At 60.9% G+C, this 115,343-nt stretch carries 105 protein-coding genes (1 of these 105 running past the window's edge); 31 read left to right on the top strand and 74 right to left on the bottom strand.

Translation table 11 applies throughout. The features are described from left to right. From ACO1XS_RS21735 to ACO1XS_RS21700, 8 genes are all read right to left on the bottom strand, one after another. Positions 1–122, bottom strand: partial view of a proton-translocating transhydrogenase family protein gene (locus ACO1XS_RS21735; RefSeq protein ID WP_331568282.1) — the start only. It extends 196 nt beyond the left edge of the window; 122 of the gene's 318 nt are visible here — the first part of the coding sequence; its start codon is at positions 120–122; the stop codon falls past the left edge of the window. Positions 123–139: 17 nt separating this feature from the next. After that, positions 140–1,294, bottom strand: coding sequence for a Re/Si-specific NAD(P)(+) transhydrogenase subunit alpha (locus ACO1XS_RS21730; protein WP_331568283.1), 1,155 nt, complete (start codon positions 1,292–1,294; stop codon positions 140–142). 140 nt (positions 1,295–1,434) lie between these two features. Beyond that, positions 1,435–2,403, bottom strand: coding sequence for an MBL fold metallo-hydrolase (locus ACO1XS_RS21725; protein ID WP_331568284.1), 969 nt, complete (start codon positions 2,401–2,403; stop codon positions 1,435–1,437). A gap of 52 nt (positions 2,404–2,455) precedes the next feature. Then, complete coding sequence (locus ACO1XS_RS21720; protein ID WP_331568285.1) at positions 2,456–2,923, bottom strand: RidA family protein; 468 nt, start codon at positions 2,921–2,923, stop codon at positions 2,456–2,458. Positions 2,924–2,992: 69 nt separating this feature from the next. Next, a complete protein-coding gene (locus ACO1XS_RS21715; RefSeq protein ID WP_331568286.1) occupies positions 2,993–4,219 on the bottom strand; it encodes an MFS transporter in 1,227 nt (408 codons plus the stop codon). Between the two features lie 119 nt (positions 4,220–4,338). Continuing rightward, positions 4,339–5,127 carry an SDR family NAD(P)-dependent oxidoreductase gene (locus ACO1XS_RS21710; protein ID WP_331568287.1) on the bottom strand — a complete coding sequence of 263 codons (789 nt, stop codon included), beginning with the start codon at positions 5,125–5,127 and terminating at the stop codon, positions 4,339–4,341. After that, the gene (locus ACO1XS_RS21705; protein WP_486391670.1) at positions 5,124–6,128 is read right to left on the bottom strand and encodes a D-2-hydroxyacid dehydrogenase family protein; all 1,005 of its coding nucleotides are present in this window, start codon (positions 6,126–6,128) and stop codon (positions 5,124–5,126) included. Before ACO1XS_RS21705 ends, ACO1XS_RS21710 begins: the two co-directional genes overlap by 4 nt. Positions 6,129–6,133: 5 nt before the next feature. Next, complete coding sequence (locus ACO1XS_RS21700) at positions 6,134–6,883, bottom strand: RraA family protein (protein WP_486391669.1); 750 nt, start codon at positions 6,881–6,883, stop codon at positions 6,134–6,136. 142 nt (positions 6,884–7,025) lie between these two features. Here ACO1XS_RS21700 and ACO1XS_RS21695 point away from each other — a divergent pair, with 142 nt between their 5' ends. The 3 genes from ACO1XS_RS21695 (at position 7,026) to ACO1XS_RS21685 (ending at position 10,745) form a co-directional block, all read left to right on the top strand. After that, positions 7,026–8,006 carry a LysR family transcriptional regulator gene (locus ACO1XS_RS21695; protein ID WP_331568290.1) on the top strand — a complete coding sequence of 327 codons (981 nt, stop codon included), beginning with the start codon at positions 7,026–7,028 and terminating at the stop codon, positions 8,004–8,006. A 229-nt stretch (positions 8,007–8,235) separates the two neighbouring features. Continuing rightward, positions 8,236–9,555, top strand: coding sequence for a Rieske 2Fe-2S domain-containing protein (locus tag ACO1XS_RS21690; protein WP_331568291.1), 1,320 nt, complete (start codon positions 8,236–8,238; stop codon positions 9,553–9,555). Between the two features lie 17 nt (positions 9,556–9,572). Further along, positions 9,573–10,745: a Gfo/Idh/MocA family protein gene (locus ACO1XS_RS21685; protein ID WP_486391689.1), complete on the top strand. Its 1,173-nt coding sequence runs from the start codon at positions 9,573–9,575 to the stop codon at positions 10,743–10,745. Between the two features lie 58 nt (positions 10,746–10,803). Here ACO1XS_RS21685 and nadC read toward each other — a convergent pair whose 3' ends face one another. The 4 genes from nadC to ACO1XS_RS21665 form a co-directional block, all read right to left on the bottom strand. Next, positions 10,804–11,673, bottom strand: coding sequence for a carboxylating nicotinate-nucleotide diphosphorylase (gene nadC, locus ACO1XS_RS21680; protein WP_486391668.1), 870 nt, complete (start codon positions 11,671–11,673; stop codon positions 10,804–10,806). Between the two features lie 155 nt (positions 11,674–11,828). Continuing rightward, the gene (locus ACO1XS_RS21675; RefSeq protein WP_486391667.1) at positions 11,829–12,419 is read right to left on the bottom strand and encodes a MarR family winged helix-turn-helix transcriptional regulator; all 591 of its coding nucleotides are present in this window, start codon (positions 12,417–12,419) and stop codon (positions 11,829–11,831) included. Positions 12,420–12,519: 100 nt separating this feature from the next. Then, positions 12,520–13,512, bottom strand: coding sequence for a substrate-binding domain-containing protein (locus ACO1XS_RS21670; RefSeq protein ID WP_331568294.1), 993 nt, complete (start codon positions 13,510–13,512; stop codon positions 12,520–12,522). Between the two features lie 53 nt (positions 13,513–13,565). Continuing rightward, positions 13,566–14,900, bottom strand: a complete 1,335-nt coding sequence (locus ACO1XS_RS21665) for an MFS transporter (RefSeq protein ID WP_486391666.1) — start codon at positions 14,898–14,900, stop codon at positions 13,566–13,568. Positions 14,901–15,145: 245 nt separating this feature from the next. On the opposite strand from ACO1XS_RS21665, the gene ACO1XS_RS21660 reads away from it, so the two are divergent. Continuing rightward, positions 15,146–16,108 carry a PDR/VanB family oxidoreductase gene (locus ACO1XS_RS21660; protein ID WP_331568296.1) on the top strand — a complete coding sequence of 321 codons (963 nt, stop codon included), beginning with the start codon at positions 15,146–15,148 and terminating at the stop codon, positions 16,106–16,108. 92 nt (positions 16,109–16,200) lie between these two features. Here the strand turns inward: ACO1XS_RS21660 and ACO1XS_RS21655 are convergent, their stop codons facing one another. Next, positions 16,201–17,442 carry a citrate synthase gene (locus tag ACO1XS_RS21655; RefSeq protein WP_486391665.1) on the bottom strand — a complete coding sequence of 414 codons (1,242 nt, stop codon included), beginning with the start codon at positions 17,440–17,442 and terminating at the stop codon, positions 16,201–16,203. 191 nt (positions 17,443–17,633) lie between these two features. On the opposite strand from ACO1XS_RS21655, the gene ACO1XS_RS21650 reads away from it, so the two are divergent. From ACO1XS_RS21650 to ACO1XS_RS21635, 4 genes are all read left to right on the top strand, one after another. Then, on the top strand, positions 17,634–18,497 hold the full coding sequence (locus ACO1XS_RS21650) for a fumarylacetoacetate hydrolase family protein (RefSeq protein ID WP_331568298.1): 864 nt from the start codon (positions 17,634–17,636) through the stop codon (positions 18,495–18,497). Continuing rightward, positions 18,490–19,488 (top strand): cupin domain-containing protein, encoded by a 999-nt coding sequence (locus tag ACO1XS_RS21645; protein WP_331568299.1) that lies wholly within the window; start codon positions 18,490–18,492, stop codon positions 19,486–19,488. Before ACO1XS_RS21650 ends, ACO1XS_RS21645 begins: the two co-directional genes overlap by 8 nt. A 165-nt stretch (positions 19,489–19,653) precedes the next feature. Beyond that, the gene (locus tag ACO1XS_RS21640; RefSeq protein WP_331568300.1) at positions 19,654–21,015 is read left to right on the top strand and encodes an MFS transporter; all 1,362 of its coding nucleotides are present in this window, start codon (positions 19,654–19,656) and stop codon (positions 21,013–21,015) included. Positions 21,016–21,203: 188 nt separating this feature from the next. After that, positions 21,204–22,289, top strand: a complete 1,086-nt coding sequence (locus ACO1XS_RS21635; protein ID WP_486391664.1) for a porin — start codon at positions 21,204–21,206, stop codon at positions 22,287–22,289. Positions 22,290–22,381: 92 nt separating this feature from the next. Here ACO1XS_RS21635 and ACO1XS_RS21630 read toward each other — a convergent pair whose 3' ends face one another. From ACO1XS_RS21630 to ACO1XS_RS21620, 3 genes are all read right to left on the bottom strand, one after another. After that, entirely contained in the window at positions 22,382–22,834 is a 453-nt protein-coding gene (locus tag ACO1XS_RS21630; RefSeq protein ID WP_331568301.1) for a MarR family winged helix-turn-helix transcriptional regulator, read from the bottom strand. 121 nt (positions 22,835–22,955) lie between these two features. Beyond that, the gene (locus tag ACO1XS_RS21625; RefSeq protein ID WP_486391663.1) at positions 22,956–24,608 is read right to left on the bottom strand and encodes an FAD-dependent oxidoreductase; all 1,653 of its coding nucleotides are present in this window, start codon (positions 24,606–24,608) and stop codon (positions 22,956–22,958) included. Between the two features lie 261 nt (positions 24,609–24,869). Continuing rightward, positions 24,870–25,784, bottom strand: a complete 915-nt coding sequence (locus ACO1XS_RS21620; protein WP_331568376.1) for a LysR family transcriptional regulator — start codon at positions 25,782–25,784, stop codon at positions 24,870–24,872. Positions 25,785–25,938: 154 nt separating this feature from the next. Between ACO1XS_RS21620 and ACO1XS_RS21615 the strand changes: the two genes are divergently transcribed. Both ACO1XS_RS21615 and ACO1XS_RS21610 read left to right on the top strand, forming a co-directional pair. Continuing rightward, positions 25,939–26,811: an intradiol ring-cleavage dioxygenase gene (locus tag ACO1XS_RS21615; RefSeq protein WP_486391662.1), complete on the top strand. Its 873-nt coding sequence runs from the start codon at positions 25,939–25,941 to the stop codon at positions 26,809–26,811. 14 nt (positions 26,812–26,825) lie between these two features. Then, complete coding sequence (locus ACO1XS_RS21610; RefSeq protein ID WP_486391688.1) at positions 26,826–27,893, top strand: maleylacetate reductase; 1,068 nt, start codon at positions 26,826–26,828, stop codon at positions 27,891–27,893. A gap of 193 nt (positions 27,894–28,086) precedes the next feature. On the opposite strand, the gene ACO1XS_RS21605 is transcribed toward ACO1XS_RS21610, so the two are convergent. The 11 genes from ACO1XS_RS21605 to ACO1XS_RS21555 all read right to left on the bottom strand — a co-directional run bounded on the left by ACO1XS_RS21605 (position 28,087) and on the right by ACO1XS_RS21555 (position 38,356). Then, the gene (locus tag ACO1XS_RS21605; protein ID WP_486391661.1) at positions 28,087–29,163 is read right to left on the bottom strand and encodes a porin; all 1,077 of its coding nucleotides are present in this window, start codon (positions 29,161–29,163) and stop codon (positions 28,087–28,089) included. A 165-nt stretch (positions 29,164–29,328) separates the two neighbouring features. Further along, positions 29,329–30,048: an ABC transporter ATP-binding protein gene (locus ACO1XS_RS21600; protein WP_331568306.1), complete on the bottom strand. Its 720-nt coding sequence runs from the start codon at positions 30,046–30,048 to the stop codon at positions 29,329–29,331. Continuing rightward, positions 30,045–30,812 carry an ABC transporter ATP-binding protein gene (locus ACO1XS_RS21595; RefSeq protein WP_331568307.1) on the bottom strand — a complete coding sequence of 256 codons (768 nt, stop codon included), beginning with the start codon at positions 30,810–30,812 and terminating at the stop codon, positions 30,045–30,047. Before ACO1XS_RS21595 ends, ACO1XS_RS21600 begins: the two co-directional genes overlap by 4 nt. Continuing rightward, positions 30,809–31,813: a branched-chain amino acid ABC transporter permease gene (locus ACO1XS_RS21590; RefSeq protein WP_486391660.1), complete on the bottom strand. Its 1,005-nt coding sequence runs from the start codon at positions 31,811–31,813 to the stop codon at positions 30,809–30,811. Before ACO1XS_RS21590 ends, ACO1XS_RS21595 begins: the two co-directional genes overlap by 4 nt. Beyond that, complete coding sequence (locus tag ACO1XS_RS21585) at positions 31,810–32,730, bottom strand: branched-chain amino acid ABC transporter permease (protein ID WP_486391659.1); 921 nt, start codon at positions 32,728–32,730, stop codon at positions 31,810–31,812. Before ACO1XS_RS21585 ends, ACO1XS_RS21590 begins: the two co-directional genes overlap by 4 nt. Then, entirely contained in the window at positions 32,727–33,809 is a 1,083-nt protein-coding gene (locus ACO1XS_RS21580; RefSeq protein WP_486391658.1) for an ABC transporter substrate-binding protein, read from the bottom strand. The genes ACO1XS_RS21585 and ACO1XS_RS21580 overlap by 4 nt, the downstream gene beginning before the upstream one ends. Before the next feature lie 86 nt (positions 33,810–33,895). After that, complete coding sequence (locus ACO1XS_RS21575; protein ID WP_486391657.1) at positions 33,896–35,104, bottom strand: ABC transporter substrate-binding protein; 1,209 nt, start codon at positions 35,102–35,104, stop codon at positions 33,896–33,898. After that, entirely contained in the window at positions 35,101–36,048 is a 948-nt protein-coding gene (locus ACO1XS_RS21570) for a fumarylacetoacetate hydrolase family protein (protein ID WP_331568310.1), read from the bottom strand. The genes ACO1XS_RS21575 and ACO1XS_RS21570 overlap by 4 nt, the downstream gene beginning before the upstream one ends. A gap of 6 nt (positions 36,049–36,054) precedes the next feature. Next, on the bottom strand, positions 36,055–36,432 hold the full coding sequence (locus ACO1XS_RS21565) for a YciI family protein (protein WP_331568311.1): 378 nt from the start codon (positions 36,430–36,432) through the stop codon (positions 36,055–36,057). Position 36,433: 1 nt separating this feature from the next. Continuing rightward, positions 36,434–37,360 carry a VOC family protein gene (locus ACO1XS_RS21560; RefSeq protein ID WP_331568312.1) on the bottom strand — a complete coding sequence of 309 codons (927 nt, stop codon included), beginning with the start codon at positions 37,358–37,360 and terminating at the stop codon, positions 36,434–36,436. 87 nt (positions 37,361–37,447) lie between these two features. Beyond that, the gene (locus tag ACO1XS_RS21555; RefSeq protein ID WP_331568313.1) at positions 37,448–38,356 is read right to left on the bottom strand and encodes an NAD(P)-dependent oxidoreductase; all 909 of its coding nucleotides are present in this window, start codon (positions 38,354–38,356) and stop codon (positions 37,448–37,450) included. Positions 38,357–38,497: 141 nt separating this feature from the next. Between ACO1XS_RS21555 and ACO1XS_RS21550 the strand changes: the two genes are divergently transcribed. From ACO1XS_RS21550 to ltaE, 3 genes are all read left to right on the top strand, one after another. Continuing rightward, positions 38,498–39,394, top strand: coding sequence for a LysR family transcriptional regulator (locus tag ACO1XS_RS21550; RefSeq protein WP_331568314.1), 897 nt, complete (start codon positions 38,498–38,500; stop codon positions 39,392–39,394). A gap of 552 nt (positions 39,395–39,946) precedes the next feature. Next, positions 39,947–40,210, top strand: coding sequence for a hypothetical protein (locus ACO1XS_RS21545; protein WP_331568315.1), 264 nt, complete (start codon positions 39,947–39,949; stop codon positions 40,208–40,210). After that, the gene (gene ltaE, locus ACO1XS_RS21540) at positions 40,207–41,271 is read left to right on the top strand and encodes a low-specificity L-threonine aldolase (RefSeq protein WP_331568316.1); all 1,065 of its coding nucleotides are present in this window, start codon (positions 40,207–40,209) and stop codon (positions 41,269–41,271) included. Before ACO1XS_RS21545 ends, ltaE begins: the two co-directional genes overlap by 4 nt. Here ltaE and ACO1XS_RS21535 read toward each other — a convergent pair. The 9 genes from ACO1XS_RS21535 to ACO1XS_RS21495 form a co-directional block, all read right to left on the bottom strand. Next, a complete protein-coding gene (locus ACO1XS_RS21535) occupies positions 41,166–42,641 on the bottom strand; it encodes an MFS transporter (RefSeq protein ID WP_331568317.1) in 1,476 nt (491 codons plus the stop codon). The genes ltaE and ACO1XS_RS21535 overlap by 106 nt on opposite strands. Next, positions 42,638–43,450 carry a cytochrome b561 domain-containing protein gene (locus tag ACO1XS_RS21530; RefSeq protein ID WP_331568318.1) on the bottom strand — a complete coding sequence of 271 codons (813 nt, stop codon included), beginning with the start codon at positions 43,448–43,450 and terminating at the stop codon, positions 42,638–42,640. Before ACO1XS_RS21530 ends, ACO1XS_RS21535 begins: the two co-directional genes overlap by 4 nt. Then, positions 43,447–44,337: a YncE family protein gene (locus ACO1XS_RS21525; RefSeq protein ID WP_331568319.1), complete on the bottom strand. Its 891-nt coding sequence runs from the start codon at positions 44,335–44,337 to the stop codon at positions 43,447–43,449. The genes ACO1XS_RS21530 and ACO1XS_RS21525 overlap by 4 nt, the downstream gene beginning before the upstream one ends. A 44-nt stretch (positions 44,338–44,381) precedes the next feature. Then, positions 44,382–45,314 carry an SMP-30/gluconolactonase/LRE family protein gene (locus tag ACO1XS_RS21520; RefSeq protein WP_331568320.1) on the bottom strand — a complete coding sequence of 311 codons (933 nt, stop codon included), beginning with the start codon at positions 45,312–45,314 and terminating at the stop codon, positions 44,382–44,384. 41 nt (positions 45,315–45,355) lie between these two features. Then, positions 45,356–46,510 (bottom strand): ABC transporter substrate-binding protein, encoded by a 1,155-nt coding sequence (locus tag ACO1XS_RS21515; protein ID WP_331568321.1) that lies wholly within the window; start codon positions 46,508–46,510, stop codon positions 45,356–45,358. Positions 46,511–46,540: 30 nt separating this feature from the next. Further along, positions 46,541–47,599, bottom strand: a complete 1,059-nt coding sequence (locus ACO1XS_RS21510; protein WP_331568322.1) for an ABC transporter permease — start codon at positions 47,597–47,599, stop codon at positions 46,541–46,543. Between the two features lie 27 nt (positions 47,600–47,626). Further along, entirely contained in the window at positions 47,627–49,114 is a 1,488-nt protein-coding gene (locus ACO1XS_RS21505) for a sugar ABC transporter ATP-binding protein (protein WP_331568323.1), read from the bottom strand. A gap of 27 nt (positions 49,115–49,141) precedes the next feature. Beyond that, entirely contained in the window at positions 49,142–50,245 is a 1,104-nt protein-coding gene (locus tag ACO1XS_RS21500) for a porin (RefSeq protein ID WP_331568324.1), read from the bottom strand. A gap of 141 nt (positions 50,246–50,386) precedes the next feature. Then, entirely contained in the window at positions 50,387–51,328 is a 942-nt protein-coding gene (locus ACO1XS_RS21495; RefSeq protein WP_331568325.1) for a LysR family transcriptional regulator, read from the bottom strand. A gap of 174 nt (positions 51,329–51,502) precedes the next feature. Here ACO1XS_RS21495 and ACO1XS_RS21490 point away from each other — a divergent pair, with 174 nt between their 5' ends. The 3 genes from ACO1XS_RS21490 (at position 51,503) to ACO1XS_RS21480 (ending at position 54,711) form a co-directional block, all read left to right on the top strand. Beyond that, positions 51,503–52,555 (top strand): 4-hydroxythreonine-4-phosphate dehydrogenase PdxA, encoded by a 1,053-nt coding sequence (locus ACO1XS_RS21490; RefSeq protein ID WP_331568326.1) that lies wholly within the window; start codon positions 51,503–51,505, stop codon positions 52,553–52,555. 63 nt (positions 52,556–52,618) lie between these two features. Next, positions 52,619–53,791 carry an L-rhamnonate dehydratase gene (locus tag ACO1XS_RS21485; RefSeq protein ID WP_331568327.1) on the top strand — a complete coding sequence of 391 codons (1,173 nt, stop codon included), beginning with the start codon at positions 52,619–52,621 and terminating at the stop codon, positions 53,789–53,791. A 2-nt stretch (positions 53,792–53,793) separates the two neighbouring features. Continuing rightward, a complete protein-coding gene (locus ACO1XS_RS21480; protein WP_331568328.1) occupies positions 53,794–54,711 on the top strand; it encodes a dihydrodipicolinate synthase family protein in 918 nt (305 codons plus the stop codon). A 170-nt stretch (positions 54,712–54,881) separates the two neighbouring features. Here the strand turns inward: ACO1XS_RS21480 and ACO1XS_RS21475 are convergent, their stop codons facing one another. After that, positions 54,882–56,255 carry an NAD(P)/FAD-dependent oxidoreductase gene (locus ACO1XS_RS21475; RefSeq protein WP_414720197.1) on the bottom strand — a complete coding sequence of 458 codons (1,374 nt, stop codon included), beginning with the start codon at positions 56,253–56,255 and terminating at the stop codon, positions 54,882–54,884. A 408-nt stretch (positions 56,256–56,663) separates the two neighbouring features. Between ACO1XS_RS21475 and ACO1XS_RS21470 the strand changes: the two genes are divergently transcribed. Then, positions 56,664–58,190: an ABC transporter substrate-binding protein gene (locus ACO1XS_RS21470; protein WP_331568330.1), complete on the top strand. Its 1,527-nt coding sequence runs from the start codon at positions 56,664–56,666 to the stop codon at positions 58,188–58,190. Between the two features lie 81 nt (positions 58,191–58,271). On the opposite strand, the gene ACO1XS_RS21465 is transcribed toward ACO1XS_RS21470, so the two are convergent. The 6 genes from ACO1XS_RS21465 to ACO1XS_RS21440 form a co-directional block, all read right to left on the bottom strand. After that, complete coding sequence (locus ACO1XS_RS21465; protein ID WP_331568331.1) at positions 58,272–59,921, bottom strand: ABC transporter ATP-binding protein; 1,650 nt, start codon at positions 59,919–59,921, stop codon at positions 58,272–58,274. Positions 59,922–59,924: 3 nt separating this feature from the next. Continuing rightward, positions 59,925–60,776 (bottom strand): ABC transporter permease, encoded by an 852-nt coding sequence (locus ACO1XS_RS21460; protein WP_331568332.1) that lies wholly within the window; start codon positions 60,774–60,776, stop codon positions 59,925–59,927. A 4-nt stretch (positions 60,777–60,780) separates the two neighbouring features. Beyond that, positions 60,781–61,731: an ABC transporter permease gene (locus ACO1XS_RS21455; protein ID WP_331568333.1), complete on the bottom strand. Its 951-nt coding sequence runs from the start codon at positions 61,729–61,731 to the stop codon at positions 60,781–60,783. Between the two features lie 98 nt (positions 61,732–61,829). Continuing rightward, positions 61,830–63,104 (bottom strand): NAD(P)/FAD-dependent oxidoreductase, encoded by a 1,275-nt coding sequence (locus tag ACO1XS_RS21450; RefSeq protein ID WP_331568334.1) that lies wholly within the window; start codon positions 63,102–63,104, stop codon positions 61,830–61,832. Continuing rightward, positions 63,101–63,769: a haloacid dehalogenase type II gene (locus ACO1XS_RS21445; RefSeq protein WP_331568335.1), complete on the bottom strand. Its 669-nt coding sequence runs from the start codon at positions 63,767–63,769 to the stop codon at positions 63,101–63,103. Before ACO1XS_RS21445 ends, ACO1XS_RS21450 begins: the two co-directional genes overlap by 4 nt. A 36-nt stretch (positions 63,770–63,805) precedes the next feature. Further along, positions 63,806–65,284, bottom strand: a complete 1,479-nt coding sequence (locus ACO1XS_RS21440; RefSeq protein WP_331568336.1) for an aldehyde dehydrogenase family protein — start codon at positions 65,282–65,284, stop codon at positions 63,806–63,808. A gap of 148 nt (positions 65,285–65,432) precedes the next feature. Between ACO1XS_RS21440 and ACO1XS_RS21435 the strand changes: the two genes are divergently transcribed. Further along, a complete protein-coding gene (locus ACO1XS_RS21435; protein WP_331568337.1) occupies positions 65,433–66,317 on the top strand; it encodes a LysR substrate-binding domain-containing protein in 885 nt (294 codons plus the stop codon). A gap of 65 nt (positions 66,318–66,382) precedes the next feature. On the opposite strand, the gene ACO1XS_RS21430 is transcribed toward ACO1XS_RS21435, so the two are convergent. Next, the gene (locus tag ACO1XS_RS21430; protein WP_331568338.1) at positions 66,383–67,126 is read right to left on the bottom strand and encodes an IclR family transcriptional regulator; all 744 of its coding nucleotides are present in this window, start codon (positions 67,124–67,126) and stop codon (positions 66,383–66,385) included. A 165-nt stretch (positions 67,127–67,291) separates the two neighbouring features. Between ACO1XS_RS21430 and ACO1XS_RS21425 the strand changes: the two genes are divergently transcribed. From ACO1XS_RS21425 to ACO1XS_RS21405, 5 genes are all read left to right on the top strand, one after another. Further along, positions 67,292–69,331 carry a hydantoinase/oxoprolinase family protein gene (locus ACO1XS_RS21425; protein WP_331568339.1) on the top strand — a complete coding sequence of 680 codons (2,040 nt, stop codon included), beginning with the start codon at positions 67,292–67,294 and terminating at the stop codon, positions 69,329–69,331. A gap of 29 nt (positions 69,332–69,360) precedes the next feature. Beyond that, a complete protein-coding gene (locus ACO1XS_RS21420) occupies positions 69,361–71,370 on the top strand; it encodes a hydantoinase B/oxoprolinase family protein (RefSeq protein ID WP_486391656.1) in 2,010 nt (669 codons plus the stop codon). Positions 71,371–71,476: 106 nt separating this feature from the next. Continuing rightward, a complete protein-coding gene (locus ACO1XS_RS21415; RefSeq protein ID WP_486391655.1) occupies positions 71,477–72,841 on the top strand; it encodes an aminotransferase in 1,365 nt (454 codons plus the stop codon). Next, complete coding sequence (locus tag ACO1XS_RS21410) at positions 72,838–73,674, top strand: aldo/keto reductase (protein ID WP_486391654.1); 837 nt, start codon at positions 72,838–72,840, stop codon at positions 73,672–73,674. Before ACO1XS_RS21415 ends, ACO1XS_RS21410 begins: the two co-directional genes overlap by 4 nt. A 40-nt stretch (positions 73,675–73,714) precedes the next feature. Next, positions 73,715–74,737 carry a histone deacetylase family protein gene (locus tag ACO1XS_RS21405; protein WP_486391653.1) on the top strand — a complete coding sequence of 341 codons (1,023 nt, stop codon included), beginning with the start codon at positions 73,715–73,717 and terminating at the stop codon, positions 74,735–74,737. Between the two features lie 103 nt (positions 74,738–74,840). On the opposite strand, the gene ACO1XS_RS21400 is transcribed toward ACO1XS_RS21405, so the two are convergent. The 23 genes from ACO1XS_RS21400 to ACO1XS_RS21290 all read right to left on the bottom strand — a co-directional run bounded on the left by ACO1XS_RS21400 (position 74,841) and on the right by ACO1XS_RS21290 (position 98,375). Next, on the bottom strand, positions 74,841–75,557 hold the full coding sequence (locus tag ACO1XS_RS21400; RefSeq protein ID WP_486391652.1) for an ABC transporter ATP-binding protein: 717 nt from the start codon (positions 75,555–75,557) through the stop codon (positions 74,841–74,843). Then, positions 75,557–76,330, bottom strand: coding sequence for an ABC transporter ATP-binding protein (locus ACO1XS_RS21395; protein WP_331568345.1), 774 nt, complete (start codon positions 76,328–76,330; stop codon positions 75,557–75,559). The genes ACO1XS_RS21400 and ACO1XS_RS21395 overlap by 1 nt, the downstream gene beginning before the upstream one ends. Positions 76,331–76,349: 19 nt before the next feature. Beyond that, entirely contained in the window at positions 76,350–77,519 is a 1,170-nt protein-coding gene (locus ACO1XS_RS21390) for an ABC transporter permease subunit (protein ID WP_331568346.1), read from the bottom strand. A 10-nt stretch (positions 77,520–77,529) separates the two neighbouring features. Then, positions 77,530–78,480, bottom strand: a complete 951-nt coding sequence (locus ACO1XS_RS21385) for a branched-chain amino acid ABC transporter permease (protein WP_486391651.1) — start codon at positions 78,478–78,480, stop codon at positions 77,530–77,532. Between the two features lie 103 nt (positions 78,481–78,583). Further along, on the bottom strand, positions 78,584–79,726 hold the full coding sequence (locus ACO1XS_RS21380; protein WP_486391650.1) for a branched-chain amino acid ABC transporter substrate-binding protein: 1,143 nt from the start codon (positions 79,724–79,726) through the stop codon (positions 78,584–78,586). A gap of 402 nt (positions 79,727–80,128) precedes the next feature. Continuing rightward, on the bottom strand, positions 80,129–81,076 hold the full coding sequence (locus ACO1XS_RS21375) for a LysR family transcriptional regulator (RefSeq protein WP_331568349.1): 948 nt from the start codon (positions 81,074–81,076) through the stop codon (positions 80,129–80,131). Positions 81,077–81,210: 134 nt separating this feature from the next. Then, entirely contained in the window at positions 81,211–82,674 is a 1,464-nt protein-coding gene (locus ACO1XS_RS21370; RefSeq protein ID WP_486391649.1) for an aldehyde dehydrogenase family protein, read from the bottom strand. A 47-nt stretch (positions 82,675–82,721) separates the two neighbouring features. Beyond that, on the bottom strand, positions 82,722–83,828 hold the full coding sequence (locus ACO1XS_RS21365) for a porin (RefSeq protein WP_486391648.1): 1,107 nt from the start codon (positions 83,826–83,828) through the stop codon (positions 82,722–82,724). Positions 83,829–84,269: 441 nt separating this feature from the next. After that, positions 84,270–85,142 carry a fumarylacetoacetate hydrolase family protein gene (locus ACO1XS_RS21360; protein ID WP_331568352.1) on the bottom strand — a complete coding sequence of 291 codons (873 nt, stop codon included), beginning with the start codon at positions 85,140–85,142 and terminating at the stop codon, positions 84,270–84,272. Between the two features lie 23 nt (positions 85,143–85,165). Continuing rightward, the gene (locus ACO1XS_RS21355; RefSeq protein ID WP_331568353.1) at positions 85,166–85,750 is read right to left on the bottom strand and encodes an amino acid synthesis family protein; all 585 of its coding nucleotides are present in this window, start codon (positions 85,748–85,750) and stop codon (positions 85,166–85,168) included. Then, entirely contained in the window at positions 85,747–86,310 is a 564-nt protein-coding gene (locus tag ACO1XS_RS21350; protein WP_486391647.1) for a VOC family protein, read from the bottom strand. The genes ACO1XS_RS21355 and ACO1XS_RS21350 overlap by 4 nt, the downstream gene beginning before the upstream one ends. A 58-nt stretch (positions 86,311–86,368) precedes the next feature. Next, complete coding sequence (locus tag ACO1XS_RS21345) at positions 86,369–87,565, bottom strand: amino acid aminotransferase (protein ID WP_486391687.1); 1,197 nt, start codon at positions 87,563–87,565, stop codon at positions 86,369–86,371. Between the two features lie 51 nt (positions 87,566–87,616). Further along, positions 87,617–88,591, bottom strand: coding sequence for a 2-dehydropantoate 2-reductase (locus tag ACO1XS_RS21340; RefSeq protein ID WP_486391646.1), 975 nt, complete (start codon positions 88,589–88,591; stop codon positions 87,617–87,619). Continuing rightward, on the bottom strand, positions 88,588–89,523 hold the full coding sequence (locus ACO1XS_RS21335) for a fumarylacetoacetate hydrolase family protein (protein ID WP_486391686.1): 936 nt from the start codon (positions 89,521–89,523) through the stop codon (positions 88,588–88,590). Before ACO1XS_RS21335 ends, ACO1XS_RS21340 begins: the two co-directional genes overlap by 4 nt. A 47-nt stretch (positions 89,524–89,570) precedes the next feature. Next, positions 89,571–90,443, bottom strand: a complete 873-nt coding sequence (locus ACO1XS_RS21330; protein WP_331568357.1) for a DODA-type extradiol aromatic ring-opening family dioxygenase — start codon at positions 90,441–90,443, stop codon at positions 89,571–89,573. 25 nt (positions 90,444–90,468) lie between these two features. Next, complete coding sequence (locus tag ACO1XS_RS21325; RefSeq protein ID WP_331568358.1) at positions 90,469–91,944, bottom strand: aldehyde dehydrogenase family protein; 1,476 nt, start codon at positions 91,942–91,944, stop codon at positions 90,469–90,471. An 83-nt stretch (positions 91,945–92,027) separates the two neighbouring features. After that, positions 92,028–92,831 carry a 4-hydroxy-2-oxoheptanedioate aldolase gene (gene hpaI, locus ACO1XS_RS21320; protein WP_331568359.1) on the bottom strand — a complete coding sequence of 268 codons (804 nt, stop codon included), beginning with the start codon at positions 92,829–92,831 and terminating at the stop codon, positions 92,028–92,030. Between the two features lie 11 nt (positions 92,832–92,842). Continuing rightward, the gene (hpaH, locus tag ACO1XS_RS21315) at positions 92,843–93,646 is read right to left on the bottom strand and encodes a 2-oxo-hept-4-ene-1,7-dioate hydratase (protein WP_331568360.1); all 804 of its coding nucleotides are present in this window, start codon (positions 93,644–93,646) and stop codon (positions 92,843–92,845) included. A 221-nt stretch (positions 93,647–93,867) separates the two neighbouring features. After that, positions 93,868–94,284: a DoxX family protein gene (locus ACO1XS_RS21310; protein ID WP_331568361.1), complete on the bottom strand. Its 417-nt coding sequence runs from the start codon at positions 94,282–94,284 to the stop codon at positions 93,868–93,870. Between the two features lie 652 nt (positions 94,285–94,936). Continuing rightward, a complete protein-coding gene (locus tag ACO1XS_RS21305; RefSeq protein WP_486391645.1) occupies positions 94,937–96,616 on the bottom strand; it encodes an ABC-F family ATP-binding cassette domain-containing protein in 1,680 nt (559 codons plus the stop codon). Between the two features lie 262 nt (positions 96,617–96,878). Continuing rightward, positions 96,879–97,265 (bottom strand): DoxX family protein, encoded by a 387-nt coding sequence (locus ACO1XS_RS21300; protein ID WP_486391644.1) that lies wholly within the window; start codon positions 97,263–97,265, stop codon positions 96,879–96,881. Next, positions 97,262–97,945 (bottom strand): DUF4336 domain-containing protein, encoded by a 684-nt coding sequence (locus tag ACO1XS_RS21295; protein ID WP_486391643.1) that lies wholly within the window; start codon positions 97,943–97,945, stop codon positions 97,262–97,264. Before ACO1XS_RS21295 ends, ACO1XS_RS21300 begins: the two co-directional genes overlap by 4 nt. A 55-nt stretch (positions 97,946–98,000) precedes the next feature. Beyond that, on the bottom strand, positions 98,001–98,375 hold the full coding sequence (locus ACO1XS_RS21290; protein WP_486391642.1) for a hypothetical protein: 375 nt from the start codon (positions 98,373–98,375) through the stop codon (positions 98,001–98,003). 385 nt (positions 98,376–98,760) lie between these two features. On the opposite strand from ACO1XS_RS21290, the gene ACO1XS_RS21285 reads away from it, so the two are divergent. The 5 genes from ACO1XS_RS21285 to ACO1XS_RS21265 all read left to right on the top strand — a co-directional run bounded on the left by ACO1XS_RS21285 (position 98,761) and on the right by ACO1XS_RS21265 (position 101,693). Next, a complete protein-coding gene (locus ACO1XS_RS21285) occupies positions 98,761–99,054 on the top strand; it encodes a hypothetical protein (RefSeq protein WP_486391641.1) in 294 nt (97 codons plus the stop codon). 348 nt (positions 99,055–99,402) lie between these two features. After that, positions 99,403–100,299, top strand: coding sequence for an oxidoreductase (locus ACO1XS_RS21280; RefSeq protein WP_486391640.1), 897 nt, complete (start codon positions 99,403–99,405; stop codon positions 100,297–100,299). A 219-nt stretch (positions 100,300–100,518) separates the two neighbouring features. Beyond that, entirely contained in the window at positions 100,519–101,073 is a 555-nt protein-coding gene (locus tag ACO1XS_RS21275; protein ID WP_486391685.1) for an RNA polymerase sigma factor, read from the top strand. Between the two features lie 12 nt (positions 101,074–101,085). Beyond that, entirely contained in the window at positions 101,086–101,394 is a 309-nt protein-coding gene (locus ACO1XS_RS21270; RefSeq protein ID WP_486391639.1) for a hypothetical protein, read from the top strand. Positions 101,395–101,396: 2 nt separating this feature from the next. After that, the gene (locus tag ACO1XS_RS21265) at positions 101,397–101,693 is read left to right on the top strand and encodes a 4Fe-4S dicluster domain-containing protein (RefSeq protein ID WP_486391638.1); all 297 of its coding nucleotides are present in this window, start codon (positions 101,397–101,399) and stop codon (positions 101,691–101,693) included. Between the two features lie 105 nt (positions 101,694–101,798). On the opposite strand, the gene ACO1XS_RS21260 is transcribed toward ACO1XS_RS21265, so the two are convergent. Beyond that, on the bottom strand, positions 101,799–102,728 hold the full coding sequence (locus ACO1XS_RS21260; RefSeq protein WP_331571142.1) for an NAD(P)-dependent alcohol dehydrogenase: 930 nt from the start codon (positions 102,726–102,728) through the stop codon (positions 101,799–101,801). A 90-nt stretch (positions 102,729–102,818) separates the two neighbouring features. Here ACO1XS_RS21260 and ACO1XS_RS21255 point away from each other — a divergent pair, with 90 nt between their 5' ends. Further along, on the top strand, positions 102,819–103,436 hold the full coding sequence (locus tag ACO1XS_RS21255) for a TetR/AcrR family transcriptional regulator (protein ID WP_331571144.1): 618 nt from the start codon (positions 102,819–102,821) through the stop codon (positions 103,434–103,436). Positions 103,437–103,521: 85 nt separating this feature from the next. Here the strand turns inward: ACO1XS_RS21255 and ACO1XS_RS21250 are convergent, their stop codons facing one another. Genes ACO1XS_RS21250 through ACO1XS_RS21240 form a run of 3 tightly spaced genes read right to left on the bottom strand, consistent with a single transcriptional unit; the run spans position 103,522 to position 106,991 of the window. Further along, positions 103,522–104,538: an ABC transporter substrate-binding protein gene (locus tag ACO1XS_RS21250; RefSeq protein ID WP_414720279.1), complete on the bottom strand. Its 1,017-nt coding sequence runs from the start codon at positions 104,536–104,538 to the stop codon at positions 103,522–103,524. A gap of 13 nt (positions 104,539–104,551) precedes the next feature. After that, positions 104,552–105,877: an MFS transporter gene (locus ACO1XS_RS21245; RefSeq protein ID WP_331571146.1), complete on the bottom strand. Its 1,326-nt coding sequence runs from the start codon at positions 105,875–105,877 to the stop codon at positions 104,552–104,554. A 52-nt stretch (positions 105,878–105,929) separates the two neighbouring features. After that, on the bottom strand, positions 105,930–106,991 hold the full coding sequence (locus tag ACO1XS_RS21240; RefSeq protein WP_331571148.1) for a lactonase family protein: 1,062 nt from the start codon (positions 106,989–106,991) through the stop codon (positions 105,930–105,932). Between the two features lie 77 nt (positions 106,992–107,068). Between ACO1XS_RS21240 and acnA the strand changes: the two genes are divergently transcribed. Continuing rightward, the gene (gene acnA, locus ACO1XS_RS21235) at positions 107,069–109,693 is read left to right on the top strand and encodes an aconitate hydratase AcnA (protein WP_331571150.1); all 2,625 of its coding nucleotides are present in this window, start codon (positions 107,069–107,071) and stop codon (positions 109,691–109,693) included. A 36-nt stretch (positions 109,694–109,729) separates the two neighbouring features. Beyond that, on the top strand, positions 109,730–110,623 hold the full coding sequence (locus ACO1XS_RS21230; protein WP_486391637.1) for a GntR family transcriptional regulator: 894 nt from the start codon (positions 109,730–109,732) through the stop codon (positions 110,621–110,623). Between the two features lie 105 nt (positions 110,624–110,728). On the opposite strand, the gene mctP is transcribed toward ACO1XS_RS21230, so the two are convergent. From mctP to ACO1XS_RS21215, 3 genes are all read right to left on the bottom strand, one after another. After that, positions 110,729–112,225, bottom strand: a complete 1,497-nt coding sequence (mctP, locus tag ACO1XS_RS21225) for a monocarboxylate uptake permease MctP (protein ID WP_486391636.1) — start codon at positions 112,223–112,225, stop codon at positions 110,729–110,731. After that, complete coding sequence (locus ACO1XS_RS21220) at positions 112,222–112,419, bottom strand: DUF3311 domain-containing protein (RefSeq protein ID WP_173256069.1); 198 nt, start codon at positions 112,417–112,419, stop codon at positions 112,222–112,224. Before ACO1XS_RS21220 ends, mctP begins: the two co-directional genes overlap by 4 nt. 342 nt (positions 112,420–112,761) lie before the next feature. Further along, positions 112,762–114,873 (bottom strand): serine/threonine protein kinase, encoded by a 2,112-nt coding sequence (locus ACO1XS_RS21215; RefSeq protein WP_486391635.1) that lies wholly within the window; start codon positions 114,871–114,873, stop codon positions 112,762–112,764. Positions 114,874–115,343: the final 470 nt, after the last annotated feature.

Genomic DNA, 115,343 nt, shown 5'->3' with positions numbered 1-115,343 from the left:
TTGGTCACGGCCATCAGCGGCGTATGCAGCGCCGGCGTGACGTTCCACACGACGTGGTAGCCGACGTAGACGGCCAGCACGAAGATGATCAGATTGATGACGGTGTGATTGATGATTTCCATCGCCTCGTTCCTATTCCTTATGCCGCCTTGCGGGCAACGGCTCCGTCGCGGGCCAGCAGCGTGGCCGCGACGATGTCGTCGTTCATGTCGATGGTCAAGGCGCCTTCCTTCGTGAGGATCAGCTTCAGGAAGTCGAACAGATTGCGCGCGTAGAGCGAGGAGGCGTCGGCCGCCACCATCGCCGGCAGGTTCGTATGCCCCACGATCGTCACGCCGTGCTTGGTCACGACCTTGTCCGGCTCCGTGAGCGGACAGTTGCCCCCGCGCTCGCCGGGCAGCCCGGCGAGCTCTGCACCACGCCCCGCGGCCAGATCGACGATGACCGAGCCCGGGCGCATCGCCTGGACCGTTTCCGCCGACAACAGCATCGGCGCGTCGCGCCCGGGGATCAGCGCCGTCGTGATGACGATATCGGCCACCTTAGCGCGCTCGTGCACGGCGGCCGATTGACGGGCAAGCCATGAAGGCGGCATCGGCCGTGCGTAGCCGCCCACACCTTCGGCCGCCTCGCGCTCTTCCTGGGTCTCGTACGGCACGTCGACGAACTTCGCGCCGAGCGATTCGATCTGCTCCTTCACGGCCGGACGCACATCGGAGGCTTCGATCACGGCACCCAAGCGCTTGGCGGTGGCAATGGCCTGCAAGCCGGCCACGCCCGCGCCGAGGATCAGCACGCGGGCCGCCTTCACCGTGCCGGCGGCCGTCATCAGCATCGGCAGGAAGCGCGGATAGAGATCGGCGGCAATCAGCACGGCTTTGTAGCCGGCGATGTTCGCCTGCGAGGACAGCACGTCCAGGCTTTGCGCGCGCGTCGTGCGCGGTGCGGCTTCGAGCGCGAAAGCGGTGACGCCCGCATCGGCGAGGCGCGCCGCGTTCTGCGCGTTGAACGGCTCGAGCATGCCCACGAGGACGGCGCTGCGCTTGATCAGCGCGAGCTCGGCCTCGCTCGGCGATTGCACCTTCAGGACGAGATCGGCGGAAAACGCCGCGTCGGCTTCGGCAAGCTCGGCCCCGACGGCGGCATACGCATCGTCCGTGAAACTCGCGGCCGCGCCGGCGCCGCGTTCGATCGTAACGCGATGCCCCGCTTGAACGTACTTCTTCACCGTCTCGGGGGTCGCGGCGACGCGGGCTTCATGCAGCCGCACCTCCTTTGGTATGCCAATAAACAACGAAGTCTCCTATCGTCGATTTAATTAGTAATCCTAATTTATAGGGGTAACAACGCTTTCTTCGATGCCTTCCGGCGTCGCATCTGGGCGTCGACGCCCTCCGTTCCCCCTTGCTCGATATGCCGCGCGCCTTCCTGCGACTACTCGCTTAGCGGCACGAAGGCATAGCTCCCATCGCCGTTGTCGCGCACATGGCCAAGCCCGGGAAACGGCAGATGCGCACCGCCCACCATGTATCGTTTTCGTGCCGCATCGGCGAAGGTGCGCCAATGCTCTTGCTCGGCCTCGACACGATCGACGTCGTAACCGATCGTGACGCTCGGATCGGCAAACTGCACTGCAGCGACATGAACGATATCGCCCCACAGGAGCAGTTTCTCGTCCTCGCTCTCAACCGCGTACATCGTATGACCCGGCGTATGTCCATAGGCAGCCAGCGCGCGTACTCCGTGGGTGAGCTTTGCGCTGCTCTCGAAGGTCTCGAGCTTGCCCGCCGTCATGTAAGGCGACAAGCAGGTCCTGGCCGCCTCGAAGAACCGCTTCGCGGCGGAAGGCGCGGCACGCATGGTTTGCTCGCTCATCCAATAGTTCGCCTCGCGTCTGTCCACCCGAACGACCGCGTTCGGAAAAGCCCGGCGCCCTCCCGTCAGAAGACCGCCGATATGATCCGTATGCATATGTGTCAGATAGATCTCGTCCACCTGCTCGGCCTTGTAACCGCAAGCGTCAAGGTTGCCGAGCAACCTCCCCGTATGAGGGCTCAGCAGTGTGCCTGCTCCCGCATCCACCAGCACCAGCTTGTCGCCCGTATTCACTAGGAAAGCATTGTGGGAGGTAGCCACCTGCTCGCCAAGAAAGCTCTCATGAAGCGCTTGCTCGATAACCGATGGATCCCCTTGCAGCAGTTTCATCGCCGCAAGCGGGCTTTTGCCGTCGGAAAGCGCGATAACCTCGAATCGACCGACCATCAGGCGATAGAACGCCGGGGCCTCGGTTTTCGGCATGGGAACGGCGGCAAACAGCGGGGCGGCGACGCCGCATCCTACACAGAGGCATGAAGCCGCAAGCAGCATGCGGCGAGCAGCGTTGATCGCTCCATCGTCGGTCATTGTGGCGTCCTTATCGTTTCCATTGCGTCATGGAAGCCGTTCGCACGGGCCCTTAGCGTTCACCCGCTCGGCGACTTGCGCTCTCGATTACCGCCATGAAGTCACATTGAATCAACGAGGGGCCGTCGACCAGTAAAAGCTGAGCGTGCCGGGCCGGGCGCGATTCAGGGTCCGGAAACATGCGTACCCATTCCTCGTTCACCGGCCCTCTGTTATCGCGGTCCTTCAGGTAGATCGTCATCTTGACAATGTCCCGCGTGCTGCCTCCGGCCGCCTCCACGACCGCCTGCATGTTTGCGAATACGTGAGCGCACTGGGACTCCAGGTCTTCGGGAAGGGTCCGGGTTGCCGGATCGATCCCATGGATCGCGCTGGAGACAACCAGATTGCCGATCCGACAAGCGTTAGGCACTGGAAACTTGTGAGCAATACCCTCGACAACGATGCTCTGACGGCACACCGTCGTTTCACTCGCCCGCGGCATTACATCGTCTCGATCGCTCATGGTCGATTGTGTCATTGGCTTCTCCTATCCTTTTCATTTGCGGCTCCGATCGTTCGGAGGCGCATCGTTCGCAGCAATACGAAATCAAAGCCTGCTCGGCGCGGCTTGGTCCGTCGCGATGCCGGGCCGGTCGCCTTCTCGCGTAACAGGCCCCAGACCCGGCACGAGCTCAATGCCCCTCGTCTCGGGCAGCAGCAGCGTCGCGATGATCGCTACGGTGTAGCCAAAGAGCGCGACCGCCCCGATCGCTTCGCCCAAGGAAATCTTCTGCGCAAGAATCCCGATGCAGGACACTGCGACGGCGCCGGCCGCCTTGCCGAAGTTGTAAGCAAAGCTCTGGCCGCTGCCGCGCAATGCCGTCGGAAACAATTCAGTGAAGAAAGGACCGAGTGCGGCGTAGTTGCCGATCGTGAAGAACCCGAACGGCACCCCCATCGCGATCAGTGCCCAGCCAGACAGAGGAAGGAACATATAAGCGATGGTCACGAGCCACGAGCAGACCAGGAACAACTGAAATGTGCGGCGCCGGCCGAGCGTGTCGGCCAGGTAAGCGCTAACCAGGAAGCCGAAGAACGACCCTGCGGTGACCATCAATACGTAATAGCCGGAAGCGCTCGGTGAAAGGTGACGCACCGTCTTCATGAAGGTCGGCAGCCAGTTGACGATCGCGCCGCCTACGCCGATTACGCCGAACCCCAACAACGATGCGAGGATCGTCACCCTCATCATGCCGGGGCGGAAGATATCGACGATTCGCGGCGCCGGGCCTCCTGCCTGTATCTCGGCGCGGGTCCGCCGATACAGTTCCGGCTCCTCGAGCGTCCGACGCAGATACAGCACGAGGAAACCAGGCAACACACCGATCATCAACAACGTCCGCCACGCGTATTGCACCGGCACATGGGCCAGCACGACACCCGCCAATATCGCCGCGGCGCACCAGCCGATGCCAAAGCCGCTTTGGACGCTGCCGACTGCCTTGCCGCGATGCTCCGGTCGGATAATTTCACCCATCAACACGGCGCCGGACGCCCATTCCCCTCCGAACCCAAGTCCTTGCAAAACCCGCACGACGATGAGCTGTTGAAAATCCTGAGTAAAACCAGCGATGAACGTGAAAACCGCAAACCATAAAATGGTGAATCGCATGACGCGAACTCGGCCGTAACGGTCGGCCAAGTACCCGCACGCCCAGCCGCCGATGGCGGCCGATAGGAGGGTGGCGGTGGCGAGATAACCCGCTTGCGCTGTCGTCATCCCCCACGCGGCGATCAGGACGGGAAGTACGAAGCTGAAGAGTTGGGCATCCATCGCGTCCACCGCCCAACCCGCGAAGCATCCCCAGAACGTATTTCGTTCCCTTTTCGTTAACTCACGATACCAGCTGAACACGTTGTCTCCTCCAATATTTATCGTTTCGGCTCAACCAGTCAGACGACGAGCGGTGTCAACCCTCCGTCCATCGTCAGCGATGCGCCGGTCACATAAGATGCCCGCGCGCTGGCGAGATACAGCGCCGCATCCGCGATTTCCTCCGGCACGGCGTAGCGCCCCAGCGGTATCCGCTGCTGGTTCTTGCGCAGCAACTCTTCCGGCGGCTCTCCGGTCGCTCGCGATTCAGCCGCCAGCGACATCTGCACTCGATCGGTCATGGTGGCGCCCGGATTGATGACATTGACGCGTATGCCGGCGTGTCCCCAGGCGGCCGCCAAACCAGCCGACGCAAGCATCAGCGCGGCATTCGCGGCGCCGCCCGGTATATGGATCGGCGACGCGATCTTGCCCCCGGTGCCGATGATGTTGACGATCGAACCTGCGCGCCGCGAGACCATGCGGGGGAGTATGAAGTCCATGACGTTCATGTACGTGAAGAACTTCGCATCCATCGCAACGCGCCATTTGTCCGGCGTTAATTCGCTTGGCGGCACGCGTACGGCTCCGCCTGCAGAATTGATCAGCACGGCAACGGGGCCGACCTGCTCTTCTGCCGCTATGACTGCCCGCTCCGCTTGCGCCCCATCGGAGAGGTCGGCCTCGATGGCCGTGACATCGACGCCGTCCGCTGCCAGCGTCGCACGCGCCGCGCATAGATTGTCCGAACTGCGCGACACGATTGCCACACGAGCGCCCTCCCTGCCGAACGCTCGCGCGCAGGCTAGACCGATTCCCTTGCTGCCGCCGGTGATTAGCACCACCTTTCCGTCGAGTTCGAGATTCATTTGCGGTGCTCCTGTTTCAGCACGTCCGTGTTGTGTACGTTGATCGGCTTCCCATCCGCAAAAGCCAAGATCTGATCAAATGCATTGCCGTAGGCGAACTCATAGTTATCGCGCTCGACGTAGCCGAGATGAGGCGTGCATAACGCGTTGGGTTGCAGCAGCAAAGGATCGTCGGGATTGGTCAGCGGCTCGTGCTCGAAGACGTCGATCGCCGCTTTTCCTGGCCGCCCTTCTCGCAGCGCGGCAACCAGCGCGCCCGGCTCGATCAGCTCGGCCCTGCTGGTGTTGACCAGCACGGCCGTCGGCTTCATTAAAGTGAGATCGGCCGGGCCGATCAGCCCGGCTGTCTCCGCATTCAGGCGCAAGTGCAAGCTCAGCACATCGGATTTTGCGAAAAGCGCCTCTTTACTCGGCGCGTTCGGAAAGCCTTCCGCTTGCGCGCGATCCAACGAGCCTCGTCGGCCCCAAACGAGCAATTCCATGCCGAAGGCCGCGCCGATTCGCGCCACCATCGCCCCGAGTCGGCCGAAACCATAGATTCCGAGCGTCCGCCCCCGCAAGCCGAGCCCGATCGTGGTCTGCCACGAACCCGAGCGAAGCGCCTCGCTTTCGAACGGAATGTTGCGCATCGCCGCCAAGATCAAACCCCAAGTAAGCTCGACGGTGGGATAAGACGGGCGCTGCGTCAGAGCCGACGAGACGATCACTCCGTGCCGTGTGCATGCATCCAGGTCGATGTGCGGCACGTGCCCATTCTGGCTGATGAGCTTGAGTCGGGGCAGCCGGCTTACCAGGGCTTCGTCCACCTTGGTCCGCTCGCGTAGCAGGACCAACACATCCGCATCGGCAAGCCGTTTTGCTAATACATCGACATCCGCAACGGAGTCGTTCCAAACATCGATGTCGTGACCGTGCAACCTTTTGAAGCAATCGAGCGTACGGACAACGTCCTGATAATCGTCGAGAACGGCAATACGGAGCCTGGGAGAAGTGGGAATCATGATGCTCACTCCCTGTTCGGCAAGTCGGCAACTGCCGTACCGGCATCGATCGCACCGCACTTCGCATGTTCGAAGTTGGCTTTTACCAGCGCCCGCTCCAGGACTTCCCCCGCCCGCGCGAGGGGAATGAAGCAGACACCGGTTTCGTCAGCCACGACGATGTCGCCGGGGGACACGCGAACGCCGGCAATTTGAATGTCGCCGTTTATCTCCACGGTCTCAATGCGCCATTTACCGGTGACGGGAGTGATTTCGGTAGCCCAGAGCGGGTAGTCCACACGCCTGGAATGACCGACATCGCGAATACCGCCGGAAACGATCGCGCCGGCTTCGCCTTGCCGCTTGCCGGTCTGCGCCGAGATGCCCCCCATGTTGGACACGCCCGACACGCCTTCGATGACGACGACATCGCCGGGAAAAGCCAAATTGTGAGCCTCGAACTCGGCCATACGGTTGACGCGCTCGCGGGCGGTTTCATAGACGTGTTCGCGCTGCACGATGTTTCGTACCGTCAGCGCGGGCCCGACGATGCTTGCGGTCGGCAGCGTCGGCTTTAGAACAGACGCGCCAACGACACCCGTGATTCCGAGTTCGTCCATTACGTCGGCGATCACGCTGCTCGCATCGGCGATACGTTTGAGCTGCTCGATCAGACCCGCGGGCGGGCGCGGCGTGCGCATCAGACGGATGCGATCCGGACTGATCTTGCCGGTTAGCTTGGGCGGTCCGTCTTCAACGTGAACTTCATCATTCATGAGATAAATCCCTGTAACATTTGTGCAGTTGTCCGCCTAGCGGCTTTCCTCTTGCCCGCCGCCGTCTTTGCGATAATTACCCAGACAGTCTGGATCGTCCAATTCAGATTTTGGGGGTACCGTTATCACCCTGGTGAATGAGATGCGACTCGACCTGAATTTGCTCGTCGTCATTGAGGCGATCATGCTGGAGCGGAACGTGACGCGCGCCGCGGCCAGTCTGTCAATGAGCCAGCCGGCAGTTAGCAATGCACTTCGGCGCGCGCGAAGACTCACCCAAGACCAACTCTTCCTGAAGGTAGCGGATGGTGTTCAGCCAACGTCGCGGATGCTGGCCATCTGGCCCGACCTGCATCGTTCGCTCGCAGTCATCCGCGCCTCGATCGCGCCGGAACGCTTCGACCCGCGAACGGATTCGACCGGCTTCCGAATCGCGGTGACCGACAGTCTGGCGGCGGAAGTTGTCCGAGACATCGCCTTGAAGCTGCGTGACATGTCGCCCCACGCACGGGTAGCGTTTTCCCCCCACACCAATGCAAGTTCCCTCGAGGCGATCGAACGCGGCACGCTCGACTGCGCCGTCGGCATGTTCCCGTCGCTTCCGCGGGATATCCATGTCCAAGGACTTCGAACAGATCGCTACGTGTGCGTGATGCAATCGGGGCACACCTTAGCCGCGGAAATAGACTTGGATCAGTTCGTCGCAGCCTCACATGTATTGGTGACGCCATCGGGAATGGATCTCGGAGTCGTTGATGGTTGGCTAAGTCTTCGTGGCCGTACAAGAACGATCACGGTCGTCGTGAATCATTTTGCCGACGCGCTGCGGATCGTCGCAGAAAGCGACCTCCTGACCTGCGTGCCCAGCGGTTTCCTAGGCAGCGGCGACGCTCGCGCTCTGGTCGAGAAACAGGGACTGGTGATCCGGGAGCTCCCCTTTGAAACGGAGAAGCTCATCTACAAGCTCATCTGGCACGAACGGCTTCACATCCATCCCGCGCACCAGTGGTTTCGGTCCCTTGTCGTTGGTACTTGTGCCATACCTGAAGGGACAACGATGGCTGATACTGCCTTGCAGGGACCAGATGAGGCACGGTACTCACGAACGCCGCCTCACCTGTGAGTCCATACCGGATCCGACGTGAAAGAAGTCCATTTTGAGCCAGCCTCAATCGAGTACATCGATAAGTGAAATATATTGCCGGCCCGAAAACCTCGATCCCGGATCATCCGCTGCGATCAGCCTCGGGCATACCCTTCCTTTCACTCGGACCCCTTGCGCTTTTCATTAGATATCTAATATAGTGTCTTCATGAGTGAACGACTTACGACCTTTCGCCTGGAGAACACACATGTTGACCCACGAACAAAACCAGTTGCTGTGCCGGGTAGAGGGCGATGCCCCGATGGGCCAGTTGATGCGGCATCACTGGACGCCCGTTTCTCTGATCGAAGAAGTCAGCGAACCGGACGGCCCGCCCGTCCACGCTCGCGTATTCGGCGAGGACCTCGTCGTGTTCCGAGATACAGAGGGACGCGTCGGCGTAATGGACGAGTACTGCCCTCATCGCCGCGCCTCACTCGTGTATGGACGCAACGAGGATTGCGGCTTGCGCTGCCTTTACCACGGTTGGAAGTTCGATGTTCACGGCACCGTGATCGAAATGGTGTCCGAGCCCGTATCGAGTTGCATGACCGAGAAGGTCAAGCACAAGGCCTATCCCACCCACGAATGGGGCGGCATGGTGTGGGCCTACATGGGTCCCCAGAACACGGTGCCCGAATTCGTGCCACCGGCGTGGGCTCCTACAGCGGACACGCGCGTGAGCATTGCGAAGGCATTGCTGCCCTGCAACTGGGCGCAAGTCCTCGAGGGCGCAATCGACTCGGCCCATAGCTCGAGCCTGCACTCGTCCGACTTCGTTCCGGCTCGTGTCGGGGGAGCCGAAGCGACGTCGAAGAACTGGCTGCGCCCCTCGACCGACAAAGCACCTCGGCTCCAGGTCGAACGAACTTCGTACGGCTTCCGCTATGCGGCGATTCGCCGCCCAATCTTCAACGCCAACACGCATGATTACATTCGCTCGACCGTTTTCGTTGCGCCCTCAACGGTCTTGATTCCGCCTAACAATCTTTATAACGTCGCGAACATCAATGTCCCGATGGACGATGTGAATACCGCGTTCTATTTCATCGCGTGGGGTGATCCGAAAACGACGCCCGAAACGGAAACTTGGCGCAAGTTCCTCTGCCAGCAAGTGGGTGTGGATCTCGACACGAGCTATCGGCCCCTGCGCAACCATGAAAATCGCTTTTGGCAGGACCGAGAAGCAATGAAAGCCGGCAATTTCACCGGCATCAAAGGCTTTCCGAATCAGGACATTGCCATGTGGGTCACGATGGGGCCTATCGCCAACCGCTCCGACGAGCGGCTCGGGGCAAGCGATCTGGCCATCGTCGAGTTCCGCAAACGCATGCTCGAAGCGGTCGAGGCATTTAGCGAAGGTGCAGCGGCGATCGGCACCGGTGAGCACGCGCCCGCTCGCAGCGTCTGCTCCTACCAGGCGGTGATTCCGAAAGACACCGACTGGCGTGCCTACGAGGCGAGGTACGTGTGGGGCGAGGATGCGGAGACGCCCGCGCTCGAAACGAACTATCAGGTCCAGCAATGACCGCCGCTCCGACCGGCATGGAGCGAGAACCGTTGCGTATCGGCGTCGTGGGGCTTGGGCGCGCGTTTTCTTTGATGCTCTCGACGTTCCTTCGCGATCCGCGCGTTCGGCTCGTGGGCGCCTGCGATCCACGAGAAGAAGCCCGTCGGCAATTTGCAGACGATTTTCACGCGCCGGCTTATGCCGATGTGCCTGAACTGGCGGCGAGCCCGGACGTCGAGATCCTCTACGTAGCAAGCCCTCACCAGTTTCATGCGCTGCACACCGAGATTGCCGCGGCACACGGCAAGCATGTGCTCGTCGAAAAGCCGATGGCACTGTCGGTCGCCGAATGCGATCGCATGATCGAGGCCTGTCGCGCGGCGAATGTGCGGCTGATCGTTGGGCATTGCCATAGCTTCGATACCCCGTACCTACGCACGCGAGACCTGATCCGATCGGGACGATTCGGCGCAGTGAAGATGATTCATGCCGTGAACTACACCGACTACCTCTACCGCCCGCGTCGTCCGGAGGAGTTGCTGACGTCGGAGGGCGGCGGCGCGGTATTCAGCCAGGCCGCCCATCAGGTGGATATCGTGCGGCTACTGGCCGGCTCGTGCGCGGTGAATCTGCGCGCGACGGTAGGCCGCTGGGATCCGTCTCGGCATACCGAGGGGGCCTACTCCGCTTTGCTCTGGTTCGAGAATGGGGCTTATGCGTCCCTTTCGTACAACGGCTACGGTCACTTCAGTACCGACGAATGGACCGGTGGAGTCGGGGAAATGGGTGAGCCCGTCTCGATGGATTCCTATGGGCGCGCGCGCAAACGGCTCGACACATTTCCAACACCGGAAGCAGAAGCCCAACTGAAAGCAGCCGGCACTTATGGCGGCTCAGCGTACAAGGCAACGTCCGCGACAGACGCGCCGCCCCCTTTTCATCAGCACTTCGGTCCGGTGCTTGTAACTTGCGAAGGCGCGGACCTACGCCCTTTACCGGACTCGATCGTCGTGTATGGCGACAGGCAATACGAAATCGTGGAATTGGAGCAACCGATCGTGCCGCGCGCGGAGGTCATCGATGAACTTTATGATGCCGTGCGCTGCGAGAAGCCGCCGATTCATGACGGAAACTGGGCCAAAGGCACCCTCGAAATTTGTGTGGCCATGCTCGAGTCGAGTCAGTTAGGACGAGAGGTCTTGCTGTAACGAGGGGGGCGCTTGCAAGTTGGCAAGCGCCCGCTTTGTTTCTGATCCGCTCGGCGATCTATGCCACGTTAATGCTAGCGCCCTCTTCCACGAGCGCGTCCACGCGCAGCGAAAAGTCGACGGCGCGCACGTGCTTCGTGAGCGAACCAACAGAAATGCGGTTCACGCCGGTTTCCGCAATGACTCTCAACGCCTCCGGCGAAACACCGCCTGAAACTTCCAACTCGGCGCGGCCATCGTTGAGTGTCACCGCTTCGCGCATTTGCTGCAGCGAAAAGTTATCGAGCAGGATCGAATTCGCCCCCGCCGCAAGGGCCTGCGCCAGTTCATCGAGCGTCTCCACTTCGACTTGAATCGGCACGTCGGCGTTCAAAGCTTCGGCCGCCCGAAGGGTGGGCACGATGCCCCCGCCCGCCGCTATGTGGTTTTCTTTGATCAGAATGCCGTCGTATAGCCCGCACCGGTGATTTTCACCGCCGCCTATCCGTACGGCGTATTTCTGCGCTAGCCTCAGTCCCGGCAGCGTCTTACGGGTGTCTAGAATACGCGAGGCCGTGCCTTCGACGATATCGGCCATCGCGCGCGTGGTCGTCGCCACACCGGACAGCAACTGCAGAAAATTGAGCGCCGTGCGCTCGGCAGTCAGCATCCCGCGTGCTGGGCCAACGATTCGGCAGACCGTTTGACCCGCGTCCATGTGCGCGCCTTCTTGCACCAACCAGTCGACGCGCAAGCGCTCATCGATTTGAACCAGGGTTTCGTCGAACCAAGGCCTACCGCACAGCACGGCCGATTCACGCACGATAAGTGTCGCGCCGGTGCCAACTTCGGGATTGACCAGTTGGGATGTCCAGTCACCGCCGCCGATATCTTCGGCGAGCGCTTCACGAACATTGCGCGCGAGGGCCGCGCGTGTCATTGCATCCATGTGGAGACCGCGAGTGAGTGAGCAGGAAGAAGGTCGTGCTCACCTGCGCGGATGAATGCTGCGGCGAGTGAGTCACTCGCCAATATTATTAGAGATTTAATAAAATTACCACGCCCGCGTTAGAAGACCACATCGCCACGCGGTCTTCACGCGGATCAGCCGCCTTCGTACTCCTCTCCGCGCATGGCGATGAGGTTACCCACCTCTCTCGTCGACGGAATACGCCGCGCAGGGTCGTCCGACTCGGACTCATCCTTCGCCATGTTCTCGATGATCGCGAGTAGCACCTTGCGAGCCGTATTGATTTCCGTCGCCTTCAACCCGCGCACGCTCACTTCGTTGACTTCTTCCGCGAGCGGCACGAGCTTGCGCTTCAATGCTCGACCGGCCGGCGTCAGAAACACATGGGTATTTTTTCGATTTCCCGGCGCATAGCGACGCTCCACATAGCCGAGCTTTTCCATGGCGGAGACGGCCGTGAAGGTGGTCGGCGTGGTCGTTCCCGTCTCGTCGCTCAACTCCTTCTGCGTCAGCCCGTCTTTTTCCCAGAGCACGCGAAGGAACGCCCAGTGCCCGAACGACACTTCGTGCTGAGCCAACCGCATCTGCAGTCCGCGCACCATCGCACGGGCCGCATCCTTGACCAAGTGAGCCAGACGATCGTCTGGCACCGCTTCGCGCCAGTGCCGGAGAATCGGATCGGAGGTGGGCCCTTCTGCCTCGCCTTTTGAACGCTTCGCAGCCATACCGTTATCTTTGTCAGGTGAGAATCACCGCCAATGATATCGCTTCCCCCCGCCGCCTCGCCACTACCGCACCGATAGCACTCGCCATCAAGCGAGCTGCTCAGATCTTGAAGCGCTCGACGCTGGCCGGATGGAAGAGTTCGGACGGCTGAAGGCGCCGGCTCGATAACCCTTCGGCGTAATGCTGGGCCAGAAAGCGATCGATCACTACCTCGTTGTCGGCAAACCCATACGACCAGAAGTCAGTTCCCATCAATCTCCGAGCATTGCGCAATTGATCCTCGACGAAAGGCAGCGTCACCTTCGTCGCGGACGTGTCGGATAACCTCGCGAGCGCAATCGTCTTCGACTGCTCGAATGCCTTCACGATTGCGCCGGGCAGCCAGGGGTGACGCTCCGCCAGGCTCTTTCTGATCCCGAGGGTATGCATGATCGGAAACAGCTTCGTTTTTGCGTACCACTCTGCCGCACTGCGTTGGGGATCATCGAACAGGTATTTGACTTGAGGATGTCCCCGCTCGAAGCATGACGGTGCGCGCGGACCGATCACCCCGTCGATTTCTCCCGTGGCAAGGAGATTCGATATGGTTTGCCCGGCCGGTGCGTTGTCGAGGACGACACCGTCCGGCAAGTCGAGTGGGATTTTTTCGACCCGCGTCGGATCTTCGTAGCCACCGCGCACCCACCGGATATCCGACGCTTTCACGGCGTATTCCTGCTCCAGCATCAAACGCACCCATACATTGGCCGTCAATTGATACTCGGGCACCCCGATGCACTTGCCTTTCAGATGCTCAGGTCGATCGATACTGCGATCGGCCCGCACGTAGACCGAGCTATGGCGGAATGCACGCGACGGGAACACAGGCACCGCGATATAGGGCGAGGTACCGTTGGCCGTCTTCACCGAGTAGCTGCTCAACGAGAGTTCGCAGATATCGTAATCGGCGTGTCGAAAGGCCCGGAAAAAGATCTCTTCCGGATCTTGAAGCATGAACACAGGATCGACGCCGTCGATCTGAACGTCACCGTCGATCAACGGGCGCATCCGATCATAGTTTCCCACTGCGATTGAAAGCTGAAGCTTACTCATCCACATTCCTTTTCGATTGTCCAAATAAATGGGTCGGCGGGCCTGCCGCAGGTTCAGCGCGAGGCGCGCTCGCGCGGCACGCCGATCAACACGGCAAGCCCGCCGATGAACACGAGCGCGGCGACCAGCAAAATGCCGACGGCGAAACTCCCCGTCACGCTCTTGACCCATCCCAAGACGATCGGCGCACAGAAGGCACCGACCTGCCCCAGACTGCTGATGACGCCGATCCCGCCCGCTGCCGCGTCACCCTTCAAATAAGTGGGGGGGATCGACCAGATGATGGCGGCCGCCGCGAAATAGCTGATGGAGATGAGGCTCAGGCACACGATGGCTGCAACCCAGTTGTGCGTCAGCAGCGTCAACGCCACGGCGCCCAATGCTCCTGCGGTCGTGGACAGTGCGAAGTGCCAGCGGCGTTCGAGCCGGACATCCGAACTGCGTGCAATAACGAGCATGGCGACAGCACCCACGATGTAGGGCAACGCCGACAGAAAACCGATCTGCAGAATATTCGCCACCCCCGCCTGCTTGATGATCGTCGGCGTCCAGTAGTTCAGCAGCGTTCCGCAGATGGGCACCGTGGCCCAACCCGCCGCCAGCACATACACGCGAGGATCGCGCAGCGCGGTCATCAGGCGGCCGGGCGCATTAGCCGGCTTGCTCCCGCGTTCCTCCTCCAGCGCATTCCGAATGAGTTGACGCTGCTCTAGGCTGAGCCACGTGGCCTGCTCCGGTTTATCGGTCAAATAGAAAAACGCCACAACACCGGCTACGACCGCGGGTATGCCCTCCAAAAAGAAGAGCCACTGCCAATTCTTATAGCCCCACACGTCGGTGAAGTTTTGGAGAATGAAGCCTGAAAGCGGCCCGCCGATGATGCCGGCGGCGGCAATCGCCAGAAGAAAACGGGAGGTGATACGCGCACGACGCGCGGCCGGATACCAGAACGAAAGATAAAGAATGATGCCCGGCCAGAACCCCGCCTCGGCGGCACCGAGCAACGTGCGCGCCAGATAGAATTGCCAAGGCGTCGTCATGAACGCCATGGCCGTCGAAATGCCACCCCACAGCACCATGATCCGGCACACCGTCCTGCGCGCGCCAATGCGTTTGAGCAGCAACGTGCTAGGCACTTCGAGCAGGATGTAGCCGATGAAAAACAGACTCACCCCCAACCCGTAGGCGGCGTCGCTGAGCCCGAGATCATGCTTGAGTTGCAGCTGTGCGAAGCTTACGTTGACCCGGTCCAGATAGTTCAGAACCCAACAGAAAAATAGAAACGTCATCAGTTTGAGCGTGACCTTTCGATACGTGCCCTCAACGAGTGCCGCGTCGGCCACTTGAGGAAGCGCGTCCGCGTCGTAGCTCATCGTTGAACCTGCCATGTCAATGTCTCCGTTAATCGTCCATGTCGACGCATCGATCTGCTCACCCGCATCGAACCTCAGGCACCATCTGTCAACCGATAATTAGATTTCTAATTATTAAGGTAGGCGATCTGATCACCTCTGGCAAGCGCGGGTTTGTACCGATGCACCCTGTCCCGGACGTCATGCCCAGCCATGTATAATTAGATATCTAGTTATATGGCCTGCCAATTCGCGCGGGCAGATCGCAAAGGGAGGCAGGCATGAACCTGGACCAAGACAGTTTTTTGAGCCTTCGAATCACCACGAAGGACAAGATCGCACGAGACATTTGGCGTTTCGAGTTGAGCACCGCGGACGGCTCCCCGCTGCCTCCCTTCGAGGCGGGCTCGAATCTGACGGTTCGAATCCCGAACGGCATGCGTCGCGCCTACTCCCTTTGTAACGATCCGAACGAGAATCACCGTTATGTCATTGCCGTCAAGCGTGACGCCGGTGGCCGGGGCGGATCCGTCAGTCTTGTCGAGGAAACCGCCGAAGGCGGCACGCTCGATGTGTCGTTGCCAAAAAACGAATTCCCGCTGGACGCCCGCGCGAAGGAGTTCATTCTTGTGGCCGGCGGTATCGGCATCACACCGATGCTGTCGATGGCGCGACAACTTAGGGCCGAAGGCACGCGAAAATTCCGGCTGTACTACCTCGCACGCGACCCGGAAGGCACGGCGTTCTTCGATGAACTTCGAAGCGAAGAGTGGCACCCGTACGTCAAGATCCACCATGATTTCGGTGATCCGAGCCGGTCGTTCGATTTCTGGTCGCTGTTCGAACGTCCGAAGCAAGCGCATGTGTACTGTTGCGGTCCCCATGCACTGATGGATACGGTCAAGGACATGACTGGCCACTGGCCGTCCGGCACGGTGCACTTCGAAAGCTTCGGGGTGGGAAACATCGCGGCGAAAGAGAACAAGCCCTTTACCGTCCGGCTTCGGCGAAGCGGAACCGCGCTTGATGTGCCCGCTGACAAATCCATCCTCGACGTGTTGCGCAGTGCGAACGTGCGCGTCCCGAGCTCATGCGAAAGCGGAACGTGCGGATCGTGCAAGACAGGGCTGTGTTCGGGAGAGGCTGATCATCGTGACCTGGTACTGGAAGAAGGTGAGCGTGGAACGCAAATTATGGTCTGCGTTTCCCGAGCGAAATCCCACGAATTGGTGCTGGACCTCTAAGTGCTCAATGATTCGATCGGGCCGGAAGGCACAGCCCTTAGGGGCACTCGCCTTCTGCAAAGTTGTCGTTGCTAGTCCGCCGGCGGCAACCGCTAGCCGATCGCGCGCGCACGAGGACGAATAACCGTACCGGAAAGCCGCTGCTCCATAACGTGAGCCACCCAACCCACACTTCTGCCAACAGCCCAAAGTGCCGAGGCACTCCGCGGCGGCAAATCAAGCGCCTTCGCCACTGCAACGATTCCCAGCTCCAACGACGGTCCAAGGCCAGTCTGGGAGCGCACCTCGTCCACGCTCGCCCGGAACGCATCGGCCCATGCCTTTTTCCCCAGTTGCATCGCGAGATCCAGCAGGAACTCGCCGCGTGCGTCGCCCGCCGGATAGATCGGATGCCCGAAACCCGGAATTTTACGTTGCGGGAGCTTATCGCTCGTCAGAGACGAGCGCAGATTATCCAGCTTGGGAACCGCGCCAATCAGCGACTCGAGCCGGTCGCAACTGCCGCCGAGCAAATGGCCGGAGTGCGCGCCGATAGCGGCGATGAGGCAAGCTTGCAGACCAGCCCCCGTCGAAGCCACCACTCGCGCGGTATACGTGGCCGTTGATAATTCATGGTCCGCGCAGCAAATCAGCACTGCGTTGAGCGCAGCGACCGCGCGCGCATTCGTCTCGGCTCCAAGTGCCCGGAGGGCAAGGTGTGCGAGTGCCTCGCCGTCGTCTCTGTGAATGAGACGGGGCCTCGAGCGCAACCATCCGAGGCAGCCTGCATACACCGAAATGATCCGACGTGCGAGACGGGGCGTGCTGCCAGAACGAAGCTCCTCCGCGGCGGGTTCGCCAAGGACGAGCGATGCCGCTGCCATGACGCGAAGAATCGGTACGCGCCTCTCTCCCTGTTGTAGCGCAGCAATAGTGGCCTCCAAATTGTCCGGCGGCGGGTCATTGACCCACACTACCGGCTCATCGGTGAGCACGCCGGTCCAAAGCAACTCGGCGACATTCTCGATGTACCCTGGGTGCACGGCTAACTCACAGACATCGATACCGCGATACTTGGGGCCCTTCGACGTAATTTCAGTAATGGCGCTCGCGATGACGGGAGCGCCCGCTCCCGCGGCCGAACTCGCACCAGACTCCGAAGCGCGTTGCGCCTCCCCGCTCAGCCGCGTCTTGCGTGCCAGGAGTCGCTCAACGTCTTCCCGCACATACATGGACCGTCGCGACTCCGGCAAGGAAACGCGGCGGAGCACGCCCCGACTCGCGTACGCGTAGAGCGTCTGCTTCTTTATCCCGAGCAATTGCATGACTTCCGCGCTAGTGAGGTGGGCCTGCATCGCACTCTCTATAAATCAACGTTGATAAAGTATAGCTCACGCCATGCCGGCCAGTCCTAGACTCAGCATCTTACTGGGATATTAGCTGCAGGAATTTGCGCCGCATAGTTGACAATCAATCTATGGTATACACCATTGATCAATCAATCTGGAGATGCAATGATGCTCGTACCAACCAGATGAGAACGTCAATGAAGATTTGTCGATTCAATGAAGGACACCTGGGCATTGTCGAGGGCGATTTGGTCTACGACGTGTCGGCCGCACTGAACGTGCTTCCGCAGCCCCGCTATCCCCTTCCGGCCGAGGATCTCCTCGTTGCCAATTTGCAGGCGGTATGTGAGGCGGCGCGAACACTCATCGCGACGGCAGAATCAATGCCGCTCGAGAGCGTCAGACTGCTTTCGCCGGTTGCCAATCCGTCGAAGATCGTGGGTGCGCCGATCAACTATGCGTCGCATATCGACGAAAGCGTCCGAGATAAGGGAATCGCGTTCGACCGCAAGATCACGACGATCCACGATTGGGGCCTCTTTCTCAAAGCGTCAACCTCGCTCGTCGGCTTCGGTGAAAAGATCGTCCTGCGCAGGCCCGATCGGCGTAACGACCACGAGTGCGAGCTTGCGGTCATCATCGGCAAACGATGCAGCAAGGTATCGCGCGACGACGCGCACGACTATATCGCCGGCTACGCAATCGGGCTCGATATGACCGTCCGCGGGCCGGAGTTCCAGTGTTGGCGGAAATCAGTCGACACTTACAGCGTACTCGGCCCATGGTTGGTTACGGCCGACGAAATCGACAACCCCAACGATCTTGCGCTGACGCTTCGCGTGAACGGCGAAATCCGGCAAGACGCCAATACGCGAGATCTCGTCGTGGATGTGGCGGGGCTCGTGGAAATGGCTTCCGCAATGTACACGCTTGTGCCGGGTGACGTGATCATGACCGGCACGCCGGCAGGCGTCGGCCCGGTACTGCCGGGTGACAGAATCACTGCATTTGTAGCCGGCATCGGACCGGCCACCATCGAAGTGGCGGATCACTATGAATGAGTACACAGATTTGGTCGATGCGCTGGCGCAGTCCAATTTGCTGCCGCTTTGGGATCGCTACATGACACTTCTGACTCGGGAGCCCAACCCCAGCGACTGGCCCATCAACTGGTCATGGGAAGCACTTCAGCCGCTCATCGCGCGCGCCACCGAGGAAGTCTGCATGGCCGATGCAGAGCGCCGCGTGTTGCTGCTGGCCCATCCCGCGTTTTCACCGCATCCATACACGACATCGAATCTCACTGGCGCACTGCAGGTACTGCAACCGGGTGAGCATGCAGAGCCTCATCGGCATACCGTGGCCGCGCTGCGATTTGTGATGGAGGGAGATGGTGCAACGACTTGGGTCGATGGCCAGCCATGTGAAATGGCCGAAGGCGATCTGATTTTGACTCCATCTTGGTCTTGGCATGAACACGCCAATGAAGGAGATCGACGGGTGATTTGGTTCGATGGCCTGGACTTGCCCCTAGCGCACCATCTGCGCTCGGTCTTCCTCGAATTCCGGCAGCGCAGCGGGGCTCTCGAACGGGCGACAAAAGAACGAACCGGCGATCAGAGACAGCCGACCTCCCTGACGTCGGTCGACGTTCCAGCGTCGACGCCATTTCACTATCCCCGCGCATCCATCGCTGCCGCGCTCGACGAACTTTCGCGGCGGGCGGATGGATCCCGTGAGGTCCGCTATACCAACGGGGCCAACGGCGGGCCGGTGCTGCCCACGCTCGACTGCTACGCGTTGCGGCTGCAATCGCAGGTCACCACCCGCGCATACCGAAGCACAAGCAGCGCGATCGCGGTCGTGGCTCAAGGTTGCGGCACATCTTGTGTCGGCGACAAAACGATCAATTGGAAAAAGAACGACATTTTTACGATTCCACACTGGCATTGGGTCACCCATCGAGCAGAAACCGACGATGCGCAACTGTTCCTGATGACCGATCGGGGATTGCTCGACGCGATGGAATACCTGCGCATCGAATACGAGTAGTTGAGATACGCGCAGGGCACGAAGCCAGCTTTCGTGGACAGACCACGTTCGTCGTTCTTTCTTGGCCGGCTGCCTCCCAACACGCGGAAACGAAAAATTTCTTTCGATCCATGAATCATGGATTCATGAAATAAGAGAGCGCACCTTATGAAACCAGGCGAAGCAATGGACGTCCAGACGTTCATCGATCAGTCCCAGATTGGTTCACGACAATTTCGGTTAATCGCCCTGTGCGTCGCCATCATGCTCATCGAAGGCTACGATACGACTGTCGTCGGCTATATCGCTCCCGCTTTGCACCTCGACTGGCATCTGCGCCCGCAAGATTTGGCGCCGCTGTTCGGCATAGGTCTCGTTGGACTGAGCATTGGATCGCTCGCGCTCGGACCGGTCGCCGACCGGATTGGGCGCAAGACACTGCTCATCACCTCCGTCTCGCTGTTCGGTGTGACGTCACTGATGTCCGCCCTCGCCCCTACGCTGAATGTTCTGCTCATCCTGCGCTTTCTGACGGGGCTCGGCCTCGGTGGCGCAATGCCCAATGCCTTTACGCTCGCCGCCGAATACAGTCCCAGCCGACTCCGCGCAAGCTTGGTCGCGCCGATAGGCTGCGGCATGGCTGCGGGCGGCGCATTGGGGGGCCTTCTAGCCGGCAAAGTGCTGGGCGGTGAACACTGGCAGCTCATGTTCATGGTCGGTGGCGTCATCCCATTGTTGCTTGTCCCGATCTTGCTCATCTGGCTGCCGGAGTCCGTGCGCTACAAGATAGTCCGAGGCGCGCCGGAGCAGGACATTCGAACGACACTCCGCGCCATGTTTCCGAGCGCCCGGATCGATGGGATTCGGTTCGCCTATTCCGAAAAACCGCTATCCGGCCTTCCTTTCCAATACCTTTTTCGCCGCGGTCTCGCCCGAGAAACGCTACTGCTGTGGCTGATGTCATTCAGCACGCTGCTCGTTGTCTACTTCCTTGGAAACTGGCTCCCCTTGCTCGTGCAACGAGCCGGGGCCGCCCCCGGGGCAGGAGCGACGATGATGGCGTACTACCTCCTAGGCAGCACAATCGGAGCGATCGGCCTTGGCATCATGATGGATCGGTACAAGCCGCAAGCCGTTATCTGCCTCACCATGCTTGCCGCTGCCGTGTCATTGCTCCTGCTCGGCGGGGCCCTTCATACGACGTCCGCGGTGTTTATGGTGCTGTTCGTCATCGGCATGGGCACCGGGGGAACCATGACCGGCACGAACATCATGGCCACGGCCATCTACCCCACGGCCTCACGCGCTACAGGCGTAGGCTGGGCGCTCGCGTTCGGAAGGTTGGGCTCGATTGTAGGTGCAACGGTCGTCGCAAGCTTGCTCGCTCTCGGGTGGTCATTATCAAACCTTTTCACGGCGGCAGCGGCGACCCTGTTCTGCGCGGCGATATGCGCACGTTGCCTGCGAGGCGAGCACCCTGGCCCGCGCGATGAACGCCGATTGCACCCACCGTCGGAGAAAGCGTCCTCGGCGGACTGCGCCCGATAAGTCGGCAGGTCAATTCCTTCTTACGCATCTCGATAACGCCGCTCGTTCTAACGGGAGCTATGGTTCTGCCTCACGCCATCACGTGATCATGGATTACGCGGTCGGCATCGACATCCGCAACCGATCGCACGTCAAAGGCATTTAAAAAAATAACTTCGTAGTTCTAATTATTATATTTGGAGACAAAAATGAAACGCTTTACTCTCCGGGCGCTTGTCACCGCAACTGCCATTGCGGCAACGGGAGCAGCCCATGCCCAGAGCACCGTGACGCTATACGGGATAGTCGACACGGGTATCGAGTACTACAACAACCCGGCGTCCCATGGAGCATTCGTCGGCATGCCGACACTGACGGGCGAGCTGCCGTCGCGCTGGGGATTACGCGCGACCGAAAAGCTGGGAGGGGGATATAACGCCTTCTTCGTTCTCGAAAGCGGATTTGCGGTAAGCAACGGCGCCTTGAACTACGGTGGACGCCTATTTGGCCGTCAGGCCAACCTGGGAATCAGCAGCCCCTATGGCTCACTGACCGTCGGGCGCCAGATGAATATGACGATGTTCGCGCTATCCAACGCCGACGTTATCGGTCCGTCGATTCACAGCATGGCATCGTTCGATGGCTATTTACCGAACTCGCGCAGCGACAATGCGATCGGCTATATGGGTGTGTTTCACGGATTCAAGCTGGGCGCCACATATAGCTTCGGCCGCGATGCGGCAGGGCCCGCGGGTCCTTCGGCCACCAATTGTCCCGGTCTGGTGGCCGGCAACCGATTGGCTTGCCGGCAATACACGCTGCTCGCGGGATATGACAGCCCGCAGTTTGGATTTGCGCTGTCATACGACGCTATGCGCGGCGGCATCGGGGCAATGGCACCGCTCACGTCACCTTCCAACATTGATACGCATTTCGTCGCCGACGGTTACGTGAACTTTGGGAAGGGAAAGTTGGGAGCAGGATGGATTCGCCGCAACCTCGACACGAGCCAGCATATGCAATCCGACATTTTCTTCGTCGGCGGAAATTACGCCCTATCGCCCGCGCTTTCCGTTGACGCACAAGGCCTGCGATACATCCAGAAATCACAGTCTTCCTCGACACTTCTGATCGCGAGGCTCGATTACCTCCTTTCAAAACGAACCACGGTGTACTCCTCGGTCGCGTTTATGTTGAACAGTCCGCTAGCCAACGCGCCCGTGGCCGCAGGCGGAACGGTCGCCATGGGCAAGAACCAGGTCGGAGTCATGGCTGGAGTCCAGCAACGCTTTTGAGCCGCCGGCCAACACGCTCGATGCGGGCGCTGCCGTCGGTGAAATTGCCGCTGCTTCGTCGGGTCTGGTATCCAAATCAACGAGATGGTCCGCTATTCGCTCGATCCATAACGATCTAGCGCCTGCTTGATGGCGTTGAAAAGCTCCGCTCCCAGCTCCTTCTTCATCTCCTGCTCCGCATGCTTGACGGCAATGCCAAAGGCTTCGAGCCACGCGAAGCCGGCCGGCGTGAACCGCGTGATCCTCGCACGGCCATCATCCGGATCCGGAATCCGTTCCAATAAGCCAACGTCCTCGAGCTGGCCGATCAACTCCCCCACGAACTGCTTCGTGATGCCAGCTCTTTTGGCAATTTCGGTAGCGCGAGTGCCCCGCACGTCCAGGTTGCGCGTAACGGCCATGTGGCTCAGGCTCAGACCGTCATACCCGGCTTCACCCATCAGTTGCAGAACCCGCCTTTCGAATCGCTGAACGGCGATGTTTAACAGGCGGCCGATGTTACCCTGGCGCCACGCATATCGCTGCCCGTTCCTCTTGTCATTCATTTTCACTGGCGTTGTTCTGAAATAGAGGTCCCATATTAACCGTTCAGCGTTGAATGGATGTTTGCCGCTTACCGGCAATGTCGGCAAGCGGCAACGCTCAAAGCAATCTGTGCTCCCTCTGCTAGCAGCCCAATATTCGGCGAAACACTTCAGTCGCAGCGGCACAGGAGTTTCCGCGCCATGCCACGATCTGATCCGGCCGGATCAGCGCGAAATCAGCCTGGTAGAGGTCGCCCGCTACGGGCAAGTCCAACGTAACTACCTTGAGTTCTATGCCGCGCCGTAGAGCCTCCTCGAGCATGGGCGCATGGTCTCCCGCCCCGGCGCGCAAGCACAACAATGCCCATTCGAAGCCGAACGCGTCGTACAGTGAAGTCCCATCCTCGAGCCACAGGTGCGGCGGTCGTCCCCCCGGGCAGGCCGTGGCGACGTATTCGTTCGGCCTGTCGGGGGGCGGCTGAGTCCCATCCGCAACGATAGCAGGAGAACCGTCATACCGCGTGCCGAATGTGACGCCTGGAATATTGAATTCCGCACGGCCATGCGCATTAAAATAGGCCCCGGCCTCTTCTCTGGCCATGGCGCCTGCCTTGCTGTCCTCCTCCAATTCCGGAGCCGGACGGAAAAGACCGAGTGAATCGGCGAACATTTTTGCGTAGTTCGTGTTTCGTCGAGCAATCGGCTGGCGCTCTGCCTCATAGCTTTCCAGCAGCGTCGGTGCAGCCTGCCCCTTGATTACCGCGGAAAGCTTCCAGGCGAGGTTGACGGCGTCCTCGACCGCCGTGTTGTATCCCAATCCGCCTGTCGGCGTGAATAGATGAACGGCATCGCCGCCGAGAAACACGCGCCCGGATTGGAAATGGTCGCTAACCAACGAATGGCCTGCCGTCCACGAACCCTTTGACAGGACTTCCACCTCGACCGGCAAGCCGGCCGCCGCGCGAAACATGCCACGAGCATCCTCTTCGGTCACCTCTGTCTCGACTTCGTTCGGCTTCAATTGCGTGTGGAACGCGAATTCGCCTTTTCCGTCCACGGCAGCCATGAACGCTCTTCGCTCCGTATTGACGCAAACGTTCATCCACGCGGGCGGATTCGGGCTGGCGCTGTACAACTCGGAACAGCGAGCGTAAATCGCATACATGCGCCCACCCATAAAATCGCGAATGACCCCCGTCTCCCCCGTGTACTGGAAGCCAAGTGCCTCGCGCGTGTGACTGCGCGGTCCGTCCGCGCCCACCATGTAGTCCGCTTGGAGCGTCTGACTGAAACCATCGTCGAGCCGCTCCACATCGATCTCCACATGCGTATCGAACTGACGGAATGCCCGCATGCGCCAGCCATAGTTCACCGAGACATTGGGCAAGCGCTCCGCCTGCTTGCGCAAAACACCTTCCACAAACTTCTGCGAGACGCGGTGAGGCAGCTCCGCCGCGCTCCAAGAGCCGCCCAGTGCGCTCACCTTCGACTTCGCCTCCCTTGCCGACGGCAGCTTGAAGCGCGCCAATTCATGCTTGCAGAAGCGCGTGTAGTAGGCAATGTCGGTGGGAAAGTCGTCCGGCATCCCGAGCCTTCTTATTTCATCCGCGAAGCCGAGGCGCCTGAAATACTCCATCGTCCTCGCCTGCGTCGCATTGGCCTGGGGATTGAATGCCGTGCTGGGCTTTTCGTCCACTAATACCGTCTCGATTCCTCGCCGTCCCAGTTCGTTCGCGAGCATGAGGCCGCAAGGCCCGCCGCCAACCAGTACTACAGAGCTCTTCACCGGCAACATACGTACCTCCAAATTTCGTCATCCGTTTTCGAACGGCCTCTCGCATAGCAAGCTTTGCTTACCGATCACTTAGTAAACTAACTTTACTATGAGCGCATGTCAATCAACGTCGGTTCGCATCTCCCGCACCGGCTGCTTGCCGCGGGTTGTCGCCCCTTCGCGCGGATCGAGTGCGCCACACGAAACGCCCGCCGGCGCGATGTCTAGGACTCTATTGAGAAGGCTTTTTTGACGAGGTCGTTTGAAGCCGACCGCTTGCGCTTACTGAGTCCAGCGCCTTTCGAAGTCCATTTCTTGAAAATGCGCAAACAGGAAGTCCGTGAAGGAACGCACCTTCATGGACATGTGCTTTCTACTGAGATATGCAATGTTGATCGTGAGCCTCGGCAAGTCCCAGTCGTCTAGGACCGGCACTAGACGACCCGAAACGATGTCGTCGTAAATGATATACATCGGCTGTATGAGGATTCCGAGTCCCGCCATGGCCGCGGCTCGGATGACCTGACCGTCGTTCGACGCAAAGTAGCCTTGGGTTGCCACGACCGATGTCTGCTCGCCACGCTGGAAGCCTAATTCTCGCGGGCGATTGGCCAACGTATACACCAACAGCCTGTGCTTCAGTAAGTCCTCGGGAGAAGCCGGCGTTCCAAACGCGTCGAGGTACCCGGGCGAGGCTGCCAGCACGCGGCGCGTCTCGGCGAGCCGTCGAACCGTGATGTTCGAGTCCGGCTCGTACTCGCGCGTACGGATAGCGATATCGGTGTTGCTATCGAGAAGATCGGGGTACCGATTCGCGGCCTCCACGTCCACGGTCACGTTTGGATATCTGCGGTTGTACTCGGGCAGCAAAGGAACGATGTGCTTGACGCAGAAAGAAACCGAGGCCGTAATTCTCAGCAAGCCCACCGGATCCAGTACGGAAGCCTTGACCTCCGACTCGGCCTCCCATACCTCCGATAGCAACACCTTGCATCGGTCGAAGAAGGCTTGGCCCGCACTGGTCAAGAAAAGCCGACGCGTACTACGCTCGATCAAACGGGCGCCGAGGCGTTCTTCCAGCGCAACGAGGTGGCGGCTCGCAGCCGCATTGGACAAGTTCAGGAATTCCGCCGCCTTGCTCAAACTGCTGAATTCAGCGGTTCGAACGAACAGCTCCATCTCCTTCCATCGGTCCACGCCCCACCCCTTTTTCCATCCAGCGGAAATCTGCTTTCCGCTTTTAGCATTTAACGTACGTTGCTGCAACGGTATCTTGGCACTATCGGATGCGGCATTCGCGTGTCGCGTCACGTCGTCTATCGGAACATCCCATGCAACGTAAGGCAGCGATATGCAAAACCTCAACGAAGACACGATTACGCAGGCCGTCATCGCTCAGCTCGCCCATACCCCCGACCCTCGGCTCAAGCAGTTGCTGATCAGCGTCGTTCAGCATCTGCACAGCTTTGCGCGCGACGTCGAACTCACCGAAGACGAACTCATGGCAGGTATCCGCATCCTGACGCAAGTCGGACATACCTGTTGCGAGAAGCGTCAGGAATTCATTCTCCTGTCAGATACGTTGGGTCTATCGACACTGACGATGGCGATGAACAATCGCAAACCGGCCGGATGCACGGAAGCGACAGTCTTCGGCCCGTTCCACGTCGAAAATGCACCGAGGTACGCGCTGGGCGCCGATATCGCCAACGGCGCAAAAGGCGAACCGTGCTTCGTGTCGGGCGTCATCCGAGGGCTGGACGGCGAAGCCCTGCCGCACGCGCGTATCGAAGTGTGGCAAGCCGATGCGGACGGTTACTACGACGTCCAATACGCCGAACTCGATCAAGCTCGGGCACGCGCCGTCCTCCTCGCCGACGCGAACGGTCAATACTTCTTCCGCTCCATCGTGGCCGAACCCTATCCGATTCCGCACGACGGCCCCGTCGGCGATATGTTGCGCGCGACAGGCCGCCATCCGTGGAGGCCGGCCCATTTGCATTTCATGATCAAAAAGGACGGGTACGAAACACTCATCACTCACGTCTTTCGTAGTGGCGGAAAATATCTCGATTCCGATGCGGTGTTCGGCGTTCGCTCGTCGCTGATTGCGGATTGGATCCGCCACGAACCGGGACCTGCGCCCGACGCCTCCGTGATGACGACGCCCTTCTACACGCTCGAGTATGACTTCGTACTCAATCCGACCACCGCAGCGCACTAGCCGTCCCCTCCATGATCAAGCCATTCACATACGACAGCCGCGCACAGCGCGTGATATTCGAGCGCGGTGCACTGAAGCACCTGCACCGCGAAGTTGAACTACTCGGCGCCACCCGAGCGATCATATTGTCCACGCCCGATCAGGCCACACAAGCCGAGCGCGCAGCGGCCCAACTAGGTGGCCGCTGTGCGGGCGTCTTTCCCAAGGCCGTCATGCACGTACCGATCGAGGTCGCTCGCGCGGCGATCGAAGAAGCGCGGCGTATCGGCGCCGACTGCGCCGTCGCGATCGGCGGCGGCTCGACGATGGGGCTGGGAAAGGCCATCGCGCTTGAATCCTCGCTCCACATCATCGCCGTCCCCACGACCTATGCCGGCTCTGAAATGACGCCCATCTATGGAATCACCGACGCCGGCATCAAGAAAACCGGCAGGGACCCGCGTCTTTTGCCGCGCACCGTGATTTACGATCCGGAACTGAGCATGACGCTCCCCTTCGCGCTTTCCGTCACGAGCGGGATCAACGCTATCGCACACGCTGCCGAAGGGCTCTACGCGCAAGACAGCAACCCCATCATGGGCCTGCTTGCGGTCGAGGGCATTCGCGCGCTGGCCGAAGGACTGCCGGCCCTCAAACACAATCCAAGCGACGTCGAAGGACGTGCCAGATGCCTATACGGCGCGTGGCTATGCGGCACCGTCCTGGGTAACGTCGGGATGGCGTTGCATCATAAGCTCTGCCATACGTTGGGCGGGACGTTCGATTTGCCGCATGCCGAAACCCACACCATCGTCCTTCCCCACGTACTCGCCTACAACGCCCGCGCCGTCCCCGACGTCATGCGCCGCATTGCCGGCGCGATCGGCGCGCAAGACGCCGCGACCGGATTGTGGGACCTCGCACGGAACCTCGGGGCGCCGGTTGCGCTTCGCGATATAGGCATGAAGCCCAATGGCATCGGGCGGGCGGTGGAATTAGCAACCCAGGCGACGTACCCGAACCCGAGGTCGCTTGAACCGGTTGCGCTACGCGAGCTTCTCGAGCGCGCATACGCCGGTGAGCCGCCAAAGATCGACGAATGAAATCCACGGGCAGGCGTCCGTCCTCATTTCGATGCACTCTTCCCTGCTGCCGCGGCACAGTTCATGCCGCAATTGAACGACTTCTTCAAGAGTCTTGGCTTGGTCGGTCTTCCTGTTGCTCAGAGAGTGCGCGCCTCGCCCACCGCGCCGGCCTGTCCGGCGAAGCACACACCATCGCGTGGCCCGCAGCGCGTTAAAAGCGCTGCTGTATTCCCGCCATCACGCCCAACTGGTTTTTCCCCGTCTGCACCGTCCCCCCCGCGGCCACCGGCGCATTGCCGAGTCGACTATTGATGACGTAGGCGATCGATGTGTACACGGTGGTGCGCTTGGAGAGCAGATAATTCAGCCGACCGATCACCATCGTCGAGTCCGAGTGCGAATGGAGAATGTAGCGCAAGCCCTGGGCGTCAACCGAGAACGCCGGCGTCACGACGTAACTCGCACCGAGGAACCATAGATCCGATTGGGCATGCTCAAGCGCAGCGATGTTCCTTCGGACCCAGCCGGCGCCGATTTTCGCCGAGCCGAGCTTCAAATAGCCGTCGACAACGACGTGGGTGTCCGTGTATCCCGGGTTCGACAGCGGAGCGGCCGCGCCATTTCCGCCATGCATCACGTCGTACGCCGCGGCTACACCAAAGCGCGCATTGTCGTAACCCGCGAGCAGCGTGTACTGCCTGCAGGCAACTGGATCTCCGGGCGTCTGCCCCCCGCAATTGGTCGATGACGGTCCGGCTGGGCCCGCGGCGTCCCGGCCGAAACTGTAGGTCGCTCCGAGTTTGAAGCCGCGGAACGACCCGAGGTAGCCGATCGCATTGTCGCTGCGCGCATTGGGGATGTACGTATCGACCGAAGCCATGCTGTGAATCGACGGGCCGATGTTATCCGCCGATGAAAGCGCATACATCGTCATGTTCATTTGCCGGCCGAGCGTTACCGTCCCAAAGCCCCCGCTCACGCTCAAATTGGCCTGTCGCCCGAATAGTCGGCCGCCGTAATTGAGCATGCCTGTGGCCGGCGCAAAGCCGTTTTCGAGGACGAAGCCCGCCTTGTAGCCGCCGCCCAGGTCCTCCTCGCCGCGCAAGCCCCAACGGGACGGCATTTCACCCGTCAGCGCCGGCATGCCGACGACCGCTCCGCCTGCCGCAGCGTTGTTGTAGTACTGGATGCCGGCGTCGACGATACCGTAGAGCGTCACCCTGCTTTGGGCTTGAGCCAACGGTACCGTGGCAAATAGGCCAACGGCAAAAACTCTCTTCAATATCATGTCATGTCTCCATTTATTTAGTTATCCTAATTAAATAATTATAATTCTTGCGTTCAGGCACACCATGCCGTGGCCATTCCCTCCTAGACGCCCCATTCAAGCGCCGCTTGCTGCGATACGCACGGCACTTGCCCGACGCGTGCCCACGTACCCGATTCGGCCGCGCTAGACACCGAGATACCGGTTCACGATGTCCTGCTGGTCATGCAGCGCACGGGACGCACCGCTCCATACCACGCGCCCCTTTTCCATTACAAAATGCCGATCGGCAAGTTCTAGAAGTGCGTCGACGTTCTTGTCGATCACGACTTGCGCGAGACCTCGACATTTCAGTTCTGCCAGCGCATCCCAGATCTCGGCGCGCATCAACGGCGCCAGACCTTCGGTTGCTTCATCGAGTACGAGCAACTGGGGATTAGTCATCAGCGCGCGGCCGATCGCAAGCATCTGCTGTTCCCCGCCGGAAAGCTGCCATCCCAGGTTGCCGCGCCTCTCCTTCAAGCGCGGAAAGAGGCGATATACGCGTTCGAGCGTCCACTCGGCCGCTGCACCGCGCTTACTGCGGCTCGCACGCGCTGTCGCGATCAGGTTCTCTTCGACCGACAATGTCGGGAACACCTGCCGTCCCTCCGGGACGAGTCCCAAGCCTAGTCGAGCAATTCGGTGCGATGGCAAGCCTTCGAGCGGCTTTCCGGCGAACTGGATCCTCCCGGCTTTAACCGGTAAAAGACCGAACAGGCACTTGACCGACGTGGATCGTCCCATTCCGTTGCGGCCGAGCAGCGTGACGACTTCACCCGGCTTCACGTCGAACGTGACACCGAAAAGCGCCTGCGCGCGACCGTAACTGGCCTGCAAATCCCCTACTTCCAGCAACGTTGTCACGACCGACTCCCATGTGGCATTTCCTCTCCGAGATAGACCGCCTTGACCTTCGCGCTTCGCTTAATTTCGTCCGGTGTGCCAGTCAACAGCACGCGTCCATAGACCAAGACGGTAATGCGATCCGCGAGCGCAAATACCGCGTCCATATCGTGCTCGACAAGCAAAATCGAATAGCGGCGCTTCAAGGTTTTCAGCAAGGAAACCACTGCGTTCGATTCATGCGTGCTCATCCCGGCCATCGGTTCGTCCAACAACAGAAATTCGGGCCGTGCCGCGAGCGCCATCGCCAGCTCGAGTTGACGCCGCTGCCCGTAGGAAAGATCGGCCGCGGGTGAATCCGCCCGGTCCGCGAGTCCCGCCTCGTCCAACGCTTCATCGGCCGCCTCCACGAGCACACGGCGGTCCAACATGGGTCGCCATAGGTGAAACGCGTGATCGGCCGCGCCTAGTGCCGCAAGCACGGCATTCTCTCGCACTGTGAACCCCTCGAAGATCGACGTGATTTGATAGGAGCGCACCATCCCCCCGCGCGCGCGGCGATGAATGGGCAACGCGCTGATATCCTTGCCTGCAAAGCACACCTTTCCGCCATTCGACTGCAACTCGCCCGAGATCTGATTGATTAGCGTCGTTTTGCCTGCGCCGTTGGGTCCGATGAGGGCGTGCAATTCCCCGCGTTCGATATCGAGTGACACGTTATCGGTAACCAGGAGACCGCCATAGCGCTTGACCAGCGATTCCGTCTGCAATAACAGGTTCGTCACGATTGCTCTCCCGTGGCCGTGGACACCATCGGGTCAGCCGGGCGACGGTGACGCGAGAGCCAGGCGTCCACGGCGGCAAAGACACCCGCAATGCCGGCCTTCCCGAGCAACGCCATCAGGACTAGCGCCGGACCGAACACCGCCATCCAGTGCTCGGTGAATAGCTTCAGCACTTCCTCGAGGCCGAGGAACGCGAAAGCGCCCAACACCGCGCCGAACACAGAACCCGCGCCCCCCAGCATGACCATGGCGATGAGGTCGCCTGACACGTTCCACGACAACGTGCTCGGCGAAGCGAAGGCGTTGAGGTTAGCCAGCAGCAGGCCCGCAAGACCGCACAGAATCGCCGAAAGGATGTAGGCCGCCAGCAGGTATTGCTTCGCGGGCAAGCCCATCGCATCGACGCGCCGGGCATTCATCCGCGCGGCGCGCAACACCATGCCGAACGGTGAGACGCGCAGACGCGCCATCCAGTAGGTCGCCAATGCCAATACGATGAGCGAGCACGTATAGACCGTATCGGGACGCCCCAGGTCCAATGCGAAGAACTTCGAGGTATCGGCGATGGACGTCCCGTCGTCACCGCCATACTGCTTGAGGCTCTCGAAAACAAAGTACCCCATTTGCGCAAATGCCAGCGTGATCATGATGAAAGCGACCCCAGTGGTCCGCAGACAGATCGCGCCCATCACCAGGCCGAGCAGCGCGCACGCCGCGACACACGAAAGAACGTGCACCCAACCATTGTCGATGCCGTAAAACGCGGGCAGTGCGACGCTGTAGGCACCGATCCCGAAGAAGAGCGCATGGCCGAAACTGATCATGCCGCCGTATCCCAAGGCCAGATTCAAACCGGTTGCGGCGATTGCGTAGATGATGATGCGCGCGACAAACGCGGTATAGAACGGCTGCGCGATGAAGGGAAGCAGTACTAGCGCGCCGAATAGCAGCAGCGGCACCGCCCACGCGCATCGACAGCGCGGTGTGTTGAATCGCATCATTTTCTCCGTGCGGGAAAAAGTCCATCCGGACGGACCGCAAGAATGGCCGCCATCAGCAGGTAGACCAGCATCGAGGCGAGCGCAGGTCCGGCTGCATCTGCAATATCGCGGCTCGTTACGTCTCTCAGCAAAGGCGGCAACAGTGTCCGGCCCAGCGTGTCCGCCATACCGACGATGAGAGCGGCGAAAAATGCACCTCGCACGGACCCAATCCCGCCGATGACGATGACGACGAGCGTCGCGATCAGCACGGGCTCCCCCATACCCGGCTGCACCGACACGATCGGCCCTGCCATGACGCCGGCCAACCCTGCCAGTGCCGCGCCCAGTGCGAAAAGGAATGCGTTCAGAAATCGGATATTGACACCGAGCGCGCCAACCATCGCCGGATTGACGGCACCGGCCCGAATCAGCATCCCCAGCCGAGTGCGATGCATGAGCCACTGTGCGCCGAGGGCAACCAGCAATCCGGCGCCGATGATGGCGAAGCGATAGGCCGGGTAAGCGAGGCCCAAGATGTCGACCGTGCCATCGAGCGACACCGGCACCGGCAGGAAATGCGGCTGCGGCCCCCAGATCATCCGGGCTGCTTCATTGAAGAACAGAATCATGCCGAACGTTGCCAACACATGGTCGAGATGATCCCGGCCGTAGAGACGCGACACCGCTACCCGTTCGACCGCGACGCCTATTGCGACGCTGCCGCCAATCGCGGCGAGCACGGCTACAGCAAACGAGCCGGACAGGCCGAACGCCGTCGCGGCGAAGTAGGCCCCCAACATGTACAGCGAGCCATGTGCGAGATTAACGAAGCTCATGATGCCGAAGACCAGAGTCAGGCCCGCTGCGAGCAGGAACAAAAGAACCCCGAACTGCAGTCCGTTCAGCATTTGCAAAAAGATCAGGGCGAAGCTCATCGTTGACTCCCATTGCTCCGCCGGTACTTGAGCGCGTCGTTGTAAAAACGCGGATCGTAGTATTTCTCGGGAATGCCGAGCTTCTTCTGAGGAATGCCCCATTTAGCACGGAGCCTAAGCACCTCATCGAGACCCGGCAGTTCGAGTTCGGCTCGCCGTTGAAATCCCGTTTGCTCGTTCACGAGCAAAGGAAAAGCTGCTTCGGCCATCGCAAGATCGCTGTCCGGCATGTATTTCGTGAATATGCGTAGCGCTTCCTGCTTGTTTGCGGGGTTATATAGCCACTCCACACTCTTTGCGTAAGCGCTGATGAAACCTTCCAACTGTGCGCGATGCGTTTCCGCCCAAGCGCGGCGTACGCCCGCAACCATGCCTTGATACGCACCGAGATCGGTTGAGACCTTTGCGATGACGTTGAAGCCGTGGGCCTGCGCCTGCAATTCGAAAGGCGAAACCAGCAAGGTCGCCGCCTGCTTGCCTTGCAAGAGCGATTGGAAGCGTTGCAGGACGCCGCCCGCTCGTTCGACCGTAAACTCCGGCTCATGCAAGCCCGCGCGGTCGAGCAGTTCGAAGAGCACCAGTGAATAGCCAGTATTTCGTGCATCGACCGAGACCGCTTCGCCACGCAATGCACTCACGGAATTGATTGGCGGCGCAGAAACGAGCTTCAGGAACCCGCGGTCGCCTCCCATGACGGCGATTAGGTCTCGGCCGACTACCGGCGCTTCGCCCTGCCCTTCACGGTAAGCGACGAGGTTGTCCATGGCCGTCATCGCAATATCGAAGCGCCCGTCGATCAACTGAGTGAGTTGAAATACGGAACTCGGGGTGGGCGTTACCTTGACCGCGATGCCGTTCGCTGCAAAAAAGCCCTTCTCTTGCGCCACCCATAGCGGCCAGTTGAAGCCGCCCGGAAAGGTGATGACTTCGATCGGCCGTTCCGCCGCAGTAGCGGCATTCACGCTGCCCACGATCGACAATAGGAATGCCAATAGGGATTGTTTGAAGCATTTCACGGTTTTCGTCTCCTTCCATATGCGTGAAGCCGCGATACTCGCTATCCATTCGCTGGCATCCACGCTGGCCGTACAGGGTCACGTCCGCACCGTCTCGGGTACGGGCCGCCCTTTTTCGTTTCGATTGCAATCGGCTGCTTCGCTAACGTCTATTTCAGATTGCACTGCTGTGCATACGCGTCTCCGTGATCCTTGAAAACGTCTGCCTCGAGCAGCTTGAAGCCGCGCTTACCCACCGAGTTTCGGACGACCTGATAGATGCTGTAGTCCTGGATAGGAAAGTTGTTCCTTCCAAACCGGAAATTGCCGCGCACCGAGGCGAATCGAGCGCTCTTGATCGATGCGGTCAATGCCTTGTGATCGGCGGTGTTTCCTTTCACGTCTCGCACGGCCGCGTCGAGCATCATGATCGCGTCATAGCTGAATGCCGCGTAACTGGAGGGAGTCCGGCCGAAGCGCTTCTGAAACGCCTCGACGAATCGCCTCGATTGCGGATTGGGCGCGCCCGGGGTCCAGGAATCGCCCACGACTGAGCCCAACGCAGCCGTCCCCATGGCATCCACGGCTGAACCCTCAATCGTGTTGGAGGTATAGAGCGCCGTCTTCGAAAGCAGCCCAGCCTGCTGGTATTGACGAACGAACGTGACGCCTAACCCACCCGGAAAGAATCCATAGATCGCCTCCGGCTTGGAAGCGGAAAGTTCGGTCAACTCGGCGGAAAAATCGAGCTCGTTGAGTGGCGTATAGATCTCATCGACGATTTGCCCCTTGTAGAAGCGCTTGAAGCCGGCGATCTTGTCCTTGCCCCCGATAAAATTCGGGGTCATCGTACTCACCCGTTTAATGCCTTTGTCACTGAGGTATTTTCCGATCGCTTCCGCCGGTGCATCGCTTTGCCAGGACATGACGAACTCGTTTGCCTTGCATTGCCTACCGGCAACGGAAGAAGGGCCGGCTACGGTTCCGATAAACGGGATGTCCGTCGAAGCAATCCGGTTCTGCAACGCCATCATCACGTTGGCAAAAGTCAGGCCGACCACAATATCGACTTTTTCCCGGTCAAGGAGCCGGCCCAGTGCGTTGATTGCCACCTCCGGCTTCTGCTCATCGTCTTCCTTGACGATCACGGCCTTGACTCCGCCAAGCTTTCCCGACAATAGGTCCAGCGCCAAGCTGACGCCGTCGAACTGGTCGCGGCCGACGTCGGCGGATGGACCGGACAGTGTCGCGAGAAAGCCGATCTTCACATCCGCCATTGCCGCGGAAGCTGTCCCGGCGATAGCTGCCGCGAGCGCGGCGCATAGCATTTTGTTCACTTGCGTCTCCTTATCTTTCGCCCCCCCGGTCGGGGTGATCACGCGATGGCAGTCTCGAGTTCGCCGAGCCCTTCGATCCACACGCGGACGACATCGCCGCGTTTGAGAAACGTGCCGCTTTCCATCCCCACTCCGGCAGGCGTGCCCGTGAGGATGATGTCGCCCGGGTAGAGGTCCAGCCGATGACTCAGATAGGCGATCTGATCCGCTACACCGTACAGGTGATTGCGGGTGTTGGAATCCTGTTTGAGTTCGCCGTTGAGCCACAACTTGATGTTCAGATCCTCGGGCGATTCAACGAATGCAGCGGGCGTCAGAAACGGACCCATCGGGCAAGAGCCGTCGAAACATTTATGCCCGAGCCAGTCGAACCTAAACGGTGAACTGACATCGACTTTGTCGCGCCGCAAGTTGTCCCGCGCCGACAAGTCGTTCGCGCAGGAATACCCGGCGACGTATTGCAAGGCATCGTCCACGCTGACCTTCGATGCGCGGCGCCCGATGACGACGGCCAGTTCCGCCTCCCAATCGAGCATGGCCGTATGACCGGGAAATCGCACGGCCTCGCGATGCGCCGCAAGCGTCCCCTTGCCGGCTTTGAGAAAGTGCCACGGCGGGATACCGTCGGCCTTCGGATCCAGCACGAGCGTCTGTTTGAACGCACGCCCCATGGCTTCCACATGGTCGCGATAGTTCGCGCCTGCGGCGTAGATCGCGCCCGGGTCCGTCACCGGCGCAAGGAATACGATGCTGTCCGGATCTAGCGCTTCAGCGATGAACTTGCGCGGCGATAACGCCAGTTCGTTCGCGACCGCCCAAAGCCGCTCATGCGAGCTATCCCAATGCTCCAGCAGTTGCATTACCGATCGGCCGGCCAGGGGACTTCCTTTGGCAACGCCCGTTAGACTGAAGAGTCGCTGGTTGACGGCGATACCCGTCCCTGCGGCCCCGGTTGCGTCCGCATACGTGAAAAGCTGGTATTTCATCTGGAGTTATTTCAAAGAGTATGAGCGATTGGAAAAGCGCACCGTGACAGTCAATTCACCTTCCATCAGCAGCCACTTTCTGATAATTGGCGTATAAATCTTTTCTCGGATAAAGGGATCGTCCGACAGGATCTGCTTTGCATCCTCCATCGTTTCGGCTCGCAGGACAGACATCCCGCCGAGCGCGCCGGGGACACCTTCCTCTTCGACGAAAGGCCCCGAAGCGAATAGCACACCACGGCCTTCCGCCTCGACCGCCCATTGCAAGTGGGCCTCCAGAAACGCTTCGAACCGCGTGAGGTCGTTTGGGATCCTCTGTACGACATACAAGGGCTTTCGCAGCATTTTTTGCAAGAGGCTCTGTGTCTTCTCGACGATGTCCATGTCAGTCCGGCAATTCGAAGTTCTGCCCGAAATCGGGTGGCGGAGGCGTACTTGCCCACACGGCAGTCAGTTCTTCCGGGCTGACGTTCAACGGCACCCAGCCACTGTCGTCCTCCGGAATGACGTCGATGTCCCAGAAATATTCGACCAGGCTGTTCCAAGGATCGCGGATATAGTGAAAGTAATTCGATCCGCCAACATGTCGTCCAAGGCCGAATACGTCCTTGTAGCCTGCCCGTATCAAGGTCTGCGCACCGATCTCTATCTCGTCGATGTCGCTGACCTCGAAACTCAAATGATGCAATCCGGTGTGAGTGCTCTTGGCAAACGCGACGATGTGGTGATCGCCCCCGGCCGCACCGCGAAGGAAAGCGAGAATGTCATGTGCCCGATCGGAGACCTTCATGCCGAGCACGTTGGTATAGAAATCGACCGACCGGTCGACATCGGGCGTGAACTTGATCAAGTGACCGAGCCTGCGTGGCACCACTTTCTTTTGAAGCGACTCGAGCCCGCAGGCCCGCGTGCCAATACGGCGGTAGCGGCCGGGCACATTCACTTCCGGCGGTATCGCGACCAGGGAGGGCTTGGGTTCTTCCACCTGCACGTTGATCCAGTCGCCGTGCGGATCGCAAAACCAGATTCCGCCGAATGACACGTCGAAAGGGGCGTCCACGATGCGGACACCTGCGCGGTCGAGGTTTCTTTTCAAGCCGGTCATGCCCGCCTCGTCCGTGCCAAGGGCCGTGTAGCTCAGGCGCTTTTTTGCCCCTTCGATCAGGTGGATCTGGTCTTGGGCGCGATCCGGACAACGGAACATAAGGTCGTTACCGGATATACCCGCTCTCAGACCGAAGAGTTCATAAAAGACTCGTCCGACCTCGAGGTCCGGGACGGTCATTCCGATGTGAAGCAACGAACGAATCATGACAATGCTCTCCAGTCTTGACGAGAGAAGCCCTCTGTAAATAACCTATGCACCGTTTGCCTTTGGACGATATGCATTGTTCGACAGTCACGGTTGGATGGCTTGCGATCGTTCAGGGCGCGATTCCGACTCCAATAGCTTGATGACCGCCGCAATGTCTTCTTCAGCCATGCCGTTTTCGATCGCACGAAGGAAGTACGGCGCCGCTGTCGAAAACAAAGGAGAAGCGGCGCCGGCTTCATCGACGAGTTGCCGCCCCATCAGCAAGTATTTTTCCAAGGTGCCGATGGTCCCGGGCGCGGGTCGGAAAGCACGCGCGGCCATCATGGGAGCACGTATTGCGAACATCGTGGAACCACCCGCGCCGTGCTTGACGACCTCGGCGAGCGTACCTGGGTCGAAGCCGAGGCGGGCTCCCAGGTTCATCGCCTCGGCGCAAGCAAGCGTATGGATCGCGACCAAATAATTGGCGATTAGCTTCATCGCGACAGCCGAACCGTACTCGCCAATGTGAAACTGGTTGGCGGTGATCGCATCGAGAACAGGTTTGCATTGCTTGATGAGTTCAGCGGAGCCGCCAAGGTAGAGAGACGCTCTGTGCTGCGAGACCATCGGGGGCGAACCGCTGACCTCCGCCTCAAGCACACATGCGCCACGTTCCTGAATGCGCTTCGCCTGGTCGATCTTGAACGCTTTGCGATACGTAGCGAGCTCGACGACGACAAGCCCAGGCCGAATTGCATCGAGCACGCCGTCAGCGCCCTGCAGGACGTCGAGGAGCGCAGCTTCGCTCGGTAGGCAAAGCAGAAGCACGTCGGCTTGCCTTGTCACATCGGCGGCGTTGTCGAGCGCCCGGCCGCCGCACGCGACGAATGCCTCTCGGTCGGTCCGGCGATAACCGACAACCTGGAATCCTGCCTGAATCAGATTGGTCGCGATCGGTAGTCCGAGCTGGCCGATGCCGATCATGCCGATGACTCTGTCTGGGGTGTCCACTGCGCCTCCTCATGGTTGTTCCCAGCAGTCTAATGATCATGCCGGCATTAAACTACGCCGATTCGTTAAAGCAATGTATCAATGAAATTGATACTTCTGGTCGGCAATCCGTGGGCGTAGGTGTCGTGGACTCGTGAACTGATGAAAGACCTCAACTTACTGTATGTTTTCGAAGCGCTCTGGTGCGACAGATCCGTCACCGCGGCGGCGGAGCGGCTCGGCCTGACACAAGCCGCGATCAGCAGCGCCCTGAAGCGGTTGCGGGATCAGGAAGGCGATAAGATGTTCACGCTGGTCAGTCGCCGTATGGAGCCGACACCCTATGCGAGCGCCATCGCGCAACAGTTGCTCGATGCGCTGACCATGATTCGAAAAACCTCCGCGGAGAAAAGCGTTTTCGATCCGGCCTCCTCTCGGCGCATGTTCACCGTGCGCACGCGCGATATCGGAGAGATTGTGAATCTCCCTCCCCTTATGGAGAAGTTGCAGGAGGAAGCGCCGCACATCAAGCTACGGACGGTGTTCGTACCCATGGATGAAACGCTAGGTGGACTTGCTAGTGGCCGGATAGATTTCGCGCTCGGCTTTCTTCCATCGCTCGAAGCCGGCATTCATCGTCGGAAGCTCATGCAGCAGCATTACGTCTGCGTCATGCGGAAACAGCATCCTTTGGCAGAATCGGAACTTACCCTGGAGCGCTTCAGGGAACAGGAACATTTGCTCGTAGAGTATTCCGGCAGCGGCCATAAGGTTCTCGAAAAGGCGTTGATCGAAGCGGGCGCCCGGCATCAAATCAAGGTGCGGCTGCCGCAGTACCTTTCCGCACCCCACTTCGTCATTTCATCGGACCTCTTGTGGTGCGCGCCCGCCGTTCTAGCCGAGACGCTCGCGACGCACTTTGCGCTGACCATCAAGCCTATCCCGTTCCAATTACCGGGATTTGAAATCGGCCTTTACTGGCATGATCGGTATCATCGCGATCCTGCAAACAAGTGGCTTCGGGAATTCATAGTCAACGTTCAAGCGACCCGACCATGAATCAGACGAAGCAGCTACCGACGATGCGCTCGTCGCGCCGTTCGACGTCGTCGCGCGAGAAGTGCCGACCGCATGGTTCGTCGCATAGAGCGCCACGTACTGCTCAAGGACAAACTCACGCAGATCCGGCAACGCGGCTTGAGCCGGCGCACTTGTGATTACGTTCCCAAACTATTTGACCAAGTCGTCAGCACTGACGTCGTCGTAGCTCTGCGTCCAAGAGTACGTCTTAGGTGCGGAAACCGCATCACCCAGTGTCGCGGCAACCGGACTTCTACCCTCTACAATTTCAGCAAATGATTGACAGGACGGCTCGATCTGAGCGCGCCGCAACGCGAGCTCGGGAGCCGAAACGCCGCCAGCAACGCACGGCTAGCGATTCTTTCGCGCAGTTGCCGTCCAATCTGCCGGAAAACCGGCACCCTCCCGGATCGGTTCAGTTCCAGGGCGACCAGCGCCGGCAGCGACTGCCTGGATGAACGGTTCGCAACCATAAATGAGCCAAATTGATTCGATATTGGTTCTTAAAAAATCCGGTGGAAACCGCCAGAATTGACGAACCAACGATACGACGGGATCGCCATGCGCATCCGCATCATCACCGACGACTTCACCAGCGCGCTCGACGAGACGGCTTGCTTCGCGGAGCGCGGCTGCGACACGGCCGCCCTCATGCGCCCCGATAGCACCACTAACGGCGAGGTCGTCAGCCTCGACACCGATTCCCGCGAGTACCCGCTTACGCTGGACCAGGACACCGTCGGCCGCTTCCATCGCCGCATTTTCTCTATCGATCACGCATTAACGACACCATGAGCGACTTTCGCAGTGACACCGTCACCCAGCCCACGCCTGCCATGAAGCAGATGATGATGGAAGCGCCACTGGGGGACGACGTCGTGGGGGAAGACCCCACTGTCAACCTCCTGCAGGAAACCGCTGCCGCCATGCTCGGCTTCGAGGCCGCACTTTTCGCACCGAGCGGCACGCAGACCAATCTTATCGCGATGATGACGCATTGCCAGCGCGGCGAAGAAGCCATCGTCGGCCAACAGTGGCATACCAACCGCTGGGAAGCAGGCGGTATGGCGGTGCTCGGCTCCATTCAACCGCAGCCGCTGGAGCACCAGCCCGACGGCACCATCGCCCTGCACGACATCGAAGCCGCCATCAAGCCCGACGACCCTCACTTCGCCCGCACCCGCCTAGTCGTAACCGAAAACACTTTTGGCGGCAAGGTGCTGTCCTTGGAATACATGCACGACGTTGCTGCCCTGGCGAAGCGCCACGGATTGCGCTCGCACATCGATGGCGCGCGTCTCTGCAATGCCGCCGTCGCGCTCTGCGACGGCGGCGATCCGCTGCAGCGTGCGCGGGAGCTCTGCGACGGTTTCGATTCGGTATCGCTTTGCCTCTCGAAAGGGCTGGGTGCGCCGGTGGGGTCACTGCTGCTGGGTTCGCAAGACTTCATCCGCCAGGCGAGCCGCGTGCGCAAGATGCTGGGCGGGTCCATGCGTCAGGCCGGGGTGCTGGCGGCAGCGGGATTGTATGCCCTGCGGCACAACGTGCACCGCCTCGCTGACGACCATGCCAATGCAGCCATGCTGTCGCGTGGCCTGGCCGAGGCCGCCGAGGGCAATGTCAGACTGCGCGGCCGCTTCACTGCCCATCCGGCGCAAACCAACATCCTTTTCACCGATATCGATCCCCATATCGCCAGCGATTTCTTCGCCCACCTCGACGCGAGCGACGTCAAGGTGAAAAGCGGCGTTTATCGCGGCGAGGAAGGCGCCATGCGCCGCATACGCTGGGTCACGCACCTCGATGTGAGTCGGACGGATGTCGAACGCGCGATAAAGGCCGCGGCATCGTTCTGATGTTCAGCCAGAACGTCCGGCTCACGGCGCAAAAAGAGCGATGGAACGCTTCCATCCGATACGGCTTCAGCACATCCGGCCCCACTGTTCCGCACAAACAGCAGCGGCACGATGGCAAGCAGACAGATTACGGCAAGACTGCCGTAATGCACGGTCCACCCCGCATGTCCAATGATGTAGCCTGAGAGCGGCGAAACGACCATACCGGCGACCCCGAACGCGATCCCGATCATCAGCCCCATTCCCGCGCCGGCCGCCCGCTCCGCCGAATCGATGACCATCGCGTACGCAACCGGAAATGGCGCATTGCGGAACAATCCCCAAATGAGAAGGACGATCCACGCACTGGCGAGGGAGTCGATGCGCAACAGCATCAGTGTGGAAATCGCACAGCAAATCGCCAACACGATCAGCGTTCGCTTTCTTCCCAGCGAGTCCGAAAGCGTCCCCCACACGACCTGTCCCACCCATCCCGTCAACCCCGACACGCCGGATACGAGGGCCGCCGCCGAAACCGTCATATGGGCCACCTCGATCAAATACGACGTCAAGAACAGGACGATGCCCAGCTCGGCGACCAGAAACAGAAAGATCGAAGCGATCGCCAATCCCGTATTGCGCTGGCGAAACGCCGCCTTGATCGCGCCCATCGGCCGCCGGAAATCCCCTCTTTCACCCACCGCAGCGGTGGGCGTCGTCAAATCATTCGCGCGCATCCATTCGAACGCCATTTCCTGATTGCGTCGGGTGCCGACGACCAATTGCGCCACGATGATCACGACGCCGATCAGCGGAATGAGCGCGAAGGCATCGGTCCATTGTCCGTAACGCAGGACGATAGCGATCAACACGCCGGAAAGGAATTGGCCGATCGGAAAACCCGTGTGGTGAACGCCCACGGCGAAGCCGCGGTTCTCCTTTTGCCACCAGTCGCTAACGAGTGCCACGTTGACCGGCTCGGCGCCGCCTCGGCTCAGACCCATCGGTACGCGCAGCAGTTGAAACCATCCAAGGCTCCCTGACAGCAGCGCCGTCAGCAGCCCACCCACCACGGCCAAGGCATAGGCGACGATCCACGTATAGCCGCGCCGATATCCGCTGCCGATCAGATCGGACGCCACACCGAAGCCCACGGCGCCGATCATCGAGGCAAACGCGAAAATCGTATTGATGAATCCGGCCTGAACGTTCGACAGGCCATAGGCAAACTTGATCGACGGCAATACGGCCGGCATGATCTGGCCGTCGATCGAGATCATCAGGACCGCCAACGTCGTAATCCAAAGCATTGCCCAGGAGCTCCAATGCGCGCGCACCCGGCGGCGTGCCCGCCCGGATGCTTGTGTCATCGGCTCAACTCTTTCGTTCATGACTGTCTCCGATCCTGTTTGTCTTCAATTGATTGCACATATTCGGTTCCGCCCATGCGCCGCTTCCAGCTTTCCCGTGAGTGGCGACGCACGCCCCAGCCGATCACGCGCATCCGGTTGCCAGGGTGAATGGGATCGGGACCCCAGATGGCTTGATAGGTATCGATGCAGCGCCCCGTGCGCTGTAAGTGCCCCGCAACCGATATGAGCGCAAGCCACCAGACGGTGAGTACGGCCACCATCCACCGCGGCGCGTCCGCAAGCTTCAAACCCATCCCGATTACGACGACCGCCAAGAGAATCGCGGCGGTCCCGACAACCTTGTGTACGTACTCGAACCGATATCGTCGCGCCGTCATGTCGTAGTGATCGCCGCGCATCGCATCCTCACTCGAAGCGCCAAGCCCGATTGCAGTGGTGCCACCACCCTTGCTACCCCGCCACACCCCACCCAACACCTGGACCCATCCGCTCGCCATCACCGCCCATCCGAACCATCGATGACACTGCGCCAGCGCACTTGTGTCATGCGCACGGCCCAATGCAAGCGAGCACCCCAACGTCATCGACAGCACCCCTGCCGTCTGCAAGATGCGATGCCAGTGCCACCACGTTTTGTTGTCGAGCTCGTCCGGCCAGGCTTGTCGCGGCATCACCTTGAAATAGCGGGCCACCAGCACGCCAAGCGGCAACAGAATCGCCCACGCGGCCACCATCGCCCTGCCGTGCCATGCGGTCCACGCGGGAAGTTCGTGATCCATGCGCCCCGATATCGGCGTCAGCAGCCACGTTACGAGATCGGCGCTCATTCGGCGGACCGAATGACCTTCGAAACATCCGGCTCGCGCTGCGTAGCGATATAACTTTCGAACCGTCGCGTCCGAACGTCGAAAATGCCGACGCGATCGTCATCCTGCGAGACGAATGCCAGACCGCGCTCGCGATCGAACGACAGCGCAATCGCTCGCGCCGGCATGGGAATGTGGTCGATTTCGGCAAGCGTGGCAGGATCGACGAGCGACAAGCTCCGCTCGCCGTAGTTGGTCACGATCAGCATCTCGTCGTCCCAGCGATAGATACGTGTGGGATCGTCGCGGGATGCACTGCGCTGCCGCACTTGCATCGCTTCCGTATCGATCGCCGTCAGCGTTTGGCTCCAACGATTGCTGACGAATAGCGTGCGCTCGTCGCCGCTCAAACAATACCCTTCGGGCTTATCGCCTGGGTGGCAAGCCAGCGGCACGGCCAACGGGTCCCACGGCTTGACCTTCGTTACCGTATGCGAAAGCAAATTCATGCAGTAAGCGGTGGCGCCGTCTTTAGTCAACGCGAACAGGTGACTCTTGATACCGCCGGAGGGCACGGCTCGCCGTGGCGCCTCGTCGGTCAATGGCCGATCGAGCACGAGCAACGTGGCTTTCTCCTCGCTCAGCGCATACAGACGGTCGCGCTCATCCATCTGCAAGCCATGAATCCGGTTGTACGGCGCAAGGTCGATCGTTCGCGTCAGCGCGCCGGCTTCGATGTCGATCTGCAACAGCGAATGACCGCCCGGGCCTGTGTGGCCGGATGTCTCGACACCGTAGTGCCCGACCCACGCGTTTCGATTTGCCCGGTCCGTCACGAACTCGTGCGGATACGAAGGCAACGCGACGCTATGCAGGCGTTTTCCCGATTCGATCTCGTACCAACTCACGCAATGACTGCATTTTTCCACAAGCAAAAGCGTGCCGCCGTCGCTCACGTTGCACCTCTCGTATTAAGCCGAATGCGATAAAGGGATGTCGATGCGCAGATATAGAGCGCGTTGCCGTGCGGCCCGCCGAAGGTGACGTTGGCGACTTTCTCGGGCACGCCGATCCGCGCCAGGCGCGTCCCGTCAGGATGATAGATCTGCACACTATCCTCGCTGCTCGTAAAAACCCAGCCCTGGCGATCGACGCGGAAGCCATCGGCAAGGCCTGGACTCACCACCGCGAAGATGCGTGGATTGACCAACTCGCGCCCTGCCACGACATCGAACGCGACGATGTGATGATTGCCGCTACCGTCCCTGCGCAACGCCGCCGAGGTGTCCGATACGTAAAGCACCGACTCGTCCGGCGAGAACGCAAGGCCGTTCGGCTCTTCGATGAAATCGGATACGACGGAGAGCGTCCGTGTGCGCGGATCGTATCGGAAAACATAGTTGTCGCCGAGTTCGGATTCAGCGACATGGCCCTCGTGATCGGACACGATGCCATACGGCGGATCGGTGAACCAGATCGTGTCGTCACGTTTAACGATGATGTCGTTCGGCGAGTTCAGGCGCTTACCCTCGAAACGATCGACCACGATCTCGTCCTCCGCGAACGGCACGCCATCACGCATACGCGTTCGGACAATGGCTCGCTGCCCGTGCGAACAATGAAGGATGGAGCCGTCGCGCTCGCGAGTATGTCCGTTCGTGAATTCAACGCCTTCACGCCAAACCGTCATTCCGTCGCGTTCGGACCAGCGCAGCATCCGATTGTTGGGAATGTCGCTCCACAGCAGCGCGGCGTCCTCATCGATCCAAACGGGCCCCTCGCCCCATATCGCGCCCGTGCACAAACGCTCGAGCATCGCGCCCGGGGCAAAGAGCGAGCTGGCCCGCGCGTCATACACGGTGATTTCCGTCTCGATCGCATCCATCTCTTTTGAACTCTCGTTGCACATCTGAATAGCCCGCGCCGTTATTTTCCCCAGATCCGACGGTACGCATCGCGATAATGGTTGGCCGGGTCGTAGATGTTGTTCGACTTGACGTCGGAAGCGATGTTTTCCCGTGTCACGAGATGCACCGGCGTGCTGTAGCCGCTCGGCTGCGCGCCGGCGAATGCACGGTTCAACTCGTCGACGAGTTGCCAACCGTGGAGCATCAGCGGCTCGGGAATCGTGCCCACCTGATAACGGTCGCCGCGAATGCGCTGGTAGGCGGATTGACTACCGTCGCCGGCCGATACATTGAACGGCGGGCCGGCCGGCTTTTCGCCCGCGCTCGAAAGCGAGGGCCCCATGAAATCGAAGTAGAGGTCGTTAATTCCGAGCGAATACGTCCACTTGGCACCGTAGCGTTGCAGCAGCGCAGTCGACAGTTGCGGAATGCGCGTCGACGTCTCCGAAAGCGGGGTGTCCTCGACCGCCAGCAGCGCGCAGCCTTTGCATTGCTTGATGACGTTCGCCATCGCGGTCGATTTGGCGACCGCCACCTTGTACAGCGAATCGGTGAAGACAACGACGCCCGCGGTGCCGTTCGACTTGACCACGGCATAGTCGGCTGCCACCTTCGCAACCGCGATCGGATCTGTACTGACGTTCGTGAAAAGGCCGGTCGCCGGGTCCGGGCCCGCCTTGGGCCCCGCATGCCAGCCTACGACTGGAATCTTCAAGCCGCGGGCCTTCTGAATGACGACCGCTTGCTCGGCTGGATCGAAGCCGCCAACAATGATGCCGGCGGGATTGAGCGCCATCGCCTGATTCATGGCGGCCGTGCGCCCGGAGACCGTGCCCTGCCCATCGAGGATGCGCACTTTCCAGCCGATCACGTGAGCGGCCTGCGCCACGCCGTCGCTCACACCCAGTACCCCGCCGTTGCGAAGATCGGACGCCACGTAGACGATGGTCCTGTCGGGCTGCGCCTTCGGCCCGGTCGTCGGGCCGTCCCAGGCCGGCGACGGTTGAACGGCTGCATCGACGACCTTTTGCGCCGTGGCGAGATAATCGTCGGCCGCCATCGCTCGTGTCGCCACGGTGAAGCAAGCAAGCACCGCGACAGCAGCCGCGATCAAGTTGAGGGGCTTGTGAATCGACTGCACGCACTTCATCGTCATGTCTCCGTTGCTGTTCATTGTTGGACTTTCCACGTCATGCCGCGAGCTTCAGTTCTGCTTGACGGTAGGGGCCGCGTTCGAGGCTGTCCTCGATGCAGCGCGTTTCGGCGCCTGCGAGCGTCGGCGGGCGCCATAACCGGCGATGCCGATGGCAACCAATAGCGTCACGCCGTTGAAAAGCGGCTCGACAAAAAATGCGCCGCCCAATTGCTGGATGCCCGAGATGCCTACCGCCAGGACGCCCACGCCAACGAGCGTGCCCCACACGTTCACGCGGCCGGGGCGGATCGTCGTCGAACCCAGAAATGCGCCGACGAGTGCCGGCAGCAGATATTCGAGGCCGACGCTTGCTTGTCCGATTCCGAGCTTCGATGCGAGCACGACACCGGCAAAGGCCGTCAACAATCCCGACGACATGAATGCACCGATGACATAGCGGCGCACAGGAATCCCATTGAGCCCGGCCGCACGCGGATTGGCACCGATCGCATAAAGGAATCGCCCGACGGGAAGATATTCGGTGGCGACCCACAGCAGCAGAGCGATCGCGATCACGTACCACATCGAGATAGGCAGCCCCAACAGCACCGCGCCGTTGATCCGATAAAAGGCGTCCGGCAACGTGCCGACTACCTGCCGCCCGCCGGTGTGCCACAGCGCAATGGCGTAGACGATCGTGCCGCTACCGAGCGTTGCGATGAACGAATCGATCTTCGCCATCTCCACGAGCAGCCCGTTGAGCAGACCAAACCCAAGCCCGAGCAGCAAGACGACCCCGACCGCCACGGGCCACGCCAGGCCAAACCGCGTTTGCAAGGTGATGGTCAAGATGTGCCAGAGCACGATGCCGTAGCCAACCGTCAAATCGATTTTGTTGGTCAACATCGGAATCATCGCGGCCAACGCAAGCATCGCAATGATGGCCTTGTCCGACAGAATCGAGTTCAGATTCATCCGCGTCGGAAACGTATCGGGCAGGACGATCGAAAACAGCACGATCAACGCCACCATCAGGATCGGCAGGCCATACACGGGCAGGATCGTCGAGAGGCCGTGCGAAATCGCACGAGGTGACGATTTATCCTTGGTTTGCGGGATGGAAATCATGATGAGTCCTTTCAATTTTCAAATCGATCAGCCGACCGCGCATTCGTTGGCGGACGCACGCTGCAGCAGCGTTTCGATCGTCAACTCGGCACGCGGGACGCTGTCGATCACGCGCCCCCGGTTGAATATCAAGGCGCGGTGCGCGATGTTCGCCACTTCCTCGAAATCGGTCGAAACGAGCAAGACGGCCACACCGCGTTCGAGCGCCTGGTTCACGAGCGCGTAGATGTCCGCTCTCGCCCCCACATCGACGCCCGCCGTCGGCTCCTCGAGAATCAGCAGTTTGGTTGCAATTTGCAGCCAGCGCGCCATGACGACTTTTTGCTGATTACCGCCGCTGAGATTTTCGATGGCTTTGCTCGGGTCGTTCGGACGCACGCCGAATTGCGACGTCAAGACGAATGCCTGTTGATGCTCATGACGTGCGCTCTTCAATTGGAAGAAGCCACGCCCTATCGCGAGTGGATTGAGAAACAAGTTTTCGCACACCGAGAGCGGCATCGCGAGCGACTCGCCGGTTCGGTCGCCGGCAACGAACCCGATCCCTTGCCGCATCGCATGCCGGGGACTCCGAACGTCGAGCGTTGCACCGCAAAGCTCGATTCGGCCGGCGTCCAACGATGCCTGTCCAAAGAGCGCGCGGCCCACCGTGTCCTGCCCGGCCCCACGCAAGCCTGCGAGCGCAACGATCTCGCCCGCGGCAAGCTCGAGCGAAACGGGCCCCACGTCGCAGAACACGGCATCGCGCAGTGCGAGAACGACGTCCTTGCGGCCTCGGATCTGGGGCACATGGATCGGTTGCGGCTTGCGCCCGACGATCATGCCGACGAGATCTTCGGGGCTCGTCTCCTCGATACGCTTCTGTCCGACGAGCCGGCCATCGCGCATCACCGCCACGCGATCGGCGATTCGGAAGATCTCATCGAGGCGATGCGAGACATAGATCATCCCGACGCCCCGTTCGCGCAGCGACGAGAGCACGGTGAACAGACGCTCGACGTCGTCCTGCGGCAGGCTGGCCGTCGGCTCGTCCAGGACGATCAAGCGGGCGTCCGTGGCCAAAGCCCGCGCGATCGCAAGCAACGATTTTTCGGTTCGTGTGAGTTCGCTGACCGGCGTGTCGGGATCGATATCCGCGTCGACCGACTCGAGCGCTTCCACGGCACGGCTTCGCACGGCGCGCCAGTCGATGAGCCCCCCGCGTCGGGCGAAGCCGCAGCCAAACGCGACGTTCTCCGCCGCGCTCATCCAGTCGATCAGACCGAGGTCCTGATGGATGAATGCGAGGGACTCACGCGATCGTTCGCCCGTGAGCGGCGCACCGCGAAACGTGATCGATCCCGAATCGATCGAATAGACACCGGCGAGTAGTTTGATCAGCGTCGATTTGCCCGCGCCGTTCTCTCCGAGCAGGGCGACCACCGATCCCGCATCGATATCGAGACTGACGTTGTCGACGGCGAGCGTGCCGCCGAAGCGCTTCGTCACGTTGTTGAAGGACAGTAGCGATGACATCCATGTCTCCTCGTGTTGGACCCGCGTCTAGAACGTATGACGCAGGCCCATTCGCACGCCAAGTTGATTTGCGCCACTCGACGCGTCGAACCCTGTGATCTGCGCTTGCGTCGCATCGCCGGCGGCGTGCTGATAGACCGCCATCACGTAGGTATCGGTGCGTTTGGAGAGAAAATAGTCGGCAATCAGATCGAGCTGGTGATACTTCGGCCGGGCTCCGTTCGCATCGTCCTTCCCGGCAAGAAAATCATAGGAGCCGGAGAGAAAGAACGCCGGGGTGAATTGATAACTCGCACCAGCTTCCACATTGTCGAATGCGACGTTGTGCCCGGCATCGCCCGCTGCGAAGACAGTATGCGAAAGATTGAGCAATGCCTTGAGATTGCCGAACGCGTATGAGCCTGCCAGCGCGGCCACGCGTTGGCTCGATGCCTGAGCGAGATAGTTGCCGTAGATGACGTTCGTGAAGGTCGGCGTATTGACGTAGCCATCGACGGCCACAGCCGGATTCTTCACGTTCAAATAGGCGGCGGCGAGCTGAAGCGGTCCGCGTGCATACCCTGCGCCGATGCTCCACACACTATTTTGCGAAAAGCTGCCCGGCACGCCGCCGAAGCTATAAAGACCGCCGAACGTGAAGCCACCGTAATTGGCGCTGGCAAACTTCACACTGTTGTTCACGCGAAATCCGCTGCCCGTATTATCGATGTCTTCGGGATGCGAGAAATACCAGCCACCCCAACGCCCGTTGGAAGAAATCGGCTGGATGTAGTCCACCACGAGGTCGTATTGGCGGCCCAGCGTCACCGTTCCATACGGCGTCGAAAGCCCCATGAATGCCTGGCGTCCGAACTCGCGTCCGCCCGGCCCGGCTTGCCCGGAGAAACCGTCGAAGCCGTTTTCGAGCGTAAAGATGGCTTTCATGCCGCCACCGAGGTCTTCGGTTCCGATGAAGCCCCAGCGGCTACCGGCCACTACGCCGCTGACGGCTTGCCAGCTGTGGGCGCCTCCTTGATTCGTTGCATATGTCACGCCGTTGTCGATGATGCCGTACAGCGTGACGCTGCTTTGCGCCATTGCCAGCGGTGCGAAAAGTGAAATGGGAATGGCGAGCAGTGCAGCACTTCTCATGACGTCTCCTTGCTTGTTTTCGGTACATCGAATTTTTTGCAAGTGTGGACGCCGGACAGTTGCCGCGCTAATCAAAAGTTTTCAGCGATCGATAACCTGTGTTTATAAGCGATTGTGTGTGAACGTCGTGTGGCGCACGTACTACGCGGCTTCCGACTCGTCATGGAAAAGCTGCAGAAAGTGGCGCGCCGGGGCGCTCAACGGCCGATCGCGCCGGATGATGCTGCCGTATGACGGCAGCTTGTGACGGAAGGCGTAGTCGATCGCGGCCACGAGTCCATGCGCGGCATTGACCTGGGCCACGGTAGCCGGGATCGCGCCGAGCATTTGCGAGCGCGACACCAAGCTCATCGTGGTGAGGATCGATCCGGTTTCGATGAGCCCGCGCGGCATCGGACGATGATGCTCGCCGAACTCACGCTCGACGACGTCGCGCGCGGGACTGCCGGTGGGCTGCAGAATCCATGGGTACTCGGAGAGCGTCGCGAAATCGAGATCACGACGCCGAGCCAGCGGATGGTCGACGCCCGAGACGATGGCAAGCGACTCGTCGTCTACGGTGCGAAACAAGTATTCGCTGCGTTCGTGTGCGTCTCGCCCGATCACTACCTCGAGCACGCCTTCGTGCAGTTGCGGCATCAACCGATCGCTCGTATCCACGGCAATTTCGATGGCCAACAACGGAAAGCGCGCCTTCAGCCGCACGAGCGCCTCGGTCAAACGCCCGGGCGTCGCAGCCATGATGCTGCCGATCACGAGCCTCCCCGCGCTGCCTAGCTGCAACTCCGCCAGCTCGCGATTGAGCGACTCCATGCTGCCGCGAATGCCGCGGAAATAACCGAGCACACGCTCGCCCGCCGGATTGAGCTGAAGACTTCGCCCCGTTCGCTCGAAGAGCCGCTGTCCGAGCGCGCTTTCGAGCTCGTGCAGCATTTTGGTCGCCGCCGGCTGCGTGAGCCCGAGCTGGGCTGCAGCGCCGCGCAGCGTCGAACACTCCTCGACAGCGAGCAGCAGTGCGATTTGTCTCATCCGCAGCCGGTTCAGCAATTGCGGCGTCGAGTCTTTTCTATCTATGGAGCCCAAGCTGATTACCTGTGGTTATCGATTCATCAAGAGTTTTCAATTTACGGAAGGGGTGCGTCTACCTAGGATCAACCCTGTATGACATGGCCGACGAACGGCCGACTCAAGGAGATCCTGAATGACCATCGAACATCACGCCGCCCGGTATCGGACGAATTCGGCCGAGGTGAGCGCATGAGCAGCGCATCGCCGCTTCCCGTCGTCGCACTGACGCTCGGCGATCCGGCCGGCATCGGTCCCGAGTTGATCGCGAAGCTGCTCGCCCGGCCCGATGCGGCGATGCACGCGAATATCGTGCTGATCGGCGACCCGTGGTTGTGGGAGGAAGGCCAGCGGCTCGCGCACGTGTCTGTCGAGGTCGAGCCGATCGCTTCGCTCGCCGATGCGCGCCATCGCCCATCGACGCAACGTCCTGCCTTCATCGCGATCGATACGGTCGAGCAAGCGCAGGTCGTGATCGGTCAAGCACGCGCGGCCGGCGGCCGCTCAGTGTTGCAAGTGCTGGACCGCTGCATGGACGCGACGCTCGCGGGCCATGTCGACGCGATTGTCTTCGCACCGCTCAACAAGCATGCGATGAAGCTGGGCGGGCTCACGCACGAGGACGAGCTGCACCACTTCGCCGAGTATCTGGGCGTGAAGCATTACTTTTGCGAGTTCAACACGCTCGGCGACCTCTGGACCGCTCGCATTTCTTCGCACGTACCGCTGAAAGAGGCCGCGGCCTATGTGAATGTCGATCGCATCGTGCAAGCCTCCGAGTTGATTTACAGGTCGCTGCTCGATAACGGCGTCGAATCGCCGAAGGTGGCGATTGCGGCCTTCAATCCGCACGGCGGCGACGGCGGCGTATGCGGCCGCGAGGAAATCGACGTCATCGCGCCCGCCGTACGCGAGCTGCAGGCTCGAGCGTGGCCGACCGATACGCCGTTTCATGGGCCGTTCCCCGCGGACACCATCTTTCTGAAGGCGCAGTCCGGCGAATACCAGGCGATCGTCACGATGTATCACGACCAAGGACAGATCGCGATCAAGCTCATGGGCTTCTCACGCGGGGTAACCGTGCAAGGCGGACTGCCCGTGCCGATCACGACGCCCGCACACGGCACGGCTTACGACATCGCCGGGCTCGGCCGCGCCGACGTGGGCGCGACCTGGCAAGCATTCCAAATCGCGTGCCGCATGGGCGCCGCGCATCGGCGATCCATCGAGGCGGTCAGGGCATAACGGCGGACGCTCCCCGTAGCGATACCTCATGACGAAGCATTACGAAACAACCGAGACATCCGAATGAAAATCAAATCCGTGCGCGCACGCCTTTTCAAATGGAAAGGCAAGACCGTGCCGCCTCAAGGCAATTTCTGCTCGAACGCGATGGACCTGCTCTACGCGCCGCAAGAAACGATGAGCACCTTCCGCTTCCACTCGTGGACGGTCGTCGAAGTCGAGACCGATTCCGGCATCGTCGGTCTCGGCAACGTGGCCCTCGCCCCGCAGGTCGCGAAGGCCATCATCGACGAGTATCTCGCGCCGCTCGTCATCGGTCAGGACCCGTGGGACTACGAGTATCTGAACCAGCGCATGTACCGCGCGACGCACGCATGGGGGCGCAAGGGCATCGGCATGGCCGCGATTTCGGCAGTCGACATCGCGATCTGGGACATCCTCGGCAAGAGCGTCGGCAAGCCCGTGTTCAAGTTGCTCGGCGGCCGCACGAAGGAAAAGATCCCCTGCTACTACTCGAAGCTCTATCGCACCAACCCGAAGGCCATGCAAGAAGAGGCGCAAAAATATCTGGACGAAGGCTTCCGCGCGTTCAAGATGCGCTTCGGCTATGGGCCCGCGCACGGTCAGCAGGGTGTCGTCGAGAATCTGAAATCGGTCGAGGCCGTGCGTGAGGTGATCGGCTACGACAACGATCTGATGCTCGAGTGCTACATGGGATGGAACGTCGAATACGCCAAGCGTATTCTGCCGAAGCTCGAGCAATACCAACCGCGCTGGCTCGAGGAGCCCGTCATCGCGGACGACATCGACGGCTACGCTGAGCTGAATCGGTTGACGAGTATTCCTATCTCGGGCGGGGAGCACGAGTTCTCACTGTACGGCTTCAAGCAGCTGCTCGATCGCAAGGCCGTGTCGGTCGTGCAGTACGACACCAATCGTGTCGGCGGCATCACGATGGCACACAAGATCAACGCGCTGTGCGAAGCGTACAGCGTACCGGTGGTTCCGCACGCCGGCCAAATGCACAACTACCACCTGACGATGAGCACGCTTGCCTCGCCGATGAGCGAGTACTTCCCGATGTTCGACGTCGAGGTGGGCAACGAGCTTTTCTACTACATCTTCGACGGCGAGCCGGTTGCCGAAAGCGGCTTCCTGCAACTGCGCGATGACGTGCCAGGCCTGGGTCTTACGCTGAAGACCGAGTTTCTGGATCAGTTCGAGATCGTGGAGTGACCATGAGCGCACGTTACCAAGGTGTGTTTCCCGTCGCGCCGACGATCTTCAAGGAAGACGGCGCACTCGACCTCGACGGTCAGCGCCGGTGCCTCGATTTCATGATCGATGCAGGCTCGAACGGAATCTGCATTCACGCAAACTATTCGGAACAATTCGCGCTTGGCGATGACGAACGTGATCTGATCACGCGCACGACACTCGAGCATGTTGCCGCCCGGGTACCGGTGATCGTGACGACGTCGCATTTCAGCGCGCGGATTTGTGCCGAGCGTAACCGATATGCGCAAGCGCTCGGTGCGGCTATGGTGATGGTGATGCCGCCCTATCACGGCGCGACGTTCCGCGTACCCGAGGCGCAGATTCAGGCGTTCTTCCGCGAAGCGACGGCCGGGCTGGGCATACCGTTGATGATCCAAGACGCGCCCGCCAGCGGCACGACATTGTCTGCGCCGTTTCTTGCCAAGCTGGCTCGCGAGATCGAAGCGGTGTCGTACTTCAAGATCGAGACCGCCGGCGCGGCCTCGAAGCTGCGCGAGCTCGTCGAGCTGGGCGGCGATGCGATCGAAGGACCTTGGGACGGCGAGGAAGGGATCACGCTGCTTGCCGACTTGGATGCGGGCGCTACAGGCGCGATGACGGGCGCAGGCTACCCGGACGGCATCCGCCAGATCATCGACGCTTACTTCGCGGGCCAACGCGACGAAGCAGTTGCGCAATACGCTCGTTGGCTGCCCCTCATCAACTATGAAAACCGCCAGGCAGGCTTTCTGGCCGCGAAAGCGCTGATGAAGGAAGGCGGCGTGATCGACTGCGACCAGCCACGCTCGCCTTGGCCGGAGCTGCATCCGCAAGTTCGCGCGGGTCTGCTCGACGCGGCTCGCCGGCTCGATCCGCTCGTGCTGTCCTGGGGCCGGTAAGGGAAAGACGGCCAGGCGGCCCTCAAAGGCCGCCGCTACCATGGAAAAAGGAAACACCGATCAGACCGCCGAACACTTCCAATCCGACATACCCGCACGTGTTCCCGAAGTGACTTTCCACACTAGAGTCGACAGTGCGCCGGCCGGGCGACGCCTGTCCGATGCCTTGGTCAATAGATGATGTTGGGGGCGAGTGTCTCGCCCGTCATGAAGCGCCGATGCGACATGTGCTTCAGATCGTCGGAAGCCTGACCGGTTGCGATTGCCTCAGCGAGCATGCGGGCGGCGCCGAGCGAGCTGCTGAAGCCGTGTCCGCTGAAGCCGGTGCACAGATACACGCCGGGATGTTGACTACATTCGGAGACGACCGGAATGCCGTCAGGCGTATTGTCGATGGCGCCGCCCCACGCGATGTCGACTTTCGACGGATCGAACTGCGGAAATACTTTGCGCGCCTCGTCATAGGCGGAGTGCACCAGCGACAGGTCGGGCGCCGGATCGAGCACGCGATTGCGCACGAACGGTGAGCGTCCGAGATGCAGATAGCTGAACTCGCTCCACAGTTGCCGAAAGAACTCGCCGCCGAATTGCACCTTGATGCTGTTGCGGCGGCTCGCATACAGCCCTTTGAAACGCATGCCGTAGCGCAGCGCATTAGGCACCACGTGCACGGTGCCCCGCCCGCTCTTCGCGAGGGTGTAGCCGCCATCGGCACGCTCTCGCAGCGCGAATTCCGGCGCCTTCAGCGGTCCACTGAAGGCGAGACGAATATCGCTGTGCGATTTCGATGCCGACGAATAGACGTTCAGCGTCGGCAGCACGATCTTCTGCTTCAGACAGAAGAGCGACGACCATGCGCCTGCCGCAATCACCACCGCATCGGCGCGCACGCGTCCGCGCTCCGTCTCTATGCCGGCGATGCGGCCCGCCTCGAAAACCAGATCGTTGACCGCGCAGTCCTGCAGAATCGCGACCCCTTGCGCGGCAGCTCGCTGTGCAAGCAGGGGAATCGCGCAAGACGGATCGGCATAACCGTCGTCGAAAGTGCGCACGCCGCCGATCCACGGCGCGCAGCCATCGGCGTAGACCTTGTTCGCTTGCTCGCGCGACAGCATCTCCGCCGCGACGCCGCTGCTGCGCGCAAAATCGCACCACGCATGCCAACCGGCGAGTTCCTCTTCGCTGCGCGTGACGAAAGTGATCCCCGTCTTGCGAAACCCGACGTCGACGCCGATCTCGTCGGCGAGATCCGTCCAGCGCTGCACACTCAGTTTCGCCACGGCCAGCTCGCGCATGTCACGCCCGAGCGTTCGGCACCACCCCCAGTTGCGGCTACTCTGCTCCGCGGCGACATGACCTTTTTCGAAGACCGCGACGTGCTTGCCGAGCCGGTTCAGTTCATAGGCCGTCGCTACGCCCGCCGCGCCGCCGCCGATCACCGCGACGTCCACGTGCGTCGGCAGCGTCACGTCGGTGTTGATTTTCAATAACGGTTGTCTCACTTTTCGGCCGGGTCTTAGGGAAAAAGCGTGCAGTAGGAACATCGCCGACATCGTTGTCTCGATCGACAAAGCGACGCAAAGAAGCGATGTTTCGTCGCTGTTTCGTCGCTTTTGATACGCGTGTCGGTATGCGGATGACGTCGAAGTTTAAGAAGGAGCGTCCGCCATGACAAATTCGCAAGTATTGGGAGGACATGCTTTTTTGATATGGTGAGCGCTGTGCAGCGGGCGGCTCGACACGTGCCTCGAAGATGTCGCGAATAAACAGCCAGGGGTTTAGGTGCGTACCCATATCAAAAAGTGATGGGGGGTCAAATATGGCGTATTTGGATGTGCAGCGGATCCATCAATAAAATGGACCGACTAGCGGCCGGATCAGCGAATGTAGCGACGAGCGCGATCTCCCTGACGCAAGACCGCTGATCACGATGAGACCAGAGGACGACCCCGATGAAAGCCAGCAGAAGAGACTTCCTTGCGATGTTCGCCGCGGCAGGCGCAGCAACCGCCTTGCCGGGCATCGCGATGGCGGACGAGGCGCCGCGCAAGGGCGGCAACGTGCGCATGGCGGTGCAGAACGGTTCGATGTCCGACACGCTCGATCCGGCCAAGGGCGGGCATTCGGGCGATTGGACCAAGCAGTTTTGCGTGTTCAACGCGCTTACCGAGTTCAACGGCACGCTCACGCCCAGCAACGCGCTCGCCGACAAGCTCGAGAGCACCGACGGCATGACGTGGCACATTGGTCTCAAGCAGGGCGTGCATTTCCACGATGGCGCCGAGTTGACCAGTGAAGACGTCGTCTATTCGCTCGCGCGTCACAAGGACCCCGCCACGGCATCGAAGGCCTTCGCGATCGCCAGCGGCTTCAAAGAGATCAAGGCCGCGGGCAAATCTGAACTGACGCTGGTGCTCGACCAGCCGAACTTCGATCTGCCCTCCGTGCTCGGCAGCAGCTACTTCCTGATCGTCAAGAACAACACGAAGGATTTTGCGAAACCGGTGGGCACAGGTCCGTTCATCGTCGACACGTTCACGCCCGGCGGCAAATTCTCCGCCAAGCGCAATCCGAATTACTGGAAGTCGGGCCTGCCTCATCTCGATACCGTCGAGATCATCGGCTTGCCCGATAACAGCGCGCGCGTGAACGCGGTGCTGGCAGGCGACATCGACATTTGCTCGCTGGTCGATCACCGCTATGCCGCACAGGTGAAGAGCAACGCCAACGTGCAGTTGGTGGCCAACAAGCTCGCGATTTACACCGATCTGATCCTGCGCCAGGATCACCCGATCACCGGGAATCCAGACTTCGTCTCGGCCACGCGCTGCCTCCAGGATCGCAAGCGCATGGTGAACGACGTGATGCAGACCTACGGCGTGATCGCCAACGACCATCCGGTCGCGCCGTGGGACCCGTACTACCTCGAAGGCCTGCCCCAACACCAGTTCGATCTCGACAAGGCGAAGTTCCATCTGAAAAAAGGCGGGCTCGTGGGGAAGTCGATGGAAATCTATTGCCAGCCGGGCATTGCGGCAGCCGTGGAAGGCGCGCAGTTCCTGCAAAGCTTCGGCGCACAGGCGGGCTTCAACTTCGTCATACGTCAGGTGCCGACCGATGGCTACTGGTCAACCTACTGGACCAAGCGCCCGATCACCTACGGCTCGATCTCCAACCGGCCGAACGTCGGCATGATCTTCCAGCTGTTCTATTCCTCGAAGTCGCCGACCAATGAAGCGCATTGGCAGAATCCGAAGCTCGACCAACTGCTCAGTGCGGCGCGCGCGGAAGGCGACTTCAACAAGCGCAAGGCGATCTATGGCGACATGCAGACGCTGGTGCACGAAAGCGCCGGCACCGTGATTCCGGTGTTCGACGTCATCCTCGACGGCGTCTCGAAGAAGGTGCGCGGCTACCAATCGAATCCGTCGGGCATGAACATGGGCTACCGGTTCGCCGAAGCGGTCTGGCGCGCCTGAACTCCGTGGCAAGGCAAAATGCCGTTCAGTCGCCAGGCTGAACGGCATTTTTTCGTTGGGAGTTTGCGCTTTGCAGCGGCGTCAGGCCTTCGCGCGCAACGCCGTTTCCTCCAACCAGTTGGCCCGCATCTCGGGCACCGAATCAATCAGCAGCGATGTATACGGGTGCCGTGGCTGGGTGAGCAGCGTGCTGGGGTTGCACGCATCGACCTTCTGGCCTTTGAACAGCACGACGATGTCGTCGCAAATCGAGCGCACGGTCGAAAGATCGTGGCTGATGAACAGATATGACATGTTCAGCTCGTGCCGCAGCTCGACCAGCAGATCGAGGATGGCCGCGCCCACCACGGTATCGAGTGCCGACGTCACTTCGTCGCAGATGATCAGGTCGGGATCGGCCGCCAGCGCGCGCGCCAAGTTGACGCGCTGTTTCTGGCCGCCCGAGAGCTCGGCGGGACGTCGATGCGCAATCGACGATGGCAGCTCCACCAGGTCGAGCAGACGGGCGACGCGCGCCGGCACCTCCTTCGACGCACAGCGTTCGAAATGCCGCAGCGGCCGCGACAGAATCGTCTGGATGTCCTGCGCCGGATTGAGGACCTTGTCGGCGTTCTGGAATACCAATTGAATGCGTCGATATAGACCGCGATCGCGCTTGCCATGCTCACCCGGCAACGGCTTGCCGGCGAAACGGAGAACGCCCCGCGCCGGCGCAAGCATCCCCGCGATCACATAGGCGAGCGTCGACTTGCCCGAGCCCGATTCGCCGATCACACCGAGCGTGGTGCCGCGCCGCAGCGTCAGATTGATGTCGTCCAGGACGCGCACGGACGGCATGCCCGCGCGGTCGCGCTCGCCGTACCCGGCGATTAAATCGCTGATTTCGAGCAATGCCGGTTGCTTTCCGGCCTGATCGGCGTCTTCCTCTGTCAGGCGGCACGACGGCTCGGCAGCGGCCAGCAGGCTGCGCGTGTATGGATGCGCAGGCGCATCGATGATCTGTCCGAGCACGCCCTCTTCCTGAATCTCCCCGTTGCGCAGGACGAGCACGCGATCGGCAATCTGCGCCACCACCGCGAGGTCGTGCGACACATACACCGCGCTGATATGGAACTGTGCGATCGCACGCTTGAACGCGCGCAGCACTTCGATCTGCGTCGTCACGTCGAGCGCCGTGGTCGGCTCGTCGAACACCACGACTTCGGGGTCCGACATCAGCGCCATCGCCGCCATCAGCCGTTGCAGCTGACCGCCCGATACCTGGTGCGGATAACGCTCGCCGATAGCCTCCGGCGACGGCAGCGCGAGCGCGCGGAAGAGCCCGACGGCCTTCTCTCGCGCGGCCTTGCGGCTCATCAGCCGGCGCACGCACACGCCTTCGATCACCTGATCGATGACGCGTAGCGCGGGGTTGAACGACGCCGATGCGCTCTGCGCGACATAGGCGACCCGCCGGCCGCGAAGGTCGCGCAATGCCGCAGGCGCCGCCGCCAGGACATCCGTTCCGCCGACGCCGACGCGCCCCCCAGCGATCCGGCAGCCACGCCGAGCGTAGCCGAGCAACGTCAGCGCAATCGTCGTTTTGCCCGAGCCGGATTCGCCGATCAGCGCGAGCACTTCGCCGCGCCGGATCGAGAAGCTGACGTCTTTGACGATCGGTATTTCGGCGCCATCGTCACCACGTGCGACGACCTGCAGATTGGCAACTTCTACGAGACATTCGGTCGACATGGCTTATCCCCGTGCGCCGCCGCGCCTGCGCACGGCCAGACTGTCGATCAGGAGGTTGACGCCGATCGTCAGCGTGGCGATCGCGAGCGCCGGCATGATCACCGCCGGCGCACCGAAAGAAAGACCCGAGAGGTTCTCGCGCACAAGCGATCCCCAGTCGGCATACGGCGGCTGCACGCCAAGGCCGAGGAAGCTCAGGCCGCTCAGCATCAGCACGTTGTAGACGAAACGCAGGCCGAAGTCGGTCAGCATCGGATGAATCATGTTGGGCAGGATCTCGCGGCATGCGATATGGAAGGCGCTTTCGCCGTTCAGGCGCGCGACCGTGACGTATTCCATCGCATTGATGCCGACCGCCTGAGAATGCGCGATACGGAATGCGCCCGGCATGTAAATGACGCCAGCCGTCAGCACCAACACACGCAGATCCGAACCGTAGATAGCGATGACGAGCAGCGCGAGGATCTTGCTCGGTGTAACGAGTAACGCATCGACGATGCGGCAGACGATCTCGTCGAACCAGTTGCCGATCACTGTCGACACCAGCGCGAGCAGCGTGCCGCTCACGCTCGCGATGACGGTGGCGGCAAGCGCGAGCCCGATCGAATAGCGCGCGCCGTACAGAATGCGGCTCAGCAGGTCGCGGCCCAGGAAGTCGGTGCCGAGCGGATATGCAAGACTGCTCGATGCGAACACCTTCCCGCCGCTCATGTCCATCATGCCGTAAGGCGCGATGAAGGAACCGAAAATGGCGATGAGGACCCACGCGAGCGAAAGGAAAAGACCGATGCGGCCGAGCCCGCTCAGGGACATGAAGAAGCGCCCGATCCGGCGCGGCGAAAGAAGGAAGGTCATGGCGTCACCGCAATTTCGGGTTGCAGACGATCGTAGCGATGTCCGCAAGCAATAGCAGAAGCAGATAACAGGTGCTGAAGAACAGCACGCAGAACTGGACGATTGGCAGATCGCGGTTGCTGACCGCGTCGACCAGCGTGCTGGCAAGCCCCGGGTAGGAGAAGATCGCCTCGACGATGATGACGCCGCCGAGCAGATACGATAGGCTCAGCGCCATCGCATTGACGATCGGTCCGATCGCGTTGGGCAGCGCATGGCACAACACGGTGCGCGACGGACGCAGGCCCTTGAGCACGGTCATCTCCGCATACGGCGCATCGAGTTCGTTGACGAGCGCCGCGCGCGTCATCCGCGCCATCTGCGCGACCACGACGCAACACAGCACCAGCACCGGCAAACTGTACGACTTGAAGAACTCGCCGACGCTCGACACATCGGGATTGACCGACACGGCCGACACCCAGTGCAGCTTGACCGCGAACAGCAGCACGGCGAGCGTGGCGAGCAGGAATTCGGGGACGGCGACCACCGACATCGTCAAGACCCCGATCACCCGGTCGAGCAGTGTGCCGCGCACCATCGCCGCGACGATGCCGAGCACCAGCGCGATCGGCACCGAGGTAGCGGTCGCCGCGCCGGCCAGCATCAGCGTATTCGGAATGCGCGCCAGCACGATGCTTTTGACCGGCACTTGCGCCGCGTACGAAATCCCGAAGTTGCCGCTCATCATCCCGCCGAGCCACGTGAAGAAGCGCAGCAGCAGCGGTTCGTCGAGCCCCAGCTCCTTGCGCAGCATCGCCACCGTTTCAGGCGTGGCGTACTGGCCCAACGCCATCTGGGCCGCGTCGCCCGGCAGCAAGCTGGCCATGAAGAAGACGAGCGCGGAAACCAGAAACAGCGTGAGCGCACCAATTGCGATGCGGCGGCTCACCATGCGCAGCACGACGCGATTCATATTTCACCTCGGTAACCTCGGTATTCAGGTGCGCCGGTCCGGCTTTGCGAGACGCCGGACCGGATCGCGCTCGAAACAACCGCTCCGCTGTCAGGGCATCATGAGATCGCGTCCTTGAAGCGGAAATACGCGCCCACCAGGGGCAGGAACCATTCGCGCCCCGCGTAGCCCGGCAAGGCCTTCCAGTCCTCACGCGCCCACGGATTGGCGCGCGCGCCGCCCATCACGATATCGGCCATCACGTCGCCCATGTAGGTCGACATCTGCGTGCCGTGTCCGCTGTAGGCAACCGAATAATAAAGCCCCTCGTGCTTGCCCGCCGACGGCAGACGATCCGCGGTCGCCTCGACGAGGCCGCCCCAGCAATACTCGATGCGCACGTCGCGGAAATCCGGCAGCAGCTTGTCCAGCGACTCTTTCAGAATCCGTCCGCTCTTGCGGTCCGAAGCGGGATTGCTGCGCGCGAATTGTGCGCGGCCGCCCCACACCAGCCGGTCGTCGTCCGTCGTCCGGAAGTAGTTGCCGAAGTTCAGGCTCGTCACGTAGTTGCGGCGGTTGGGCAGCGCGCGGTCGAGCAGTTGCGGAATCGGTTCCGTGACGATCACGAAACTGCCGACCGGCACGATGCGGCGTTGCCACCAGCCAAACGGCCCATGATTCGAGCAGCCGGTGGCGAGCAGCACTCGTCCTGCCTCGATCTCGCCTTTCGCCGTCACGATGCGGTGCCGGTCTCCGCCGAGCGGGACGAGCTTCGTGACCGCCGCATGCTCGAAGACGCGCGCGCCGTGACGTGCCGCCGCCGTCGCCAGTCCGGTGCCGAAGCGGCCCATGTGCATCTGGCCGCCACGCCGATCGAGCATGCCGCCATGAAACGCATCCGAGGCGATCTCGCGGCGCACGTCGCTGGCCGACAGCAATTCGACATCCGAAAGCAGATGCTTGCGCAACGCTTCGTGGTTGCGCGCGATGCCGGCCATATGGCTCGGCTTGCTGGCGAGCTTGAGCTTGCCGTGACGAACGAAGCTGCAATCGATCTGTTCGCGGCTGACCAGTTGCTCGACGTAATCGACCGCGTCGGTGTAGGTCTGATAATACTGCTTCGCAAGCTGCTCGCCGTAGCGCCCGATCAGATCCGGCAGGCTCTGCGAGGTGCCCGGGCTGCAATGTCCGCCGTTGCGGCCCGAGGCTTCGCCGTGGATGCGCGACGCTTCGAGCAGCACCACGTCGACGCCCTTGCGCGCGAGCGACAGCGCCGCCGACAGCCCCGTGAAGCCGCCGCCGATCACCACGACGTCCGCACGCGCCGGCAGGTCGCCGGTCGCGCCGGCCTCGAAGCGCGGCGCTGTTGCCAGCCAGAAAGATTCGAGTCTCATAGCCCGACGACGGCGGCAAGACCACCGATATCCTTGATTTCCGTATAGCCGTAAAACGGATTGGCCGGCTCGTGGCCGCGGTTGACCCACACCTTGTTCCTGATGCCCATGTCGTGCGCGGTCATCAAGTCGTAGCGGAAGCTCGACGACACGTGCAGGATGTCTTCCGGACCGCAGTTCAACTGGTCGAGCAGATACTCGAACGCCTTCATCTGCGGTTTGTACGCCTGCGCCTGTTCGGCCGTGTAGACCGCATGGAACGGCGCGCCCATGCGCGCTATGTTGTGAGGAATCTGCACGTTCGACGCATTCGTCAGGCCGACCAGCGGGAATTCCTTCGCGACCTTGGCGAGACCGGTGGGCACGTCCGGGTGCGGCCCCCAGCCCGGCACCTGATCGTAGATGGCCTTGCCGTCGCCTTCCCGATATTCGACGCCAAAGCGTTTGCAGGTACGGCGGATGGCGTTGTCGACCACCTGTTCGTACGGCTTCCACGCACCCAACACTTCGTCCAGACGGTAAGCGGCGAAGGCGTCGGTGAACGCGCGCATGCGCGCGGCAGGCACACGGTCCTCATAGAGCGCGCTCGCGGCCGGCGCCATCTCGAAGTAGATCAGCGTGCCGTAGCAATCGAAGGTGATGTACTTGGGCTTGAACAACGACATGTTATTTCCTCGGCAATTGGGGCGCGTCGCCCGGAATTAGAAATCGATGAGTACCGACTTGTAGCGAAGACTGCCTTCGAAGGCTTGGCGGCCCAGATCCTTGCCCATGCCCGATCCCTTGAAACCGCCGGTCGGGATGATGAAGTCCCAGGTGCGGCCGAAACGGTTCACCCACACGGTGCCCGCCTGGATGCGGCGCGTCGCCCGCAGCGCCCGGCCGAGGTCGAGCGTATGGACGGCCGCCGCCAGGCCGTAGCTGGCGTGATCGGCGAGCGCGAGGGCTTCCTCTTCGTCGTCGAAGGTCTGCACGGTCAACACCGGGCCGAAGATTTCTTCGCGCACCGCGAGCGACCGACTCGTCACGTCGGCGAGCAGCGTCGGACGGTAGTAATAACCCTCGCTGTCGTGCTCGAAGAAATCGGCGCCGCACAGCGCGCTTGCGCCTTCGTCCATGGTCTGCCTGACCGCCGCGTGGATGTTGCGGGCCTGCTGCCCGTTGATGATAGGCGGAAAGCAACTCGGTTCACGCCAGGTCGGTCCTGGCCGCAGCGCGTCGATCTTCGCGATGATCGCTTCGATCAACGGCCCGGCGATGCCGCGCTGCGCGATCAGCCGCGTGCCGGACACACAGGCCTGCCCCGCATTCGACGTGAACCCGCGCACGACGCGGCCGGCGACCGCGTCGATGTCGCCGGCGTCGTCGAACACCACTTGTGGGCTCTTGCCGCCGAGTTCGAGCGTGACCGGCTTCGTGCCGTGATGCGCCGCCTCGCTCATGATCGCGGCGCCCGTGCGGGTCGAACCGGTGAACGACACCTTGCCGACGAGCGGATGCCTCACGAGCGCCGCGCCCGCGCCGGCACCGCGGCCCTGCACGATGTTGAACACCCCCGCCGGCAAGCCCGCTTCGATCGCGAGTTCGGCGAGACGCATCACCGAATAAGGCGTCAGCTCGGACGGCTTGAGCACCATCGCGTTGCCGGCCGCGAGCGCGGGCGCGCATTTCCACGAAGCCATCGAAAGCGGGAAATTCCACGGCGCGATGGCCGCCACCACGCCATACGGCTCCGGCAGGACGAGGCCCAGGCTGTGGTGCGTCGTCGGCACTGCGTCGCCGCCGAACTTGTCGGCGCACTCAGCGAAGAAGCGGATGCACTCCGCGGTGAACGGCACATCGAAGGCGCGCGCTTCAGCAATGGGCCGGGTCGAGCCGATCGCCTCGAGACGCCCGAGAGAATCCGCGTTCGCGTCGATCAGGTCGGCCCAGCGCGACAGCACGCGGGCGCGCTCGCGCGGCGCACGCGTGCCCCAGCCGCTTGCGAGCCAGCTGCGGTGGGCATCGCACACGGCCTGATCGACGAGATCGTCGGAGGCGTCGGGCAGCGTGCCCATCACGCCACCATCGGAGGGGCGCAGGACCTCCAGCTCCTCACGGCCATCGACGCGTTTGCCGCCAATGAAGTGTCCGCTTGGAACCGGGATGTGAGGTGAAGTGTCGCCCTTCATGTCGTTCATAGGGACCCGGTCATGTCCATGGGATGAGCGCCGCTGTGCGCGTGTCATATCGGCGTTTCATCAAGTTACGGCGAGTGTAAGAACGACAATTTTCTTTGACAAATACGCATATAATCGTAGGCCATACATTTTTGATATGGCCCGCCCGATGCTGAATTTTCGCGAAGTTCAGGCCTTTCGCGCGGTCATGTTGTCGGGTTCGATGACGCAGGCCGCAAAAGATCTGCACACGTCGCAATCGAACATCAGCCGTGTCATCGGCCAACTGGAACGGCGTCTCGGCATCAAGCTGTTCGAACGCCAGATCGGCAAGCTGATGCCCACGCTCGAAGGCCAGGTGTTCTTCCGCGACGTCGAACATACGTTCGCGAGTCTGCGCGGGCTCGAGGAAAAAGCCGAATCCATTCGAAAACGCGGCAGCGGCCGTCTGCGTGTCGCGGCCGTGCCATCCATGGCGATCGTCGCCGTACCGGATGCCATTCACGTTTTCGCGCAGCGTTATCCCGATGTCGACGTCACGTTGCAGGTCGCCGATTCGCTGACCGTGTGCCAGTGGCTCGCAACCGGCTATGCCGATGTCGGCATCGCCTCCGAGATCTTCAACGGAACGAGTGTCGCGTCGGAGGTGGCGCGCAAGAGCCGGGGGGTGTGCATCGTGCCGAGCGATCACCGGCTCGCCGAGCGCGGTGGCACGGTCACGCCGGCGGACCTCGTCGGCGAACGCTTTCTGTCGCTCAAATCGAGCGACGTGATGCGCAAGCGGATCGACGACGCCTGTCAAATCGACGGCGAAGACAAGCGCATCCTCGCCTACGAATCGCATTTCGCCGCGGCGATCTGCCGGATGGTTGCGTGCGGTTTGGGCGTGAGCGTCATGAATCAACTGGTCGCGCGCGAATACGCGAGCCAGCTCGCCATCCTGCCGTTCTCGAAGCGCATCGAGTTCTCCACTTACGTCGTCTATCCGCTCAACATTCCCATGAACATGCTGGCGAAGTCCTTCGCCGACGCGTTCAGGGAAAGCAGCGGCTGACGGCGTGCTGCAGGACCGGTCTGCCGCGCGGGCAGCACCGCCGCCCGCTCTCGCAGCGCCGGTGCTTAGCCGACGCTCGCGCCGCTGATTTCGTCGGCTGTATTCCTGACCGCACGCCCCCATTCCTCGATCCGGTCCGCTTCGAAGCGCGAGCCGGGCATCGAAAAGCACACGCTTGCCACCGCGACGCCGTTCCCGTCGAAGATCGGCGCACCGATGGCATAGATCTGGTGGCGGTACTGGCCTAGATTGACGGAATAGCCGCGCGTGCGAACGCGCTCGAGCTCTTTGCGGATCAGCGCGGGATCGTTGATGGTGTGCTCGCCGTACTTCGGCAGATCGCGCCCGAGGATCGTGTCGATCTGGTCCCCGGTCATGTGCGCGAGGATCGCTAGGCCGTTGGCGGTCGCATGGAACGGCGACACGTTTCCGATGGAGTACGCCGTACGGACGTGCTGCTTGCACTCGGTTTCCTCGATGAGAACCATCGCCGTGGTGCCGTCCGGGATCGAGAGATGAACGGTTTCGTTGACGAGGTCGCACAGGTCCTGCATCGGCTGGCGCGCGGCTTTCTGCAATGCGCCGCCCTTCAATGCGCTGGGCCGCACGCCCACTACCCGCGCGCCGATCTCCCAGCGCGTCACTTCGCTGCCGGCCTGACGCAGCCAGCCCGCTTCCTGAAACGTCATCAACACGCGCTGCACGCTCGACTTCGGCATGTTCAGCAGCTTCGAGAGTTCGCTGACTCCGATCGGCTGATGCTGCGAGATGGTCTCGATGATCTCGATGCTCTTCAGGAGGCTGTTCATCTTTTGATTCCTTGCGATCGACAAGCGCGCATGCTAACTTGCCAACTCGTACCACATTGAAGCACGGCGTGCCGTATTGTGGCACACAGCAAGAGCGAATGCAACGGCCAATCCGCAGACGCGCGAGCGTCGCAAGGCTTACCTAGAGAAACGCAGAGGAAGGCAATGGGCTTGAGAATCGGAGTAGACATCGGTGGATCGTTCACGGACTTCGCCGTGCTGGACGACGAGACGCGGACCACGCGCACACTGAAGGTTTTTTCGCGGCCGGACTCGCCGGGCAGCGAAGTGATCGACGGCATGCAAGGCTTGCGCGAGCGTTTCGGCATCGACCCGCGCGACGTCACCTACTTCACGCACGGCACGACCGTTGGCGTGAACGCGGTGGTGATGCGCAAGGGCCTGCGCCTCGCGCTCATCACGACACGCCATTTCGAGGACGTGCTCGACATCGCGCGCCTGAAGATCCCCGACATGTATCACCTGATGTCGCGCCGCCCGGATCCGCTCGTCACGCGCGACCGCGTGATCGGCGTCGATGGCCGCATGCGTCCGGACGGCACTGAGGAAACACCCATCGACGAAGCCAGCGTGCTGGCCGCGCTCGCCGCGCTACGGGCGGCACAATGCGAAGGCGTGGTCATCTCGCTGCTGCATTCGTACCGCAACCCCGCGCACGAGCAGCAGGTCAAGGCGATCATCGAAAAGGCCGCGCCCGGATTCTTCGTGTCGTGCTCGCACGAAGTGTGGCCGATCATCCGTGAATACGAGCGCACCGTCACCGCCACGATCGGCGGCTATGTGCAGCCGCGTGTCTCGCAATACCTCTCGCGCCTGCAGGCCGCGCTCGCCGAGAGCGGCGTCGGCGCGGATCTCAAGGTAACCAAGTCCAACGGCGGCGTGATGAGCGCCGAAAACGGCAAGAGCAACTGCGTGCAAATGATCCTGTCGGGCACCGCCGCCGGCGTGATCGGCGCGTCGTATCTGGCCGGCATCTGCAAGATCAAGGACTGCATGAGCCTGGACATCGGCGGCACGACCGCGGATGTCGCGCTGATCGTCGATGGCAAGCCGCAGTACGCCACCGGCGAATACATCGGCGACTTCCAGATTCACATTCCGTCGGTATCCGTGTCGTCGATCGGCGACGGCGGCGGCTCGATCGCCTGGGTAGACGATTTCGGCGTGCTGAAGGTCGGCCCCGAGAGCGCCGGCTCGAATCCTGGCCCGGTGTGCTATGGCCGCGGCGGCACGCGCCCTACCATCACCGACGCGTTCGCAGCGATCGGCGTGCTCGGCCGCGCGTCGCTCGGCTATAACGCGGTGAAGGTCGACGTCGACGCGAGCCGCCGCGCGATCGAGCCGCTCGCCCAGCGCCTCGGGCTGGATGTGCATCGGACCGCCGCGGCGATCATCGATGTCGCCGTGTCCGGCATGTACGGCGGCGTCAGCCGCATCGTGTCGCGCTTCGGCATCGATCCGCGCACGTTCTCGCTGATGCCGTTCGGTGGCGCCGGGCCGATGCTCGGCGGTTTCCTCGCCCGCGCGCTGAACATGAAGCATCTCGTCGTGCCCACCACGCCGGGCGTGCTGAGCGCGCTGGGCGGCCTGATCGCCGACACGAAAAACGACTTCGTGCGCACCACCTACTACCCGCTCGACGCCGCCTCGCTCGACAAACTGTCCGTCGATCTCACCACGCTCGAAAAGCAGGCGCGCGACTGGATCGTCAGCGAGACCGGCTCGGACAAGGGCGCCGAGATGTCGGTGTCGGCCGACATGCGCTACCGCGGCCAGTCGTTCGAAGTCGACACGCCGCTCGACCCGCAATCGATCCGCAACGGCGACATGGCGACCATCGCCGACGCATTCCATCGCGAACATCACCGCCTGTACGGCCACAGCGATGCCGCGTCGCCCGTGCAGGTCGTGGCCCTGCGCCTCGTGATCAGCCTGCCCACGCCGAAGCCCGAAATGCCGAAGATCGCCGTGGGCGAAGGCGCACCGCCCGTCGAGGCGATGATCGACGTCTACCTGGACGACGCATGGCGCACCGTGCCGCTCTATCACCGCTCGGCGCTGCTGGCGGGCCACCGTTTCGACGGCCCCGCGATCATCGCGCAGGACGATACGACGACCTGCGTGCTGCCCGGCTGCGAAGCCGTCGTCGACGAATACGGCAACCTGCTGCTGTCGCTGCAGTGAGCGCAGATGACTTTCGAAGGACTGAGACAATGACATTCGACCGATCCGTTCTGCAGATTTTCGCCAATTATTGCGTGGCGGCCGCCGAAAGCATGGCGCATACGCTGATGCGCACAGCGCATTCGGCCTTCGTCAAGGAAACCGAGGATTTCTCCTGCACGATCATGACGCCGGAAGGCCTCACCTTCGCGTCGCCGAAGACGCTCGGCGCAACCTGGTATCCGGGCCTCGACTTCGGCTCGGTGATCGAGGCGATCGATCACTACGAACCCGGCGACATCGGCATGACCAACGATGCCTATAGCGGCTACGTCGCCACGCATACGCCCGACGTCATGATGTGGAAGCCGGTGTTCTACAACGGCGAGATCGTCTGCTACGTGGGCGGCCATATTCACAACACCGACATGGGCGGCGCGGTGCCAGCCTCGCTGTCGCGCACGCTCACCGAGATCTATCAGGAAGGCATCCGCTGGGCGCCGACCAAGATCATGCGTGCCGGCGTGCTCGACGAAACGCTGCTCGATCACATGGCAATCAACGTGCGCGCCCCCGAGCAGAATCGCGGCGACCTGAAGGCGCAGATCGCGATGCTGATGACCGGCGAGCGGCGCGTGCTGGAGATCATCGAACGCTTCGGCGTCGACGACTTCAAGGCGGGCATGCACGCGATGATCGACTACTCGGAGGAACAGGCGCGCGCGATCGTCGCCGCCATGCCCGACGGCGAATACTTCTTCGCCGAATACGCGGACGAGGATTCGGTCAACGGCAAGCCGCTACGCGTCGCGCTCAACCTGAAGGTCGAAGGCGAATCGCTCGTGCTCGACTTCACGGGCAGCGATCCGCAGCTCAATTCGTCGCTGAACATGCCGACCGGCGGCAAGGAGCGGCACGTGCTCGCCCTCGTCGGGCTGAACTACGTGCTCTATTCGCTGCATCCCGATCTGCTGCTGAACGCGGGCATGCTGAAGGTCGCGCGCTGCGTGCTGCCGGAAGGCACGATCATGAACTGCGTGCCGCCCGCTGCGGTCGGCATGCGCAGTCTGACCTGCAAGGTCGCGCAGAACGTCACCTTCGGCGCGTTCTCGATGGTCTGCCCCGAGCGCCTGCCCGCGTGCCCAGCGGGCGGCATGTCGATTCTCAACGTGCGCACGGTCGATAGCGACGGCCGTACCGTGATCGCCGCCATCGGTCCGGTGGGCGGCGGCGCAGGCGGCATGATCAGCGCGGACGGTTCTGACGCATCGGGAGCGAACGTCGCGTTTCTGCGCAACACCCCGGTCGAGATCAACGAAGCCGAAGTGCCGATCCGCATCCTCAAGTACGGCATGGTGCCGGGCAGCGCGGGCGCGGGACGCTATCGCGGTGGCCTTGGCACGGTCATGGAATTCCGGGTGTTCTCGCCCGGCACGCTGGTCACGGCACGCAATCGCGACCGTTCGCGCTTCGCGTCATGGGGCGTGCTGGGCGGCAAGGCGGGATCGAATTCGCGCTTCACGCGCAATCCGGACACCGAGCGCGCGGAAGATCTCGGCGTCACCGATCTCGTCGTGTGCGGCCCCGGTGACGTGATCCGCCTGGAAGGCTGCGGCGGCGGCGGTTACGGAAATCCGTACGAGCGCGATCCGCAGAGGGTCGCCACCGATGTTCTGCGCGGCTACTTGAGCGAAGCCGATGCGCTGACGCTGTACGGCGTGGTGCTGAACGCCGGCGAAGTGGATGCGGACAAGACCCAGGCGAAACGCGCCGCGCTCGCGGCCGAAGCGCCCGCCGGCCCCGTCGGGCACTTCGATTACGGAGCGGCGCGCACGGCCTACGAGGCGCGCTGGACCCGCGAACGCTACGCGGTGCTGACGGAGATCCTCGCGGCGGTGCCGGTGGTATGGCGTCACTTCCTCAAGCACAAAATCTTCGACACATTCGATGCATGGGAAGCCGACGGCCGTCTGCAGCCGGGCGGTCAGGCGATCGGCGAGATCTTCGCCGAAGTCGCGGCCAAGTATCCGCAACTGATCGAGGCACAGCGCGCGGCCTGACGCCCCTCGCCGATGCCGCTGCGATGCGCGCGGCCTGCCGGTTTTCCTTTGACGGCAGGCGGTGCACGCGCGGCATCCGGTCAAACGCGTTTTTGAAGGGTGAGCAATGACATCGCTGCACGAAACAGATCGGCGTCACTTTTTTCATCCAGGCACGCACGCAAACGATCACGCAACCGGCGCCCTGCCCGGCTTCATCCTCGACAAAGGGCACGGCATCTATCTGACCGACGTCGACGGGCGCGAGTACATCGACGGATTCTCCGGACTGTATTGCGTCAACGTTGGCTATGGCCGCGAAGAAATCGCCGATCGCATGGCCGCGCAATGCAAGCGGCTGTCGTACTACCACACCTACGTCGGCAGCGGTAACGAGCCTGTGATCGAATTGTCGCGACGGTTGATCGAGGATTGGGCGCCGCCGGGCATGGTGAAGGTGTTTTACGGCATGTCGGGTTCGGACGCGAACGAAACGCAAATCAAGCTCGTCTGGTACTACAACAATATTCTGGGCCGTAAAAACAAGAAGAAAATCATCGCACGCGATCGCGCGTATCACGGCTCGGGCATCGTCACGGGCGCGCTGACGGGCCTGCCGGCCTACCATGCGAATTTCGATTCGCCCTTCGATCGCGTGGTGCGCGCGATGTGTCCGGATTACTACCGCAACGCTGCCCCTGGCGTGTGCGAAGCGGACTTCACCGCGCAATGCATCGCCGAACTCGAAGCGTTGATCGAATCCGAAGGCGCCGACACGATCGCCGCATTCATCGCCGAACCGATGAACGGCACCGGTGGCATCGTGCCGCCGCCCGAAGGTTATTGGCCCGCGGTGCACGCCACTTTACGCCGCCACGACATTCTGTTGATTGCGGATGAAGTCGTATGCGGTTTCGGGCGCCTCGGAGCACGCACGGGTTCCGAGCGCTTCGGCATCGCGCCCGATTTGCTGACTTTCGCGAAGGGACTAACGAGCGCCTATGCGCCGATGTCCGCGGTTGTGGTCGGCGAGGCGTTCTGGGACGTGCTGATGAGCGGATCGCGCGAGCACGGGATGATGGGTCACGGCTGGACGTATTCGGGACATCCGCTTGGCGCGGTCGCGGGGCTTGCGAATCTCGACATCATGGAGCGCGAAAAGCTCGTCGACAACGCGGATCGAGTCGGTGCGTATCTTCTCGAGCGCTTAAGGACGATGTTCGGTGCGCATCGCAACGTCGGCGACATTCGCGGCGTCGGAATGCTGATGGCGATTCAACTGATGGAAAATCCGAGGTCGCGCACGCCGTTCGCGCCCGAGCGCCGCATCAACGCAAGTGTGGTTGCGGCGGCGCGCAAGCATGGTCTGTTGATACGCGCGCTCGGGACGGATATCGTCGGCTTCGCGCCGCCGTTGATCACGACGCGTAGACAGGCCGACGAGATCGTGGAGCGTGTGCAGGCTGCCTTGAACGACACGCTGCCCGCATGACGACGAACATCGACGCGACCATGACGACACTTCACCTGCCCGCGATCGGTTTAGGTACATGGCGATCGACACACGACGAGGGCGTGCGCGCAGTGCGTACGGCGATCGAAAAGGGCTACCGGCACATCGATACCGCCGCGCGCTACGAAAACGAAGCCGCGGTCGGCGAAGGCATTCGGCAAAGCGGCATCGCACGCGATGATCTGTTCGTGACCACGAAAGTCTGGTGGACGGAACTGCGCACGGCGGCTTTCAAGCGTTCGCTCGAAAGAAGCCTGTCCGAGCTGAAACTCGATTACGTCGATCTATTGCTGATTCACTGGCCGAATCCCGACGTGCCGCTCAACGAGCAACTCGGCGCGCTCGCCGATGCGCATCATCAAGGACTTGCGCGCCAAGTCGGCGTGTCGAACTTTCCGGTGGCTTGGCTCGACCGCGCGGTGGAATTATCGCCGGTACGGCTGTCGGTGAATCAGTGCGAATACCACCCGTATCTGGACCAGCGGAAGGTGCTTGACGCGTGCGCGCGTCACGGAATCACCTTCGTCGCGCATACGCCGCTGGGCAGCGGGCGGCTCCTCGACGAACCGCTGATCGCCGAAATCGCGGCGCGCCACGGGAAACGGCCGTCGCAAATCTTGCTGCGCTGGCTCATCCAGCAGCCCGGCGTTGCGGCAGTGCCGAAGTCGTCAAACGAGATTCGGATCGGCGAAAACATCGACGTGTTCGATTTCGCGCTCGAGCCACACGAAATGCGCCGCATCGCCGCGCTCGCTCGTCCCGACGGACGAGTCAGCAAGGTGGCGTGGGCGCCTGCGTGGGATAACGCCTGACGCTGTCGTACTCGGCTCCAAACTCGCGATAAGGATTCGGATGCTAGTTTTTCACCACAAGGACCAGGCTCTGCACGACCCCGAGCGTGTATTTCGCGGCGGAAAATACATCCCGCAAGTCGACAGGGCAGAACGTTACGAGATCTTCCTGGACATCGTGACTCATGCGGGGCACGACGTAAGGTCTGCAGAACTGAGCGGCCTGAACGAGATTTTAGAGATCCACGATCCGGCCTACGTCGAATTTCTCAAGACGGTCTACTCGCGTTGGGAAAAACAAGCGGAGTTTGGCCCCGACGCAGTGCCAAACGTACATCCTACGCATAGGATGTCGCGCAAACCCCAAAATCTTCTTGGCGAGCTCGGTTGGTACAGTAATTCAACCTCGTGCCCAATCACAAGAGATACGTGGAAGGCTGTCTTCGCCAGCGCGTGCGTCGCGCTCAATGGTGCGCGTTCGCTCGGTGAGGGCGCAAAACAGGTCTACGCGCTATGCCGGCCTCCCGGTCATCATGCCTTCCCTGACATGATGTCTGGTGTATGTTTTCTAAATAATGCCTCGATCGCGGCACAACAATTGACGAAGCGCTTCGGAAAAGTGGCTGTCGTCGACCTGGATGTGCACCATGGAAACGGAACTCAGCACATCTTTTATCGCCGTTCCGATGTTCTTTTTTGCTCCATTCATGCAGACCCTTCGCAGCGCGCGCCGTTCTATGCCGGTTACGACGATGAAATTGGCGCAGATGCCGGCGAAGGTTTCAATCTCAACATGCCGCTCCCCGTTGGTACTGGAGATGAAGTCTGGCTCAATGCAGTTATCCAGGTGGTCCAACGAATCATGGCGTTCAATCCGGGCGCTATTGTAATTTCACTAGGATTTGACGGGTCGATACACGATCCGATGAAGACTTTCCAGCTAACGAATAACGGCTTCGCAAAAGCAGCGTCCTTGTTAGCTGCCCTGAATGTTCCCACGCTGCTTGTTCAGGAAGGTGGTTACATCAACCCGCAACTGGGCGCATGCCTGCAGCTATTCCTTGCAACGTTCCAGGGCGGCTAAAGTGCTACGCCGGAGATAGGCGTTGAATCGTACGGCGCGCCACGTCTTCTTTGGCGGGCGTGTCACGTCGAAGCGCAGCCGAAAGCGCGGCGTCAATTTTCTCTCATTCACCGAGATACGCTGCGCGCACGTTCGGATCGTCGAGCATCTGCTTCGCGTCCCCCGACATCGTCACTGTGCCAGAATCCATCACGTAGCCGCGATTCGCAGCCTGCAAGGCAAGCCGCGCGTTCTGCTCGACGAGCAGCACCGTGATGCCTTCCTTCGACACTTCGCGCACCACTTCGAAAATCTTCTCAACCATGATCGGCGACAAACCCATCGACGGCTCGTCGAGCAGCAGCAGCTTCGGCTTCGAGATGATCGCGCGCGCCATCGCCAGCATTTGCTGCTCACCGCCCGACAGCGTGCCCGCGAGCTGCGACGCGCGTTCCTTCAGGCGTGGAAAGAAGCCAAACATGCGGTCGACGTCCTTCTTGATGCCTTCCTTGTCGTTGCGCAGGTACGCGCCCATCTGCATATTTTCGACGATCGACATGCGCGCGAAAATGCCGCGGCCTTCCGGCACCATCGCCAGGCCACGCTTCAGCAGTTCGTGTGCCGGAATGCCCTTGATCGACTGACCCATGTATTCGATGTCGCCGGCCGAGTAGGGTTTGAGACCCGTTATCGCCTTCATGGTCGTCGTCTTGCCGGCGCCGTTGGCGCCGATCATCGTGACGAGCTCGCCCTGCTGGACTTCCATGTCGACGCCCTTCACTGCCTGGATGCCGCCGTAGTTGACCTGCAGGCCCCTGATTTTCAACATTGTCGTAGCCATCAGTGGCCCCCCGCACCCAGATAAGCCTCGATCACCTTCGGATCGCGCCGCACGTCGTGTGGCAGACCTTCGGCGATCACCTTGCCGTAGTCGAGCACCGTCATCCGGTTGCACAGGCCCATTACCAGTTTCACGTCGTGTTCGATCAGCAGGATCGTCTTGCCGTCGCCGCGGATCTTGTCGAGCAGCCTCGTGAGCTCGACCTTCTCCGTCGCGTTCATGCCGGCGGCCGGTTCGTCAAGCGCGAGCAGCTTCGGATCGGTCGCGAGCGCACGGGCAATCTCCAGACGCCGCTGGTGACCGTACGACAGGTTGCGCGACGTGTAGTCCGCGTACTGTGCGATGCCGACGTACTCGAGCAGCTCAAGCGCGCGTTCCTTGATCTCGCTCTCTTCCTGCCGCTCCGCCGGCGTCTGGAATACGGCACCGAGCAGGCCGTGCTTCGTGCGCACGTGCCGGCCCACCATCACGTTTTCCAACGCTGTCATGCCGCCGAACAGACGAACGTTCTGGAACGTGCGCGCGATCCCCGCCTTCGCGACCTTGTACACGGCCATCGGCGTGTACATTTCGCCGTCCAGCTTGAACTCGCCCGAATCCGGCGTGTAAAGCCCCGTGATCACGTTGAAGAATGTCGTCTTGCCGGCGCCGTTCGGGCCGATCAGACCGTAGATTTCGCCTTCGGTGATCTGCAGGCCGACGTCCGACAGCGCCTGCAGGCCGCCGAAACGCTTGCTCACGCCCTTCACGGACAGTCGAATGTTGTTGCTCATTTGAGTCTTCCCACTGTCCTTATGCGCGCACCGGCTTCTTGCTGTTGCGTCTCGCTACCCTTGCAATCTCGTCCTCGTGCTTGGGCGCCGGCCACAGACCTTCAGAGCGATACAGCATGATGACCACCATCGCCAAGCCGTACAGAAGCTGACGAATCACTTCAGTGTCGAGAATTTGATGACCGAATAGCCAGTACTGGAGGGGCCCCATCGTCGAGCGCAGAAATTCGGGGAAGACCGCGAGCAGTACCGCGCCGAGAATCACGCCAGGGATGTGGCCCATGCCGCCCAGCACCACACACGCCAGCACGACAACCGATTCCCAGAAGGTGAACGATTCAGGGGAAACGAACCCTTGGAAGCCGCCGAACATGGCGCCTGAGAGCCCACCGAATGAAGCGCCCATCGCGAACGCGAGCAGCTTTACGTTACGGGTGTTGATGCCCATTGCTTTAGCCGCAATCTCGTCTTCGCGGATCGCGGCCCATGCGCGACCGATGCGCGAATGTTGCAGTCGCGTGCACACCCAGATCACGAGCAGCGAACAGAACACGAACAAGTAGTAGTAGAGGACAACCGACGACAACCGAAAGCCGAAAACCGTATGCGACTTCGCGAGGCTGAAGCCCCCAAGGTGCACGGGGTCGACGCCTGTAATCCCCTGCGGACCGTTGGTAATGTTCAGGGGGCGATCGAGATTGTTCATGAAAATCCGCACGATCTCGCCGAAGCCGAGCGTCACGATGGCCAGATAATCGCCGCGCAGACGTAGGGTCGGCGCGCCAAGCAGTACGCCGAACAGCGCAGCAAGCCCCATCGCGATTGGCACAACGACGAGGTATGAGAAGTGCAGGCCGTTGGGGTAAATGCGGCCGATCCAGTCGAATTGTGCCGACAGGTGGGGCGAGGTCAGCAGCGCCGCGGTGTAAGCGCCCACAGCATAAAACGCGATGTAGCCTAAGTCGAGCAAGCCCGCAAAGCCGACTACGACGTTCAAGCCCAGCGCGAGCATGACGTAAAGCATCGCGAAGTCGAGTACACGCACCCAGTACGGGCCACCAAGCGCGCCAATAAGCATCGGTGCCATGGCGACGAAAATCGCGATAAGTACGCCCGCGACACGCGTTTCTGCGCTCTTGCGCTCCTCGATGAGCGGGGGCGACGTTTCGATCGGACGAATGGATGTCATCTTCTGCTCCTTACGCACGATCCGCGACGCGCTCGCCCAGCAAACCCGACGGGCGGAACACCAGCACCACGATCAGCACGATGAACGCGAACACGTCCTGATAGTTACTACCGAACACGCCGCCCGTGAGGTTGCCGATATAGCCGGCACCGAGTTGCTCGATGAGTCCGAGCAGCACGCCGCCCACCATCGCGCCACCCAGGTTGCCAATTCCGCCCAGCACAGCGGCGGTAAACGCCTTCATGCCAGGGATGAAGCCCATGTAGAAGTGCACGTTGCCGTATTCCGATGCAATCATCACACCCGCCAGCGCGGCCAGAGCCGAACCGATCATGAAGGTCGCCGAGATCACGAAATTCGGGTTCACGCCCATCAGGCTTGCGTTGTTCGGGTTCTCCGCGATGGCGCGCATTGCGCGGCCGAGCTTCGTCTTGTGCACGAGCAGCAGCAGCGCGCCCATCGTCAGGAACGCAACGACGACGATCGTGATTTCAGTGGCCGAGATCACGGCGCCCGGGTTGTTCGGACCGGAGGCGATCACGTTGATCGGATCGGTCGGCAGCAGCTGCGGGAACGCAAGGGGGTTGCGCCCCCAGATCATCATCGCGAGGGTTTCGAGCAGGATCGACACGCCGATCGCCGTGATCAGCGGGGCGAGACGAGGCGCGCGCCGCAACGGCCGGTAGGCGATCTTTTCGATCGCATACCCGACCATCGCGCAGACAATCGCCGCAATGATCAGCGCGATGACGAGCGTGGCGACATGGCCGAGCCAGGGGAAATGATTCTGCAGCACCGTGATGGCCGAGAGCGCCACCATCGCGCCCACCATCAGCACATCGCCATGCGCAAAGTTGATGATGCCGAGAATGCCATACACCATCGTGTAGCCCAGCGCGATGATGGCGTATACGCTGCCAAGCACCAGCCCGTTAACGATCTGCTGGATGAAAATGTCCATTCTTGTAGATCTCGATTCGGCGGGCGCGCGACTCGGCGATTCCCGCCCGCATGGCCGCGCAGCCCCGCCCTGTCGTTGCATGAAAGACCTATGCGTACGTCGCTTACATCTGTTCGAGGTCGAGCAGCGTTCGCTTGCCCAACTTGTATCCGTACAGAGAAATCACGCCGTGCTTCAAGTCGCCGTGCTCGTCAAACTGCGCGTTGCCGATCACGCCGTTATAGTTCGTGGCTGGCATGGCCGCGAGAATCTTCGCCGGGTCGACCGAATTGGCATGCTTCATGGCATCGACGATGATGTACACCGCGTCGTAGGTGAACGGAGCGTAGAGCACGATCGGCTGGTGAAAGCGCGCCATGTATTTGTTTTCGAATTGCTTGCCTCCGGGCATCTTCTCGATTGCCATACCAGCCTGCGAACACACCACCTCGTCGGTTGCCGAACCCGCCAGATTCGCAAGATCTTCGGAACAGAGACCGTCGCCACCGAACACCTTGGCTCTCAAGCCGAGTTGCTTGCCCTGCTTCGCAAACGGACCACCGGTTGCGTCCATCCCGCCATACATGATTGCGTCGGGATTCTCACCCTTGATCTTGGTCAGGATTGCCCGAAAGTCGACAGCCTTGTCGTTCGTTGCGTCGTGCGACAGCACCTTGATGCCAAGGGCCTTTGCTTGTCTTTCGAACTCATTCGCGAGACCTTGCCCATAGGCTGTCGAATCATCGACGACCGCTACCGTCTTTACGCCTTGCTGCTTCGCGTATTTCGCGAGCGCGGGGCCCTGCTGCGCATCCGTCGCAACAACGCGAAATGCCGTCTTGAAACCCTGGAGCGTGTACTGCGGATTCGTAGCCGACGGTGAGATCTGCGTAATACCTGCGTCGCTGTAAATCTTGGACGCCGGAATCGACGTCCCAGAATTGAGGTGACCGACCACGGCGACGACATGGTCGTCGACGAGCTTCTGCGCCACTTGGGTGGCGGTGCGCGGATCAGCCGCATCGTCCTGCGCATCGAGCTGCAGCATGATTTTCTGGCCGCCGATCATGAGCCCCTTCTTATTGATCTCTTCGACTGCGAGGCGTGCGCCGTTCTCCTCATCCTTTCCAAGATGAGCGATCTGCCCGGTCAGCGGTCCGACTTGGCCGATCTGAATCACCTCGTCGGCCTTCGCATTCGTCTTCGCCGCCAGAAGCAGCATCGCCAACGCAGTGGCAGGCATTAGCTTTCGATATGTGGCTTTCATACTCAATCAGTCTCCGTTCTGTGAAGGCGCGTCTCCGGGCGACGCATTACGCGGTCGCTTTTACATGTCGTTCGGACGGATTCTGGGCTAGCGATCGCTGCTCAACAAGCAATCGATTCTGTCGACTTGTTAAGACAAACTTGATAATTAAGCAGCGAGATGCTCGTGGACTGCGTTGATTACCTTGAGCACTTTCAGCGGCACTGAGCGCCGCATTATGGATCTGTGTGGACGCACTGCCTCAAGCTGGAGAGCGCACTAACTGTGCTTCCCGGCATAACGTTGTCGACGGCCGTGCAACGGCGAGACATGAAGACCTGGGCGTTGCGGAAATGCGCGCGTGGCGGAAATGGAAATATTGCTCCGCAATGCGCGAAGCGCAGAAGAGTGTGTTGAAGTCCCCTACGTTGGCGCGCCGCGCCCAAATTCGGAGGACACTAACTCGTTATGCCAGTTCGGCAGCCATTCAGTCAAAAACGCCAGGAAGCCCTCAGCTGCCGGTGAACTGGCGCGCGCGACGGGGTGATAGACACAGATCTGTCGGATCGTCTCGGGTTCAACCACGCGCCTCATGACGAGACCGAACGACTTCGCGAGCAAGCCGACATATTGTGGAGCTAGCGTCGCCGCCAACCCCTGCGCAGCGAGGCCAAGCGCTGTGGTGACATTATCGACGACGTCTACCGGCACGATTCGTGTTTCAGGCGGCGCATTGCTGCGCATCCGCTCGACGCTCAGTTCGTGGTCCCGTCCTGCCGCGACCAATGGCGCTTCGCGTAGCTCCGCCCATGTGACTGGATCGCGCGAGGCAAACGGAAATGAGGAGTGACACCACATGACCCATGGACTTTCGAACGCGACCGAGGATTCAACAGCACCTCCAGTCGGTCGATTAGGGCCCAGTGCAAGATCGACATCGCGGTTTGCCACACGGTCGACGAGCGCCTCGACGGGCGTATCCCGGATGCGTACGACGACCTTCGGACACTTCGATGAGTAGGCCTTGATCGCGGCGGGCAATACTGTGGCTGCGAGCACAAGCGGCGCGCCGACTCGGACAATTCCCGCCGCTTGATTGCGGAGGTCACTCGCCGCCGTTTCCGCTGCTTGGACGTGCCTCAACACCGACTCAGCCGAACTAAGAAAGTCCTGCCCCGCGCTCGTCAGAGACACGCGACGCGTCGTTCTGTCGAACAAGCGGAAACCGATCAACCCTTCCAGTTCCCCGACCATTTGACTCACGGCGGAAGACGTCAGCCCCATGCGCTCCCCGGCCAGCGCAAAGCTTCGTTGCTCGGCCACGACTAGAAAGGCTTCAAGCTGACGCAGCGTAATCCGTGTTAGTGGCATGGGTCGTCACCGAGGCTGTCGAATACGAGAATCTGCCATATCCTGGGAACATCGGGCAACCCGGGTACGCAGGGCCGCCTCCCGATTTCGTCCAGTTGCGTCCGTTGTCACGTAGGGAGTGGCTACAGGTTTCGTCACGCGTCCCTCTCTCCAGCAGCGACGTAAGCCGTCTTGACTGTAGTGTAGAACTCGGCAGCGTAGCGCCCCTGTTCGCGCGGGCCGTAGCTCGACGCTTTACGACCGCCGAAAGGCACGTGCGGATCCACCCCGGCGGTCGGCGCATTGACCATCACCATTCCGGCTTGAAGATGACGCTTGAAATGCGCGGCGTGACCGAGCGAGGTCGTGACAACGCCGGCGGAAAGCCCGAACTGTGTATCGTTGGCGACCACCAGAGCCTCGTCCGCATCCTTGACCCGAATCACGCTGGCGACCGGCCCGAAGATCTCCTCTTGATTGATCCGCATCGTGCTGTTGGTCTCGGTGAAGAGCGTAGGTTGCAGATAGAAGCCGGGCTGGCCGTTCGGATGGGGATCGATAGCCGAACCGCCGTACGCCACGTGTGCACCCTCCGCCCGACCCATTGCGATGTAGTCGATATCCTGAGCGAGTTGCTGCGCGTCAACGACGGGACCGATCGTCGTCTCAGCGCCCCGTGCGTCCCCAACGACGAGCCTTTTCATCCGCTCAATCAACGCCGCGACGAAGCGATCGTGGATGCCTTCGGCCACGACGAGCCGTGAAGACGCGGTGCATCGTTGCCCCGTGGAGAAGAATGCTCCGTTAGTCGCGCACTCGACCGCCACGTCCAGGTCAGCGTCGTCCAGTACGACAAGGGCATTTTTTCCGCCCATCTCGAGTTGGAACCTGGCCATTGCCCCAGCCCTGCCTACGCATGACTGTGCGACCTGACGACCTACCGCGACCGATCCAGTGAAGCTTACGCCACTCACACGCGCATCGTCGAGCAGCACACCTCCGATATCTCTCCCTCGTCCCATCACGAGATTGAACGCGCCCGCCGGCAACGCGGTCCTGCTAAGCACATCCGCAAGCGCCCATGCGCTCCCTGGTACGAGATCGGCAGGCTTGAAAACGACCGTGTTCCCATAGGCGAGTGCTGGCGCTATTTTCCAAGCGGGAATTGCGATCGGAAAGTTCCATGGCGTGATGATGCTGACGACTCCGACAGGCTCGCGGGTCATCTCCACCGTCATTCCCGCGCGCGTCGACGCCGCCAATTCTCCCGATGCACGCATCGTTTCGCCGGCAAAGAACTTGAAAATCTGTCCCGCGCGCGTCACTTCGCCGACTGCCTCGGACAGGGTTTTTCCTTCCTCGCGTGCAAGCAGGTCTGCGAGTTCTTGGCGGCGTGCCAACAATTCAGTACCTACCGCGTCGAGCACATCGAAGCGTTGCTGCGGCGTCGTTCGCGACCACACCGGCAAGGCAGCCTCGGCTGCGGCCACCGCCTGTTGGGCCTGTTCGCGACTGGCACGCGCATACAGGCCGATGGTATCGCGCGTGTTCGATGGGTTGATGTTCGAAGCCGCATCCGCTCCCGACACCCATTCGCCCGCTATGTAATTGCAATGCATGATCAAAACCCTTTGTTCACCATACTTCCGAATAGCGCTATTGCCGCTCAGAAGCTCGTTCGGAACCCGATGCTGACTCCTGTCTGGCTATTTTTGCTAGGGATATCGACCGTCGCTGCACCATTCGCGTGGTTATAGTCGACCTCGCCGTAGACTTCCGTGCGCTTGGACAGCGCGTATTCGGCTACCCCTGCTAGCGCATAGCGGTTGCCGCGCCCGAGAGTTCCGTCGCTGCTCAAGGCGTTCCGCATGCGGTCATAATATGCAGCCACCGTCAACGTCAAAGGCGCAGTGACGAGCCAGCTGGCGCCTGCGTAGAAGCCATCATCGATCCGGTTCGTGTTCGCTCGCGTCTTTATGGCGGGATCAAAATTGCTGACATCGCCTGTTTCGAACATCAGGAAGTCGACGTTGCCAGTGTTGTCCTGCGAGTGCAGCCACCCAAGGTATGCCTTGACCTTGCCGATCGAGTACAGCGCGCTGACATTGACCACTCGCTCCTTGTTGTTGCTCTGATCGCTGTTCTGCTGGTACCCCGTGTCCAATGACAGGCCACCCAGCGTATACGACACCGTGAACCCATACATATTGCCAGCGCCGAAACTGCCCGGCACGCCGCCGAAGGCATACATACCCTCCACGTTCAGTCCGGCGAGTTTTCCGTTGTACTTGACTGAATTGCTGTTGCGCAGACCCGCGCTGAGTGCGACGGGCAGCCATTCGGTCTGGTTGTAGTTGCCGACCGTCAAGGGATCGTATATATCGCCGAGTTGGTCGAAGAGCGGCGTATTCTGGAGACCAAAAGTCAAAACGCCGTATCGGCTACTGGACAACCCGACGTACGCCATGCGGTTGAACTCGGTGCCTGGGGACGAGAAGGAGCCGTTTTGAACATTAAATCCATTCTCCAGGCGAAACACCGTCGAGAGGCCATCGCCGAGATCTTCGGAACCCTTCAACCCCCAACGACTGCCAGTAATGGCTCCATTGGTCATGAAGACTCGGTCGCGCCCCTGGGCATCAGCGTTAGTTATATATCGCAGGCTGGTATCTGCAATGCCGTAGAGTGTGACCGAACTTTGTGCGAACGCACAATTAGCCGCAAGTGCAGCTGCCACTCCGAGCGTTGCAAGAGAAAGTCTCCGTTTGTTCATACCTATCTCCTCCTTTGTCGCACTAAATATCTTCCTTTCTTGAAGGAAGTCTCTTGATCGGCAATGCTTATTTTTTATTGCGGCGAGCAGAACATCGACTCGTACACGCGTAGATAGACACGCTCAACGCAGCGATGATTGAGCGTGTATTGTCCTCATCTAAGCGAAGACCAATATGATGATCCGCTTGCCTTGGCGGCCATTCTTAAATGAACACTCGCTATCGACAATCAATCGATTTTTTTCAATTGCAAAGGAAATTTTGACGATTGGTGCCTGCTATGCAAGCCCGATGAGATCGAGGCACGTCACCTCGCGTTCAACGCACCTTCGGCGGCTTTGAGCAACGAGCGTGGCCCCGGCGGTGACGTCGAAGTGCTCCGAATTGAGGCCACCATTCATATGCAATCTAGCGTTCGGCGCTCGCTCGGCATTGCGATATCAGGCACCGATAACCTCATCCTCGACACGATTGCGCAGCGTCCCGATCCCGGAAATTGATACCTCGGCCGTGTCACCCGGCTTCATAAATATCTGGGGATCGCGGGCAAACCCGACCCCACCCATCGTTCCGGTAGCAATCAGGTCACCAGGATTCAACGGCAACCACTCCGAGATGTACGCGATCAGTTGAGCGACGCTGAATACCATATCGGCCGTGTTACTCGATTGCATGACCTCGCCGTTGAGTCGCATTTCGATGTCGAGATTTTGCGGATCGGGGATTTCATCGGCTGTGACAAGCCATGGACCGATCGCCCCTGTGTTTTCGAAATTCTTTCCGGGCGTCAATTGCCTCGTGTGGAACTGGTAGTCGCGAAGGCAAGCTTCGTTCATCACAGAATAGCCGTACACGTGCTCGAGAGCACGGCCGGTGGAGGTGTAGCGAGGCACGCGGGTACCGATCACAACCAGCAGTTCTGCTTCCCAGTCCAGCTGGTGCGACACGCGCGGCCTGCGGATGGGCTCGCGATGTCCAGTCAGCGACTCAGCGAAGCGGGCGAACACCATAGGCTTGGTTGGCGTCTCGCGCCCGCCGAGCTTCCTGTCAGCCTCAGCCACGTGATCGTGATAGTTCAGCCCGATACAGAGAATCTTCCCCGCTTCCGGAACGACGGGCAGCAGCCTTAGATTCTCGTACAAGTAGTCTCCATGCTCGCTTTCCAACAGCTCCTGGATCGGATGATCGTCACCGCTCGCAATGAATTCGACGAAGTTCCGATATGGCAATCGGGACGTAAGATCGATTACGCTTCGGTCCTTCAAGACGCCGTAGTGCGCTTCGCCATCGATCGAGTACGAGACAAATTTCATTCGGATCACCTTACCAGTTTGTTTCAGAATCGCGGCTCTTCGCCCGCTTCGGCCTGCGCCGCTGTGAAGCCACCGAGGCGTGCATGAATTCGGCCACCCGTGCCGACGGCCAAAGCAAAGACGATCTCCCGCGGCCTCGGGGCATCGGAAATGGAAAGATCAATCGAATTGAAATGACTGCGCACCCAAGGGGAGTTGATATAGACGAGCGGTATCTGCAAGCGCGCGCCCAGCGCACCCATCATCTTCCCTGCGCTGACGAAACCTCGTGCACCTAGCACCTCCTTAATGCCTGCACCTCCGGGGTTGTGCCATGCTGCCGCGTGCTCGAGTTCACCGTCCACTCCCACGATTGCACCTTTGCCGAATACCTCAACCTCGCTCGCGTGGACATCAAGGACTTCCAGCAGTGTGTTCGACAATTGCAGTGCAAGCGGATACAGGTCCTTTTGAAATGGCAATAGATCATCGTGGTAGCGACCGGCGTACGGGTTGTCGATAACCGCGGCGGCGAGCGCGAGGCGTAGCGGCTTGACTGCCCGAGTGCCGCCATCGTGAAAAACGGTCTCCACCGTGGTGGTGAGCTTCCGGATAGAGAAATTGCTCACCGGACGCCGCCTGTATAGTCCAATCGGGTAGCCATCGCCATGGACCATTCCGAGGCGGGGCATGAACCTTCCAGGTCACGTACACGCTCTTCGGTCAGCCGATAGATCTCGTCATCTGTCAAGCCCAGATCCAGATCGTCGGCGAACGGCTGTCCCACATACCATGGCGTATCGAGATAAATCTCAATGGTGTTGCGCTCCGGATCCTCGAAGTAAAGCGACCACGAATTGCCGTGATTCATCGGCCGAAAATGAGACACTCCGTGTTCACGTGCACGGCGCTGCACACTCCGAATGTCATCGAGCGACACAACCTTGAATGAGATCTGAAACAGCGGACCGCGCGGCGGGTCGCCGGGTTCCCGCTGCACCAGCACGAACTGATGATGCTGGCTTGCCGCCGAACTCATGAAGACGATACGGCGCTTGAATTTTTGCGCAATACCGACATCCGTGACCAACATCCCTAAAACCTGTTCGTAAAAGATCTGCATCTGGTGCTGTTGATCTGTAAAGATTCCAAGATGCGATAGTTGGGGGCGCTGATGCGTGGATGTCATTTGGTTCGTTCTCGCGAATGGGACGGCGTGCTGTATTGCCCGGTTATCGCGGCACGCTCTAGCTCTTCATCACGGCAGCAATCGCATCTGCCACGATCGCTACGTTCGATTCATTCAGCCCCGCCACGCACATGCGCCCGGATCGGACCAGATAGATACCATGGGTCTCGCGCAGAACATCCACCTGCTCAGGGCTCAGCCCCGTGTAGGTAAACATCCCGCGCTGTTCGAGGTATCGCGACAACGACGCGCCAGGGATTCGCGCCGATAGATGATCGTGGATCGATCGACGCATCGTGGCAATACGCATCTTCATCTGTTCGAGCTCGCGGCGCCACATGGAAAACAGCGCATCGGAATTCAATATGCTCAACACCACGCTTGCCCCGTACGTCGGAGGGTTGCTGTAGTTGCCGCGTACCGCATTGCAGAGCTGGCCAAGGACGCGATCCGCTTCGCCCGCATTCGCACATACAACGCTTAGCCCACCGCACCGCTCGCCGTATAACGAGGAGTTTTTTGAAAACGAATTCGCGACAAGAAGAGGCACTTCTTGGCGAACGAACTCGCGTATCGCGAATGCATCGTCGTCCAGGCTGTCGCCGAAACCCTGATAAGCCATATCGACGAACGCTAAAAGGCCGCCAGCACGCATTGCATCGGCAAGCAGGCTCCATTGTGCTGGCGTCAGGTCGACGCCGGTTGGGTTATGGCAACATGCGTGCAGGAGAACGATGTCTCCACGCGGGATGTTGCGAACTGCATCGAGCAGCGCGTCGAAGCGAAGCCGGCCGGTGGTGGCGTCGTAGTACGGATACGATCGAACCTCGAATCCGGCGCGCTCGAAGACGACGCGGTGATTGTCCCAAGTCGGATCACTGACCCACACTTTCGCGTCGGCGAAGGTGCTCTTGAGAAAATCCGCGCCGACCTTGAGCGCCCCGCCGCCGCCAAGCGATTGGATGGTTGCCACTCGTCCCTCGCGAACGACCGCAGAATCTTCGCCAAATACAAGCCGTTGGACGCCCGTGCGGTAGCCAGGTAGCCCCGCCATCGGCAGATACGGCCGAGGACCCGCCGCCTCCCGCAGTTGGTGCTCAGCCTGATGAACGGATTCGAGCACCGGCACACGCCCTGCGGCATCGAAGTAGATACCGATCGTGAGATTGACTTTCCCTGTTCGCTGATCTCGCTGAAAATCTTCGTTGAGACTTAGGATCGGATCGCCCGCATAGGCAGCAACTTTCGAGAACATCATTTGACTCCAGTGTGGAAAAACAGCGACGCGGATCAGCGGCTTCTCGCATCAGTAAAGAGCGTGAGAGCGGCCAAACAGGCGGGAAAGCCCGAACAACGCGTCAACGCTGGGCGTCGGGACGTCGAGTCGACGCCCGATCTCATGCACGACACCGACGATCGCGTCGAGCTCCATTGCCCGCCCCGCCTCCACGTCTTGCAGCATCGAGGTCTTGAAGGCGCCGAGCTTCGCTGTGACTGCATGGCGATCGTCTGGCGATTGATTGATCACACAACCCACTCGTCTGCCGATTTCCGCAGCCTCACGCATCGCCGCCGAGCAGAATTCGCGCACCAGCGGATCGCCAAGCAGACGATCGATCGTCGCGCCAGTCATGGCCGACACTGGATTCATCGTCAGGTTGCCCCAGAGCTTGTACCAGATGTCATGACGGATATTGGCCGACACGGTCACGTCGAAACCAGCGGCGCGTAGTACGCCAGCGAGTCCATCGACGCGTGCACTGCTGCCGCCTGACGGCTCGCCGATGATCAGACCACGGCCCATTTTGTGGTCGACCATTCCGGGTTCGGGAGTGGACGCGCTGGCGTGAACGACGCATCCGAGAACGTGCTCGAACGAAATCGCGTCGTCAATCCTTCCACCCGGATCGACGGATTCCAGCGGGTATCCATCGAACTGCGCGATCTTTTTGCAAAACCACCAAGGCACACCATTCATTGCCGGCAGCACGATGGTGTCTGCGCCGATCATGGGGCGGAGCGCCGATGCAAGACTCGGCAACGCCTGTCCTTTAACCGCAACGATCAACACATCCTGCTGGCCGAGTGCGGCGGGGTCGGCGTCGGCGCGGACTGCGCCGGTACGCATCTCGCCGCCTGAAAGCAGACGCCAACCGTGCCGATTCATCGCGTCGAGGGTCGCACCTCGCGCAAGCACCGACACATCGACGTCCTGGACCTGCGCGAGCGACACGCCCAGCAAGCCGCCTATCGCGCCTGCACCTACGATGCCGATTTTCATGATTCCACCTTGATCGCACCCGGCTTCATGCTCCCCGCGGTGCGATAGTTATCTTTCAAATACGCCGACACGCGTTCATCGAATCCGAACGCAACGCGCCGTACCTCCGCACTGTCGGTGGGCGCGTGCCCGACGCCCAGCGCTGCCGCGCGCGGCGCAGCAATCGCCGTTACGGTTCCCTTGAGACGTCCGATGCCGGTAATTTCGCACTCGACGATGTCGCCAGGATCGACCGATCGGGAATGACATGGAGTCCCCATCAGGATCACGTCACCCGGAAGCAACGTGATGTGACGCGCGAGATCGGCAATTACGTAGTGCGGGCCCCAGATCGTTTCCTCGCCAATATGCGCTTCCTGCACCACCAGACCATTTCGGTAAGTGCGCAGTGTCTGCTCGAAGATATTCACGCCGCGCACGATGCCAGGGCCGATCGGCAACAACGTGTCTGCGCCTTTGACGCGCAGCATCGAGCCCTGATCGGTGTCGCGGAAGTCCTGCAATCCCATATCGAGCGCCGGACAAAAACCCGCGATGTAGTCCCATGCCTCATCGGGCAACACGTTGCGGCAGGTCTTGCCGATCACTACCGCATATTCGCTCTCATAGTTCAGATACTGACAGTCGGCAGGCTTCAAGATCTGGCCGTTGTGGCCATTGAGCGATGTCGGCGGCTTCGTGAAGTACGTCGGTGTCTCGGTTGGCCGAGACTTGTTGCGAGTCTCATAGCTGCGAGACGAATACGAAATATGCACGGCGACGATTTTGCTCGGCGATACAGGCGGAAGGTGCGCCAAAGATGAGGGATCGACCGTGCGGCCATCGTCGAGATGTAATAGACCGTCGTGCTCCCCCGCTTCAATCAACGTGCCCCAGTACGGGCTTCCGCCAACCACAACGTGACGGCGCTCTTCGCGCGGCCCCTGCAACACCGCCGGCAGGCTCGCGTACGGATATTCGAATTGCATGCGCGTGGCCCTCACTCGTGATCGATATCGCCAAACCAGACATGGATGTTGCCGGTGCCACGAGCGTTCTCGTAGGCGGACAACGCCACGCCCCGCGCTCGGCACGCAGTGCCGCCCATCGCCCCAATCATCTGGAGGTAATGCGCACCGAAAGCCTCCCAAGGCAGCCTGCGATAGTCACGATCCCAATTTTCCAGGATAACGTCGTGCCGTCCCCCGGCCATGAGGTCGATAGCGCGCCTGTCGCTTGCAATGTATTCCTCACTAAACACATTGCTCTCATGAAAGATGCGAGGATGTTTCGGCTTCCAGTCGATCCCGTTGAACTTGTGACTGAGCGCCCCCGAGGCGAGCAGCACGACGCGCAAGTCGCTGCGTTGAATGGCTTCGCCTATTACTGCGCCGGACTCGAGAAAATGTCGCGGCTCGCAGTTCTGGCACGAGCTCACAGTCACGATCGGCCACGCCTCGAGCTGCATTTGCTTGATGACGTTGATCGTCGGATAGTGGCGGGGAAGTTCCGGATTTGCGATTGCCCTTGAACGGACACCCTTTTCGCGAGCAACGTCTTCGACGAGACGGGCGAGCGCGGGGTGCCCTCGATAGTCATACGGTACCCCGTAGAGGTACCAAGGCATCTCGTCCGAGATATAGGTTCCTTTGTACCCGGTGCCGGCATCGATCAAGTGATAGCCGGTCGTGAACCAATGCGAGTCGAAAATGACGATGACATCCGGCTCGGCCGCGGCAATCCGATCCAGTACGCGCCGGTAGCCTCCGATCAGGTCGGAGTCCGTCCCTGCGCCTTGCAAGACACGGAATTCCTCGCATTGCATCAAGCCAGGATGGTGCGACACCACCGCCGCGCCTACGATCTGACCCATTCCTTTCTCCAGTTTGTCGCTGAACTTACCGATGGCTGAAGCTGGCGCGAAACGGTTGCTTCGGCAGCATCACATCCTTCACGTCGCAAAAAAATTCGAAACTCCAGTCGCCGCCCTCGCGACCGATCCCAGAACGCTTGACACCGCCGAAGGGCGCATCGAGATCTCGAATACCGAAGCTGTTAACCCAGATAAACCCGGTGCGGACTTTCTCTGCCACATCCGCTGCGTGCTGCGTCTCGCCGTAACACACGCCGCCCAGGCCGTAGTCCGTGCCGTTCGCAAGCGCTACGACTTCGCCATCGTCTGTGAACGTTTGCAACGTCAGGACGGGGCCGAACACTTCCTGCTGCACGATCTCGTCGCGCTGTTGCACGCTGGTGAGCATGGTCGGCTCGAAGTATTGGGCTCCGTAGGGGTGGGCTCGACCGCCCCAAAGTAGCCGGGCTCCCGCGTCAACGGCGCGCTGCACGAAACCTTGGACACGATCGACCTGGCGCGGATGAATGATTGGGCCAAGTTCGATGCCCTCTTCCCGCGGGTCGCCGATTCGGAGCGAGGCGACGTTCATGCGCATCGTCTCGACGAACGTGTCGCGAATTCGCTCATGGACTAGAAAGCGAGTACCCGCAAGACATACCTGACCGGCATTCCGATACATGAGCGCGCCGGTCGCGGCAGCTTGCTCGATATCCGCGTCTTCAAGCACGATGAAAGCCGATTTGCCGCCCAGTTCGAGGCTGCAGGGTACGAGATTCGCTCCCGCGGCTTGCGCGATCTTGCGAGCGGTAGGTACGGAGCCCGTAAAGGATATGCGCGACAAACGCGGATCGGCGACGAGCGCCGCGCCGGTGTTTGCGCCGGAGCCTTGCAGCAGATTGAACACCCCAGGCGGCAATCCAGCTGCATCGGCACAATCGGCTAGGAGGGATGATGTTAGCGGCGCCCATTCCGGCGCCTTCAGGATGACCGTGTTCCCGGCAGCCAATGCGGGGCCTATTTTCCAGGTCGCCAGCATCAACGGCGAGTTCCACGGCGTGATGATCGCGACTACGCCCGCCGGGTCGTGGCGCACCCGATGGGTGGCCTGCGCGGTATCGATCACGCGGTCCTGCAGCGTCAGCGCATGCGCCGCGAAATGCGTCAGATTGAGCATGGCACGCGGTACAACACCATGCCGCATGCGCGAGAGCAAAACGCCAGCGTCGTTACTTTCGAGTACACACAATTCGTCGGCACGCTTACCGATCTCTTGTGCAAAGCGATCGAGATAAGCTTTCCGTTTCTCCGGCCCCAACGCGGCCCAGGCCGGGAACGCACGCAGCGCGGCCTCAATCGCCGCATCGACCTCCTGCGGTCCTGCTTCAGACATCATCCCCAGCGAGCGCTGGTCGATCGGGGAGAAGTTTTCGAACGTGGTAGTACAGGCGATGCGCTTGCCATCGACGTAGAGGTCGGGCGACACCTTCACGCCTGCAACTTCCAAATAACGTTCGTTCATTACTGTTCCTCTCAGAGACATAAATTTCGCTGAATGTCGTCAGGTGAAATGCATTCCAGCTAACAGCTCAGCATCGCGAATGATCAGTAGACGCTGCCCGCTCTGCCTGGCGCTACGGCGTTTCCCTTGAATCGCGACGCCAGGGCGCTCGCTGTCCCAGCCAGCAGCGTCGTGTCTATGCCGACCGCGGCAAACCGCACGCCCATGTCGAGGTACTGCCGCGCGAGTTTTTCGTCAGTGCAAAGCACCCCTGCACTTTTGCCGGAGGACACCACGGTTTCGATGCCCCGCTCCACAGCGGCGCGAACTTCCGGGTGCGCCGGCTGGCCAAGGTAGCCCATTGAAGCCGCCAGATCGGCCGCGCCGATAAAGATGCCATCCACCCCCTCTACGGTGCAGAGTTCACCGAGATTGGCGAGCGCGGTCACGCTTTCGACCTGGATGAGCAGGCAGTTCTGCTCATCAGCGCAAGTCAGATAGTCGCCAATCCGATTCCAGCGCGACGAGCGTGCAAGCCCACTGCCAACCCCACGGATACCGCGTGGCGGGTAGCGCATTGCCTGCACCAATTTCCGTGCGTGCTCGGCATCGTCGACCATCGGCACCAGCAATGTTTGCGCGCCCAGCTCAAGAACCTGCTTGATCAGCACGGGATTGCCCACGGGAATGCGGACAACCCCATGCGTCGGATACGCGGCAACCGCCTGAAGCGTATGCAGGATCGAGCGCAGGTCGTTCGGTGCATGTTCGCCGTCGATCAGCAGCCAGTCGAACCCGCAGCCCGCGCAAAGCTCGGCAGCATACGCATCCGCCAACCCGAGCCATAGTCCAATCTGCGGTTCACCTTGCGAAAGTGCGCGCTTGAATGAATTTTCCGGAGTCTGCAAGGCCCGCTCCTTCACACGAACCTGACGGAGATGCTTCCCAGGCTGCCGTAGTCCGCGTGGAACACATCACCGGCGCACGCCGCCACGGGACGCGTGAATGAGCCGGCGAGCACGATCTCGCCGACCTCCAGCCCTTCCTCGTGCTGACTGAGCTTGTTTGCGAGCCACGCGACGCCGTTCGCGGGATGGTTCAGCACCGCCGCGCCCAATCCCGACTCCTCGACGACGCCGTTTTTATACAGAAGAGCGCCCGCGCGACGCAGGTCGCAAGCATCGACCTTGACAGGACGGCCACCTGGAATAATTGCTCCGTTCGCCGCGTTATCGGCGATCGTATCGAGCACTTTGCGCGGCTCCTTGGTCACCGCGTCGATGCGCTCGGTGCGTGCGTCGATCAGCTCGAGCGCGGGGAAAACGTAGGAGCTGGCCTCCAGCACGTCGAACATGGAGACTGAGGGTCCACGTAAGGGCTTGCTGAGAATGAATGCAAACTCGACCTCGATCCGCGGCACGATGAAACGAGATGCCTCGATTTCGCCTCCATCCTCGACAAGCATGTCGTCGAGCAACGTGCCGTAGTCGGGTTCACTGATCTGCGCCGAGATCTGCATCGCGCGTGACGTGAGACCGATTTTGTGACCGATCACCTTGCGACCTTCCTCCCGCTTGATCGCCATCCACGCGCGCTGGATTGCATATGAGTCCGCGATCGACATCTCCGGATAGCGTTGCGAGAATTGCCGCACTGGCATGCAGCTGCGTTCGGCATCGTGCAGCTCATGCGCCAAACTGCGGTGCAATTCGGAATTCAACATCTCCGCTCCTTTGGCTCGTATCGCCGATATGTCTTCGAGATGAGACATTGTTGTGCGCCTGAATCGTGCAAAACAAGCGACGAATTCTTGTCGATTAACAAGACTAAGTTAGCAATCGAATGGCTCACCATCTGCGCGAGCCTTATGGCCATCCGCCTTGCGACAGCAGATTGAACGTGTAGCCGGTCAAGTCGCCCGCATCCCCTCTCTACACCGATCGTTCAAGCACGGCTTGGCTTCCATTGCGAGGGCTTCACCGACCATGCCCCGTCGCCAATCAAGAACTGCACGACGAGCGCGACGATCCACAGAACCAAGTATTCCCATCCGCCCCCTTTGTTGGTGAATAGCCAGCCGTTCTTGCCGTGAACAGTAACGATTGCCCCTAGCAGGTCGAGCGCAAGAGGTAACGCAAACCAAGAAGCGTAGAACCCGACGATAAGCGCTACACCACCCACCACTTCCAGCAGTGCAATCAAATACGCCATGAAACCAGGTAGACCAATCGACTGAAAGAATTCCGCGGTACCCGGCAGTGTGAAGACAAAGATCTTTAGCCCGGCGTGCGCCAAAAACAGAATGCCGAGGCTGACGCGCAGCACGAAGGCTGCTATTGGTGTAGTTACCTGATGGTTCACGCTCTCTCCTAACTTGAATGTCGCTCTAACAGGCACGCCAAAGCCAGCCATGGGCGACGGCCTTCGGAGCGTAGTTACAACTTTTGGGGAAATGCCGCGACTGATTTGCAAAAGGCTCGATCGATCGCTTACAAGCTGGTGGAACACTTGACGTTGCCGCTGCGAGTTCCGATCAGGAGCAACGTGCCCTTCGCCCGCGCATGGCTGTGATCTGCCCTTATGCATGCGTCCCCGATCACATTCTCAAATGGGGAAGGCCCACCAACAAGCAATGAATATCTGACGATTAGAAAGAAAATCTTGATAGTGCTGATTTCACGCAACGCTGCTGCCGGTGGGCAAGATGCGACGGCCTCACACATGCATGGACGCTTCTTCATCAGGCTCGCCTTCGCGATCCCGGCTGTATTCGCTGATACGGCTTATGTCTCGTCGCAGTGAATTCGGCGCCGTTCGATTTGATCGTAGATCAGTGATCGGACATCCACGAATGTCTGCTAGGACGGTGAGAAGCAGGCGCACCGCAACGTCGTCATGGAGGACTGTTACTGGCGCCGATATTTTGCATTGGAGCACGCCTGTCTGCGCGAATGCTCAAGACGTTGGCGAACGTTCGCGCTTCGCCTCCCATGCAACGCCTGCCTACGGCAACTCAGACGATGACGTTCTGCTCTGCGGTAGCCTGCTCGCGCATGCGACGGGCTTCGTCGCGCAGGAACTGCTGGTAATCGTCCAGATCGCCGTCGAAGGGCTCGACGCCGCCCCTGGTGACCAGCCAGAACTCATCACATACCGCGCGCAGCAGGGCCCGGTCGTGACTGACCAGCATCACCGTGCCTTCGAATTCGTTGAGCGCCATGGCTAACGCTTCGCGTGTGGCCAGATCGAGGTGGTTGGTCGGCTCGTCGAGCAGCAGCAGGTTCGGGCGCTGCCACACGATCATGCACAACACGAGCCGCGCCTTTTCGCCACCGCTCATCGTGCCAACCGCCTGATGGACCATGTCGCCACTGAAGTTAAAGGTGCCGAGGAAGGTGCGAAGCGATTGTTCGGTGCTACTCTGGCCGGGGGCGCGCATTTGCGCCGGCGTCTCCTTGGCAAGGCGGATCATGTGTTCCATCGGCGTGTCGAGCGGACGCAGGACGTCGAGCTCCTGCTGGGCGAAGTAGCCGATGTTCAGACCTTTGCCTTCGCTGATTTCGCCGGCGATCGGCGCCAGCGCGTGCGCCACGGTCTTCACCAGCGTGGACTTGCCTTGGCCGTTGGCACCGAGAATGCCGATCCGCTGCCCGGCCAGCACGGAACGGCTGATGCCGCGCACGATGACCGTGGGCGGCGTACCCGGCAGCGCGCCGGTCGGCGCCGGGTAGCCGAAGCTCGTGTCCAGCATCGACAACAGCGGGTTCGGGACGTTGAGGGGCTCCTTGAACTCGAAGTTGAACTCCGCATCGGCCAGCACAGGGGCGATCTTCTCCATGCGTTCGAGCGCCTTGACCCGGCTCTGCGCCTGTTTCGCCTTCGAGGCCTTGGCCTTGAATCGGTCGATGAATTTCTGCAGATGCGCGATCTTGTCTGCCTGCCTGGCCACCGCGGCCTGCTGCAACCCGATCTGCTCGGCGCGCATGTCTTCGAACTTGCTGTAGTTGCCGCCATAACGCACGAGCTTGGCGTTGTCGACGTGCACCGTCACCTGCGTCACCGCGTCGAGGAATTCGCGATCGTGGCTGATCACCACCAAGGTTCCTTGATAGCGTTTGAGCCAGGCTTCCAGCCAGACCAGCGCGTCGAGGTCGAGGTGGTTGGTCGGCTCGTCGAGCAGCAGCAGGTCGGACGGGCACATGAGCGCGCGCGCCAGTTGCAGTCGCATGCGCCAGCCGCCGGAGAAGCTGTTGACCGGCTGGCTAAGCTGCACAGCACTGAAGCCAAGGCCCAGGATCAGCGCTTGGGCACGTGCAGGGGCATCGTGTGCACCGGCGTCGTGCAGGGCCATGTAGGCGTGCGCCATGCGCATGCCGTCGTCGCTGGCTTCGGCGGCGGCTGCTTCGGTCTGTGCGGCCAACAGCCCAGTGTCACCCTCGATTACGAAGTCCGTCGCGCTCTGCTCGGTCTCCGGCATCTCCTGCGCGACCTGGCCCATCTTCCACGCAGCGGGAATCGAGAACTCGCCGCTGTCTTCGTGCAGCGTTCCGTTGAGAAGGCCGAAGAAGGACGATTTGCCGGCGCCATTGCGGCCGACAAGGCCAATCTTTTCGCCGGGGGTGAATGTGATGGACGCGCGGTCGAGTACGACATTAACGCCGCGACGCAGCGTGAGATTACGGACGGAAATCATAAGGAGCTACATCGGAGAAGATTGGCATGATAGCCGACCCGACGTGCAGTGCCGCCTCTTTTCTGATCCGCTTGCGCTTTGCGGCGCCCACCGCCGATTCCATCCTCGAAAAGATCGGGCGTGTACGCAAAGCTATTTCCGGGACAGAACACTGGAGATATCCCCCCACGCTGCAAGGTCGCGTGGACGGCGGTACGGTCGACCCCGCGTCAATGAGCTGGCTTTCCTCCTTCCGAACGAGGGCCGCCGCCGGCCGGATGCCTCATTCCCGATCGATTGAATATCTGCCCGGACCACTCACGGCGAGCAACGCGAGACCGCCGATGATACTTACGTTTTTGTAGAAATTGATCATGTTCTCCAAGCGCGTCATGCCCGACATCGACCAATAATGATGGCCGATCACCGCGGTGCCGAGCGTATAGACCGCCAACAACAACGCGAACGGGCGGGTGCGGAAACCGACCAGGAGTGCGAGCCCGACGCCGACTTCTATAATGAAGCGGTAGGCGTCGATGACCGCCTGCTCAACGACGAACGGTGGCGGACTCACAGCTGCATTGTTCAGATTCAGCAACGGCTGCCGTGCGGAATACGACTTGCGGACCTGCGTCCAATTCTCTACCGCCGCGCTGCCAGCGCGTTTCAAATCCAGCGCAACGCCTCAGCAATGACATGCGTTGCCCCACTTTCCGCGCATTGGCCATGAGCGATCAGAAGCCGCTCGGCCTTCCAATCGAGCACTCTTTGGCGAGCGGCGCGTGCGGCATCACGCGAGAGAAAACTCAGTCGCCATTCGCGCGGCGTGCTGCCGTGCGGTCCGACGAGGTCGTCGAGCCGCAGGAGTGTGCCTTTCCACCCCGTGGCCACCTCATCGGGAAAGCGTTGGATCAGGTCGCCGAAGATGGCGGTGCGTGATACGCGATGGAAGAACACTACTTCTTCCATGGCAAACGATCCGCGAAACACAACTTGATCGATGTCGTCGATCCATTGTCGGTCCGGCTCGTCGCCAAGTTCGGCATCGAAGCGAAACCCTTTCATTTTTCGAACGAGCCCCGGAGGGGCATGGACGCTCGCTTCAGGCCAGAGCATCTTCCACGCCGAGAGCGCGAGATGATGCAGTTTGTTCGGTGAGACGATATGCGCGACCGGCCCGACTGCCTCTACGGCGACGGCTAAATCTTCCGTCAGCGCGATTGGCGACCATACCCATGTCTTGCCCGACGAGAGCCGCACGACCGCCATGCGGGTCGGGTATGGAAATCCATAGAACGATGCCGCTGGCCCATCGGCAAAATACAAATCCTGTCCGAACGCAGTCAGCATTGGTCGAGATGTCTCGCAAGGACGATATGGCACGTTGACTCGATGCCCGCTCCCTTCAAGAACGCGCGACGAAAACAGGAGCGCCGGCACCCAACGCGCTCAGGGCGATGCTCCCGGCGCCGAATAGCGTGTGCGGCATCATGTAATGATCGAAAGGAGCGGTCAGAAACTCGCGGTTATCGTCCGCCAGGGCTTGCCCGGCCCGTCCGCGATCCATCCCTTCCTTACGCTGACTATGCGATACCGCAACCACACCGCGTACGCGCCCCGCTGAGCGCCGCTCCGATTTCCCCGCGACGGGTGAGTCGGAAGGGTTCACCTGAACGGCTTCGTCCAAGATTCGATTGGGAACCGTGGCGTCCACGTTGCCGCAAAACGCGGTGACGAAAATGACGACAGCTTTAGTCAGCTTAGCGAAAGGGGGCTGCATCGTTGCCTTCGTGTTCGGAAGCGTATACCGCCGTGGGACCAGCCGCTGTGGGTCGGATCGATATCAACGGAGTATCGCGCGAGCTAGGGATTACCGTTCAACCTAGCACCAGGGCATTCCAATAGTAATACGCATAAGCAGTGGCACGTATCCTCATTTACACGTAGCGGCCGGCCTACAACGTTCGCGTAAGAGTGCTTGGTCGGTCCGAACTGGTACATCGGTGCGTGCCCGGCCGCTATCTTGCTACACCAGGCCGCTATAATTCCCTTTCAATCATTCATTTAGTCAGAAAGCGCGAGTCCTCTCCTGGGCAACCGAGTTCTCGTTCCGCGATAAGCCGTCGCCGACGTTTCGGGCTCTTCTTTAATAGAAGGACGTGATCTTGAAGAAATCCCTCGTCATAGCGTCGCTGCTGGCGGCTACGGCCCTCGCAGCATGCAGCAAGAGCAGCGATGAATCTGCGGCACCCGCTGCGTCGGACGCGGCCGCCACTTCGAGCGCTGCTTCTATCGAAGCGCCGCCTGCTGCTGCCGCCTCGGGTCCTGCCGCTGATGCTGCAGCTTCTGCTCCGGCCGCCGCTGCTTCTGCTCCCGCCGCCGCTGCTCCTGCTCCTGTGCCCGCCGCTCCGGCCGGAGCCGGCGGACATGCAGGGTTACCGCACGGCGCAAGCCATTAACGGCGATCGCGGTGGCGATCTGTCAGCCAGCGCTCCAAGGCGTCTTGCAGCGCGTGTACTCAAGTTGATAGAGAGTCGTATCTGGCGCCGTCGCGCCCGCTCCGGGCAATGCCGGCGTGCGCGCGTTGTACGCCAACCTCGCCGAGCGCTCGCTGCTGAACCTGAACGGTTCCTATCGACTTTCCGAGGAAAGCTGAGGCCGGCGCGTACGAACGAAGAACTTCTTCAATGAGTCGTCTTCGGGGCATCGATGATGCCCGTCTGGGCAGCCACGCCACGCACGAAATTGCGAGATGATGCGTAGGGGCTGCATGCTGTCGAACCAGCACAGACGATTGGGAGGACGTAATGACGATGTCGGAAAATCCAACGATCGCCCTCGTTGGGCCGGGTGCAATCGGCACGACCGTGGCGGCGGTCCTTCATGAGGTCGGACGCACACCGACCATTTGCGGCCGTTCAGCGCACGAACACCTGGAGCTGCGCTTCGACGGCGGTCGCATCGCGGTGCCGGGGCCTGTGCGAACCGATCCGGCTGAGGTCGAAAACACGTTCGACCTGGTTTTTGTCGCGGTGAAGTCAACACAGGTGGACGCGGCAGCGCCGTGGCTTTCTGCCCTGTGCGGTAACAGGACCGTTGTCTGCGTGTTGCAAAACGGCGTTGAACAGAAAACGCTCTTCGCCCCTTACCTGCCCGGCAGCCCAGTCCTACCTTCGGTGGTATGGTTTCCTGCCCAACGTGAACCTGACGCCTCGGTCTGGCTACGGGGCAAGGCGCGCCTTACGGTGCCAGACACGCCAGAGAGCAGCGTTGTTCTTTCGGCATTGAGAGGCACGCGCTGTTCGGTCGATTTAACGGCCGATTTCACCTCCGTCGCATGGCGCAAGCTTTTACAGAACGCGGTCGCCGGTTTGATGGTTCTCGCCGGTCGTCGTGCCGGCATGTACTCCCGCGCCGATATTGCCGGGCTGGCCCTAGCCTATTTGCGGGAATGTCTCGAGGTTGCCCGGGCAGAGGGCGCGACGCTGGGCGACGAGGTCCCACAAGAGCTCGTCGAAGCATTCCAGAGCTACCCGACCGACCTCGGCACTTCGATCCTCGCGGACCGACAGGCTGGTCGCCCGCTCGAATGGGACTGCCGAAACGGCGTCGTGCGGCGACGCGGTCGATCGCATGGTATCCCTACGCCGATCAGCGATCTGGTCGTGCCACTTCTGGCGGCTGCGAGTGACGGACCCGGCTGACATTCGGGGACGGGACGCTCACCGAATTCCGGAAAGCTACTTTCGGCATGACATCGGGCATGGGATAACGGCTCGCATCGGCGCGGCGGTTCGACGTGCAATATCGGTCGTGCGACGAATGAACCGGCAGTCGCGCAAGAAAACATTTTTTGGCGCTGGCCACAATATTTGCACTCCTGAAACGTCTTCAGGCGCATGGAACCGCCCACCTCGTACCCGATGACCGACCGAGACACCGACATCACCGCAACGGTGGTGCGTGAGCGCACGAGGCTCGTCAATTTCATCCGGCGTCGAATACGCGACCCGGATGATGCCGAGGACATCCTGCAGGATGTCTTCCACGAATTCGTTCGGGCTTACAGGCTCCCTGCTCCAATCGAACAGGCTAGTGCGTGGCTTTTCCGTGCCGCACGCAACCGCATCATCGATCGCTTTCGCAAGAAGAGAGAGCAGCCGCTGACTGATCCGTTCGAGGCCGAGGACGATGCCGATGGTGCGTATCGCCTCGACCTCGCGCTGCCAGCGCACGATGCGGGTCCTGAAGCGCTCTACGCTCGCGCTCTATTGCTCGAGGCCTTGCAGGGTGCGCTCGATGAGTTGCCGCCGAATCAACGTGAGGTATTTATCGCCCACGAGCTTGACGGGCGCCCCTTCAAGGAAATGGTGGCGGAAAGCGGTGTGCCGCTCAATACGCTGCTCGCGCGCAAACGCTATGCGGTTCTGCATCTGCGCGCCCGACTGCAGCTCATTTACGACGAACTGGATATTTAGAGGAGTCAACGGATGAATTTCCGAATCAGATGTGCCGGTAAAGCGCTGCTCGGGGTCGTCGCCATAGGCGTGCTTGGGTGGGTCGTCATGACGCTGTGGAATTGGGTGATTCCTGGCCTGTTCGTTGGCGCACGTGCGATCGATTTCGCCCATGCGTTGGGCTTGCTCGTTTTGAGCCGCATCCTCTTTGGCGGATTCCGCGGACACGGCGGCTGGCGCGCACGGCGTCATTGGCGCAAATGGGAAGCGATGACGCCCGAGGAACGGGAGCATTTTCAGACACTGTGGCGCTCGCGCCACACGCAGCACACGGAGGATTGAACATGCCCCAGAACTCGATGCGCGACTGCAAACAGGAGCCGGGGCTGATTGCGCCAGTCGTCGACCTGAAACGTTGCGAAGGGAAAGGCGATTGCCTGGAGGTCTGCCCGGAGAATGTGTTCGAGGTCCGGCGTATCGATGAGGCCGATTATTTCCGCCTTGATTTGATGCATCGCCTCAAGCTACGCGTGCATGGAATGAAAGTCGCCTACACGCCGAACGCACATGCCTGCCGCTCGTGCGGTCTTTGCGTGACGGCATGCCCTGAACGCGCGATCAAGCTCGCCAAAACAGCATAGCGTTACACGTTTTCGCGGATGCCAGAGCCTGTTTAACGAGCCGTCTTCGGGGTGAAATCGATCCATCACGGCGACGATGGCGAGCCTCGGTGCCCGCCGCGTCCGCTAGAAGGTCAACACCACCCTGCCCGGCACGCGTAGCCCGCCCTCGACAGCCGCAACCGTCTCCACGGCCTGCGAAAATGCCCTTTCGAGTCCGATGGTGGGTTTCAAAATGCCTTGCGCCGCGAGTTCAGCGATTGCGGCGAGATGTCGGGTCGCCATCGTGGCGAACACCAATTTGTAGCGGCGCGTCAACAGGCCGCGCAAAAGCCGCCGCGGTGTCGGATTGATGTCCGCGAAGACGCCTCCCCGATTGAGCATCGACAGACCGAGCCCCACGTTCAGCGTGCCCGCAGTATCGAAAATCACATCGAATGGTCCGGCAGCACCCCACGCACTCGCATCGGTATAGTCGAAGACCGACTCCAGGCCCGCCGCACGAGCACGCTCCATCGACGCTTGGCTACACGTGCCCGCCACTTGCGCACCTCGAGCGATAGCCAGTTGCACCGCCATTAGGCCGACTGCCCCGGTGCATCCGTTGATCAGCACGCGGGTACCGCGCGACACCCGCCCCTTCAGCAGCAGCGCCGCCCATGCCGTCGCACAGGGGATCGGCAGACACGCCGCTGCTTCGAACGAAAGTTGCGAGGGCTTCTTCACGAGATTGCCCTCGCCCGTGACCAGCACCTCGGCGAACGCCCCGGGATGTTTGATCGCCATGGTGCCCAGCACTTCATCGCCCACGCGGAAGGCGGCAACGCCCTCGCCCAGCGCAACGACAACGCCCGAAAAGTCGGATCCCATGCCCTTGGGAAATCGCCTATCCATGACGAGCCGCATGGCGCCTTCGCGTTGCTTCCAGTCAAGCGGATTGATGGCTGCGGCCCTCACACGAACTGCCACTTGCCCCGCCCGCGGCTGCGGCACAGCGCATTGCCCGATGTGCATCGTGTCCGCGTTGCCGTAGCGATCGAATTGAAGTCGATTCATGCATACCTCTAAATTTGCACTGAGTGCATTACAATAATTCACTCAGTGCAATATTGCAAGCGATGCAGGCCGTCTGCTACGATGGCGCCCATGCAGACCAAAACTGTCGAACCGAACGAATGGCAGCCAGAGGGGCTGCGTGAAAGAAAGCGCCGCGATACCCTGCAGCGGATTACGCAGGTCGGACTCGATCTTTTTCTCGCCGCCGGTTACGAAGCGACCACGCTCGACGACATTGCCGCTGCCGCTGGCATCTCGCGGCGCACCTTTTTCCACTACTTCAAATCGAAAGACGAAATCCTGCTCGCGTGGCAGATGGGAATGGGCGACGCGGTGCGCGACGCCGTGCTGGAAGCTTCGACCGATCAATCGCCGCTGGAGGCGTTGTGCGGCGCCCTTCGGAAGCTGGCTTCGTATTTCGACACGGACACCGCGATCGGCATCGCCCAAGTGCTTCGCTCGAGCGACCAGTTGCGCGCCGCCAATCAAGCGAAGTACACACACATCGAGCACTCCGCATTCGAGTCGCTGTGTCGGCTCTGGCCGGGCCGTAGCCGGCGCGGACCGCTTCGAATGGCAGCCATGGCCGGCGTCGGCGCGTTCCGGGTGGCGATCGACGAATGGATCGACGAAGGCGGAAAGGGAGCGTTGACCAAGCGCATCGAGAAGGCGTTCGATGACTTGCGCGCTGCGCTTCACGGTGGTTAGCGCGCCTGCGATGAAGCGAATGAGGCAATCTGCTCGGAATAAGCGCGTCGAGTGACGCACGCGCCCTGCCCGGACAGCGGCGGCCTTACTTCGCCACCGCGAGCCCGACGTACTCGTTCGTGTACGTCCTGCTCAGGTCGATATGTTTACCCTTGACCGCGGGATTGATCGTCGAAAGGACTCGAAGAACGTTTTCAGGTCCACCCGTCGGCATCTTGCCATCGGCTGTATACATCGACAAGGTCGATTTCAAGGCCCGTACATACAGTGCCTTGTCGCCGCCGTAGTAGTCCTTCGGCATTTTGTCCGCAATCTCTTCCGCGGAATGAGAATGGATGTATTGCATCGTTCGGACCATCGCGCGCGCCAATGCCGCCGCCTGCTGCTGATGCGATGCCAGCCAGCGCGCATCCACGTATAAGCCCGTGAAGGGATAAATCCCGCCGAGCGCTTCGCGGGTTCCGTCCACCGTACGCAAATCGACCATGACGGAAGCGTCGCCCTGTTCAAGCAATCGCGATACCGTGGGCTCTGTCGTCATGCCCGCATCGATGCGGTGCTGACGGACAGCGGCGATGAACGAGTTGTCAGCGCCAACTGGCAGCGTCGAATATTGCTGTTGTACGACACCGCTTTTCAGCGCCATGTATCGCGTCAGGAAGTCTGTCGACGATCCCAAACCCGTGACGCCCAGTGTCTTACCCTTTGCATCGGCCATGCTCTTCATCGGCGAAGACTTCGACACGACCTCCACCTCGCCCGGAACCCGGAGGAAGGTCACGATCGACCGCACTTCCTTGCCTTTGCTCTGCAGGTCGATCGTATGGTCATAGGCGCCTGCAACGGCTTGCACCGCGCCGGAGAGCAACTCGTTTTCGGCATCGACGCCCGAGGGTTGTGAAAGAAGTTCCACATTGAGTTTCTCGTCCTTGAAATAACCCAATTGGTCGGCAAGCTTCACGGGCAAATAGATGAACTTCGAGATGCCCCCCACCATGATGGAAAGAGGCTGCGCATCGTCCGCCCGGGCGTTGCCGAGCGCGAGCGCACCCAACAGCGCCGCGGCAATGCAAAACACACGCTTCTTTAATTGCTTCATCATTTTTTTGTCTCTGTTAGTGACTGTGATTGGCAACGGCGCCGGTGGTCTCGGCCGTGTTCCGCTCGTCAACGCGGATGAAGAACGTCATCAGGAACGAGGCAACCAGCAATGCAGCGAGGAACAGCAGCCCATGGGTAGCGCTGTGCCCCGAGCCCTTGATGTAGCCGATCGCAAACGGTCCGACGAAGCCGCCCAGATTCCCCACGGAATTGATGACTGCGATCGACACCGCCGCTGTGGAACGGGTAAGAAACAGCGTCGGCAGCGCCCAAAACGGTGACTTGAATGAATAGAGCCCCGCGAGGCTCAGGCTGATCATCGTGATGGACACGTACGGATTGGTCGACAGCCCCGCCCCCAGCAACGCCACCGCGGAGACCGCCAGGGGAATGGCCGAATGCAGACGCCGCTCGTTGCGGCGGTCCGAACTGCGCGACCACCTGATCATGACGATCGTCGCGAATAAGTATGGCACCATGGCAATGAGCCCGACCTGCGTGTGACTGAGCGACTTCGAAAAACCTTTGATGATCTGCGGCATCCAGTACCCGACGCCAAGACTGCCGCATTGATAAACGAAGTAGATGAACGACAGGTACAGCACTTTCGGATTGGCCATCGCCTTCAGCGAACCGAAATGCTTGGCGTCTGGACGTGCCTTTCTATCGTTTTCCAACTCGTTCAGCAGCCAGTCCCGCTCTTTCGGTTCGAGCCATTTCGCATCTTGCGGACGGTTCGTTAGATACGTAAAACACATGAAACCGCCGATCAAGGCCGGCGCGCCTTCGAGCACCAACATCCATCGCCACCCGCTCCAGGCGAACCAATGAACGTTGTCCATGACCCATGTGCTCAGCGGAGCGCCGATTACGTACGAGATCGGAATCGCCGCCGTAAAGAGAGCAACCGTCGTCGCGAGTTCTTTGGCGCGGAACCAATACGTCAGATAGACGATGATGCCTGGAAAGAAGCCCGCCTCGGCCACGCCCAGCAAAAAGCGCAAGACGTAGAGCTGATTCGCACTCTGTACAAATGCCGAAGCGATCGACACGATGCCCCACGTGATGAGGATTCGCGCGATCCAAACGCGAGCGCCGTACTTGTTCAGCAGCACGTTGCTGGGCACCTCGAACAGGAAGTATCCAATGAAGAAGATGCCCGAGGCGAAGCCGAAGGCTTCGCTGCTCAGCGCGAGCTCCGTGTTCATTTGCAGCGCTGCGTAGCCGATGTTGGCGCGATCCAGATACGAAACGATATAGAGAATGAAGACGAACGGAATAATTCGCCACCCGATTTTGCGCACGGTGGCTCGTTCGTCGATGGCAGTTATTGCATGCATGTGTGTCTCCGCCGGCGGATGCCGCCGGCCGCTTTGGAACAAGTATTCGGAATTACGCCTGGTGCTGCGAGAACACCATGCATACGGGACTACCCGATTCGATGGAAAACCCGGTCGGCTCGAGTTGGCCCGTCGTTGAATCGATCGAAAACGCTACGATGCTGTCGCTGTCTTCGTTCAACGCATACATGTACCGGCCGTCGGGCGTACAGGTCATGAACCGCGGCGTGCGGCCGCCCGTCGGTTGGGCGCCGCTAAACTTCAGATGGCCAGTGGATTGATCGATCCGGAATACGGCGATGCTGTCGCATCCTCGATTCGACGCATAAACGAAGCGTCCCGCGCGATCGACCTCGATTTCAGCGGCTCGGCTGTTGCCCGTGAACGTATCCGGCAGCGAGGACATGACCTGCAACGGTATCAGCGCCCCGCTTTCATTCGCATAGCGGTATGCCGTAACGGTCGAATCCAGCTCGTTGACGACATACGCAAACGCGCCGTTCGGATGAAATGCCACGTGTCGCGGTCCGGCGGCTTCCCGCGAAGCGACGAACGCAGGCATGGCCGGCCTCAACCGCCCATCCTCGAAACGAAACGAAAAGATGCGGTCCAGACCTTTGTCCGGAACGATCACGAACTTGCCGGTGGGATCGAATCGATTGAAGTGCGGCTTGGCCTGTTGCTGCTCGACACGATGAGGGCCGACGGGACCTTCGAGACGAACGAGTTGCATCACTTCCCGCAGCGATCCGTCAGCCGCGATCGGCAGCACTGCCAAGCTTGCGCCGATGTGATTGGAAACCACGACATAGCGGCCTGACGGGTCGATAGCAAGGTGGACCGGATTCTTGCCCTGGGTGCTTTGCCGGTTCAAAAACGTGAGTTCACCCGACGCTTTGTCCACACCGAACGCACTGATGTCGCTTTGGTCGCCATGCACGGCGTAGAGTCGCTCGCCATTCGCGCTAATGACAAGAAACGATGGATTGACAAGGTTCTTCAAAAGTTGGACGCGTTCGAGCGCCCCTGTCTCGGCGTCGACCCGATAGACGCTGATGCCCTCGCCTCGGGCGTTTCGCTCGCGGGTCGTACGCGAGCCGACGTAAGCAAACATGGATGTCCTTCCTTTCGTATGCGTCCCGGGTTTGCACTAGATTGCATTTGTACGCGATAACATGCAACAATGCAGTTATGGAAAACACCGATCACTCCACGGAAGCCAGCTTGGACGTCGACGGCAAGTCGTACCGCCACGTCGATCTGCCGGGCTGGTTCGGCGACACGCTGCGTGATTTGCCCGTCGTGCTACGCCTGTTGCTCGAGAACGTCGTCCGGAATACCGACGGCGACGAACGACGGCAGGCCGTCGAGGGCATTCGCGGCTGGATCGCTCGCGGTACGAGCGAAGCGGAGATTGCCTTTCAGCCTAATCGCGTCCTCATGCATGACACGACGAGCACGCCCGCCCTCGTCGACATTGCCGCCATGCGAGACGCGCTCGCCGAAGCCGGCGCCGACCCTGCGTTGCTCAATCCGGTGCTGCCGGTCGATTCTTCAGTCGATCACTCGCTCGCCGTCGAATACTTCGGGCAGCGCGACGCCGCACCGCTGAATCTGCAGCTGGAGCTGCGGCGCAACAACGAGCGCTATCGATTCCTGCGCTGGGCGTCGAAGGCGCTCAAGGGTGTTCGTATCCATCCGCCCGGCACGGGCATCATGCATACGATCAACCTCGAGCAACTGGCGACCGTAGTGACGACGTTCGAGCGTGACGGCGAACGATGGGCCGTGCCCGATACACTGATCGGCACGGACAGCCATACGCCGATGATCAATGGCATCGGCGTGCTTGGGTGGGGCGTGGGCGGTCTGGAAGCACAAACGGTCATGTTCGGCATGCCGGTCATGCAGCGTATTCCCGACGTGATCGGCGTGTGTTTGACCGGTGCATTACAGGCTGGGGTGTTAGCTACGGATCTCGCGTTGACCGTCACACAACGCCTTCGTGCAATCGGCGTATCGGGCGAGTTCGTCGAATTCTTCGGGCCCGGTGTGGCAACCCTGAGTGCGGGCGATCGAGCCGTCGTGGCCAACATGGCGCCCGAATACGGCGCATCGACCGGCTATTTTCCCGTGGATCAACGCACGCTCGACTATCTGCGGTCGACCCATCGTTCCCCACAATTGGTGCGGCTCGTCGAAGCGTTCACGCAACGGACAGGCCTTTGGTTCGATCCTCACGCCACCCCTCGCTATACGCGCACGATCGAGATCGACCTCGCCGGCATCGGCATGCATATCGCCGGCCCGCGCCGGCCGCAGGACTTGCACGCCTATTCCGAGACCAAAGCGTTGCTATCGACGCTCGGCTTCGAACCGTCGCAACTGCACCCTGTCATGCCGAAGCATCCGGTCGCGATCGCCGCGATCACGAGTTGCACGAACACGTCCGATCCCGCGTTACTTGTCGCCGCGGGCCTGCTGGCTCGGAAGGCCCGAGCCACGGGGCTCAAACCGCCGGCGTGGGTCAAGACCTCGCTGGGCCCGGGTTCTCCTGCCGCGGCGGCATACCTCGAACGCGCCAACCTGATTGACGATTTGTCGGCCGTCGGCTTCGATATCGTCGGGTACGGCTGCACAACCTGCATCGGCAATTCGGGGCCGCTCACCGAATCAATCCGCGCCGCCATTGCAAACAACAGCGTCTATCCTGTCGCCATGCTGTCGGGCAATCGCAACTTCCCCGGCCGCATTCATCCTGAACTCGACCTCGGGTTCATCATGTCGCCGCCGCTCGTCATCGCCTTTGCTCTCGCAGGCACTGCCGAGATCGACCTCGGCCGCGAGCCCATCGGGCAAAACGGTGAAGGCAAACCCGTCTACTTGCGGGACATCTGGCCGACTCGTGAGGAAGTCGCGGAACTCGTTGCCACAGCGGCGGACCCACAAGACTACCCACGCGCGTTCGCGCTCGCCAGCGCCAATCCCTCGTGGCACGACCTGGACGCGCCCGATGCCGCCCGGTTCCCGTGGGACCCGACATCGACGGCGTTGCGCAGGCCACCGTTCGCATCGGCGACCGAAGGGACACAGTTGGGGCGCTATAGTGCTTTTCCACTGCTCGTGCTTGGCGACGACGTCACGACCGACCACATTTCACCCGCGAGCGCGATTCCGAAGGACAGCTATGTCGCCGATTTCCTGGTCTCTCGCGGCGACGATCGCAACGATCTGAACGTGTTTGCATCGCGACGCGGCAACTGGGAAGTGATGGTTCGGGCGGCCTTCTTCAATCGAACGATCGTCAATCGTTTGGCTCCGGGCCTGCCGGTCGCCCATACGCTGCATGTACCAAGCGGCGACGTCATGCCCTTGTTCGAAGCCGCGCAGCGCTACCGGCAAGATGGCGACTCGGTCGTGCTCGTAGCGGGCGAACGGTACGGAACGGGTTCCTCGCGCGACTGGGCAGCCAAAGGGCAACGATTGCTCGGCATCCGCGCCGTGCTGGCCGTCAGCTTCGAGCGCATTCATCGATCGAACCTGATCGGCATGGGCATCCTGCCACTGCGTTTCCCGGCGGGCACAAGCCCCCACACGCTGGGATTACAACGTGGCGACAAACTGGAAATCGACGCGCCGGCTGATATGCTGTCACCTCGCTGCAAGGTACCGGTGCGCATCGTTCGCGCGAATGGAAGCGTGCAGCCTATTGAAGCGACGGCAGCCGTCGAAACGCGCCTCGAATGCGAGTTGTTGCGCTCGGGAGGTGTCATCCCGCTGATCCTGCACAATAGCTTGGCGAGGCAGAAAGCGTGAGACGGGGTCGCCACGGAGCGCGAAGGGCATCATTCCATGATCGACAGATCCATTGCGACGCAAATCGTTGAACTGATCAAGACCGAAGGGCTCGATGTCGGCGAGCATCTGCCTGCGCAGATGCTCGCCGATCGACTGCGAGTTTCACGCTCTCCTGTGAACGAGGCGCTCGCGCTGCTTCACGAGAAAGGTATCGTGACGCGCGAGAAAAACCGCGGCTTCTTTGTGGCGAAGGCCGTCGTCGAGCCGCTTGCGGACGTCGTGGCAGAGCTGGGTCTCGCCGAAGCCGATCTCGTGACGAGCGTTTATTTTCAGATCGCCGACGATCGGTTGAAAGGCGAGCTGCCCGATGAGTTCTCCGAGCAGTTGATTCGCACACGCTACGGGCTCACGAGTGCACAGCTCACCGCGGTCATGGCGCGGATCGGGCAAGAAGGCTGGGCGGAACGTAAGCCTGGATACGGGTGGCAGTTCTCCCCCATGCTGACGACGCCTGACAGTCTGTTGAAATCCTACCGTTTGCGTCTCGCGTTGGAACCCGCCGCGCTCCTCGAGCCGGGCTATCGGCTCGAACGCAAAGTGCTCGAACGGTGTAGAGACGTCGAAAAGCATTTGCTCGCCGGCGGCATTGAAACCGACACAGCCGATCAGTTGCACGAACGCGGTGTGCGCTTTCACGAGTCACTGGTGGAAGCCTCCGGCAACAGCTTTTTCATCGATGCGATCAAGCGCGTCAATCGCGTGCGGCGCTTACTTTCCTATCGATCGATGCAGCATCGCGAGCGGTACGTCGAACATGCAAAGCAGCATTTGCATGTGCTCGAACTGCTCGAACGCGAACAAAATGAAGAGGCGTCGGCAGCCATGCGGGAGCATTTATTGCACACGCTCGAGGCGCTTTCGCGGATCAGAGAGATTCTCGAACCGTAGCGGGCTGCGAGGCCGTCGCAGTCGCCACCCTCACGGTGGCGATCGACGAAAAAAAACGGCCATCGTCGATCGATGGCCGTTGCATGCTGCGAGAGGCGGAGCCGCTTACTGCGCGGCGATGTTCGGTTGCGCCGCGCGGCTCTTTGCCGTCACTGCCGATACGGCGACCGTAACGACGACGTTGACCACCAACGCGATCAAACCGATATAAGTCGGATACGTCGCGCCCGCGATATGCAGCGCGTACACCGGCTTGAGGCCCTGCATCGCGGCGAGAATCGTGCCGAGCGAGATACCCGCGAGCCAACCCAGGAACAAGCCCGGCGTCGTCAGACGACGCGTGTAGAGCGAAAACACCACGGCCGGGAAGATTTGCAGGATCCATACGCCGCCGAGCAGCTGCATATCGATCGCATATTGCGTGGGCAGCGCGATGATGAACAGCAGCGCGCCGAACTTCACGACGAGCGAGACCAGCTTGGCGTTCGATGCTTCCTTTTCAGGCGTGGCGTTCGGCGCAATCAAAGGCTTATAAAGATTGCGCGTGAACAAGTTCGCCGCACCGATCGACATGATCGCGGCCGGCACCAGCGCACTGATCGCGATGGCCGCGGCGGCAAAGCCCACGAACCACGACGGGAACAACGTGAGGAACAGCGTCGGCACCACATCGGACGGCGACTTCACGTGCACGCCCGCGGCGATCGCCATGTATCCGAGCAGCGCGATCAAGCCGAGCAGCACCGTATAGGCCGGCAGGAAAATCGCGTTCTTCTTGACGGTGGCGGCGGAACTCGACGAGAGCACACCCGTCAGCGTGTGCGGATACATGAACGCCGCCAGTGCGGAGCCGAGCGCGAGCGTCGCATAAGCCGTGAACTGCGACGGCTTCAGCAAAATGCCCGTTGCGCCGCCTTTGGCCGTGAAGTACTTGTCCGCCGTGTCGAACAGCGCGCCGTAGCCGCCGAGCTTGGCCGGAATCCAGCAGATCGCGACGATCACGACGATGTAGATCATGATGTCCTTCACGAACGCGATCATCGCGGGCGCGCGCAGGCCGCTTGCATACGTATAGAGCGCGAGAATCACGAACGCGACGATGAGCGGCAACTCGCCCGTGACGCCGAGGCTCTTGATGACGACTTGCATGCCGACGAGCTGCAGCGCGATGTAGGGCATCGTGGCGACGATGCCGGTCACCGCGATCGCTGCCGGGAACCACTTGCCGCCGAACACGCCTTGGACGTAGTCGGCCGCGGTGATGTGATTGCCTTTCTGGCACGCCTGCCAGAGCTTGGGCATGACGGCGAACACGAACGGATAGACGATGATCGTGTAGGGCAAGGCGAAAAAGCCATAGGCACCCACCGAATAAACGAGCGCGGGCACGGCAATGACCGTATAAGCGGTGTAGAAATCGCCGCCTACGAGGAACCAGGAGATGACAGTGCCGAATTGGCGTCCTCCGAGTCCCCATTCATGTAATTGCGTCAGGTCGCCTCGTTTCCAGCGCGCGGCGACGAAGCCGAGCACCGTGATGAGCGCGAAGAAAACGATGAAGATCGCGAGGGCGGTGGTGTTGATCGCAGTCGGCTCGGTCATTTGGCGCTCCGGTAGACGGCGTACATCAACAATGAAGTAATGGGCACCCAAAGGAACTGGTACCAGTAGAAGAACGGAAAGCCGAGCAATGAAGGACGCGCGCCGTTATAGAACGGCAGCCATAGCAGTGCGAAATAAGGCAACAGCAAAATCAACGGCAACCACGCGCGGCGTGGTGGGCTGGAGGTCTCCATACCATCTCCTTAGGGCTGACGAGGAATAGAGCGGCGTTCCGCAGCTGCGGGCCGACATTCGTTGTCTTTTATTAACTATCGTGGGCAGAATCGAGCCAAACGCGAAGCTTGCTTTGAGGAGCTGGCCTGTCCTTATGCAAATCGGGTGCGATTGACGGGCGTAGTATTCGCGGTCGGTACGTCGTCCGCAAGCGCATAACTACTTAGGGGTGCTACGTAGAAATACGTAGGTGACTTGTCCGTCGCGGACGATGTCGCACGGGCGCGGCTTCCCGACACCGGACGCTCCAGCCGGTTCGTCTAGCCGGTCGGAAGTCGCTGCTTGGCGATTTCGAGCCGTGCTCAATGCCCTGCGCGCGTCGTGATCTGCGCGTAGTCGACGCCGATACGCGCGGGTCCGTACTTCTCGCCGATCTGCTTCAAGCGCTCGTTCATCGCGGCCAGATAGCCCGCACGCGGTTCCGAATCCGGCCGCATCGTGTCGAAAAGCGGTGCGGGCGTCAAGACGACAACGATCATCTCGGTGCCGAAAGGCTTGCCGATGACCCAGTCGCCCATGCTTCCGATCGTCGCCTTGTAGTTCGGCGGCGCCTGGTTGTCTTTTGCTCGACGGCTCGGCACGAGATGCACCACGCTGCCGTCGAGCACGTAGTAGTCCACGTTGACATACGTGTCATAGCCGGGTGTCGTCACGTCGAGCACGAGCGGGCTGCCTTCAGTCAGTTGTCCGTTCTGAGCCTTCGTGCGTATCGATGTGCCCGCGGCAACGCCGCCCGCTTGATGCGTCGACGTCCAGTACGGCGCCAACGCTGTCACCACGTCGCAGTTGTTCTCGCCGACCGGCTGCACGTCGATGCTCGGCGCCGTTGCTCCGGCGAATCGCGCAAGCGCATCGCGCAATCGCGTGACGCCCGTGTGCCCTTCGACATAGCCTCGAACCTGCAACGCGTTGCCGTCGATCGATGCGCTCAACGATGAGCACGGCTGCGCGGCGAGCACCGGGGTCACCGCTGCAAGCGACAGCGGCGCGGGTGTCGGTGGCGATGCGTGCGTTTTCGCCACGGCGGGCGGTTGCGGTTGGCCACTGCCGGAGCGCGGGCCGGACCACTCGCGGTAGCCATACCAAAGTGCCGCAACTGCGATCAGTGCAGCTAACGAAACGCTCGCCCCCTTCCACACGGCGGGGCTCAAGCGACGCATCGCCTGCCGCGAAGGCTGCGGCGCTCCCGCCGGTTGCGGGGCCTTGACGGGCTGCGAAGGTCGCGATGGCCGCGGCGGCGATGGCGGCGCGTGCAACCGGACGCCCATGCCCTCGAGAAACCGTTCGACGCTCGGCGTGCGCGTCGCACGATCGAACGATAACGACTCGCTCAGCGTTCGCCACTGCCGGCGATCGAGGTCCTTCGGGCGCTCCGGCTGCCGCTTCTCGCCGCGCGCCTGGATGGCCGATACGCGGTTGAACGGATGACGCCCCGTCAGCAGCTCATAGGTCACGCAGCCGAGGGCATAGACATCGTCTCGCGGGTCCGGCTCGCGATGCTCGAACATTTCGGGGCTCGCGTAGGCCGGCGTGATGCCGCCAAGCGTTGCGGGATCGAACACCGTCACATCGCTCTCTTCGTCGGGACGCGTGAGCGCACGCGCGATGCCGAAGTCGATCACCTTCACTTCGCCGGCATCGGTGAGAAACACGTTGGCAGGCTTGAAGTCGCAATGCACGAAGCCGCGCTCGTGCGCATAAGCGAGCGCGCGCCCCATGCCCGCGATGACCGGCAACGCCTTCTCGTAGGGAATGCCCGCAAAGCCGGGCTCGCGCAGCAGCTTGCTGAGCGGGTTTCCCGAGAGGTACTCCATCGTGATATAGACGATCGGCCCGTCGCGGTCGAAGTCGTAGACGGTGACGATGTTGCGATGCGCGAGCGTCTGCGCTTTGCGCGCTTCGCGCTGCAAGGCGATGAGCGAACTGGGTTGGCCGCGGAATTGAACGTTCAACACCTTGATCGCGATATACGGCTTGCGATCGGCAGCTTCGAGCTTGCGCAGATCGAGTGCCTTGTAGACGGTACCCATGCCGCCCACGCCGAGGCATTCCTCAAGTACGAAGCGCCCGTTGAGCGTGTCGCCGATGCCCTTCGCACGCTCGAACGTGCCCTCGGCGGGCTCGGCCGCGGAGTTCGGCGACGCCGCACGCCGCACCGGCGGCGACGCGACCTGCACGCGCGTTTCATCGCCAAAACCGGCTTGCGTGCCCGCAAACCGTTCGATGTGGCGAATGAGCTCGGCATAGATGTCGTCGGGCAGCGGATCTTTGGTCTGCGTTTCGTCGAGCGTTTCACGCAGCCGCGCACAGTTGGCGTGGTCGAGCGCCAGCGTGCGATCGATCTGCATGATGAACGCGTCGTGCGACAACGCACCCCTTCGGAAGGTCTCGATCAGCTCCGCAAGGCTCGTCATGCATGCGCCTCTCAGGCTTCTAAACAACGCTTTTTTCCAACGTGCGCGACGCTTTGCCGTGTCTTCACGCCAGTCCAAACGCACGCTCGTCGATCGATACTAGTCTGCGCCGAGACCTTGCGCAATCGGTGCCCGAACTCAGCGTGCGAAGCAACACACAGCTGTTGCCCGCCGAACAACAGGTGAGCGCGGTGTGTCGGCACGCGACCATCACCGCCGGCCGCAATGCGCTATCGCCCGCCGTGCGAAAAACCCGGTCGAAATCCAGCAAAGGCTTAGCCGGAGGCGTTTTCCGCCCAATCGGAACGCCTGCGTCGCGCGCCTGGCATAGCCTGTGCAGTAAGAGACCCGAGCCCGCAACACTTGCAGCTCACTATCCTCGAAGTCCCTTTGCTTAATCTTTTGGAGAACTGTCATGAAAACGCTGATGATCGAAGACCTGAGCGTCGCCAAAGAACTCGACGGCCGTG

The sequence above is a fragment of the Trinickia sp. genome, assembly GCF_057351765.1.
This window is presented reverse-complemented; position numbering and strand designations above follow the sequence as displayed.

What these genes read in the sequence shown, in the direction of transcription:
- ACO1XS_RS21725 (WP_331568284.1), bottom strand. Translation starts at nt 2,403, where the DNA reads ATGACCGACGATGGAGCGATCAACGCTGCTCGCCGCATGCTGCTTGCG.
- ACO1XS_RS21720 (WP_331568285.1), bottom strand. Translation starts at nt 2,923, where the DNA reads ATGACACAATCGACCATGAGCGATCGAGACGATGTAATGCCGCGGGCG.
- ACO1XS_RS21715 (WP_331568286.1), bottom strand. Translation starts at nt 4,219, where the DNA reads ATGGATGCCCAACTCTTCAGCTTCGTACTTCCCGTCCTGATCGCCGCG.
- ACO1XS_RS21710 (WP_331568287.1), bottom strand. Translation starts at nt 5,127, where the DNA reads ATGAATCTCGAACTCGACGGAAAGGTGGTGCTAATCACCGGCGGCAGC.
- ACO1XS_RS21705 (WP_486391670.1), bottom strand. Translation starts at nt 6,128, where the DNA reads ATGATTCCCACTTCTCCCAGGCTCCGTATTGCCGTTCTCGACGATTAT.
- ACO1XS_RS21700 (WP_486391669.1), bottom strand. Translation starts at nt 6,883, where the DNA reads ATGAATGATGAAGTTCACGTTGAAGACGGACCGCCCAAGCTAACCGGC.
- ACO1XS_RS21695 (WP_331568290.1), top strand. Translation starts at nt 7,026, where the DNA reads ATGCGACTCGACCTGAATTTGCTCGTCGTCATTGAGGCGATCATGCTG.
- ACO1XS_RS21690 (WP_331568291.1), top strand. Translation starts at nt 8,236, where the DNA reads ATGTTGACCCACGAACAAAACCAGTTGCTGTGCCGGGTAGAGGGCGAT.
- ACO1XS_RS21685 (WP_486391689.1), top strand. Translation starts at nt 9,573, where the DNA reads ATGGAGCGAGAACCGTTGCGTATCGGCGTCGTGGGGCTTGGGCGCGCG.
- nadC (WP_486391668.1), bottom strand. Translation starts at nt 11,673, where the DNA reads ATGGATGCAATGACACGCGCGGCCCTCGCGCGCAATGTTCGTGAAGCG.
- ACO1XS_RS21675 (WP_486391667.1), bottom strand. Translation starts at nt 12,419, where the DNA reads ATGGCTGCGAAGCGTTCAAAAGGCGAGGCAGAAGGGCCCACCTCCGAT.
- ACO1XS_RS21670 (WP_331568294.1), bottom strand. Translation starts at nt 13,512, where the DNA reads ATGAGTAAGCTTCAGCTTTCAATCGCAGTGGGAAACTATGATCGGATG.
- ACO1XS_RS21665 (WP_486391666.1), bottom strand. Translation starts at nt 14,900, where the DNA reads ATGGCAGGTTCAACGATGAGCTACGACGCGGACGCGCTTCCTCAAGTG.
- ACO1XS_RS21660 (WP_331568296.1), top strand. Translation starts at nt 15,146, where the DNA reads ATGAACCTGGACCAAGACAGTTTTTTGAGCCTTCGAATCACCACGAAG.
- ACO1XS_RS21655 (WP_486391665.1), bottom strand. Translation starts at nt 17,442, where the DNA reads ATGCAGGCCCACCTCACTAGCGCGGAAGTCATGCAATTGCTCGGGATA.
- ACO1XS_RS21650 (WP_331568298.1), top strand. Translation starts at nt 17,634, where the DNA reads ATGAAGATTTGTCGATTCAATGAAGGACACCTGGGCATTGTCGAGGGC.
- ACO1XS_RS21645 (WP_331568299.1), top strand. Translation starts at nt 18,490, where the DNA reads ATGAATGAGTACACAGATTTGGTCGATGCGCTGGCGCAGTCCAATTTG.
- ACO1XS_RS21640 (WP_331568300.1), top strand. Translation starts at nt 19,654, where the DNA reads ATGGACGTCCAGACGTTCATCGATCAGTCCCAGATTGGTTCACGACAA.
- ACO1XS_RS21635 (WP_486391664.1), top strand. Translation starts at nt 21,204, where the DNA reads ATGAAACGCTTTACTCTCCGGGCGCTTGTCACCGCAACTGCCATTGCG.
- ACO1XS_RS21630 (WP_331568301.1), bottom strand. Translation starts at nt 22,834, where the DNA reads ATGAATGACAAGAGGAACGGGCAGCGATATGCGTGGCGCCAGGGTAAC.
- ACO1XS_RS21625 (WP_486391663.1), bottom strand. Translation starts at nt 24,608, where the DNA reads ATGTTGCCGGTGAAGAGCTCTGTAGTACTGGTTGGCGGCGGGCCTTGC.
- ACO1XS_RS21615 (WP_486391662.1), top strand. Translation starts at nt 25,939, where the DNA reads ATGCAAAACCTCAACGAAGACACGATTACGCAGGCCGTCATCGCTCAG.
- ACO1XS_RS21605 (WP_486391661.1), bottom strand. Translation starts at nt 29,163, where the DNA reads ATGATATTGAAGAGAGTTTTTGCCGTTGGCCTATTTGCCACGGTACCG.
- ACO1XS_RS21590 (WP_486391660.1), bottom strand. Translation starts at nt 31,813, where the DNA reads ATGATGCGATTCAACACACCGCGCTGTCGATGCGCGTGGGCGGTGCCG.
- ACO1XS_RS21585 (WP_486391659.1), bottom strand. Translation starts at nt 32,730, where the DNA reads ATGAGCTTCGCCCTGATCTTTTTGCAAATGCTGAACGGACTGCAGTTC.
- ACO1XS_RS21570 (WP_331568310.1), bottom strand. Translation starts at nt 36,048, where the DNA reads ATGAAATACCAGCTTTTCACGTATGCGGACGCAACCGGGGCCGCAGGG.
- ACO1XS_RS21565 (WP_331568311.1), bottom strand. Translation starts at nt 36,432, where the DNA reads ATGGACATCGTCGAGAAGACACAGAGCCTCTTGCAAAAAATGCTGCGA.
- ACO1XS_RS21560 (WP_331568312.1), bottom strand. Translation starts at nt 37,360, where the DNA reads ATGATTCGTTCGTTGCTTCACATCGGAATGACCGTCCCGGACCTCGAG.
- ACO1XS_RS21550 (WP_331568314.1), top strand. Translation starts at nt 38,498, where the DNA reads ATGAAAGACCTCAACTTACTGTATGTTTTCGAAGCGCTCTGGTGCGAC.
- ltaE (WP_331568316.1), top strand. Translation starts at nt 40,207, where the DNA reads ATGAGCGACTTTCGCAGTGACACCGTCACCCAGCCCACGCCTGCCATG.
- ACO1XS_RS21535 (WP_331568317.1), bottom strand. Translation starts at nt 42,641, where the DNA reads ATGAACGAAAGAGTTGAGCCGATGACACAAGCATCCGGGCGGGCACGC.
- ACO1XS_RS21530 (WP_331568318.1), bottom strand. Translation starts at nt 43,450, where the DNA reads ATGAGCGCCGATCTCGTAACGTGGCTGCTGACGCCGATATCGGGGCGC.
- ACO1XS_RS21520 (WP_331568320.1), bottom strand. Translation starts at nt 45,314, where the DNA reads ATGGATGCGATCGAGACGGAAATCACCGTGTATGACGCGCGGGCCAGC.
- ACO1XS_RS21515 (WP_331568321.1), bottom strand. Translation starts at nt 46,510, where the DNA reads ATGAACAGCAACGGAGACATGACGATGAAGTGCGTGCAGTCGATTCAC.
- ACO1XS_RS21510 (WP_331568322.1), bottom strand. Translation starts at nt 47,599, where the DNA reads ATGATTTCCATCCCGCAAACCAAGGATAAATCGTCACCTCGTGCGATT.
- ACO1XS_RS21505 (WP_331568323.1), bottom strand. Translation starts at nt 49,114, where the DNA reads ATGTCATCGCTACTGTCCTTCAACAACGTGACGAAGCGCTTCGGCGGC.
- ACO1XS_RS21500 (WP_331568324.1), bottom strand. Translation starts at nt 50,245, where the DNA reads ATGAGAAGTGCTGCACTGCTCGCCATTCCCATTTCACTTTTCGCACCG.
- ACO1XS_RS21490 (WP_331568326.1), top strand. Translation starts at nt 51,503, where the DNA reads ATGAGCAGCGCATCGCCGCTTCCCGTCGTCGCACTGACGCTCGGCGAT.
- ACO1XS_RS21485 (WP_331568327.1), top strand. Translation starts at nt 52,619, where the DNA reads ATGAAAATCAAATCCGTGCGCGCACGCCTTTTCAAATGGAAAGGCAAG.
- ACO1XS_RS21480 (WP_331568328.1), top strand. Translation starts at nt 53,794, where the DNA reads ATGAGCGCACGTTACCAAGGTGTGTTTCCCGTCGCGCCGACGATCTTC.
- ACO1XS_RS21475 (WP_414720197.1), bottom strand. Translation starts at nt 56,255, where the DNA reads ATGTTCCTACTGCACGCTTTTTCCCTAAGACCCGGCCGAAAAGTGAGA.
- ACO1XS_RS21470 (WP_331568330.1), top strand. Translation starts at nt 56,664, where the DNA reads ATGAAAGCCAGCAGAAGAGACTTCCTTGCGATGTTCGCCGCGGCAGGC.
- ACO1XS_RS21465 (WP_331568331.1), bottom strand. Translation starts at nt 59,921, where the DNA reads ATGTCGACCGAATGTCTCGTAGAAGTTGCCAATCTGCAGGTCGTCGCA.
- ACO1XS_RS21460 (WP_331568332.1), bottom strand. Translation starts at nt 60,776, where the DNA reads ATGACCTTCCTTCTTTCGCCGCGCCGGATCGGGCGCTTCTTCATGTCC.
- ACO1XS_RS21455 (WP_331568333.1), bottom strand. Translation starts at nt 61,731, where the DNA reads ATGAATCGCGTCGTGCTGCGCATGGTGAGCCGCCGCATCGCAATTGGT.
- ACO1XS_RS21450 (WP_331568334.1), bottom strand. Translation starts at nt 63,104, where the DNA reads ATGAGACTCGAATCTTTCTGGCTGGCAACAGCGCCGCGCTTCGAGGCC.
- ACO1XS_RS21445 (WP_331568335.1), bottom strand. Translation starts at nt 63,769, where the DNA reads ATGTCGTTGTTCAAGCCCAAGTACATCACCTTCGATTGCTACGGCACG.
- ACO1XS_RS21440 (WP_331568336.1), bottom strand. Translation starts at nt 65,284, where the DNA reads ATGAACGACATGAAGGGCGACACTTCACCTCACATCCCGGTTCCAAGC.
- ACO1XS_RS21435 (WP_331568337.1), top strand. Translation starts at nt 65,433, where the DNA reads ATGCTGAATTTTCGCGAAGTTCAGGCCTTTCGCGCGGTCATGTTGTCG.
- ACO1XS_RS21430 (WP_331568338.1), bottom strand. Translation starts at nt 67,126, where the DNA reads ATGAACAGCCTCCTGAAGAGCATCGAGATCATCGAGACCATCTCGCAG.
- ACO1XS_RS21425 (WP_331568339.1), top strand. Translation starts at nt 67,292, where the DNA reads ATGGGCTTGAGAATCGGAGTAGACATCGGTGGATCGTTCACGGACTTC.
- ACO1XS_RS21420 (WP_486391656.1), top strand. Translation starts at nt 69,361, where the DNA reads ATGACATTCGACCGATCCGTTCTGCAGATTTTCGCCAATTATTGCGTG.
- ACO1XS_RS21415 (WP_486391655.1), top strand. Translation starts at nt 71,477, where the DNA reads ATGACATCGCTGCACGAAACAGATCGGCGTCACTTTTTTCATCCAGGC.
- ACO1XS_RS21410 (WP_486391654.1), top strand. Translation starts at nt 72,838, where the DNA reads ATGACGACGAACATCGACGCGACCATGACGACACTTCACCTGCCCGCG.
- ACO1XS_RS21405 (WP_486391653.1), top strand. Translation starts at nt 73,715, where the DNA reads ATGCTAGTTTTTCACCACAAGGACCAGGCTCTGCACGACCCCGAGCGT.
- ACO1XS_RS21400 (WP_486391652.1), bottom strand. Translation starts at nt 75,557, where the DNA reads ATGGCTACGACAATGTTGAAAATCAGGGGCCTGCAGGTCAACTACGGC.
- ACO1XS_RS21395 (WP_331568345.1), bottom strand. Translation starts at nt 76,330, where the DNA reads ATGAGCAACAACATTCGACTGTCCGTGAAGGGCGTGAGCAAGCGTTTC.
- ACO1XS_RS21390 (WP_331568346.1), bottom strand. Translation starts at nt 77,519, where the DNA reads ATGACATCCATTCGTCCGATCGAAACGTCGCCCCCGCTCATCGAGGAG.
- ACO1XS_RS21385 (WP_486391651.1), bottom strand. Translation starts at nt 78,480, where the DNA reads ATGGACATTTTCATCCAGCAGATCGTTAACGGGCTGGTGCTTGGCAGC.
- ACO1XS_RS21380 (WP_486391650.1), bottom strand. Translation starts at nt 79,726, where the DNA reads ATGAAAGCCACATATCGAAAGCTAATGCCTGCCACTGCGTTGGCGATG.
- ACO1XS_RS21375 (WP_331568349.1), bottom strand. Translation starts at nt 81,076, where the DNA reads ATGCCACTAACACGGATTACGCTGCGTCAGCTTGAAGCCTTTCTAGTC.
- ACO1XS_RS21370 (WP_486391649.1), bottom strand. Translation starts at nt 82,674, where the DNA reads ATGCATTGCAATTACATAGCGGGCGAATGGGTGTCGGGAGCGGATGCG.
- ACO1XS_RS21365 (WP_486391648.1), bottom strand. Translation starts at nt 83,828, where the DNA reads ATGAACAAACGGAGACTTTCTCTTGCAACGCTCGGAGTGGCAGCTGCA.
- ACO1XS_RS21360 (WP_331568352.1), bottom strand. Translation starts at nt 85,142, where the DNA reads ATGAAATTTGTCTCGTACTCGATCGATGGCGAAGCGCACTACGGCGTC.
- ACO1XS_RS21350 (WP_486391647.1), bottom strand. Translation starts at nt 86,310, where the DNA reads ATGACATCCACGCATCAGCGCCCCCAACTATCGCATCTTGGAATCTTT.
- ACO1XS_RS21345 (WP_486391687.1), bottom strand. Translation starts at nt 87,565, where the DNA reads ATGTTCTCGAAAGTTGCTGCCTATGCGGGCGATCCGATCCTAAGTCTC.
- ACO1XS_RS21340 (WP_486391646.1), bottom strand. Translation starts at nt 88,591, where the DNA reads ATGAAAATCGGCATCGTAGGTGCAGGCGCGATAGGCGGCTTGCTGGGC.
- ACO1XS_RS21330 (WP_331568357.1), bottom strand. Translation starts at nt 90,443, where the DNA reads ATGGGTCAGATCGTAGGCGCGGCGGTGGTGTCGCACCATCCTGGCTTG.
- ACO1XS_RS21325 (WP_331568358.1), bottom strand. Translation starts at nt 91,944, where the DNA reads ATGAACGAACGTTATTTGGAAGTTGCAGGCGTGAAGGTGTCGCCCGAC.
- hpaH (WP_331568360.1), bottom strand. Translation starts at nt 93,646, where the DNA reads ATGTTGAATTCCGAATTGCACCGCAGTTTGGCGCATGAGCTGCACGAT.
- ACO1XS_RS21305 (WP_486391645.1), bottom strand. Translation starts at nt 96,616, where the DNA reads ATGATTTCCGTCCGTAATCTCACGCTGCGTCGCGGCGTTAATGTCGTA.
- ACO1XS_RS21295 (WP_486391643.1), bottom strand. Translation starts at nt 97,945, where the DNA reads ATGCTGACTGCGTTCGGACAGGATTTGTATTTTGCCGATGGGCCAGCG.
- ACO1XS_RS21290 (WP_486391642.1), bottom strand. Translation starts at nt 98,375, where the DNA reads ATGCAGCCCCCTTTCGCTAAGCTGACTAAAGCTGTCGTCATTTTCGTC.
- ACO1XS_RS21280 (WP_486391640.1), top strand. Translation starts at nt 99,403, where the DNA reads ATGACGATGTCGGAAAATCCAACGATCGCCCTCGTTGGGCCGGGTGCA.
- ACO1XS_RS21275 (WP_486391685.1), top strand. Translation starts at nt 100,519, where the DNA reads ATGACCGACCGAGACACCGACATCACCGCAACGGTGGTGCGTGAGCGC.
- ACO1XS_RS21270 (WP_486391639.1), top strand. Translation starts at nt 101,086, where the DNA reads ATGAATTTCCGAATCAGATGTGCCGGTAAAGCGCTGCTCGGGGTCGTC.
- ACO1XS_RS21265 (WP_486391638.1), top strand. Translation starts at nt 101,397, where the DNA reads ATGCCCCAGAACTCGATGCGCGACTGCAAACAGGAGCCGGGGCTGATT.
- ACO1XS_RS21260 (WP_331571142.1), bottom strand. Translation starts at nt 102,728, where the DNA reads ATGAATCGACTTCAATTCGATCGCTACGGCAACGCGGACACGATGCAC.
- ACO1XS_RS21255 (WP_331571144.1), top strand. Translation starts at nt 102,819, where the DNA reads ATGCAGACCAAAACTGTCGAACCGAACGAATGGCAGCCAGAGGGGCTG.
- ACO1XS_RS21250 (WP_414720279.1), bottom strand. Translation starts at nt 104,538, where the DNA reads ATGATGAAGCAATTAAAGAAGCGTGTGTTTTGCATTGCCGCGGCGCTG.
- ACO1XS_RS21245 (WP_331571146.1), bottom strand. Translation starts at nt 105,877, where the DNA reads ATGCATGCAATAACTGCCATCGACGAACGAGCCACCGTGCGCAAAATC.
- ACO1XS_RS21240 (WP_331571148.1), bottom strand. Translation starts at nt 106,991, where the DNA reads ATGTTTGCTTACGTCGGCTCGCGTACGACCCGCGAGCGAAACGCCCGA.
- acnA (WP_331571150.1), top strand. Translation starts at nt 107,069, where the DNA reads ATGGAAAACACCGATCACTCCACGGAAGCCAGCTTGGACGTCGACGGC.
- ACO1XS_RS21230 (WP_486391637.1), top strand. Translation starts at nt 109,730, where the DNA reads ATGATCGACAGATCCATTGCGACGCAAATCGTTGAACTGATCAAGACC.
- mctP (WP_486391636.1), bottom strand. Translation starts at nt 112,225, where the DNA reads ATGACCGAGCCGACTGCGATCAACACCACCGCCCTCGCGATCTTCATC.
- ACO1XS_RS21220 (WP_173256069.1), bottom strand. Translation starts at nt 112,419, where the DNA reads ATGGAGACCTCCAGCCCACCACGCCGCGCGTGGTTGCCGTTGATTTTG.
- ACO1XS_RS21215 (WP_486391635.1), bottom strand. Translation starts at nt 114,873, where the DNA reads ATGACGAGCCTTGCGGAGCTGATCGAGACCTTCCGAAGGGGTGCGTTG.